The 115,343-nt window shown below is 68.7% G+C and carries 93 protein-coding genes and 1 pseudogene (1 of these 94 running past the window's edge); 37 read left to right on the forward strand and 57 right to left on the reverse strand.

Annotated features, from left to right (window positions below):
* Positions 1 to 91: 91 nt before the first annotated feature.
* Positions 92 to 574, reverse strand: a complete 483-nt coding sequence (locus B1818_RS15395) for an NUDIX hydrolase (RefSeq protein ID WP_058249916.1) — start codon at positions 572 to 574, stop codon at positions 92 to 94.
* 350 nt (positions 575 to 924) lie between these two features.
* Between B1818_RS15395 and B1818_RS15405 the strand changes: the two genes are divergently transcribed.
* Genes B1818_RS15405 through B1818_RS15415 form a run of 3 tightly spaced genes read left to right on the forward strand, consistent with a single transcriptional unit; the run spans position 925 to position 5,974 of the window.
* Positions 925 to 2,376: a hypothetical protein gene (locus B1818_RS15405; RefSeq protein ID WP_058249606.1), complete on the forward strand. Its 1,452-nt coding sequence runs from the start codon at positions 925 to 927 to the stop codon at positions 2,374 to 2,376.
* On the forward strand, positions 2,373 to 3,368 hold the full coding sequence (locus tag B1818_RS15410) for a glutamate ABC transporter substrate-binding protein (protein WP_078113226.1): 996 nt from the start codon (positions 2,373 to 2,375) through the stop codon (positions 3,366 to 3,368). The genes B1818_RS15405 and B1818_RS15410 overlap by 4 nt, the downstream gene beginning before the upstream one ends.
* A 5-nt stretch (positions 3,369 to 3,373) precedes the next feature.
* Positions 3,374 to 5,974: a serine/threonine-protein kinase gene (locus B1818_RS15415; RefSeq protein ID WP_078113227.1), complete on the forward strand. Its 2,601-nt coding sequence runs from the start codon at positions 3,374 to 3,376 to the stop codon at positions 5,972 to 5,974.
* A gap of 2 nt (positions 5,975 to 5,976) precedes the next feature.
* On the opposite strand, the gene B1818_RS15420 is transcribed toward B1818_RS15415, so the two are convergent.
* The 7 genes from B1818_RS15420 to B1818_RS15450 all read right to left on the reverse strand — a co-directional run bounded on the left by B1818_RS15420 (position 5,977) and on the right by B1818_RS15450 (position 15,288).
* Positions 5,977 to 7,761: an HNH endonuclease signature motif containing protein gene (locus B1818_RS15420; protein WP_078113228.1), complete on the reverse strand. Its 1,785-nt coding sequence runs from the start codon at positions 7,759 to 7,761 to the stop codon at positions 5,977 to 5,979.
* Positions 7,762 to 7,918: 157 nt separating this feature from the next.
* The gene (locus B1818_RS15425) at positions 7,919 to 9,121 is read right to left on the reverse strand and encodes an acetate kinase (RefSeq protein WP_078113229.1); all 1,203 of its coding nucleotides are present in this window, start codon (positions 9,119 to 9,121) and stop codon (positions 7,919 to 7,921) included.
* The gene (gene pta / locus B1818_RS15430) at positions 9,118 to 11,316 is read right to left on the reverse strand and encodes a phosphate acetyltransferase (protein ID WP_139363031.1); all 2,199 of its coding nucleotides are present in this window, start codon (positions 11,314 to 11,316) and stop codon (positions 9,118 to 9,120) included. The genes B1818_RS15425 and pta overlap by 4 nt, the downstream gene beginning before the upstream one ends.
* 42 nt (positions 11,317 to 11,358) lie before the next feature.
* Positions 11,359 to 13,005 (reverse strand): FAD-binding oxidoreductase, encoded by a 1,647-nt coding sequence (locus B1818_RS15435; RefSeq protein ID WP_078113294.1) that lies wholly within the window; start codon positions 13,003 to 13,005, stop codon positions 11,359 to 11,361.
* An 11-nt stretch (positions 13,006 to 13,016) separates the two neighbouring features.
* Positions 13,017 to 13,622: a TetR/AcrR family transcriptional regulator gene (locus tag B1818_RS15440; RefSeq protein ID WP_065630369.1), complete on the reverse strand. Its 606-nt coding sequence runs from the start codon at positions 13,620 to 13,622 to the stop codon at positions 13,017 to 13,019.
* A gap of 17 nt (positions 13,623 to 13,639) precedes the next feature.
* Positions 13,640 to 14,239, reverse strand: coding sequence for a hypothetical protein (locus tag B1818_RS15445; protein WP_068972079.1), 600 nt, complete (start codon positions 14,237 to 14,239; stop codon positions 13,640 to 13,642).
* Positions 14,197 to 15,288 (reverse strand): DMT family transporter, encoded by a 1,092-nt coding sequence (locus B1818_RS15450; RefSeq protein WP_068972084.1) that lies wholly within the window; start codon positions 15,286 to 15,288, stop codon positions 14,197 to 14,199. The genes B1818_RS15445 and B1818_RS15450 overlap by 43 nt, the downstream gene beginning before the upstream one ends.
* Before the next feature lie 96 nt (positions 15,289 to 15,384).
* On the opposite strand from B1818_RS15450, the gene B1818_RS15455 reads away from it, so the two are divergent.
* Positions 15,385 to 16,284: a LysR family transcriptional regulator gene (locus B1818_RS15455; protein ID WP_078113230.1), complete on the forward strand. Its 900-nt coding sequence runs from the start codon at positions 15,385 to 15,387 to the stop codon at positions 16,282 to 16,284.
* Here the strand turns inward: B1818_RS15455 and fgd are convergent, their stop codons facing one another.
* Positions 16,285 to 17,295, reverse strand: coding sequence for a glucose-6-phosphate dehydrogenase (coenzyme-F420) (gene fgd / locus B1818_RS15460; RefSeq protein ID WP_065630452.1), 1,011 nt, complete (start codon positions 17,293 to 17,295; stop codon positions 16,285 to 16,287). It lies immediately after the preceding gene.
* Between the two features lie 234 nt (positions 17,296 to 17,529).
* On the opposite strand from fgd, the gene B1818_RS15465 reads away from it, so the two are divergent.
* Positions 17,530 to 19,446 carry an ABC transporter ATP-binding protein gene (locus tag B1818_RS15465; protein ID WP_078113231.1) on the forward strand — a complete coding sequence of 639 codons (1,917 nt, stop codon included), beginning with the start codon at positions 17,530 to 17,532 and terminating at the stop codon, positions 19,444 to 19,446.
* A 232-nt stretch (positions 19,447 to 19,678) separates the two neighbouring features.
* Here B1818_RS15465 and B1818_RS15470 read toward each other — a convergent pair whose 3' ends face one another.
* The 3 genes from B1818_RS15470 to B1818_RS15480 all read right to left on the reverse strand — a co-directional run bounded on the left by B1818_RS15470 (position 19,679) and on the right by B1818_RS15480 (position 21,419).
* Positions 19,679 to 19,960 carry a hypothetical protein gene (locus tag B1818_RS15470; RefSeq protein WP_078113295.1) on the reverse strand — a complete coding sequence of 94 codons (282 nt, stop codon included), beginning with the start codon at positions 19,958 to 19,960 and terminating at the stop codon, positions 19,679 to 19,681.
* A 72-nt stretch (positions 19,961 to 20,032) separates the two neighbouring features.
* Positions 20,033 to 20,440: a YidH family protein gene (locus B1818_RS15475; protein ID WP_078113232.1), complete on the reverse strand. Its 408-nt coding sequence runs from the start codon at positions 20,438 to 20,440 to the stop codon at positions 20,033 to 20,035.
* Between the two features lie 4 nt (positions 20,441 to 20,444).
* Positions 20,445 to 21,419: an alpha/beta hydrolase gene (locus B1818_RS15480; protein ID WP_078113233.1), complete on the reverse strand. Its 975-nt coding sequence runs from the start codon at positions 21,417 to 21,419 to the stop codon at positions 20,445 to 20,447.
* A 159-nt stretch (positions 21,420 to 21,578) separates the two neighbouring features.
* Between B1818_RS15480 and B1818_RS15485 the strand changes: the two genes are divergently transcribed.
* Positions 21,579 to 25,445: a Pls/PosA family non-ribosomal peptide synthetase gene (locus B1818_RS15485; protein ID WP_078113234.1), complete on the forward strand. Its 3,867-nt coding sequence runs from the start codon at positions 21,579 to 21,581 to the stop codon at positions 25,443 to 25,445.
* A gap of 226 nt (positions 25,446 to 25,671) precedes the next feature.
* Here the strand turns inward: B1818_RS15485 and B1818_RS15490 are convergent, their stop codons facing one another.
* Complete coding sequence (locus tag B1818_RS15490) at positions 25,672 to 26,259, reverse strand: HdeD family acid-resistance protein (protein WP_078113235.1); 588 nt, start codon at positions 26,257 to 26,259, stop codon at positions 25,672 to 25,674.
* A gap of 107 nt (positions 26,260 to 26,366) precedes the next feature.
* Here B1818_RS15490 and B1818_RS15495 point away from each other — a divergent pair, with 107 nt between their 5' ends.
* Both B1818_RS15495 and B1818_RS15500 read left to right on the forward strand, forming a co-directional pair.
* Entirely contained in the window at positions 26,367 to 27,245 is an 879-nt protein-coding gene (locus B1818_RS15495) for an acyl-CoA thioesterase domain-containing protein (protein WP_058252205.1), read from the forward strand.
* An 80-nt stretch (positions 27,246 to 27,325) separates the two neighbouring features.
* Positions 27,326 to 28,396: a DUF4185 domain-containing protein gene (locus B1818_RS15500; protein WP_058252206.1), complete on the forward strand. Its 1,071-nt coding sequence runs from the start codon at positions 27,326 to 27,328 to the stop codon at positions 28,394 to 28,396.
* A gap of 45 nt (positions 28,397 to 28,441) precedes the next feature.
* Here B1818_RS15500 and B1818_RS15505 read toward each other — a convergent pair whose 3' ends face one another.
* The 4 genes from B1818_RS15505 to B1818_RS15520 form a co-directional block, all read right to left on the reverse strand.
* Positions 28,442 to 28,951, reverse strand: a complete 510-nt coding sequence (locus tag B1818_RS15505) for a nitroreductase family deazaflavin-dependent oxidoreductase (RefSeq protein ID WP_078113236.1) — start codon at positions 28,949 to 28,951, stop codon at positions 28,442 to 28,444.
* 153 nt (positions 28,952 to 29,104) lie between these two features.
* Positions 29,105 to 29,752 carry a DUF305 domain-containing protein gene (locus B1818_RS15510; protein WP_078113237.1) on the reverse strand — a complete coding sequence of 216 codons (648 nt, stop codon included), beginning with the start codon at positions 29,750 to 29,752 and terminating at the stop codon, positions 29,105 to 29,107.
* 103 nt (positions 29,753 to 29,855) lie between these two features.
* A complete protein-coding gene (locus tag B1818_RS15515) occupies positions 29,856 to 30,311 on the reverse strand; it encodes a hypothetical protein (protein ID WP_058252209.1) in 456 nt (151 codons plus the stop codon).
* A gap of 17 nt (positions 30,312 to 30,328) precedes the next feature.
* Positions 30,329 to 31,600: a phosphatase PAP2 family protein gene (locus B1818_RS15520; RefSeq protein ID WP_078113238.1), complete on the reverse strand. Its 1,272-nt coding sequence runs from the start codon at positions 31,598 to 31,600 to the stop codon at positions 30,329 to 30,331.
* Between the two features lie 254 nt (positions 31,601 to 31,854).
* On the opposite strand from B1818_RS15520, the gene B1818_RS15525 reads away from it, so the two are divergent.
* Positions 31,855 to 32,070 (forward strand): hypothetical protein, encoded by a 216-nt coding sequence (locus B1818_RS15525; protein WP_058252309.1) that lies wholly within the window; start codon positions 31,855 to 31,857, stop codon positions 32,068 to 32,070.
* Between the two features lie 115 nt (positions 32,071 to 32,185).
* Positions 32,186 to 32,956 (forward strand): deoxyribonuclease IV, encoded by a 771-nt coding sequence (locus B1818_RS15530; protein WP_068971224.1) that lies wholly within the window; start codon positions 32,186 to 32,188, stop codon positions 32,954 to 32,956.
* Between the two features lie 8 nt (positions 32,957 to 32,964).
* Here B1818_RS15530 and B1818_RS15535 read toward each other — a convergent pair whose 3' ends face one another.
* Positions 32,965 to 33,531, reverse strand: a complete 567-nt coding sequence (locus B1818_RS15535) for a hypothetical protein (RefSeq protein ID WP_078113239.1) — start codon at positions 33,529 to 33,531, stop codon at positions 32,965 to 32,967.
* Positions 33,532 to 33,784: 253 nt separating this feature from the next.
* Here B1818_RS15535 and B1818_RS15540 point away from each other — a divergent pair, with 253 nt between their 5' ends.
* On the forward strand, positions 33,785 to 35,620 hold the full coding sequence (locus B1818_RS15540; protein WP_058252213.1) for an acyl-CoA dehydrogenase: 1,836 nt from the start codon (positions 33,785 to 33,787) through the stop codon (positions 35,618 to 35,620).
* Positions 35,621 to 35,793: 173 nt separating this feature from the next.
* On the opposite strand, the gene B1818_RS15545 is transcribed toward B1818_RS15540, so the two are convergent.
* The 8 genes from B1818_RS15545 to B1818_RS15580 all read right to left on the reverse strand — a co-directional run bounded on the left by B1818_RS15545 (position 35,794) and on the right by B1818_RS15580 (position 46,993).
* On the reverse strand, positions 35,794 to 36,540 hold the full coding sequence (locus B1818_RS15545; RefSeq protein WP_254859716.1) for a hypothetical protein: 747 nt from the start codon (positions 36,538 to 36,540) through the stop codon (positions 35,794 to 35,796).
* Positions 36,541 to 36,675: 135 nt separating this feature from the next.
* The gene (locus B1818_RS15550) at positions 36,676 to 37,212 is read right to left on the reverse strand and encodes a hypothetical protein (RefSeq protein ID WP_254859708.1); all 537 of its coding nucleotides are present in this window, start codon (positions 37,210 to 37,212) and stop codon (positions 36,676 to 36,678) included.
* A 401-nt stretch (positions 37,213 to 37,613) separates the two neighbouring features.
* Positions 37,614 to 39,698: a TerD family protein gene (locus tag B1818_RS15555; RefSeq protein WP_078113241.1), complete on the reverse strand. Its 2,085-nt coding sequence runs from the start codon at positions 39,696 to 39,698 to the stop codon at positions 37,614 to 37,616.
* Positions 39,699 to 39,816: 118 nt separating this feature from the next.
* Entirely contained in the window at positions 39,817 to 41,034 is a 1,218-nt protein-coding gene (locus B1818_RS15560) for a glycerate kinase (RefSeq protein ID WP_078113242.1), read from the reverse strand.
* A gap of 94 nt (positions 41,035 to 41,128) precedes the next feature.
* Entirely contained in the window at positions 41,129 to 42,694 is a 1,566-nt protein-coding gene (locus B1818_RS15565; RefSeq protein ID WP_078113296.1) for an SLC13 family permease, read from the reverse strand.
* A 147-nt stretch (positions 42,695 to 42,841) separates the two neighbouring features.
* On the reverse strand, positions 42,842 to 43,621 hold the full coding sequence (locus tag B1818_RS15570; RefSeq protein WP_058252218.1) for an SDR family NAD(P)-dependent oxidoreductase: 780 nt from the start codon (positions 43,619 to 43,621) through the stop codon (positions 42,842 to 42,844).
* 106 nt (positions 43,622 to 43,727) lie between these two features.
* Complete coding sequence (locus tag B1818_RS15575) at positions 43,728 to 45,425, reverse strand: VanW family protein (RefSeq protein ID WP_254859710.1); 1,698 nt, start codon at positions 45,423 to 45,425, stop codon at positions 43,728 to 43,730.
* A 254-nt stretch (positions 45,426 to 45,679) separates the two neighbouring features.
* Positions 45,680 to 46,993 (reverse strand): acetyl-CoA C-acetyltransferase, encoded by a 1,314-nt coding sequence (locus tag B1818_RS15580; RefSeq protein ID WP_078113244.1) that lies wholly within the window; start codon positions 46,991 to 46,993, stop codon positions 45,680 to 45,682.
* A 90-nt stretch (positions 46,994 to 47,083) separates the two neighbouring features.
* On the opposite strand from B1818_RS15580, the gene B1818_RS15585 reads away from it, so the two are divergent.
* A complete protein-coding gene (locus tag B1818_RS15585; RefSeq protein WP_078113245.1) occupies positions 47,084 to 48,448 on the forward strand; it encodes a 3-oxoacyl-ACP reductase in 1,365 nt (454 codons plus the stop codon).
* On the forward strand, positions 48,448 to 49,335 hold the full coding sequence (locus B1818_RS15590; RefSeq protein ID WP_058252222.1) for a MaoC/PaaZ C-terminal domain-containing protein: 888 nt from the start codon (positions 48,448 to 48,450) through the stop codon (positions 49,333 to 49,335). The genes B1818_RS15585 and B1818_RS15590 overlap by 1 nt, the downstream gene beginning before the upstream one ends.
* Before the next feature lie 114 nt (positions 49,336 to 49,449).
* Here B1818_RS15590 and B1818_RS15595 read toward each other — a convergent pair whose 3' ends face one another.
* Together B1818_RS15595 and B1818_RS15600 are read right to left on the reverse strand one after the other, a co-directional pair.
* A complete protein-coding gene (locus B1818_RS15595; protein ID WP_078113297.1) occupies positions 49,450 to 50,052 on the reverse strand; it encodes a TetR/AcrR family transcriptional regulator in 603 nt (200 codons plus the stop codon).
* Positions 50,053 to 50,151: 99 nt separating this feature from the next.
* On the reverse strand, positions 50,152 to 51,315 hold the full coding sequence (locus B1818_RS15600; RefSeq protein ID WP_078113246.1) for a glycoside hydrolase family 3 N-terminal domain-containing protein: 1,164 nt from the start codon (positions 51,313 to 51,315) through the stop codon (positions 50,152 to 50,154).
* Positions 51,316 to 51,413: 98 nt separating this feature from the next.
* Here B1818_RS15600 and B1818_RS15605 point away from each other — a divergent pair, with 98 nt between their 5' ends.
* From B1818_RS15605 to B1818_RS24755, 5 genes and pseudogenes are all read left to right on the forward strand, one after another.
* Positions 51,414 to 51,971, forward strand: a complete 558-nt coding sequence (locus tag B1818_RS15605; RefSeq protein ID WP_065630349.1) for a universal stress protein — start codon at positions 51,414 to 51,416, stop codon at positions 51,969 to 51,971.
* Between the two features lie 570 nt (positions 51,972 to 52,541).
* A complete protein-coding gene (locus B1818_RS15610) occupies positions 52,542 to 53,546 on the forward strand; it encodes a GlxA family transcriptional regulator (protein ID WP_078113298.1) in 1,005 nt (334 codons plus the stop codon).
* Positions 53,543 to 54,265, forward strand: coding sequence for a DJ-1/PfpI family protein (locus B1818_RS15615; protein ID WP_078113247.1), 723 nt, complete (start codon positions 53,543 to 53,545; stop codon positions 54,263 to 54,265). The genes B1818_RS15610 and B1818_RS15615 overlap by 4 nt, the downstream gene beginning before the upstream one ends.
* A gap of 75 nt (positions 54,266 to 54,340) precedes the next feature.
* Positions 54,341 to 54,541: a DUF2613 domain-containing protein gene (locus tag B1818_RS15620; RefSeq protein ID WP_004023745.1), complete on the forward strand. Its 201-nt coding sequence runs from the start codon at positions 54,341 to 54,343 to the stop codon at positions 54,539 to 54,541.
* A 139-nt stretch (positions 54,542 to 54,680) separates the two neighbouring features.
* A pseudogene (locus tag B1818_RS24755) lies at positions 54,681 to 56,708 on the forward strand (DUF3367 domain-containing protein); the annotation flags it as partial.
* 2,066 nt (positions 56,709 to 58,774) lie between these two features.
* On the opposite strand, the gene B1818_RS15630 reads toward B1818_RS24755, so the two are convergent.
* Complete coding sequence (locus B1818_RS15630) at positions 58,775 to 60,115, reverse strand: acyltransferase (RefSeq protein ID WP_078113248.1); 1,341 nt, start codon at positions 60,113 to 60,115, stop codon at positions 58,775 to 58,777.
* 44 nt (positions 60,116 to 60,159) lie between these two features.
* On the opposite strand from B1818_RS15630, the gene B1818_RS15635 reads away from it, so the two are divergent.
* A complete protein-coding gene (locus tag B1818_RS15635) occupies positions 60,160 to 61,344 on the forward strand; it encodes a DUF3068 domain-containing protein (RefSeq protein WP_078113299.1) in 1,185 nt (394 codons plus the stop codon).
* A 12-nt stretch (positions 61,345 to 61,356) separates the two neighbouring features.
* Here B1818_RS15635 and B1818_RS15640 read toward each other — a convergent pair whose 3' ends face one another.
* Together B1818_RS15640 and B1818_RS15645 are read right to left on the reverse strand one after the other, a co-directional pair.
* Positions 61,357 to 61,827, reverse strand: a complete 471-nt coding sequence (locus tag B1818_RS15640) for an SRPBCC family protein (protein WP_078113249.1) — start codon at positions 61,825 to 61,827, stop codon at positions 61,357 to 61,359.
* 49 nt (positions 61,828 to 61,876) lie between these two features.
* Positions 61,877 to 63,061 (reverse strand): polysaccharide biosynthesis protein, encoded by a 1,185-nt coding sequence (locus B1818_RS15645; protein WP_078113250.1) that lies wholly within the window; start codon positions 63,059 to 63,061, stop codon positions 61,877 to 61,879.
* Positions 63,062 to 63,223: 162 nt separating this feature from the next.
* Between B1818_RS15645 and B1818_RS15650 the strand changes: the two genes are divergently transcribed.
* Together B1818_RS15650 and B1818_RS15655 are read left to right on the forward strand one after the other, a co-directional pair.
* Positions 63,224 to 64,162 carry a CoA ester lyase gene (locus tag B1818_RS15650; protein WP_078113251.1) on the forward strand — a complete coding sequence of 313 codons (939 nt, stop codon included), beginning with the start codon at positions 63,224 to 63,226 and terminating at the stop codon, positions 64,160 to 64,162.
* Between the two features lie 13 nt (positions 64,163 to 64,175).
* Positions 64,176 to 66,062 carry a hypothetical protein gene (locus B1818_RS15655; protein ID WP_078113252.1) on the forward strand — a complete coding sequence of 629 codons (1,887 nt, stop codon included), beginning with the start codon at positions 64,176 to 64,178 and terminating at the stop codon, positions 66,060 to 66,062.
* Here B1818_RS15655 and B1818_RS15660 read toward each other — a convergent pair.
* Complete coding sequence (locus B1818_RS15660; RefSeq protein ID WP_078113253.1) at positions 66,019 to 67,179, reverse strand: glycosyltransferase family 4 protein; 1,161 nt, start codon at positions 67,177 to 67,179, stop codon at positions 66,019 to 66,021. The genes B1818_RS15655 and B1818_RS15660 overlap by 44 nt on opposite strands.
* Positions 67,180 to 67,282: 103 nt before the next feature.
* Here B1818_RS15660 and B1818_RS15665 point away from each other — a divergent pair, with 103 nt between their 5' ends.
* Positions 67,283 to 68,050 (forward strand): class I SAM-dependent methyltransferase, encoded by a 768-nt coding sequence (locus B1818_RS15665; RefSeq protein ID WP_078113254.1) that lies wholly within the window; start codon positions 67,283 to 67,285, stop codon positions 68,048 to 68,050.
* 106 nt (positions 68,051 to 68,156) lie between these two features.
* On the opposite strand, the gene B1818_RS15670 is transcribed toward B1818_RS15665, so the two are convergent.
* The 8 genes from B1818_RS15670 to B1818_RS15705 form a co-directional block, all read right to left on the reverse strand.
* Positions 68,157 to 68,978 (reverse strand): hypothetical protein, encoded by an 822-nt coding sequence (locus B1818_RS15670; RefSeq protein WP_078113255.1) that lies wholly within the window; start codon positions 68,976 to 68,978, stop codon positions 68,157 to 68,159.
* Between the two features lie 55 nt (positions 68,979 to 69,033).
* A complete protein-coding gene (locus B1818_RS15675; protein ID WP_078113300.1) occupies positions 69,034 to 71,580 on the reverse strand; it encodes an ABC transporter permease in 2,547 nt (848 codons plus the stop codon).
* A gap of 21 nt (positions 71,581 to 71,601) precedes the next feature.
* Entirely contained in the window at positions 71,602 to 72,417 is an 816-nt protein-coding gene (locus tag B1818_RS15680) for an ABC transporter ATP-binding protein (RefSeq protein WP_058252235.1), read from the reverse strand.
* A 139-nt stretch (positions 72,418 to 72,556) separates the two neighbouring features.
* Positions 72,557 to 73,564, reverse strand: coding sequence for an esterase-like activity of phytase family protein (locus B1818_RS15685; protein WP_078113256.1), 1,008 nt, complete (start codon positions 73,562 to 73,564; stop codon positions 72,557 to 72,559).
* A 75-nt stretch (positions 73,565 to 73,639) separates the two neighbouring features.
* The gene (locus B1818_RS15690) at positions 73,640 to 75,466 is read right to left on the reverse strand and encodes a phosphoenolpyruvate carboxykinase (GTP) (protein ID WP_078113257.1); all 1,827 of its coding nucleotides are present in this window, start codon (positions 75,464 to 75,466) and stop codon (positions 73,640 to 73,642) included.
* Positions 75,467 to 75,677: 211 nt separating this feature from the next.
* On the reverse strand, positions 75,678 to 76,073 hold the full coding sequence (locus B1818_RS15695) for a DUF6802 family protein (RefSeq protein ID WP_078113301.1): 396 nt from the start codon (positions 76,071 to 76,073) through the stop codon (positions 75,678 to 75,680).
* A gap of 5 nt (positions 76,074 to 76,078) precedes the next feature.
* Positions 76,079 to 77,626 (reverse strand): hypothetical protein, encoded by a 1,548-nt coding sequence (locus B1818_RS15700; RefSeq protein WP_078113258.1) that lies wholly within the window; start codon positions 77,624 to 77,626, stop codon positions 76,079 to 76,081.
* Positions 77,623 to 78,501 (reverse strand): hypothetical protein, encoded by an 879-nt coding sequence (locus B1818_RS15705; RefSeq protein WP_058252239.1) that lies wholly within the window; start codon positions 78,499 to 78,501, stop codon positions 77,623 to 77,625. Before B1818_RS15705 ends, B1818_RS15700 begins: the two co-directional genes overlap by 4 nt.
* A 223-nt stretch (positions 78,502 to 78,724) precedes the next feature.
* Here B1818_RS15705 and trmB point away from each other — a divergent pair, with 223 nt between their 5' ends.
* The 3 genes from trmB (at position 78,725) to B1818_RS15720 (ending at position 83,660) form a co-directional block, all read left to right on the forward strand.
* The gene (trmB, locus tag B1818_RS15710) at positions 78,725 to 79,516 is read left to right on the forward strand and encodes a tRNA (guanosine(46)-N7)-methyltransferase TrmB (RefSeq protein WP_058252240.1); all 792 of its coding nucleotides are present in this window, start codon (positions 78,725 to 78,727) and stop codon (positions 79,514 to 79,516) included.
* Positions 79,509 to 80,180, forward strand: coding sequence for an NYN domain-containing protein (locus B1818_RS15715; protein WP_058252241.1), 672 nt, complete (start codon positions 79,509 to 79,511; stop codon positions 80,178 to 80,180). The genes trmB and B1818_RS15715 overlap by 8 nt, the downstream gene beginning before the upstream one ends.
* A 219-nt stretch (positions 80,181 to 80,399) precedes the next feature.
* A complete protein-coding gene (locus B1818_RS15720; RefSeq protein WP_058252242.1) occupies positions 80,400 to 83,660 on the forward strand; it encodes an MMPL family transporter in 3,261 nt (1,086 codons plus the stop codon).
* 179 nt (positions 83,661 to 83,839) lie between these two features.
* Here B1818_RS15720 and B1818_RS15725 read toward each other — a convergent pair whose 3' ends face one another.
* The 3 genes from B1818_RS15725 to B1818_RS15735 are packed head-to-tail and all read right to left on the reverse strand — an operon-like array spanning position 83,840 to position 87,073.
* Positions 83,840 to 84,517 carry a response regulator transcription factor gene (locus tag B1818_RS15725; RefSeq protein ID WP_058252243.1) on the reverse strand — a complete coding sequence of 226 codons (678 nt, stop codon included), beginning with the start codon at positions 84,515 to 84,517 and terminating at the stop codon, positions 83,840 to 83,842.
* 22 nt (positions 84,518 to 84,539) lie between these two features.
* A complete protein-coding gene (locus B1818_RS15730) occupies positions 84,540 to 85,751 on the reverse strand; it encodes a MacS family sensor histidine kinase (RefSeq protein ID WP_078113259.1) in 1,212 nt (403 codons plus the stop codon).
* Complete coding sequence (locus tag B1818_RS15735) at positions 85,748 to 87,073, reverse strand: AI-2E family transporter (protein WP_078113260.1); 1,326 nt, start codon at positions 87,071 to 87,073, stop codon at positions 85,748 to 85,750. Before B1818_RS15735 ends, B1818_RS15730 begins: the two co-directional genes overlap by 4 nt.
* 115 nt (positions 87,074 to 87,188) lie before the next feature.
* Between B1818_RS15735 and B1818_RS15740 the strand changes: the two genes are divergently transcribed.
* Together B1818_RS15740 and B1818_RS15745 are read left to right on the forward strand one after the other, a co-directional pair.
* Positions 87,189 to 88,454, forward strand: coding sequence for a YbhN family protein (locus B1818_RS15740; RefSeq protein WP_078113261.1), 1,266 nt, complete (start codon positions 87,189 to 87,191; stop codon positions 88,452 to 88,454).
* A gap of 6 nt (positions 88,455 to 88,460) precedes the next feature.
* Positions 88,461 to 88,928: a DUF3054 domain-containing protein gene (locus tag B1818_RS15745; RefSeq protein ID WP_058252246.1), complete on the forward strand. Its 468-nt coding sequence runs from the start codon at positions 88,461 to 88,463 to the stop codon at positions 88,926 to 88,928.
* A 27-nt stretch (positions 88,929 to 88,955) separates the two neighbouring features.
* Here the strand turns inward: B1818_RS15745 and B1818_RS15750 are convergent, their stop codons facing one another.
* The gene (locus tag B1818_RS15750; protein WP_078113262.1) at positions 88,956 to 90,593 is read right to left on the reverse strand and encodes an NTF2-like N-terminal transpeptidase domain-containing protein; all 1,638 of its coding nucleotides are present in this window, start codon (positions 90,591 to 90,593) and stop codon (positions 88,956 to 88,958) included.
* A gap of 203 nt (positions 90,594 to 90,796) precedes the next feature.
* Here B1818_RS15750 and B1818_RS15755 point away from each other — a divergent pair, with 203 nt between their 5' ends.
* The gene (locus B1818_RS15755) at positions 90,797 to 91,561 is read left to right on the forward strand and encodes a pirin-like bicupin family protein (protein WP_078113263.1); all 765 of its coding nucleotides are present in this window, start codon (positions 90,797 to 90,799) and stop codon (positions 91,559 to 91,561) included.
* 124 nt (positions 91,562 to 91,685) lie between these two features.
* On the opposite strand, the gene B1818_RS15760 is transcribed toward B1818_RS15755, so the two are convergent.
* The 3 genes from B1818_RS15760 to B1818_RS15770 form a co-directional block, all read right to left on the reverse strand.
* Complete coding sequence (locus B1818_RS15760; RefSeq protein ID WP_078113264.1) at positions 91,686 to 92,603, reverse strand: NAD(P)-dependent oxidoreductase; 918 nt, start codon at positions 92,601 to 92,603, stop codon at positions 91,686 to 91,688.
* 76 nt (positions 92,604 to 92,679) lie between these two features.
* Positions 92,680 to 93,399 (reverse strand): sterol desaturase family protein, encoded by a 720-nt coding sequence (locus tag B1818_RS15765; protein WP_078113302.1) that lies wholly within the window; start codon positions 93,397 to 93,399, stop codon positions 92,680 to 92,682.
* A gap of 15 nt (positions 93,400 to 93,414) precedes the next feature.
* Positions 93,415 to 94,158: a FadR/GntR family transcriptional regulator gene (locus tag B1818_RS15770; RefSeq protein ID WP_058252250.1), complete on the reverse strand. Its 744-nt coding sequence runs from the start codon at positions 94,156 to 94,158 to the stop codon at positions 93,415 to 93,417.
* A gap of 93 nt (positions 94,159 to 94,251) precedes the next feature.
* Here B1818_RS15770 and B1818_RS15775 point away from each other — a divergent pair, with 93 nt between their 5' ends.
* Complete coding sequence (locus B1818_RS15775; RefSeq protein ID WP_058252251.1) at positions 94,252 to 94,698, forward strand: pyridoxamine 5'-phosphate oxidase family protein; 447 nt, start codon at positions 94,252 to 94,254, stop codon at positions 94,696 to 94,698.
* A gap of 36 nt (positions 94,699 to 94,734) precedes the next feature.
* Here B1818_RS15775 and B1818_RS15780 read toward each other — a convergent pair whose 3' ends face one another.
* The gene (locus B1818_RS15780) at positions 94,735 to 96,186 is read right to left on the reverse strand and encodes an NAD(P)/FAD-dependent oxidoreductase (protein WP_058252252.1); all 1,452 of its coding nucleotides are present in this window, start codon (positions 96,184 to 96,186) and stop codon (positions 94,735 to 94,737) included.
* A gap of 571 nt (positions 96,187 to 96,757) precedes the next feature.
* Here B1818_RS15780 and B1818_RS15785 point away from each other — a divergent pair.
* A complete protein-coding gene (locus tag B1818_RS15785; RefSeq protein ID WP_078113265.1) occupies positions 96,758 to 98,755 on the forward strand; it encodes a M13 family metallopeptidase in 1,998 nt (665 codons plus the stop codon).
* Positions 98,752 to 99,321: a potassium channel family protein gene (locus B1818_RS15790; protein WP_176455934.1), complete on the forward strand. Its 570-nt coding sequence runs from the start codon at positions 98,752 to 98,754 to the stop codon at positions 99,319 to 99,321. Before B1818_RS15785 ends, B1818_RS15790 begins: the two co-directional genes overlap by 4 nt.
* A 24-nt stretch (positions 99,322 to 99,345) precedes the next feature.
* Here the strand turns inward: B1818_RS15790 and B1818_RS15795 are convergent, their stop codons facing one another.
* A complete protein-coding gene (locus B1818_RS15795) occupies positions 99,346 to 100,473 on the reverse strand; it encodes an NDMA-dependent alcohol dehydrogenase (protein ID WP_065630320.1) in 1,128 nt (375 codons plus the stop codon).
* A 400-nt stretch (positions 100,474 to 100,873) separates the two neighbouring features.
* On the opposite strand from B1818_RS15795, the gene B1818_RS15800 reads away from it, so the two are divergent.
* Positions 100,874 to 101,830, forward strand: a complete 957-nt coding sequence (locus B1818_RS15800; protein ID WP_058252256.1) for a R2-like ligand-binding oxidase — start codon at positions 100,874 to 100,876, stop codon at positions 101,828 to 101,830.
* A 150-nt stretch (positions 101,831 to 101,980) separates the two neighbouring features.
* On the opposite strand, the gene B1818_RS15805 is transcribed toward B1818_RS15800, so the two are convergent.
* The 5 genes from B1818_RS15805 to B1818_RS15825 all read right to left on the reverse strand — a co-directional run bounded on the left by B1818_RS15805 (position 101,981) and on the right by B1818_RS15825 (position 106,988).
* Entirely contained in the window at positions 101,981 to 102,598 is a 618-nt protein-coding gene (locus B1818_RS15805) for an ABC transporter ATP-binding protein (protein WP_058252257.1), read from the reverse strand.
* A complete protein-coding gene (locus B1818_RS15810; RefSeq protein ID WP_058252318.1) occupies positions 102,595 to 103,356 on the reverse strand; it encodes an ATP-binding cassette domain-containing protein in 762 nt (253 codons plus the stop codon). The genes B1818_RS15805 and B1818_RS15810 overlap by 4 nt, the downstream gene beginning before the upstream one ends.
* Entirely contained in the window at positions 103,353 to 104,120 is a 768-nt protein-coding gene (locus tag B1818_RS15815; RefSeq protein ID WP_231742449.1) for an ABC transporter permease, read from the reverse strand. The genes B1818_RS15810 and B1818_RS15815 overlap by 4 nt, the downstream gene beginning before the upstream one ends.
* 95 nt (positions 104,121 to 104,215) lie before the next feature.
* The gene (locus tag B1818_RS15820; protein WP_231742441.1) at positions 104,216 to 105,145 is read right to left on the reverse strand and encodes an ABC transporter permease; all 930 of its coding nucleotides are present in this window, start codon (positions 105,143 to 105,145) and stop codon (positions 104,216 to 104,218) included.
* Positions 105,146 to 105,356: 211 nt separating this feature from the next.
* Entirely contained in the window at positions 105,357 to 106,988 is a 1,632-nt protein-coding gene (locus B1818_RS15825; RefSeq protein ID WP_078113267.1) for an ABC transporter substrate-binding protein, read from the reverse strand.
* Positions 106,989 to 107,083: 95 nt separating this feature from the next.
* Between B1818_RS15825 and B1818_RS15830 the strand changes: the two genes are divergently transcribed.
* Positions 107,084 to 107,416 carry a helix-turn-helix transcriptional regulator gene (locus B1818_RS15830; RefSeq protein WP_058252260.1) on the forward strand — a complete coding sequence of 111 codons (333 nt, stop codon included), beginning with the start codon at positions 107,084 to 107,086 and terminating at the stop codon, positions 107,414 to 107,416.
* 22 nt (positions 107,417 to 107,438) lie between these two features.
* Positions 107,439 to 108,296: an alpha/beta fold hydrolase gene (locus B1818_RS15835; RefSeq protein ID WP_078113268.1), complete on the forward strand. Its 858-nt coding sequence runs from the start codon at positions 107,439 to 107,441 to the stop codon at positions 108,294 to 108,296.
* A gap of 33 nt (positions 108,297 to 108,329) precedes the next feature.
* Here the strand turns inward: B1818_RS15835 and B1818_RS15840 are convergent, their stop codons facing one another.
* Entirely contained in the window at positions 108,330 to 108,500 is a 171-nt protein-coding gene (locus B1818_RS15840) for a hypothetical protein (RefSeq protein ID WP_165629180.1), read from the reverse strand.
* 544 nt (positions 108,501 to 109,044) lie between these two features.
* Here B1818_RS15840 and B1818_RS15850 point away from each other — a divergent pair.
* Complete coding sequence (locus B1818_RS15850) at positions 109,045 to 109,719, forward strand: slipin family protein (protein ID WP_078113271.1); 675 nt, start codon at positions 109,045 to 109,047, stop codon at positions 109,717 to 109,719.
* A 150-nt stretch (positions 109,720 to 109,869) separates the two neighbouring features.
* Here B1818_RS15850 and B1818_RS15855 read toward each other — a convergent pair whose 3' ends face one another.
* Positions 109,870 to 112,071, reverse strand: a complete 2,202-nt coding sequence (locus tag B1818_RS15855) for a 3-hydroxyacyl-CoA dehydrogenase NAD-binding domain-containing protein (RefSeq protein WP_078113272.1) — start codon at positions 112,069 to 112,071, stop codon at positions 109,870 to 109,872.
* A 111-nt stretch (positions 112,072 to 112,182) separates the two neighbouring features.
* Positions 112,183 to 113,394 carry an acetyl-CoA C-acetyltransferase gene (locus B1818_RS15860; protein ID WP_058252264.1) on the reverse strand — a complete coding sequence of 404 codons (1,212 nt, stop codon included), beginning with the start codon at positions 113,392 to 113,394 and terminating at the stop codon, positions 112,183 to 112,185.
* A gap of 129 nt (positions 113,395 to 113,523) precedes the next feature.
* Between B1818_RS15860 and B1818_RS15865 the strand changes: the two genes are divergently transcribed.
* Both B1818_RS15865 and B1818_RS15870 read left to right on the forward strand, forming a co-directional pair.
* Positions 113,524 to 114,696 (forward strand): TetR/AcrR family transcriptional regulator, encoded by a 1,173-nt coding sequence (locus B1818_RS15865; RefSeq protein ID WP_078113304.1) that lies wholly within the window; start codon positions 113,524 to 113,526, stop codon positions 114,694 to 114,696.
* Between the two features lie 93 nt (positions 114,697 to 114,789).
* A protein-coding gene (locus B1818_RS15870; protein WP_058252265.1) for a TetR/AcrR family transcriptional regulator crosses the window boundary here: on the forward strand, positions 114,790 to 115,343 show its 5' portion. 64 nt of this gene lie beyond the right edge of the window; 554 of the gene's 618 nt are visible here — the first part of the coding sequence; its start codon is at positions 114,790 to 114,792; the stop codon falls past the right edge of the window.

The raw sequence follows: 115,343 nt of genomic DNA on the forward strand, positions 1-115,343 counted from the left end.
CCACGACCACACCCCGGAACCGACACATCCCCGCAGCAGGAACCTCAACCCAGGCTGGACCCTAATTCAGCAGGCTCTTAGGGAGCGGTGATCAGCTCTGGGGATCCAACATCGCGATCCGCTCGCGGAGGACGGGCCACGCAAGTCCGAACGCGGGGTGCAGCGGGAGTTGATCGACGCGCTTCTCGTCGACCCATCGCAGTTCCGTGGATTCGAAGTTGGCGACCGTGCGGACCGGCGAGTCCGTCTCGGCGATGACCGTCGTGTAGGTCCATCCGCCGGGCGCCTCGAGGGTGACGACCGCGGCGACGACGCGCAGGTCGTCGGCGGTGATCCCGGCTTCTTCCTCGGCCTCGCGGATCGCGGTGTCGATGGCACCCTCGTGCGAGTCGCGGGCCCCGCCGGGCAGCGCCCACGTGCCGCCCTGGTGCGACCACGCGGCGCGGTGTTGGAGGAGCACCCCGGTCGATCCGTCCGGCAGCGGCGCCCGCAGCAGCAGACCTGCCGCGCCGTGGATACCCCAGTATCGAGAACCGTCGGGATCGATCACCCAGCCGTCGCCGTCGCCGCGCACCACGCCTCCTCGCAACCCGGTCGCCCCGACCGGGTGCCTCCACCGTAAGTGAGATGCGCAACACCTGCCAGGGAGACCGCGAAGCCCTCTCATCGCGGCTCGGAACCACGAGGTGCCATCGGCAAGTACCCGGTCACGCGCGAACCGCCGAGGTCGGCGGCGCCGCGCCGGTCGACTCGGGAGGAACCCGGCACGATGACATAGGGTGAAACACGCACGACCCGGTGAACGATGACCCAGATGACACAACCCCTGACGTTGATCGCCCGGTCACGCGAATCCGGAACGGGGAACCGGTGACCGTAGGACCGCACCGGAGACGATCCAGCGTTTGAGAAGGGATCAGGTAGGTGACCGGCGACGCGTCCTCCGTGCGGACGGCGCTGACGCGTGGCGGTCGCACGATCCGTCCGGCGCAGGCCTCACCCCCGATCCGCCAGGTGCTCGCCGACCGACGCGAACTCGTCGCCACCGCCCGGGAACGCGCCCAGTCCCCGTTCCAGACCCTGCGCCACTTCGCCGTCACGACCCCGGGCAAGCTGATCATCATCTGCGGAATCCTGGCGCTCGGCTGTCTGAGCACCGGCCTGTACGCATCGACGGTCCTGGAGGACCGCACCCAGACCCTGCAGCGCCTCATCGATCGGACCGAACCGCTCGCCGAGGCCGCGCAGGTTCTCTACAGCTCGCTGTCGATCGCCGATGCGTCGGCGAACGCGGCCTTCATCTCCGGCGGACTGGAGACCCCCGATCTGCGACAGCGCTACTCCGACGCGCTGGCGACGGCGTCGTCGTCGCTGATCCTGGCCACCGGTACCTCCAGCGAACCCGGTTCCGGCATGGTGTCGGACCGGGCCGAGCAGGCGGTCAGCGCCGATCTCGAGACCCTGTCCACCTCGATCCCGGTCTACAGCGGACTCATCGAGACGGCGCGGACGAACAACCGGCTCGGCAACCCGGTGGGATCGGCGTATCTCGGCCAGGCGTCGTCGATGATGCAGGACCAGATCCTCCCGGCCGCCCAGCGCCTCTACGAACGGCGATCGATGGCCATCGCCGACCCCCAGCAGACCCTCACCCGTCCACCCTGGACCGTGTATGCGCCGCTCCTGTTCCTGCTCGCCGCGCTTGTCCTGACGTCGCGCTACCTGGCGCGGCGGACCCGGCGGCGGTTCAACATCGGCATCGTGGCGGCCATCTTCGCCCTCAGCGTCGGGACCCTGTGGTTGCTCGCCTCCGGTCTGATGTCGGTGGCCGCCACCAGCGATGCCCGCACCGAGGGCGCCGACCCGCTCCGCGACCTGACCGCCGCCCGGATCCTCACCCAGCAGGCGCGGTCGGCCGAGACGCTCTCGCTCATCCGCCGCGGTGATCAGGGCGGTCTCGAGCGCAGCTTCTCCGCGGCGACCAGCGAGATCGGCAACATCGTCGACGACGTCCGCGAGGGCACCGAAGACGGCGACAGCGCGGTCACCGGCGAACAACTGGACACGGTCACGGCGGCGCTGACCGAGTGGCGCCGCACCGACGCCGCGGTCCGCCGCTACATCCAGACCGGCAACTTCGGTCTCGCGCGCCTGCACACCGTCGGCGACGGACCGGACAGTTCGGCCCGCGCCTACACCGCGGTGGACACCGCGCTGGTCGATGCGATCACGACTGCCCGGAACTCCTTCCGGGACGACATCAACACCGCGCAACGGGTCCTCGGGTTCACCGGCACCGGCATCCTGCTGCTCACCGTCTTCGCCGGCGTCGCGGTCGTGGGCGGTCTCATCCCGCGCATCCGGGAGTACCGATGACCGTCCCCTCGCCTCGCCGCCTGCTGACCGTCGTGGTCCTGCTCGCGCTCACCGGCCTCGTCGCCACCGGCTGCGTGCGTTTCCCCGCACCCGACTCACCCCCACCGACGGCGACCGCCGGGCAACCGATGCTGCCCGGCGTCCAGTTCGACGTGCCCGTCGAACCGCCGCCGAGTTCCGAGGCCTGCAACGCGACCCTGACCCTGCGGCCGCCCGCCCAGATGCCGCCGCCTGCTCAGATGCCGATCAATTCGACGATGGCCGGCATCCTCGAGCGGGGCCGGCTCATCGTCGGGCTCGACATCGGGTCCAACCTGTTCAGCTTCCGCGATCCGATCACCGGCGACATCCAGGGCTTCGACGTCGACATCGCGCACGAGATCGCCGGCGCCATCTTCGGCGACGACCGCCGCGTCGAGTTCCAGGTGCTGAGCTCGGCGCAGCGGATCGACGCCCTGCGGGACATGACGGTCGATCTGGTGATCAAGACGATGAGCATCACCTGCGACCGGTTGCGCGACATCAGTTTCTCGGCTCCTTATTACGTCGCGTCCCAGCGCATCCTGTCGTTCCGGAACTCGAACGTGACCGGTCCGGCGCAGCTCGCCGACAAGCGGGTCTGCGCCGCGCGCGGGACCACCTCGATCGGTCGTATCCAGGCCATCCAGCCCCGAGCCAAGATCGTCAGCACGACGACCTGGGCCGATTGTCTGGTACTGATGCAGCAGGGTCAGATCGACGCGGCGACCACCGACGACGCGATCCTCGCCGGTCTCGCCGCGCAGGATCCGTGGTTGCGGGTCGTCGGCCCCAGCCTCGGCGAGGAGTTCTACGGCGTCGGGATTCCCAAGGGCCAGGACGACATGATCCGGTTCGTCAACGGCGTGCTCGAGCGCATCCGGGTGACCGGCCGCTGGCAGGAGATCCGGGACCGGTGGCTGTCCATCCTCGACAGTGGGTACGGCGCTCCCCAGCCGTACTACCGGGACTGATCCCCATGGACGACGCGGCCCGAAACGATCACGACACAGACGACGTCACCCACGGCGAACGGGGCGACGACCTCGGCACCCAGCGGGTCTCGCTCGACGCCCTGCTCGGCGACGACGACACCGGCCTCGACGGTCCCGGCCCGGGCGGTGGCCGTCCCGGTGGTGAGGACGCGGAGACGACCGCGAAGGTGGTCGACGTCGGCACCCAGCGGGCCGACCTGGCGGCGCTGACCGAGGGCCCCGACGACATGGACGACACCACCGACCCCCGGCCCGGCCGACGCACCGACCCGGATGTCGGAACCCAGGCCGTCGCACCGGTGTTCACCGTGGGGGTCGACCCCGACGACCGGACCGACCGCGTCGAACGGCAACCTCCGGCCGTGCCCCTTCCGGAACCCGACTCGGGTCCGCTCGGTCGGCGTCTGGTTCCGCGGCGTCGGCCGCCGGTGCACGAGCGGCGGCTCGGCAGCGGCCTGGTCGAGATGCCGAAGATCACCGACATCGAACCCGAGGACGCCGTCATCGACGACCCGGTGATCGCCGACAGCAAGCGGTTCTGCTGGCGCTGCGGCAAACCCGTCGGTCGAGCCGAGGGCGAGGGCGCCGGTCCCCCGACCGGCGACTGCGGCAACTGCGGCGCCCGGTACTCCTTCGTCCCGGGACTGGCTCCCGGAACATTGGTCGCCGACCAGTACGAGATCGCCGGCGCCATCGCCCACGGCGGCCTCGGTTGGATCTACCTGGCCATCGACCGCAACGTGAGCGACCGGCCCGTCGTCCTCAAAGGCCTGCTGAATTCCTCGGATTCGGAGGCGCAGCGCGTCGCGGTCGCGGAACGGCAGTTCCTGGCCTCGGTCAACCATCCCGGGATCGTCAAGATCTACAACTTCGTCGAGCACGTCGACGACGATGACCGCTTCGGTTACATCGTGATGGAGTACATCGGCGGCCAGACGCTCAAACAGATCACCGCGGGCGATCCGGACAACTCCCTGCTGTCGGTGGAGCAGGGCCTGGCCTACATCCTGGAAGTGCTTCTCGCCGTGGGCTATCTGCACTCGGTCGGCCTGGTCTACAACGACGTGAAACCCGAGAACATCATGGTCGGCAGCGACGAGGTGAAGCTGATCGATCTCGGCGCCGTCTCGCCGATCAACGGCTACGGGCACCTCTACGGCACGCCCGGGTTCCAGGCACCGGAGATCGTCAAGACCGGACCGCAGATCGCGACCGACATTTACAGCATCGGACGCACCCTCGCAGTCCTGACCGTGCCGATGGAGATGCGGAACGGACGCTACGTCGACGGTCTGCCGGCCGCGTCGAAAACGCCTGTCTTCCGCAACAATCCGTCGTACTACCGCCTCCTGCAACGCGCCACCGCCCCCGACCCGGCCGATCGGTTCGTCTCCGCGGAGGAGATGAGCACCCAGGTGCTGAATGTGTTGCGCGAGACGGTCGCCGTGCACACCGGGGTGCCGCGGCCCGCGCTGTCCACGGTCTTCACCCCGCAGCGCTCGACGTTCGGCACCGACCTGATGCTCGCGCCGGTCGACGGCTTCTTCGACCCCGATCAGGCGGCGTTCTACGATCCGGTGGACATCGCCAACGCCCTGCCCGTCCCGCTGGTCAACCCCCTCGACCCGGCGGCGAGTCTGCTCACCTCGGCCGCGCTGTCGGACCCGCGACAGACCCTGGATTCCATCAACACCGCCCGGGCAGAAGGTTTCGCCTCACTGTTCGGCGGCCGGCCGGTCAAGAACGCCCACCCGTCGCGGGAGATCGACCTCGCCGAGGCCCGCGCGCATCTGCAGCTCGACGACGTCGACACCGCGCTCGCCCTTCTCCAGGAAGTCCGCGCCCACCACGGTGATTCGTGGCGGGTCGAGTGGTACATGGGCATCTGCGCGTTGATGAACGACGAACCCGAACTGGCCTACGAGCGCTTCGACGAGGTCCTCGGTGCGATGCCGGGCGAGGTCGCGCCCAAGCTCGCCGTCGCCGGTACCGCCGAACTCATCGGCCGCTGGCTGGCCGACGAGAAGGGTCCGGCGAAGTCTGCCGAGAAGATCGCCAAACTGTATGACGTTGCGCAACATCACTATCACGATCTGTGGCTGACCGATCACAGCATCGTGACCGCCGCGTTCGGTCTGGCCCGGCTCGCCGTGGCGGCCGGTGACATCGATGCCGCGATCCAGCCGCTCGACGAGGTGCCGGCCACCAGCCGCCACTTCAACACCGCGCGCGCGACGGCGATCATCGCGCTCGTGCACGGGCGACCCACCTCGCAGGTGACCCGCGAGCAGATCGTCGAGGCCGCACGACGTCTCGAGCAGATCCCGGACACCGAACCACGCAAGGCGCGGATGCTGCTCATAGTGCTGGGCACCGCGCTGGGCTGGATTCATGACAATCCCGACGACGCCAAGCAGGACAACGAACCCTCGACTCTGCTCGGTTTCCCGTTCACCGAGTACGGCATTCGCACCGGCACCGAACGTTCACTGCGCCAACTGGCCCGCCTGACCCGCACCAACCGGGACCACCGGTTCATGCTCGTCGACCTCGCCAACTACGTCCGGCCGAATACGTTGTTCTAGGGCTATTCGAAGAACGTCCCTGCTGCGTTGCGCACGAGAGGGTCTTCGCGCAAGAGCTCCGCGAGGTGGGCCTCGACAAGCGATATGCGGGTACGACGCACGCGCCGTGGTGGTCGGACGTCGATGACGTGGCTGGTTTTCAGCCATGAGCGGCGCGCTTGATCGCCGGGCCCCCGGCTCCCTGCGGAGCTTGCGGAAGGCGCGTCAGCCCGGTTCCCTGAGGAGCGCCCGGAGCTTGCGGAGGGCGCGTCACCCCTGCTCCCTGAGGAGCGCCCGGAGCTTGCGGAGGGCGCGTCACGAAGGGTCCGGCGACCGAGCCCGCGAAACCCTTGTGTGGTCGGTCCGTGGATCTCGTCGCGCACGGTGTTCAGATGTTCTGCGAACCGCCGGGGTATGTCGGGTCGGCGGTTCAGGCGACCGGGATTGGGCGGTGCGCCGGCTTCGGCGTTCAACCGCCAGACGCAGCGGCCTTCGTCGGGTCCGGATCGGGCGATTCGGGTGGTGTACTGCCCGGGTTGGTCGCCGACCATCCGGTTATGTCGCGGGCAAGCAGGGGCGAGGTCGTCGATGTCGGTGAGACCGCCCTTGGCCCAGTCTCGTTCGGCGTGATGAAGCTCGATGTGGGTGGCGGGTTGATCGCATCCTGGTGCCGAACACACTTCCCCGTCGGGGCGGGTGAAGGAGACGAGGCGCTGTTCGCGGGTGGCGAGGCGTTTGCCGCGCCCGAAGTGCAGCGGCACAGTGGTGGCGTCCTTGAAGATCGCCAACCACGGCTGGACGTCACCGGCCATCGCGATCAAGTCCCGGATGGGCAGCAGGGTGCCGGTGGCGGTGGTCGCGAGTCCGGCTCCCCGGATCAGGTCGGAGAGGTCGGCTTTGATGATCAATTGGACGGGCAGGCCGCGATGCGACGTCCCGAGTGCGCCGTCGGCGAATCCGGCGGCCAGTGCGGCGTCGAGCGCGTCGTGATTGGTCTGGGCGAGGGTGCGACCGTCGCGGTCGGCTGCCGAGGCCAGGGCGTCGGGGTCGGCGGTGCCGGCCGGTCCGGACGGTGAGGCGGGGTCGTCGGGGTTGTTGAGTCCGGGTTTGCCCCAGACCGCGAACATCATCGTCAGGCGGGCGTGGAGTTCGGGTGTGAGGGTGCCCGAGATCTTGGCGGTGCCATCGGCTCGTTGGCGTCCGATCCACAGGCCGCGGCGTCGTTTCTGCTCGGTGTCGTCGGACAGCGTGCCGTCGGGATCGAGGTGGGCGAGCAGTCGCGAGCCGAGCTGGGTGATCTCGGCGGGCGTGTGGGCTTCGGCGATCTCGGCCATCTGCCGCTCGGCGGCGACTTTCACGTCGTGTTCGACAGCATGCGGGATCTGGTCGAGGACATCGATGGCGGCCTGGACGTGCCCGGTTCCCACGGATCCGGTGGCGAAAGCTTCTGCCAGCGTGGGGTGTTCAGGTTCGAGACGGTCGCCGTTGAGGCAAGTCAGCGCGGCGGTGGCGTTCAGCTGCTTGCGTCGACGCATCGGGTTGGAGATCCGCAGCCGATGGGTCATGAACTGCATAAGTGTTCGGCAGCCGGTCTTGCGGGGCAGATCACGAGCCTCGATTTCGGCGATTTGGCGGTCGCCGGCGTAAGTGGTTCGAGCGATCGCGCGTTCGGTAGCGGCGGCGACTTCCATCAGTTCTTCGTCGGTACACGGGGACAAGTCGACGGTCTGCAGTTTGTCGAGGGTCGCGTGCAGATCGGCCACCAACTCGACGGCGCGCGGTTGCGGCGTTATTGATTCGTCAGACATTGTCACCCCCCCCCGGAGACGTTTGCACGAATACATGATCGAGTGTAACGGCTATGCCGCTGGCGTGCAATGGTTTTCGTTGACCATCCGCAGAGCTCATCTTGTCGGTGGTGCGTGGTAGGGGCAGCCGAGGCTCGCTCAATCCTGCGACTTAGAATTACCCGGCCACCACCGCCGCCGACTGCCGCGCGATGGCCAGCTCTTCATTGGTCGGGACTACGAGCACGTCCACCGCGCTGTCGTCGGCCGAGATGCGTCGAGCCTCCTTGCCACGCTGAGCGTTTCGCTCGTCATCGACGATGATCCCGAACCCTTCCAACCCCGCCAGCGCACGGGCGCGGACGACTGCGGAGTTCTCCCCCACCCCGGCCGTGAAAGTGATGGCATCGACGTGGCCGAGGGCGAACGCGTACGCACCGAGGTAGCGGCGCAGACGGTGGATGTAGACGTCAAAGGCGCGTCGGGCGGCGTCGTCACCGTTGTCCATCAATTCGGTGATCGCGCGGAAGTCGTTCTCGCCGCACAGACCTCGAAGTCCCGAACGCTTGTTGAGCAGCGTGTCGATCTCGTCGACGGACAGGTTCGCCACCCGGTTCAGATGCAGGACCAGCCCGGGGTCGAGGTCACCGCTGCGGGTCCCCATCACCAGCCCCTCGAGCGGGGTCATCCCCATGGACGTGTCGATCGGCTGCCCGCCCGCGATGGCCGACGCCGACGCGCCGTTGCCCAGGTGCAGCACGATCTGGTTCAGCGACGCCGGGTCGCGGTCGAGGAACTCGGCCACCCGACCGGAGACATACTCGTGGCTGGTGCCGTGAAAACCGTAGCGGCGGATCGCATGTTCGTCCGCGACCGCACGGTCGATCGCGTATGTCGCCGACGCGTCGGGGAGACCGTGGAAGAACGCGGTGTCGAACACGGCCACCGAGGGGACATCGGGGAGCAACTCCCGGGCCGCCAGGATACCGACCAGGTTGGCCGGATTGTGCAGCGGCGCCAGCGGGGAGATCCGCTCGATCTCCGAGATCACCTCGGGGGTCACCACCGTCGGCTCGTAGAACGACCGGCCACCGTGCACCACCCGATGCCCGACCGCACTCAGTCCCGCGTCGGCCAGATCGGTTCCGTTGTCGGCGAAGAAGCGCTCCGCCCGTCGGACCGCGGCGAGGTGATCGTCGAGTTCCAGTGTCTCGGTGACGGTCTCGCCGTTCTGTTCGTGTGTCATCGACGAACCGGAGTCGCCGATCCGCTCCGCGACGCCCTCCGCGATCACTGTGCCGTCCGCCGGTTGCACCAGTTGGTATTTCAGCGACGACGAGCCGGCGTTGAGCACCAGCACCGCACCCGACGCCCCGCTCATCGGGAACCCTCGGCCTCGGCGGAGGCGACGTTCTCGGCGAGTGGGTCAACACCTTCCTGCTGGGCCTGGATCGCGGTGATGGCGACCGTGTTCACGATGTCCGACACGAGGGCGCCGCGGCTCAGGTCGTTGATCGGCTTGTTCAAGCCCTGCAGCACCGGGCCGATCGCGACCGCCCCCGCGCTCCGCTGCACCGCCTTGTACGTGTTGTTGCCCGTGTTGAGGTCGGGAAAGATCAGCACGGTCGCACGGCCGGCCACCGGCGAGTCGGGCATCTTGGTCTTCGCCACTGAGGGTTCCACCGCGGCGTCGTACTGGATCGGCCCCTCGACCAGCAGATCGGGTTGCCGCTCGCGCACGAGTTCGGTTGCGGTCTTGACCTTCTCGACGTCGGCACCCGATCCGGACGTCCCGGTCGAGTACGACAGCATCGCGACCCGGGGATCGATACCGAAGGCCGCGGACGTCTGCGCCGAGGAGATGGCGATGTCGGCGAGCTGTTCGTCGGACGGATCCGGGACGATGGCGCAGTCGCCGTACGCGAGCACCTTGTCGGCCAGGCACATGAAGAACACGCTCGACACGGTGGACACACCCGGTTTGGTCTTGATGATCTCGAAGGCCGGCCGGATCGTGTGGGCCGTGGTGTGCGACGCCCCCGACACCATCCCGTCGGCGCGCCCGGTGTGCACCATCATCGTGCCGAAGTAGGACACGTCACGCATCTTCTCCTGGGCCCGTTCCAGATCCATGCCCTTGTGTTTGCGCAGCTCGGTGTAGATCCGGGCGAACTCGTCGAGATACTCCGACTCGGCCGGGTCGATGACCGTGACGTCGGAGAGGTCGAGTCCGAGTTCGATGGAACGCTCGCGCACCGCTTCGGGATCACCGAGCAGAGTGAGGTCGGCAACGCTGCGCCGCGCAAGCCTGTTGGCGGCCCGCAGGATCCGGTCATCGTCGCCCTCCGGTAACACGATGTGCTTTCGGTCGGCGCGCGCACGGGAGATCAGGCGGTACTCGAACATCTGCGGCGTCACCACGGTAGGCGTCGACACGTTGAGGTTGCGCATGACCTTCTCGGGGTCGACATGGGTCTCCATCATCGCCAGTGCGGCCTCGATCTTGTGTACCGAGCCCACCCCCACCTTGCCGCGCGTGTGAGCGGCGGTACGCGCGGTGTCGTAGGTGCCCTGCGGGCAGCTGATGATCGGCAGGGTCGGCTTCAACCCGCTCACCAGCGCCTCGATCATCGGGTGCGGTTTGAGTCCGCCGTTGAGGATGATGCCGGCGAGACGCGGGAAACCCTGTGCGGTGTTGGCGTTCACGAGTGCGAGGAGAACATCCGACCGGTCGGCTGGCGTGATGACGACGGTGCCGTCGGTGAGCCGCTCCAGGATGTGCTCGACGGTCATGCCACCGACCATCACCCGGAGCGCCTCGCGGTCGAGCAATTCCTCGTCACCGCTGTACATCGTCGCGCCGAGCGCCTCCTTGAGCTCCCCCATCGTGGGGGCGAAGAGCACCGGCTCCTCGGGTAGGCACAGCGCCGGAATCCCGGTGCTGCGCAACTGGTCCCGAATCTCGTCGAGGCGATCGGGGTCACACCGGTTGGCAACCAGGGCGACGGGGGTGGCATGGGCAGCGGTCACCTCGGCGATCAGCCCCTCGGCCAATCCGTGCATCTCTTCCGGCGACCGGTCGATCGCCTTGATCGCCAACACCATCGGCGCCGACAGATTCGCGGCGATCCGGGCGTTGTAGCTCAGCTCCGACGGGGTGCCGACGTCGGTGTAATCCGACCCCACGATGACCACGCGGTCGCAGCGGGACTGGATGGCGTGGAAGCGCGCGACGATCTCGGCGACCGCGCCTTCGGGATCGTTGTGCACCTCCTCGTAGGTGACACCGAGACAGTCCTCGTACGGGAGGTCGGCGGATTCGTAGTCGAGGAGGAGATCGAGGATCGGATCACGATCCTCCGCGGCCGTCCGCGAGATCGGACGGAACACCCCGACCCGCCCGCCGGTCGCCGACAGCAGGGCCAGCAACCCCAGCGCGACGATGGACTTACCGGTCTCGCCTTCGGCCGAGGCGATGTAGATGCTGGTCGTGGGGTCGGCGACGATCTGATCCGCGCTCGCGGGTCCGTCGGCGTCGGCGGTCTGGACTCTATCCGTGGCCATGCGCCCCAGCATAGTGGCGGACGGACCGGGCAACCCCGGTCCCGGAGTCGGGCGTCAGAGGAGAATACCCGGATTGCACACACCGTCGGGATCGAGCGACGCCTTGACCGACCGCAACGCGTCCAGGGCCAGGGGCCCGATCTCGTCGTGGTACGCGTCACGGTGATCCCGCCCGACCGCGTGATGATGGGTGATGCTGGCACCGGACGCCCGGATCGCGGAATTGGCCGCGACTTTCGCCGCCCCCCACTGCGCCAGCGGGTCGTCGGCGAACGGTGCGACGACCGTGAAGTACAGCGAGGCACCCGACGCGTAGACGTGACTCACGTGGCACATGATCAGCGGCGGCGTACCCGAGGCAGTGAGCGAGTCCGTCAGCGCGGCCGTCACCGCGGCGCGCACGTCGTGCAGCCGCGACCAGAACGCGACGGTCTCGAGCGTCTCGACCAACACCCCGGCATCGAGCAACGGGTCGCGAAGGTACGGTCCCGCGAAACGTCCTGTCCGCCAGGCCTCTCCGGGACCCTCCCCCAGCGCCCCGCCACCGGCGTCGATCAACACCGACGATGCCGCATCGCGTCGCCGCGCCACCTCGTCGGCCGCACCCTCGTACCCGGCGACGACCAGACACCCGCCGCCATCGCCATCGCCATCGCCCTCACCGCTCCCGGCGCCGGCGTCATCCGGCCCGCTCGCTTCGCTCCCGGCGCCGGCGGGATCAGCGAGATTCAACGCCGTCTCCACCTCGTCGGACAGCCGGAGCACCGTCGGCAGGGGACCGTCTTGGGCCAGCCGACGGAGAGCGGTCACGCCCTCGGCGAACGAGGCGAACCGCCAGGCGTCGAAGACGCGGGTCGTCGGGGCCGGGCGGATACGGATCTGCACGCTCGTGATGACACCGAACACGCCCTCCGACCCGAGGACCAGCTGACGCAGGTCGGGTCCGGCCGCCGACCGCGGCGCGGTACCGAGTTCGATGGTTCCGCGCGGAGTCGCCAACACGAGGCCCTCGACCATCTCGTCGAAGCGCCCGTATCCGGCCGACGACTGGCCGGCCGAGCGAGTGGCGGCATAGCCACCGATTCCGGCGCCCTCATAGGACTGCGGGAAATGACCGATGGTCCAACCCTTCTCGCGCAGGAGCGCCTCGGCCGCGGGTCCGCGCAGACCGGCCTGCAGGGTCGCCGTCCGGGAGATCTCGTCGATCTCCACCACGCGGTCGAGGCGGCGAAGGTCGAGACTGATCACGCCGGCGAGTCCGGCGCGGTCCGGCGTCAACCCACCCACCACGGATGTCCCGCCGGTGAACGGCACCACCGCGATCCGTCGCTCCGAACACACCCGCAGGATCGCGACCACTTCGTCGTGGTCGCCCGGGTACACGACGAGGTCGGGCGCGTCGTCGGCGTCACCCGCGCGCAACCGCAGGATGTCCGGGGTGGAGTACCCGCGCGTGTGCTGCACCCGTGCCGCGTCCGCGTCGGAGACGTTGTCGGCGCCGACGACCGCCGAAATATCCTCGCGGACAGCAGCATCGACCGTCGACAGAGCCGGCGAGATGGTGTCCGGGTCGACGCCGGCGGCGGCTTCCCGGTCCCCGGCCAGAGCTGCTGCGGCGCCGGGCAGCTCGGCGGTGCGCGCCGGGTCTCCCCACCGCGGGCGGAGCATCCCCACGACGGGGATCGCGGTTTCGTCGGACATGTGCTCACCGGTCATCGGACCGGGCCCGGCCGGTTGCCGCCCGTCGGCGCGCCACCGCTCTCGGTGTCGTCTCGGACGATCGCCCGCACGACCAGTTCGGCGATCTGCTCGTCACTCAGGAAGCTGTCGGGGATGAGCATGAGGGAGTAGATGGTGCGCACGAGGAACTCCGCGGCCCCCCGCGGGGTGGGGAACAGCTGGTCCCCGATCTCGGGTTCCAGATCGGGCAGGGCCTCCGACACGATCTGATGGATGAGCGTGGGCCCGGCCGAATCGTTGGTGGCGACGAGCGCGCGGACCACTTCCTCCGGCTCCTTGCGCAGCACGTACTGCAACGCGTCGTGGTTGCGGATGTAGGGCAGCACGTTCACCACCTGCGCGTGGATCTTGCCCGCGGCGTCGGGCGCGGTCGCCGACCATTCGATCAACTTGACCCGCAGCAGCGACACCTCGCGTTCCACGATGGCCGTGACCAGCGCTTCGCGGCCGCCGAACATCCGGTAGGCGGTCGCCCGCGCCACCCCGGCGTGCCGGGCCACCGACGTCAGACTCAGCGTCTTGGCCCCGAACCGGGACACCAGCCCGACTCCGACATCCACCATGCGGTCACGATCCATGCGAAAACCGTAGCGAATCAGGATGCGGCGGGAACCGTCGTGGTGGTCGTCGTGATCACGGCGCGCTCCGGTGCGGCGTCCTCGGTGGTCGGAGGTGTCGTGGTGATCCCGGCGGAATCATCCGGTTCGGATGACGTCGAGGGCGCCGACGGGACAGGCGCCGGTGACGTACGGCGGACCGAAGGCGTCGTCCGCGCCGGCTCCGGCGTCTCGGCGCGCGCGGTGATCGTGGTCTGCCGGTCCACGCGGTCGGCGCCCGCACCGCCGCCGAGGCAATGGACGACGAAGGTCCTCGGCACATTCGGATACACCGACGCCGTGAGGGCCCCACGCGACCCCGGCCCCATCGTGGTGGCGGCGGTGGGGTGGACCGCGCCGCTCGGTGTGAGGGTGCATTCCACCGCCGGATTGCGCGTCGCATTGTTGTAGAGACCGATCTGCAACCGGGTCCCGTCGACGCGGTACGAACACCCGGGGATCGGTCCGGAACCGGTGAGCGGTCCGCAGTTCACACTGGGCGACGCCGCGGGCGACTCCGAGTCGACAGCCAGAAGCGTTGTCGCCGTGGCGAAAGTCAGCGATCCGCCGATGGCGAGGCCGGCGACGAACTTGCGCATGGCGATGTCTCCTCGGTTGCGGTCGTGCCGGAAACGCGTCGTATATCGGAGGGCGTCATCGTCGGCGACGACACGTCCAGGCTACGCGCCGACCGGCCCGTACGCGGCCTCATCGGCAGCAACCGCCGGGCGATGGCGACCCCACCGAGACAAAGGAGTCCCCCGACGATGCCGACGCCGGTGGGCAACTCGTCGAGCAGCGCCCACGACAGGACGATGACGATCGCGGGGACCACGAGGGTGGTGGCCGCCATCGCACTCGCGTCGGTGCGGGCCAGCGCATAGGCCCACGTGGAGAACGCGATCGCGGTCGGCCCGACCCCGAGGTAGATCACCGCCCAGATCGCCCCCGACTCGGCGCCGGACAGCTCGGTTACGGCGACGGGGGCGAAGGGCGCGGTGGCCACGAGACCGGCGACCGCACCGAGCCAGGTCGCGGTCAGCGCGTCGACGCTGCGTAGGGCCGATTTTTGGATCAGCACACCGGTCGCGTAGAGAACCGCCGCGGCGACCCCGAGCACGATGCCGAGCCAGTCGGCGTGCGCGTCCGCGGTGGCGGACCCGCCGGCGGCGATCAGCACCACACCGGCGAAGGCGATCGTCATACCGATCACGAGGTGACGCGGGAACCCTTCTCCGAGAAAGAGTCCCGCGGCGACGGCCACGAGGATCGGTGCCAGGTTCACCAGCAGCGCCGCGGTCCCGGCGTCGAGGTGGCGTTCGGCCCAGTTCAGCAGAACGGTGTAGCCCGCGAACCAAGCGACCCCGTACGCCGTCACCAGGGCGAGCGCACGGCCGCGCGGTAGCAGCGGACGGGCCGACGCCCCGGTTGTCCGTGCGCGAAGACGTACCACCATCACGATGAGCGTCAGCGGGATCACCGCAGCCAGCAACCGCAGGAACGCCATGGAACCCGGTGAGAACGTGTCACCGAGCGCGCGGATGCCGATGAACGCCGACGCCCACAGCACGACGGTGACGATGGCGGCCAGAGCCGGCAGGGAAGCGGTGGCGGACCCAGCCGATGCCGGTGTCGGGCGCGAGGACATGTGTTCCAGATTCACTCATCCGGCACTTCAGGACAAGTGAATACTTGTTCCGAACATTTCAGCGCCGCTGCACAGTTGCCGCGGTATCGTCGCCCCATGGTCGACATCCACCGCCTTCGGGTTCTGCGCTCGGTCATCGGCGAACAGTCCATCGGCGGAGCCGCGGCCTCGCTCGGATACACGCCGTCAGCGGTCAGCCAGCACATCGCCACCCTGCAGCGCGAGACCGGGTTGTCGCTGGTGGAGCGAGACGGTCGCGGCATCGTGCCCACCGAGGCCGGCACCATCCTGGCCCGCGAGTCCGACACCGTCTTCGAGCAGATCGCCCGTATCGACGGTCTGATCTCGGAGCTGCGCGACGGCCGGCTCGGTCAGCTGCGCATCAACTACTTCGCCTCGGCGGGCGCCACCTGGATCCCGCCGATCGTCGCCACCATCTCGCGCGAGTTCCCCGGATTGCGACTGGATCTCCGCCTCATCGAGCTGATGGGCCCGTCGTCGGCGGCGCCCGACATCGAGATCTATGTCGAGGACAGTCAACGCCCGTCCGCGGACGTGGCCGGGTTCGTCGGACGCCGGCTGACCACCGACCCGTATTCCGCTGTCGTACCCGTGGATTCAGCATGGGCGGCTCTGGAGTCGGTGACCCTGCGCGAACTCTCCCAGGTGCCGTGGGTCGACAACGACGTGGCGCGGGGCCCCTGCCGGCAGGCAGTGCTCGACGCATGTACGTCGGTCGGTTTCGTACCCGACTTCAGTGTCGAGACCCAGGACTACCCGACCGCGATACGGTTCGTCGCGGCCGGGGTCGGACTCACCGTCGTCCCCCGGCTCGCGCTCGTCGACCTGCCGCCCGGCGTCACGGCAGTTCCCATCGTCGACCCGACGCCCGCACGCGAGGTGCGGGTCCGGGTACGACAGAGCGGACTCGACCTACCGCCCGTTCAACGGGTGCTCGAGATGCTCGACGCCGCGGTCGCGCAGGGTTTTTCGTGATCAGCCGAGCTTACGTAGGCGCGGTGCGAGGTCGCGTTCGAAGTTCTCCAGGAACCGCTGCTGGTCGTGGCCGGGGGCGTGGAAGACGAGGTGGTTGAGCCCGGCGTCGGTGTAGAACTTGACCTTCTCGACGGCCTCGTCGGGGTCGGAGGAGACGATCCACCGCTTGGCGACCTGTTCGATCGGGAGCTCGTCTGCCAGCCGCTCCATCTCGGTCGAGCTGTTGACGCTGTGCTTCTGCTCCGGGGTCAGCGACAGCGGGGCCCAGAAGCGGGTGTTCTCCAGCGCCAGTTCGGGATCGGGATCGTAGGAGATCTTGATCTCGATCATCTTGTCGATGGTGTCGACATCGCGCTCGGCCTTTGCCGCACCCTCGGCGACCGCGGGTAGCAGCTTCTCGGTGTAGAGCTCGGGCCCCTTGCCCGAGGTACAGATGAAGCCGTCCCCGGCACGCCCGGCGTAGCGTGCGACCACCGGCCCGCCGGCGGCGACGTAGACCGGGATCGGTTGCTCGGGAATGTCATACATGTAGGCGCCCTGCGTGTGGTAGTACTCGCCGTCGAAGTTGACCTCTTCGCCGGTCCACAGTTCGCGCATGAGCTTGATGGACTCGCGCAGGCGCGCGAAGCGTTCCTTGAACTCCGGCCACTCTCCCTGGAAGCCGGTCGCGTACTCGTTGAGCGCTTCGCCGGTGCCGACACCGAGCATGATGCGTCCGGGGTAGAGGCAGCCCATCGTGGCGAAGGCCTGCGCGATGACCGCGGGGTTGTAGCGGAAGGTCGGGGTCATGACCGAGGTGCCGATCTGCACGCGCTTGGTGCGCTCGCCGACCGCCGCCATCCAGGCCAGCGAGAACGGGGCGTGGCCGCCGTTGTGCCGCCAGGGCTGGAAGTGATCGCTCACCGCAACCGAATCCATGCCGTGCTCTTCGGCCGCGACCGCGATCTCCACCAGCTCGCGCGGATCGAACTGCTCCGCCGATGCCTTGAAACCGAGCTTGAGTTCTGCCATGTCCATCGCTCCTTTGCCACCGGCCCTCACCCGCCGGCGCGGGCCGGTCTGCGGAGTCGGCCCAATCGTCGTGTGACCTCGCATACCAACGTAGAGCATGCGGACAGACGCCGACGTCGGGAGCCGGACGGGACCTCAACCGGCCGGTGGCGGGCCAGCACATCCGCACTCGGGATTCCTCCCGCAGCGAACACGCTGGACCTCAAGTTGGGTTTAAGTTCTACCGTGGACGGCATGAGTATGCAGTCCGTGGCCTGGGACATGATGTACAAGTCCTCCACCCAGCCCAGCAGCAAGCGATTGCGGGGCGACCGCCGGGTGACACTTCGCCGTATCGGTGGGTTCGCCCGACCGCACCGACGCCGGATCGGATGGTTCCTCCTGCTGTCGGTCTTCACCGCTGTGCTGACCGTCGTGACCCCGCTGCTGGCGGGTCGCGTCGTCAACCTCATCACCGAGAGCGGCTCGGAGATGATGATCGTCGGACTCGCGGTCGCCATCGCGCTGATCGCCGTCGCCGAGGCCGCCGCGGGAATCGGGGTCCGGTGGCTGTCGGCGAACATCGGGGAGGGTCTCATTCTCGACCTACGGCGAGCTGTCTTCGACCACGTGCAGCGGATGCCGATCGCGTTCTTCACCCGCACCCGCACCGGGGCCCTGGTGAGCCGGCTCAACAACGACGTCATCGGCGCCCAGCGGGCATTCAGCGACACCTTGTCCGGCGTCGTGTCCAACATCGTCACCCTCACCCTGACGCTGGGCGTCATGATCGCGATCAGCTGGCAGATCACATTGCTGGCGCTGATCCTGCTGCCGGTCTTCGTGATACCGGCGCGGCGGATGGGCCGGCGCATGGCCGCGCTCTCCCGCGAGGCCGCCGAGCACAACGCCCGCATGTCCACGCAGATGACCGAGCGCTTCTCCGCCCCCGGCGCCACGCTGGTGAAACTGTTCGGGCGCCCCGATCTCGAGTCGCGCGAGTTCGCCGACCGCGCCGACCGGGTCCGCGACATCGGCGTACGGCGGTCGATGTTGCAGGCGTACTTCATGACGACGCTGATGCTGGTGTCGGCGCTGGCCCTCGCCCTGGTCTACGGGCTCGGCGGATGGCTTGCGGTACAGGATCATCTGTCCGCGGGCGCGGTCGTCTCACTGGCCCTGTTGCTCACCCGGATGTACGCGCCGCTCACGGCCCTGGCGAACGCACGGGTCGAGATCATGAGCGCCCTGGTCAGTTTCGAGCGCGTCTTCGAGGTCCTGGACCTACAACCCCTCATCGCCGACGCACCCGACGCCATCCCGGTGCCCGGCACCGACAGCGGGCGGCCCGTGCCGGTGTCCGTCCGATTCGACGACGTGTCCTTCGCCTATCCGGCGGCGGACAAGGTGTCGCTGGCATCGCTGGAAGAGGTTGCCCAACTCGACAATCGGGCCGGCACGACGGTCCTGCACCATGTCGACCTCGATGTCCCGGCCGGCAGCATGGTGGCTCTCGTGGGCAGTTCCGGTTCCGGCAAGTCGACAATCGCGAGTCTCGCGACCCGCCTCTACGACGTCGACGAGGGCTCGATCCAGCTGGCCGGGGTCGACATCCGGAAACTGCAGACCGCATCGGTCCATCGAACCGTCGGTCTCGTCACCCAGGACGGCCACCTCTTCCACGACACCATCCGGGCGAATCTCGTGCTCGCCCAGCCGAACACGTCCGATGACGAGATCTGGGACGCACTGCGACGGGCTCGGCTCGACGAGCTGGTCGGCTCGCTGCCCGACGGACTCGACACCGTCGTCGGCGAACGCGGTTACCGGCTGTCCGGCGGTGAGCGCCAACGCATGACGATCGCCCGCCTGTTGCTCGCACAACCGTCGGTGGTCATCCTCGACGAGGCGACCGCGCATCTCGACTCGACGTCGGAGGCGGCGGTCCAGGCGGCGCTCGGCGAGGCCCTCGAGGGACGGACCTCGATCGTCATCGCGCACCGGCTGTCGACGATCCGGGCCGCCGACGAGATCGTCGTGCTCGAAGCCGGGCGTGTCGTCGAACGCGGTGATCATCCGACGCTCCTGGCGCGCAACGGACGCTACGCCGAGCTCTACCGCACGCAGTTCGCCGAGGACGACCCCGAGGACTCGGATTCGCTGACGGCGTGACCCTTCGTGACGCGGCCTCCGCAAGCTCCGCCCAACCATTGCTCCCTGAGGAGGCCGGAGCTTGCGGAGGCCGTCACGAAGGGTCCTGGTGAGATGCGTCGCCAAGCCCTTCGTGGCTCGTCGCTAGCGCTCCTCGCACCTCAGGGAGGATAGGGAGGGCGTCGCTTGCGCTCCTCGCACCTCAGGGAGCAATGGATATGTCGTTCTCTCGGATCAGGAAGCGGGGGGGAGTTCAGTCGTCGAGGTCGTCGAAGTTGTCGATCAGGCCGCGGCGGCGGGGGCGATCGTCGGTGTCCTTGACCCGCTCGCTGAAGCGGCGTCGGAGCTGCATGGCGATCAGCACGACGTTCACGATCACCACGGCGATCCCGATGGCCACCCAGAACCACCGGCCCTCCTGCCACCAGCCGACGGTCAGCCAGCCGATGCAGAAGATGAGTATGGTCGCGCCGACGATGGTCAGCGTCATCGAGAACGTTTGCGCGCTCCGCGAGAAGTCGGGGCCGGTGGTCACGATGATCTCCTGCATTCGGGGACGGTGCGTTGTCTCGGCTAGCCCCAGAGAACGGTGTCGTGGTGGTTCAGATCAGGACTGGATCACCATGACAACAGCGACGAGGACGGCCACCACCACTATCGCAGCGACCAGCAGCATGACCTGCCTCGGGCCCGGCATCTCGCCGCCGCTGACCAATGCGGTGGTCGTGCGCCGCCAGCGCCAGGCACCCAATACCGCCAGTCCGCCGCCCAGCGCGACCATCAGGACACCGAGCACGATGTCGATGAGCGGGGTGGTCTCGTCGGGCGACAGATAGACGACGGCGATACCGGCCGCGATGAAGCCGAGCGCGGTGCGGACCCACGCGAGGAGCGTGCGCTCCGCGGCGAGCGTGAACCGGGCGTCCACCGCGCCGGGCGGTCTGGTCTCCAGCTCGTCGGCGTACGACTGCCCCGGGTTCACCGCATCCGGGGTCGCCGGGTTCGGGGTACTCACCCCGTCAGCCGGCCCGTTTGCCCGTTCGCTCGTCAGTGGTCTTGCCCTCTCGGATCGCTTCGGCGGCGAAGGCCGCGGTCACCTCGACCGCGTCCAGGGTCTCCGGGTGGCGGGCGCTCAACACCGGGAAGGCGTGCACCTGCCATGCGTAGAGGTGCGCCACGGCCGTGACGCCCGCAGCGTCGAGCGACTCGACGAGGTCGATGACGTCGGGCTCGAGCATCTCACCTTCGGCCGCGACCAGCACGGTCGGCGGGAACGAGGTGAGATCGGCGTCGGCGATGCGGCGCACACCGGTCAGCTGGACGGGCCCCTGGTCGAATTGGGGCGCCAGCCGGGCCATCTTCGACTTGGGCAGATAGGCGTCGGATCGACTCGAACGGTCCGGATGGACCCCCAGGTCCATGTCGAGGAGCGGCGAGAACCCGATCAGCGCCGTGGGTGTGGGCAGGCCGCGGGCCGTGGCGGCCTCGACCACCTTCGCGGCCAGGAAACCGCCGGCCGAGTCACCGGCGACGATCACCCGTCGGAAGCCACGCTCGTTGATCAGCTCCGCGTAGGCGTCGACCGCGTCCACGACGGACGTCCCGACACCGGCCTTCGGCAGCTGCCGGTACTCGAGTGAGAACACCGGCACCTCACACGCCCGCGCCATCCGCGCGGCGATCGATCGGTGGGTGCCGAGCCCGCAGACCACGAAGGCGCCGCCGTGCAGGTAGAGCATCGCGGTGTCGCCGTCCCGGCGTGACGGTCCGACCGGCATGATCAGCTCGGCGGGCTGCCCGGCGAGGACCAGCTGCTCACGGACCACTCCGCGGGGCTTGGGTCCAACGGCAAAGATGCGGTCGATGAGGAACAGCCCCGCCAGCCCCTGCTTGTTGACCGGCCACAGCGCCAGGGTCGGTTTCAGGAGCGCACGCGCACCGAACCAGATGGGGAACGACCGCAGGCTCGGCCGACGGTGATGAACGATGGGCATCAGATTCCTCCTGTGCCCGAACGTACACCCCGCGAGCGTCCGTTTCAGTCCGTTCGTCGGGGTCGCCGTTCACGGTGTCGAGGGCGTTCGGTCACCTTCGTCGGCTATATTCTCGGACTCGTGACCAGATCGCGGATGCGCCCGGCAGGTGCCGTCTAGGTGCCCATTCCACCTCAATTCCTCCTGTCTGCACAGGCAGACCCGCCGCGCACCCTCTGCGACGTGCTCACCGCCACCGCGCGTGCACACCCGGATGCCGCGGCCATCGACGACGGCGAGATGACCCTCACCTACGGCCAGTTGCTGGCCGTGGTCCGCCGCACGGTCGCACATCTCGGCGAGGTCGGCGTCGGGCGGGGAAGCCGGGTCGGCATCCGGATGCCGTCGGGGTCGCGGGACCTGTACGTCGCGATCCTGGCGACCCTCTATGCCGGCGCGGCGTACGTGCCGGTCGACGCCGACGACCCGGACGAACGCGCCGAGCTCGTCTTCGGCGAGGCCGAGGTCGACGCCATCGTCGACGCCGACGGACCCCGTTCGACGAAATCGGCGTCGACGCCCGCGGAACCCCCTGCCCGCCCCACACCCGACGACGACGCGTGGATCATCTTCACCTCCGGTTCCACCGGCAAGCCGAAGGGCGTCGCGGTCACCCACCGCAACGCGGCGGCGTTCGTCGACGCCGAGGCGGCCATGTTCCTGCCGGACGCCCCGATCGGTCCGCACGACCGTGTCCTGGCCGGGCTGTCGGTCGCGTTCGACGCCTCGTGCGAGGAGATGTGGCTGGCGTGGCGCAACGGCGCGTGCCTGGTGCCCGCACCGCGCTCGCTGGTCCGCAGCGGCATGGACCTCGGGCCGTGGTTGGTGGCGCGCGACATCACGATCGTGTCGACGGTTCCCACGCTGGCGTCCCTGTGGCCGCCGGAGGCGCTGGAAGCCGTGCGGCTGTTGATCTTCGGCGGCGAGGCCTGCCCGCCGGAGCTCGCCGACCGGCTCGCCGTCCCCGGCCGCGAGGTGTGGAACACCTACGGCCCCACCGAGGCGACGGTCGTCGCGTGCGCCGCCCCGCTGGGAGGTGACGGCCCGGTCCGTATCGGATTGCCGCTGCGCGGTTGGGATCTCGCGGTCGTCGACGCCCAGGGCCAGCCGGTGGCCGAGGGCGAGGTCGGTGAACTCGTGATCGGCGGCGTCGGCCTGGCGCGCTACCTCGATCCCGCGAAGGACGCGGAGAAGTACGCACCGATGCCCACGCTCGGCTGGGAACGCGCCTATCGCAGTGGTGATCTCGTGCGCCTGGACACCGCCGGCCTGTTGTTCATGGGCCGCGCCGACGACCAGGTGAAGGTCGGCGGACGGCGCATCGAACTCGGCGAGATCGACAACGCTCTGCAGAACCTGCCCGGCGTGAGCGGAGCCGCAGCCGCGGTCCGCAAGTCCGCGGCCGGCAACAGTCTGCTCGTCGGCTATCTCGTGTCGGCCGATCCCGGCTTCGACGTCGCCGAGGCGCACGCCGAGCTGCGGCGACAGCTGCCCGCCGCGATGGTCCCCACCCTTGCCCTCGTCGACGAATTGCCCACGCGCACTTCGGGGAAGGTTGATCGTGATGCGCTGCCCTGGCCCCTGCCGGGCAGCGACAGACCAGTCGATGACGACGTTGAACTCAGCGAGACCGAACTGTGGCTGGCACAGCTGTGGACCGACGTCCTCGGCATGACCGTCTCCAGCCCGGACGTCGACTTCTTCGCCGAGGGCGGTGGATCACTGGCCGCGGCCCAGCTCGTCACCGCGGTCCGGGAACGCTACCCCGACATCTCGGTGGCCGATCTCTACGACCGTCCGCGCCTCGGGTCCATGGCCGAGATGCTCGACGCCCGCCGCCCGACGTCGAGCATCGATGAACGCCTCGTCGAACCGACCCCGCGCTCGGCCGGGCTGGCGCAGCTCCTGCTGACCATCCCGCTGACGACGCTCACCGGATTGCAGTGGGCCACATGGCTCGGTGTGGCGAACAACGTGGCGCTGCTCGTCGCCGACCGGATGGATCGCACGGTCGAGTGGCTGGTCGAGATCAACTGGTGGGTCCTGCTCGCGGCGTTCCTGATCTTCATCACCCCGCCCGGTCGCATGTGCATCGCGGCGCTCGGTGCGCGGGTGCTCCTCGCCGGGGTCGCTCCGGGCGTTCATCCGCGGGGCGGGAGCGTCCACGTCCGGCTCTGGGTGGCCGAGCGACTCCTCGACGCCAGCGGTGCCGCCAACCTGTCCGGTGCGCCGTGGATGATCTACCTCGCGCGGGCTCTCGGGGCGTCGATCGGGCGCGGCGTCGACCTGCACACCATCCCCCCGGTGACCGGACTGCTCACGGTCGGGGACGGCGCGTCCGTCGAACCCGAGGTCGACATCTCCGGATGGTGGATCGACGGCGACGACGTCCACATCGGCGAGATCGCCATCAAACGCGGCGCGTCGATCGGTGCCCGGTCGACGCTCACCCCCGGTGCGGTCGTCGGACGTGACGCGGTCGTCGCCCCGGGTTCGGCGGTGTTCGGCCGGGTCAAGGCCCGGCAGCACTGGGCCGGGTCGCCCGCGGTGAAGATCGGCAAGGCCGAGCATCCCTGGCCCGACCACCGGCCCCCGCGGGCGACGTGGTGGGTACCCATCTACGGACTGTCGTCGTTGGGGCTCGCCGCGATCCCCCTGCTCTCGCTGGCCTCGGGCCTGGCCGTCATCGGCGCTTGGGCGCTGACCGCGGACCGGTTGCGCGATGTCGGGATCCGGGCGCTGATCCTGTTGCCCGTGGCCACCGTCACGAGCTTGTTCGTGTTCGCGGCGATCACCGCGGTCCTGGTCCGGCTCGCCTCGATCGGGCTCCACACCGGGTATCACCCGGTCCGGTCCCGCGTCGGCTGGCAGGTCTGGATCACTGAACGCCTACTCGACGCGGCCCGCACCTATCTGTTCCCGCTGTATGCCAGCCTGCTGACCCCGACGTGGTTCCGCATCCTCGGCGCGAAGGTCGGTGAGGGAACCGAGATCTCGACCGCGCTCGTGCTCCCCCGGTTCACCACCATCGGCGACGGCGCCTTCCTCGCCGACGACACGATGGTCGCGTCGTACGAACTCGGTGGCGGCTGGCTGCACATCGACGAGGCGAAGATCGGCAAGCGCTCCTTCCTCGGCAACTCCGGCATGACCGGCCCCGGGCGCAAGGTCCCCAAGAACGGTCTGGTGGCCGTGCTGTCGGCGACGCCCGACCGGGCCAAGTCGGGCTCGAGTTGGCTGGGCAGCCCACCGGTCCGCCTGCGCCGCACCGCCGCCGAGATCGACACCTCACGCACCTTCGACCCGCCGGCGACGCTCAAGGTCGCCCGCTCGCTGATCGAGACATTGCGCCTGGTGCCGGTCATGGTGTCGTTCGGGCTCGGCGTCGGACTGTTGCTCGCGCTGCAGTACGTGGCCGTCCATGAGCACTACGGGCTCGCGGCAGCGGTGAGCGGTCTGCTACTGCTGGTCGTCGGCGCGATCGCCTGCGTCACCGCGGCGGCGGCGAAATGGCTGGTCGTCGGCCGCATCACGGTGAGCGAACATCCGCTGTGGAGTTCGTTCGTGTGGCGGAACGAGCTGTCCGACGCCTTCGTCGAGACAGTGGCGGCTCCGTGGTTCGCCAACGCCGCGACCGGCACGCCGATCCTCAACCTGTGGCTGCGGATGCTCGGCGCCAAGATCGGCCGCGGCGTCTGGTGCGAGACCTACTGGCTGCCCGAGGCCGACCTCGTCACCCTCGGCGACGGCGCGACCGTGCAGCGCGGCTGCGTCGTGCAGACCCACCTGTTCCACGATCGGGTCATGGCCATCGACCGTGTCACGCTCGGGGCGGGCGCGACCCTCGGCCCGCACTGCGTCGCCCTACCGGCGTCCGGACTCGGCGACTCGGCGACCGTCGGACCGGCATCGCTGGTCATGCGCGGCGACGTGGTCCCGGCCCACACCCGCTGGCAGGGGAACCCCATCGCTCCCTGGCCACGCTGATCCGAAGGGACCGCACAACCGCAGGTCACAGCCCCTGTTCCCTGAGGTGCGAGGAGCGAAAGCGACGAGCCACGAAGGGTTGGCGACACACCTCACCAGGACCCTTCGTGACGCTCGCAAGCTCGCTCCTCAGGGAGCAAAGATGTGACGCTCGCAAGCTCCGGCCTCCTCAGGGAGCAGTTAGAGGGCTCACTCCGGGCGCACCGGGCTCTTTCGTAGTTCCGGCTCAGACCGCGGGCTCCCCGGTGGCCGGCTGCTCGACCTTCTTCGGCAGCGTGAGCAGCGTGGCGATCGACAGCGCGACAAGCATGATGCCGCCGACCCAGGCCAGCACCTCGAGCGAGAACGCGGGCAACACCATCATCACGATGCCCGCGATGATCGCGATGATGCCGGAGAGGATCAGGAACCAGGTGGGTGCGTGCCCGGACTTGGTGATCGCGGCGTACAGGTCGGCGACTCCCTGGAAGATCCAGCCGATGCCGATGAACACCGCGAGCAGCCAGACCGCGTCGCCCGGGCTGAACAGTGCGATCACCCCGGCCAGCAGCACGATCGCGCCGACGACGCCGAGCATCACCCGGACCCCGGTACTGAGGAACGACGCCGCGAAGGCCTGGTAGATGCGGAAGATGCCGGCGATGATCAGCGAGATGGCGAACAGGATCGCGAGCACGACGATGGTCGGTCCGGGCCACAGGATCGCGATGACCCCGATCACGATGCCGACGATCGACGTGATGATGAGTGCCGTGCGCACGGCACCGACCAGTTCGTCGGGGAAGTGTTTGGTGTACACCGTGGCGAAAGTCATGGTGGGAGGTTATCCGGCACAGCAGGATCCGGCGCGCTATTCGCTCAGGAGCGGCACAAACCCGACCGCATCGCCGACGCAGATGAACAGCGGGGTAACAAGTAACGATGACCAACATCGCGTTCTTCGAGCCGATCTCCGACACCGGCCGGCCCGACGCCGGTCTCCGATACCGGCCGACACCCTTCGCCGCCAGCCTGTGGGCGCCCGGCACCCTGAACGGTCCGGCGGTGTGCGGCCTCGCCGCGCGGGCGGTCGAGACCGAGTTCGGTGATGATGAATACGTACCCGCCCGGTGCACCATCGACCTCTTCAAGGCCGCGCGCGACATCGTCACCTCCACCCGGGTCCGAATCGTCCGATCGGGCGGACGAATCCGGGTCGTCGACGTCGACGTGCTCCAACACCCCGAAGGTGCGGATGAGGTGCTCGTCGCGCGCGGCACGACGGTGTTCCTGCGCACCTCGACCAACCCGCCCGGGCAGCGGTGGCATCGCCCCGCGGACGCGGTCACCTTCCACCCACCCGAGATCGCCTCCGATGACGACCTGTCCCCCCGGTTCGCCTCCGATGCCGCGGACGACACCGTCGGTGAATGGGAGCGCGACATGGGCAATCACCAGAACGGGCACCGCAAACGGATGTGGTCGCGGGCCGCGCCCATTGTGGCCGGCGAGAAGCTCACCCCGTTCCAGCGGGCGGTCGTCAGCGCCGAATCCGCCAGCCTGGTGTCGAACTGGGGCACCACCGGCATCGGATTCATCAACTGCGATCTGACCGTCGCCCTGAGCCGTCTGCCGTCGGGTGAGCGGGTCGGGGTCGAGGCCGACGTCCACATCGAGGACGACGGCGTCTCGGTCAGCAACGCCGGACTCTACGACGCCGACGGCATGTTCGGGACCGCGCTCGTGACCGCGGTGAACAACGCCGCCGCGCAGATCGACTTCACCACCGTGGACACCTCGGAGCGCTATCGCGAAGCCTGAGTTCGACACGACCGTTCGCGGTGGTCGGGCACCGTAGCGGACCTCACACATATCTCTCAGGTCTTGATAAGGTCACGGCCATGACACGGCGCCTCGCACGGCTTTTCCTGGGTCTTGTCGTCACTTTGCTCGCTCTGGCCCTGACGACGACCCTGGCCGCCTCACCCGCCCACGCCGCCCGCTACGCCAACGGTCCGGCGACCATCGTCAACCGATTGACGGGGCCGTTCGCGATGAACGACACCATCGGACGGTTCAACATCGTCGGTACCGATCTCGGTGTCATGTGGGACAACGGCCGAGGTGAGATCCTCACGGCGTTCGGTGACACCCAGTCGTTCAACGGGTGGTCCCTCCTGTACGGCGAGCTCTACTACTGGCGGTCCAACGTCCTGCTGCGCAGCACGGACCGCCATCTGGCCGACGGCATGACGTTCACCTCGCACGCCGGCCGGCCGGGTCATGCCAAGCGCCTGCTCAAGCCGAACGTCCGCCGCGAGATCACGATCATCCCGACCGCCGGCGTGGCTGCCAACGGCAAGCAGTACATGACCGTGATGTCGGTCAAACGGTGGGATTCGCCCGGCATCTGGACCACCAACTGGGCGGGCCTCGTCTCCTCCACCGACAACGGCGAGAACTGGCGCTCGGTCGGTGCGTTCCGCCCCAATGGCGGCGGCAACAAGAAGTTCCAGATGGGCGCCTTCCTGAAGGTCGGCAAGACCGTCTACTACTACGGCACACCCGACGGCCGCTGGGGCGGTGTCTACCTCGCGCGCGTCGACGAGAAGGACATCGAGAATCTCGGCAAGTGGCAGTACTTCTCGTACGGCCGTTGGGTTCCGAACAACCCCGACGCAGCCACCCCGGTGATGGGCGCCCCGACGGGCGAGATGTCGGTCCAGTGGAACGACTATCTGGGCAAGTACATCTCGCTGGCGAGCCAGGACGTCGGCGTGACGCTGCGCACCGCCGACAACCCTTGGGGCCCATGGACTTCCGGTGAGATCGTCGCACCCTCGGTGGACCCGTACACGGGTTACGCGCCGTACATCCACCCGTGGTCGAAGGGCAGCACCCTCTACTTCACCTACTCGGTCTCCATCGGCTATCAGGTGTACCTCATGCGTCTGCCGCTGCGGCGCGGCTGATCTCGACCACTGCCATCGGGGCGGTTGCCCCGAGGCTGCCGATGATCAACTGGCGGCGATGGTGAGCACGACCAGCGGGATGGGGCGATCGACCTTGGACTGGAAGTCCGCCAGCAGTGGGTTGTTGGCCAGCACCCAGGCTGCGAACTCGTCGTAGTCCTCGCCTTCGAGCACCTTGCCGGTCCCCTCGTGCGTCTTGTTTCGGAACTCGATCCTGACCTGTGGATTCGCCTTGATGTTGTACCACCATGCCGGGTACTTGTCGTCGATGAACGAGCTCACGTACATGATGTCGTCGCGGTAACAGGGCCCCAGTGGAACCGTGTGCGGCTTCCCGCTCTTGGCCCCGGTGGTGGTGAGCAGGATGAGGTCCGCGCCACCGTAAGCGCCGCCCACCTTGCCCGCGTTCTCCCGAAACTCCTTGATCACATCATCGTTCCAGTTGGCGATGCCACCCTCTTGATCCCACGCCTGGTTCCACGGCGCGTTCGGATCGTCGTAGTCGGTGATATTGGTCTGATCGGGCTGTCCTGCTGTCGATTCGGTTTCACTCATGATCCGAGTGTGTCGTCGAGTTAGGACAGTTACGGTCCTAACTCAAAATCGCTACGAAACTCGTCCTGCGCCTGTCGGTAGGTGACCCGCCGACACGTCGGGGCGGTTGACGTCCGTTTCCGGACCCAACCGCCCCGGCGCGTCTGTTGGTGCTCAGCTCTGGCCGAGCATGCCCTTCATCTGGTCGATCTCGGCCTGCTGGGTCCGCTTGACCTCTAGGGCAAGGGTTTTCGTCGCGGAGTCGACGCCGTCGGCGAGTACAGCATCGGCCATCGCGATGGCGCCCTCGTGGTGCCGGATCATGCCCTCGAGCCAGAGCCGGTCGAACTCGGGACCGCGTGCGTCCCGCAAGGCGGCCATCTGGTCCGGGCTGAGCATGCCCGGCATCGCGGAGTGACCACCGTGGCCCATGTTCTCGTGGCCGTCGTCGAGGCCGTCGGTACTGACGCCCCAGCTCTGCAGACGGTTCTCCATCTGCTCGATCTCGGCGTCCTGGGCCTTCTCGATCGTCGACGCGAGGGCGATCAGTTCCGCATTGTCCGTCCGGCCCTCGACGAGTTCGGCCATCTCCACGGCCTGGTCATGGTGTCCGATCATCGTCGAGGTGAACTCGACGTCGGCCTCGTTGTGAGTGGCCGACGCCGGAGCTTGCGTCGCCACCGATGCCGAGGTGTTGGCGGAGGTGGCGTCGCTCGCTGTTTCGTCGGGCGAGCAACCGGCGACTGCGATGAGTGCCGCCGCGGCCAGGCCGATCCCTGCCGCCGTCCGGATACGGCGCCGAGATGTGTTGTGTACGTACATGAGTGCATTCCTTGCTGCTGTCGGAGTTCCCGGCGGGCGCGACGCCGGCCGAGAGGGAGGAGAGATGACGACACGACGGACCGAGCGGTCCGCGGAGGTCAGCTCAGCAGCGGATCACCTGTAGTTGCAGATGGGAGTACATGGCCCACGGCGGCGGACGACCCAGGATCGTCGTCCGACGGCGAGCGGTGTCGACGATCCGCGGAAACGCCGCAAGCGACCAGAGCAGGAGAACGAGAACCACGGCCGGAAGATCGACGCCCGCCGCACGGATGAACACGCAGTCGTGCGAGTGCTCACCGCAGTCGTCGGTTCCGGTCATCTTCGGGGCTGACGTCATCGTCGACGATGCCGTGAGCGCCGAATGCTCCGCATGGTGGGACATCCCGCTCTCGCCGTGTAATTCCGGCCCGCTCGCTCCGCTCCCGGCGCCGCCACCGGAAGGCCCGCCATGACCCGACACCACCGTGTGCATCAGCATCACGGCGAGAGCGAGCACGAGAACGAGTGCGCGGCGCCGTACGACGGCGCCACGACCGGTTCTGCGGCGGCGGCTCACGGTGCCAGGTTACGAGGTCAGGATGCCGTCGTCGACGCCCTGGCGTCATCGGGACGCCGATCGTCTCCCGACTCCGACGCTGCATCCTCGGCGGCTCGGCGTCGTTGTCGTGGGATCAAGATCTTGCGATCGATGATCTGGTAGGTCGCGACCACCGCGGCGGCCAGCAGCCACCCGAGCACGATGTCGAAGATGTAGTGCTCGGCGGTGTACACCAGGGCGAACGCCATCGCGAGGGCGTAGCCCATGAACAGTGTCTTGCCGAGCGCCTTCACCCGCGGCCACATGAAGAGCGCGAGGAGCATCGTCAGACCCGCGTGCAGCGACGGGATCGCGGCCACCAGGTTGGACTTGCCCTGCCCGACCTCGACGAGGTTCGACGCCGCATGGATGTTGAGGTACCCCCAGCCGCGAGCCGAGATCCGTTCGACGTAGGGGTTGGCGTCCGGATACTCGTTGTCCAGCGTCCCGAGCAGACCGCCGGGCTCCTCGGCCTCGGGCGAGTACATGCAGATCGGGTCACGCGGGAAGTCCTGGACCTCGGCCGCGGTGCATCGCGCGGCGGCCCACGGCGGGGCGCCCGGGACGAGGGTGTAACCGACCAGGGCGAGGAAGGTCGTCGCCACGAAACACGCCGCGTAGCGTCGCCAGGCGGCGCGGTCCTTCAGCCACAACACGGCCGCGACCGCGTACGGGATGATGAAGTACGACATGTAGACGATGCTGACGATGACCTCCCACCAGGGCGGACTCGCCTGCTTGAGGTGCTCCTGCAGCCATGCCGTGGGATTGACCCCGCCGGTCAGCCAAGCATCGAAATCGATCGCCAGATGCCAGTGGGTGGGCATGTCGACGATGCGCGCGACGTCCCGGGTCCAGTCGTAGAGGATCAGGATCAGCGCGAACGGCGCCCAGTCGATGAGGATCGTGATGAACTTGCGCCGGCCGATACAGGCAGCCGCGAGTCCCAGACACATCAGGATGATCAGGCGCGTGCGGTCGAAGGCCAGACCGTAGAGGGCGACGTGCACCGCCATCAGCACGATCCAGGCGCCGATCGCGATGCGCCGGACCATCGTCAGATCGCGACGGCTCTCGGGATCGGCTTCCATCTCGGCGGCGGCGGCCAGGTCGTCGAGGATCGGTTCCACACCCGCGCGCCCGGTGTCGTCGCGGTCGGTGTCCTCACGACCGGTGACCACCACGGAGTCCTTGGTGTCGGAGGTGGTCGCCTCGGCGCTCTCGCGCTCGTCGCGCTTGGAGGGTCTGCCCGGCTGCGGGACGCCCACCGTCTCGTCGACACTCACCCGACACAACCCCGCCCGTCACACCCCGCAGGGCAACCACCCACTTAAACTGCCGTCAGTGTAATGGCCATCTGTTGTTCGCGAGCCAAGCCGACGGCCAGGCATGTCGGATTTGAGCATTTCCGGCGCCGCGACCCAGGGCGAACGGTCTCCGCCAGCGGTTTTCGCCGGACACCTCGCCGATCAGGGTGTTGTGGATCACACTGGAGGGCGTCGATCCCTTGAAGGAGGTCTCGGTGCCCAATCGCTACCTGCGCTACGGCGACCAGCGCTACATCATCAACAAGGAGGCGGAGGCCCGTCTCAACCGCACCCTCGACGCGGTGTACGCCGACGGAACCCGCGGTCACGAGTGGCTGAACCTCTATCACGACAGCGCGGCACCGTGTCGACTCCTCATCGCACCCGGGGTCCCGATCACCATCGAGACCGAGCCCTGTCTGGGCGACTGATCTCCCGTCGCCGCGGAGAGCCGGTTGGACGAAGCAGGTGACCGCCCCGGCGTGTCCCCGTGATCCATGACGACGGGCGCGTCCGCGTGTCAGGGCGGGCCACTATCGTTGTCGCATGCGCATCGGAGCCCATCTTCGCGAGGACGCCGACCCCTTGGCCACTGCGGCCGAGCTCGGGATCGATGTCTTCCAGATGTTCGTCACGGATCCTCAGAGCTGGAAGAAGCCGCAGCCGAACCCGCGCGCGGCGGAGTTCCGTGAGTCCGACATCGACGTCGTCGTGCACTCGAGCTACCAGATCAACGTCGCCAGTCTGAACAACCGGCTGCGGATGCCGTCGCGCAAGGCCGTCGAGCAGCAGGCCGCGGCCGCCGCCGAACTCGGCGCCTTCGGTCTCGTCGTGCACGGCGGACATTTGCGCGACGGGGAGGACAGCGCCGAGGGATTCGCGAACTGGCGCAAGCTGTTCGACCGCCAGGCCGACAAGGGCGGTTTCGGCGTCCCGATCCTCATCGAGAACACCGCGGGCGGCGACCACGCGATGGCACGCACGCTCGAGTCCATCGACCGTCTGTGGGAGGCGGTCGGCGACTTCGACCAGGCCGGCTTCTGCCTCGACACGTGCCACGCCTGGGCCGGCGGCGAGGATCTCGTCGGACTCGTCGAGCGCGTCCGTCAGATCACCGGCCGGATCGATCTCGTGCACCTCAACAACTCTCGCGACGAGTTCGACTCGGGCCGCGACCGTCACGCCAACCTCGCGTCGGGCCACATCGACCCCGAGGTGCTCGTCGCCGTCGCCGAGGCGGCGGGCGCACCGGTCATCCTGGAGACGCCCGGCGACGGCATCCCCGATGATCTCGAGTACCTGCGCTCGGCGCTATAAGACGTCGATCACGACAGATTCCAGGCGGGCGCCGGCGGAGTCACCGGGTATGCGGCGACGTTCATGACGACCGTCCCGTCGCAGGGCCCGCCGTCGATCGTGGTCCGCCACACGCCCTTCAGCGTGCCGTCGCCCTGCGGGGTGTAGGTCGCGATCGACGTCGCCGGGCGCCACACCTTCGGCACACCCGCGCCCTGCCAGCAGTCCCATTCCCAGTCATAGCGATGCACCCAGGATCCTGCCTCCCAGGTGTAGCGCGGCGGCTGCGGCAGCGTCGAATTCGCGGGTTTCGGCCCGTCGATCACCGTCGCCACGCACGTACCGCCGTCGCACGATGTCCTGAAGGTGTAGTCGTCGGAGAAGTCCGGCTCCGCCTGCCGGGCCGCCAGGCTCGTTCCGGTCTTCGAGGCGGCGAACCGCTTCAACGAATACACGCCGTCCCACGAGGGCGTCGCCGCGGCGTCTGCCGGGGCGACAGCCACCAGAAGTCCGGCGGCCAGGGCGACGATCGAGATCACGACGCTCACGAAACCTGTCGCACTGACACGTGCGGGTCCGATCACCAGTCTGCGCATCCTTTCATTGGAACGTACTCGCGGTTCCTGCGCCGGCGTTGCGGATTTCTCGGCGCTCCGGGTGCGCCAACCGGCGCAGATCACACATCTTCTGATTGATCCGGCGGGGATATGCGGCTACTCTAGGGTTACCGGCGAGTAACATAGCTCAGACCGAACAGCCCCCTCATCCGGCCGGTACGCGCACAACCGCGAGCGATCGGACCGGGTCGAGGACGCCATCGCAGACGGCCACACCAGACAAGGAACAACCATGGGCCATTACAAGAGCAACATGCGCGACCTGCAGTTCAATCTCTTCGAACTGTTCGAGCTCGACAAGGTACTGGAGTCCGGCGACTTCGGGGACCTCGACCACGAGACAGCCGTCGACATGCTGCGCGAGGTCCGTGCGCTGGCCGAGGGCCCGATCGCCGAGTCCTTCGTCGACGCCGACCGCAATCCCCCGGTCTTCGACCCCGACGAGCACACCGTCACGATCCCCGAGTCGTTCAAGAAGTCGTACAACGCCCTGGTCGAGGGCGGCTGGGACAAGATCGGCATCGCCGAGGAGCTCGGCGGCCTGCCGGCCCCGCGCTCGCTGTACTGGGCCATCGGCGAGATGATCCTCGGCGCCAACCCGCCCGTGTTCATGTACGCCGCCGGCGCAGGCTTCGCGAACATCTTCTACAACAACGGCACCGACGAGCAGAAGAAGTGGGCCGCCATCTGCTCCGAGCGCGGCTGGGGCGCCACCATGGTGCTGACCGAGCCCGACGCCGGTTCCGACGTGGGCGCCGGACGCACCAAGGCCGTGCAGCAGGAAGACGGTTCCTGGCACATCGACGGTGTGAAGCGATTCATCACCTCGGCCGATCAGGACATGACCGAGAACATCTTCCACCTGGTGCTCGCCCGCCCCGAAGGCGCCGGCCCGGGCACCAAGGGTCTGTCGCTGTTCTTCGTACCCAAGTACCACTTCGACTTCGAGACCGGCGAACTCGGCGAGCGCAACGGCGTCTTCGTCACCAACGTCGAGCACAAGATGGGCATCAAGGCGTCCGCCACCTGTGAGGTCACCTTCGGACAGCACGGCACCCCCGCCAAGGGCTGGCTCGTCGGCGACGTCCACAAGGGCATCGCGCAGATGTTCGAGGTCATCGAGCACGCGCGAATGATGGTGGGCACCAAGGCCATCTCGACCCTGTCGACCGGTTACCTGAACGCGCTCGAGTACGCCAAGGAGCGTATCCAGGGTGCGGACATGACCCAGATGACCGACAAGTCCGCACCGCGCGTGTCGATCACCCACCACCCCGATGTGCGTCGTTCGCTGATGACACAGAAGGCCTACGCCGAAGGTCTGCGCGCGATCTACCTCTACACCGCGTCGCACCAGGACACCGCCGCCGCGAAGATCGTGTCCGGCGCCGATGCCGAGATGGCCCACCGCGTCAACGATCTGCTGCTCCCGATCGTCAAGGGCGTCGGCTCCGAGCGCGCCTACGGCACCCTCGGTCACGAGTCGCTGCAGACGCTCGGCGGGTCGGGATTCCTCCAGGACTACCCGATCGAGCAGTACATCCGTGACTCGAAGATCGACTCGCTGTACGAGGGCACCACCGCCATCCAGGCCCAGGATTTCTTCTTCCGCAAGATCATCCGCGACAAGGGCCAGGCGCTCGCGCACGTCGCCGGGCAGATCCAGAGCTTCATCGACTCCGAGGCGGGCAACGGCCGGCTGAAGACCGAGCGGGCACTGCTGAAGACGGCGCTCGACGACGTGCAGGCGATGGCTGCCTCGCTGACCAACGATCTGATGGCGGCACAGGAGAACTCGACCGAGCTGTACAAGGTCGGACTCGGTTCGGTCCGCTTCCTGATGGCCGTCGGCGACCTGCTCATCGGCTGGCTGCTCCTCCGCCAGGCCGAGGTCGCCCTCGCAGCTCTCGACAACGGGGCCTCCGACGCCGACAAGTCCTTCTACGAAGGCAAGGTCGCCGTGGCGAGCTTCTTCGCGAAGAACATGCTCCCGCTGCTCACCTCGGTCCGCGTCACCGTCGAGAACATCGACAATGACATTATGGAGCTCGACGAAGCGGCCTTCTGAGACAAATCAGAGTCAGACGGAAGGCCGCCCGCCGAGGGACATCATGGAACTCGACGAAGCGGCCTTCTGAGCCCGACCAAACCGAGAACTCCCACCGGCGAATCCGCCGGTGGGAGTTCTTCTTTGCGTCGAGTCGGCGCACATCGCGGCTCAGACCCCGCGGTGCGGCATCGTCACTCGATCACGCTGAAGCAGTAACCGACCGGGCGCGGTTTCTCCGCGAAGTAGGTCCCGTCCGAGTCGGGACATTCGGGCTCCCCCGCGGCCTTGGTGTCCACGCGGATGTTCGTTCCGCCGGAAACCGGCGACCCACAGTCGATCTCACGAATGTCGGCGAGCGCGGTACCACCGGTCGCGGACGGGATGTAGTAACAACGACCCTCCTGGTACACCGGCGCCAGACAGAGCGCGCCCTCCTCGCCCGCGACCCAGTAGCGCGAGTAGTTGGGACCGCAGAGCCCTTGCGTGATGGACTTCTCCGCGACGACGTAGTGGAAGTCGGTGTCGCCGCAGGACACCTCGTCGGCCTTGAGGGTCTCCGGCTCCGCCGTCACGACGATGCACTCGCCGGCGTCGACGTCACTGGTGTCGGTGACCCCACCTCCCTGCGCCGACGACACCAGCACCCGCGCCACGCCACCGGCGATCACGATCAAGAGCAGCACCCCGACGATTCCCAGCGCGACCCACAGACCGGTGCGCTTCTTCTTCGGTGGCGGCGGGAACGGCGGCCCGGGCGGGTACATCCCGCCCGGCATCGGCCCCGGGTACGGCTGCGGCGCGCCGTAAGGCCCCTGATTTGGTGGCGGAGCACCGTAGGGCTGATTCGGTGGCGGATACCCGCCGTTCGGCGGGTACTGCCCGGGTTGCGGTTGTGGCCCGAATCGCGGGTCCCCCGGCTGGTATGGCGAGTTGGTCACGCCGCGAAGACTACCGCCACCTGCCGCCTCGTCCAGGGCACCGATGAACCTCGACTCGACTGATGGACTTCGATTGAAGTCCATCAGTCGAGGTGAGGTTCGCCGGTCGGGCGGCAGTACGGGTGAGCGGACCGTTCAGTCGAGGAGAGTGATGCAGTAACCGGTGGGAGTCGGTTTCGGCACGTAGTACTGCCCTTGGGCAGGCTCACAGGTGGGTTCCCGCGAGATCTTCGTGTCGACGCGGAAGTTGGTTGCACCAGGCTTCAACACCGGCCTGCCACAGTCGATCTCTCGAATCTCACCGAGTGCATTCCCACCGACCGCGCTCGGCTCGTAGTAGCACCGGGCCTGTTGATATACCTGCGCCACGCAGAGGACCTCCGTTGTACCCGGCCGTGCGTTCACAAACCAGAACAACGAGTACTCCGGTCCGCAGTTCGATTCGTTGACCACCTTGTCCGCCACCACGAAGTGGAAGTCTTTCGTTGCACAGGGCACTCGCTCCGCGCTGAGGTACCCGTCGCTGGGTGACAGCTGGATGCACTCACCGACGGCGACGTCATCGCTGTCGAACAGCCTGGGGCTGGACGGTAGTGACTCCATGAACCGGTTCAACCCGAAGGCCCCGACCGCGAAAACCACAAGACCGACAACACCGAGCGAAACCCACAACCAGGTGCGCTTCTTCTTCCGCTGCGGCGGCGGGAACGGCGGGCCTGGTGGGTACATGCCTCATCGGACTGCCGTAGGGACGCGGCGCCGCGTACGGCCGGTTCGACGGATAGAAGCCCGGGTGCGGAGGATAGTGCCCGGGTGGGGGTTGTGGTCCGACTCGCGGGTCCCCCGACTGATATGGCGAATTGGTCACGCGCGAACACTATCCCGAACCCCCCGATCACGGACTTTCGTATCCACCTGTCGATCCGTGACCGATGGGGCATCGGCGTATCGAGTCACCGACGAACCTCAGCTCGACTGATGGACTTCGATCGAGGTCCATCAGTCGAGCTGAGGTTCGTCAGTGGGGCGCGGTGACCGGATGGCAGCCCAGGCGTCGTGAATTCGTCTGCGGCTCAGGCATCCCTTCCCGACCGCACCCGCTCGACCACTTCCGCATAGAAGGTGGTGGTCAGGAGAACCATGGCCGTCACGAATCCACCCTCGCTGCCAGACCGTTTCGACCCCATGGACGACTCTATGGTCACCGTGAACTCGCGGATGTCGCGGCCGTCGGTGGGCATGACAGAGGTCGCGTCTGCGCGAATGTCCTTCAGCAACGCCGCGGTCGACTCGACCCGACTTCCCGCGTGATGCGCCGTGATCCGCAGATCGTCGGGCGCGCCGGAAAGTTGACGGACCAGCCAGTTGATCTTGGTCTGCGTTCGCCCTGACCGCGGGGCTGCGGTTTTCAACGAGCAGCCGATCCGCCCGCGGCCAAGGTCTGCGTGCATCGCCACCGGTCCAGCCGCTCCGGATACTCGCAACAACGCGAAGAGCTCCCCTGAATCGGCCAGTTGCCGAGCGCGGCTGACCGAATCGACTCGACTCGCCGGGGCTTGTGCAGTCACGCGCTGCCCGGTCAGTGCGCTGAGCCGGAGCGCGACGTGGCGGGCCAGACGATCGAATCGGTCGCACACGTCCGACGTCGAGTCGTCCGACGCGCCGACGGTCTTGTTCTTGACCGCTTCCCGGATCTTGACCCACTGCTTGCCCATGTCGTCGAAGGTCCGCATACCGGACTGGCTGTCGGCGGCGTACCAGAGGAGTTCCTCAAGAAGACGAGCTCGCACCCTGTCGTCGACGCCGACATGCTCGTGCACGATCATTGCCTCGGCGAGGACCTCCTCCCACGAAAGATGTTTCAGCACAGTGTTCTTCGGGGGCCGACCCTCGACAGCGAAAGGGTGGAGATCTGGGGAGGCCATCAGGTCGCCGCTGATCGTGATCACTGCGTCGAACGACTTCGCCTTGGCCAGTTTGAGGTAGGTTCCGACCTGATCCCCGGTCAGCTCCGCCCGGCCGGTTTTCACTTCGACAAGTGCTCGCCACACTTTGCTACCGCGACTCACCTTGATCAGTCCATCCGGGCGCACATCCTCACCCGACATCGAGAATCGAACTTCGGTGAATGTTTCGATACGTCCTCGCGGCGCTCCGGTCTGGCTGAGGACCGCGCGGCCGAACTCGGGGACCGTTTCCATTGTGGCCAACAGAATGGACGTCGTGCGCATCTCTTGTTCGGCGGCCGACTTGATGCCCGCAGATGGAAAGAGGCGCGCCCGCTTCCACTCCGACTCAACCTGTCGAGGTAGATATGCCAGAGTTCTCGACGCCCAGTCTTTCGGCAACGGCGCTGGGCGTCGTTTTCGACCGATCGAGACCTTCGTACCGGGCTCACTCTGTGAAGATGCGGTTTGTTGCACGGCGTCATCGGCACCCGGCACTCCGGTGTCGGCGGCAAGAGCCGCCTCGGCCGAACTCGTGTCAGGGACCGACTCGGAAATGTCCTGTTCCGCGTCCGGTTCCTCGTCCTCACCAGTCGAATCCAGGCTGCCGTCGACAGACTCTGTGTCGTCGACTTCGATCCCATGGTCGGAAACCAGGGCCTCGAGCCCTCCGTCGTAACCCTGACCGACGGCTCGGATCTTCCAGGCATCGTTGCGTCGGTATATCTCGCCGAAGATCAGCGCGCGTTCCGACGACAGACCTTCCATTGCGTGCACGACGAACGGAGCATCTGGCTCGTCTGCATGGGCGACGTACATGTTGACGAGCTCGGCGTCTCCGAAGCTCGCATCTGTCCGAGGGTCTGTGCTGGCCGTGACCATTATTCGCGCGACCGAATCGGGTATGCGCGCGAGATCGACCTCCACGGCATCTTTCTGACTGAACGAACTGCCGTCCGGGTCCTGCTGATGCACCTCGTGCGAGACCAGCCGTACAGCGCCTCCCACCCCCGTGGGCTGGTTGTAGAAGATCAGGTCGTCATTGGACCGCACTTGACCGTCGTCACCGAGGATGAGGATGCCGGCGTCGAGCCCGATCTCCTTGCCCGCAGCCGCTTCGGTCTGGATGACGACCACCAGCCGCGGTGAGTTTTCGCCGGCGACTTCGTCGACAGAGACGTTTCCACCCTTGGACAGCTCACGAAGCTCCACCTCGCCAACCTATTGGCAACACCCTGGTCGGCGTGTGGCAAATCGGACAAGTGGGTCGAATTCGAGGCCCATTCGATTGATTGGAGGATCGGTCCCCGCACATCCGCGGGCGAGGAGATCAGACCGCCTTCTTCCGCTTCCGCTGCCCGGCCCGGGCGGAGACCGCGGCGCCGAGGAGGATCATCCGCATGGTGCGCTCGGCGGCGTCGGCGAGGAGTTGCTCGCCATTGGCGACTGCCTCCGACAAGGGCATCGGTACCGTGATGATCGACGCGATCGCCCCGATCCCCACGTCGTGGACGGCGGGCGCACCGTGCCCGAGCGAACCCGCCAGCGCGACAACGGGCACACCCCGCAACTGGGCGCGGCGGGCCACCTCCGCGGGCACCTTGCCGCGAGGGGTCTGGAAGTCGATCGAACCCTCTGCGGTGATCACCAGATCCGCCTTGCCGATCCGATGATCGAGGTCGATGCCGGACAGCCCGGAATCGAGTAGTGCGTCGAACCGCGAGCGCAGTTTCCCGCCGGCTGCCGCCAGGCCCGCACCTAGTCCACCCGACGCGCCGGACCCGGCCCCCTGCCGATAGTCGATGTCGGCCAGCCCATCCCGCTGCAGTATGTCCGCCCAGACGTCGAGCGCCGCCGACAGCGAGTCGACCTGTGCGGGCGTCGCCCCCTTCTGCGGCCCGAAGACGCGGGCGACGCCGCTCGGTCCGCAGAGGACGTTGTGCGGGTTGCCCGCGACCACCACCTCGGTCTCACGCAACCGCGGATGCAGGCCGGTGAGATCCAGCGACGCCGCGCGCGCCAGTTCGTTTCCGCCGCGACCGATCTCGTCACCGTCATGGTCCAGGACGCGCGCACCGAGCGCCTGGAGCGCACCCGCGCCGCCGTCGCATGTGCCCGAGTCGCCGCAGCCGACGAGAATCGCCGACACCCCCGCGTCGAGGGCCGCGGCAATCAGTTGTCCCACTCCGTAAGTGGTGGTGGCGCCGGGATCTCGCTGCTCCGCCGGAACGAGTGCCAATCCAGCTGCGGCGGCCATCTCGACGACGCCGATGCGGTTCCGACCGACGCCGACCTCGGCCCAGTGCGACTGCACCGGCTCACCGGTGGGACCGCGGACGGTCAGCTCGTGGAGCCGCCCGTTGCCCGCGGCCGCCAGGATGCGTGCCGTTCCCTCCCCGCCGTCCGCGATCGGTGCGATGTCGACGCGCACCCCGGGGAGCGTGCGCCGCACCCCCGCGGCGATGGCGGTCGCCACCGACACGGCGTCGAGGCTCTCCTTGAAACCACTCGGGGCGACCAGGATTCGTTGCGGAACTCGGACAGACATCGGCACTCCTGTTGATCTATCGGACAAGGTTTTGTTGACGGGAGGGGAACTGGCGCCCGGAGGCACATTCGGGACAGTCGCGGCGATGCGACGGTCAGGACGAGAGCAGGGGCAGACCCAGGTAGGGCCAGACCCAGAACGCGAAGATGATGAGCAGCACCAGCGACACCGGCGCGAGCAGCGCCGACATCGTGAGCAGATGTCGGGGTTCGTAACCGGGGACGTCGTCGCTCGCCGCGAACATGGCGACCGGTTTGGCCGAGCTGGTGAGGGTGATGCAGAACCCGGCGGCCGCGGTGGACAGGAAGGCCGCGGCGACGGGGTCGACCCCGACGGCCGGGGCGGTCACCACGATGATCGGGATCAGTACCGCCGAACGGGCCGAACGGGATTGGATCACCAGATGCGCGAGCAGCGAGACGATCGCCGCGACGACGACGAACACCATCGCCGCCGCCGGCCCGGTCTCGGCGATGGACCCGAAAGCCTGATCCGCCAGCCACTCCGCGGCACCACTGGAGTTGAGCGCCATCCCCAGCGCGAGGGTGGCGGCCATGAACAGCAGGAGCGTCCACGGGACGGTCTTCAGCGCCGCGCCCAGCGTCGTCGCGCCGACCGCCGGCGCCGACGCGGCCAGCGCGCCGAGCACCGCGACGATGGCCGGGTCGACACCGTGCAGCGGTTCTGAACACCACAGCGCCACAACGAGTCCGAGGATGCCGGACACCCGTCGTTGTGCAGACGTGAGCGGGCCGGAGGTCGCCGTCCCGGTCGTCGCGAGAGCGGTCGGCGGCACGCACAGCGGACGTGCCCGCTCGGCGCGATCGGTCATCAACCACAGTGCCGACTCGGCCGCGAGGTGCGACCACACGAGCGCCAGGGGGATGCCGAGGACCGCCCAGTGCAGGAATCCGATACCGCCACCGGTTGCGGCCGAGACGATCTCGACGGTGATGAGGTGCGCACCGGCACCCAGAAGCGATCCCACCGCCGAGAAGAGGATCACCATCGGGAAGACCAGCGCGAGGCAGAGCACCAGGCGGGGCCGGTCACGCAGGACCGCGGCGAGCGCGAGAAATATCGGAAGAGCAAGGGCCGCACGGCCGGACGTCGCCGGGATCGCGAACGTGGTCAGCAACAGGGCCGCGGTGATCAGATGGACCAACTGACGAGGCGTCCGGGCCCGGCGGACGACCCGCGCCGACACACGAGCCGACAGACCTGACGCCGTGACCGCGGCTGCGATCACGAAAGCACCGATCAGCAACCAGATCACGCCGGAGCCGAGCGTGCCCGCGAAGGTGTTGGCGTCGATGATGCCGAAGACCACCAGAGCGATACCGCCACCCAGCGCGACATAGGTGTCATCAAGCGGCGAGAAGATCCACGCCCACACCGCGACGAGGAAGACGAGGAGGGTGACGACGGCGTCGAACGGCAACTCCCCGGTCCACCCGGCATGTCCGACGAACGCGCCGGCGCCGAGAACGACGACGAGACCGGCTGCCGCCCACGGGGACAGCACGCTGCCGACGGCGTCGAGGAGGGGGCGCCGCGGCGGCGATGACGGCGTCACCGTGCGCACCGGTGGACGCGTCGCGTACATCGTCACCGGCCCCGGGTGTCCCGGGCCTCGGTCGATCGTGTGCGGAACGTTCATGGCGACCACTCTGCGGTGCCGGCGTGACACCTTCATGAGGCGCGAATGAAAGTTCTTTCACGGAAAGAACCGGTGAACAGACGGCAAACCCACCACCGGATCGGGCCGGTGGTGGGTCTGCGCGGTTACCCCAGTGGTGTGTCGGATCTACTTCGGTGGCATCCGGATGCCGCCGTCGACGCGGATGACCTCCGCGTTCATGTAGCTGTTGGTGACCAGCTCGACGACCATCGAGGCGAGCTCGTCGGGCGCACCCAGGCGATGCGGGAACAGGACCGACTCGCCGAGCTTGGCCTTGAACGCCTCGGCCGCTTCGCCTTCACCGTAGATCGGGGTGTCGATCAGACCGGGGGCGATGGTGTTGACGCGGATGCCGACCGCGGCCAGGTCGCGCGCGACCGGGAGGGTCATGCCGACGACGCCGCCCTTGGACGACGAGTACGACGCCTGGCCGATCTGGCCGTCGAAGGCTGCGACGCTGGCCATGTTGACGATCGCGCCGCGCTCACCGTGGCCGTCGAGCGGCTCGTTGCGGCTCATGGCGGTGGCCGCGAGACGGATGCAGTCGAAGGTGCCGATCAGGTTGATCGCGATGACCTTCTTGTAGGCGTCGAGGTTGTGGGCCGACCCGAACTCACCGTCGCGACCGATGGTGCGCTGTGCCCAGCCGATGCCGGCCGAGTTGACCAGCGCACGCAGCGGGCCGAGTTCGGTGGCCGCGTTGACGGCGGCTTCGATCTGTTCGGTCGAGGTCACGTCGACGGCGACGAACTGTCCGCCGATCTCCTTGGCGAGTTCCTCGCCCTTGTCCGCGTTCAGGTCGGCGACGATGACCTTTGCACCCTTGGCCGCCAGCTGGCGAGCCGCAGCCGCGCCGATGCCGGACGCGCCACCCGTGACGATTGCACTAGCTCCATTGATATCCACGCCCCGGAGCCTATCGAGCGTTCTATCGCTCGGTAAAGCCCTTCGGGGAAACACCCCGCATCGAAATCCTCCACATCAGATCACCCCGCGCCGAACCACCCCGGGGTCAGACGCACTTCACGATGGGTTCGGGCGCGTAGCGGACGGTGCGGGTGGACCGATCGATCTCCCGTCCGGTACGCGCGTCCTTGATGATCCGGGTGTCCGATGCCGTGAAACCCTTGCTCCCGCTGCTCGGGATGCAGTCGTCCCCGCGCGGAACGCGGACTCGCGGCGGATCGGTGGGGGCAACCCGCTCACCCGTGACCGACTCGACCTCGAACGCCTTCGTTCCCCAGAGCCGAACCGTCACCGACGACGGCGACCAGGCGGTCTCGATCAGCACGCCGTGCCGCGTGTTGTTGCGGAACTTCAGGTCGATGGCGCCTTCGAACACGGTCGCCTCCCGCGCCTCCGGGTACCGCGAGATGTAGTACGCGTGCTCGGTGTGGTCGACGTCTTCGAGCCCGGCGAAATAGGTCGCGTTGTACAGGGTCGTCGCGAACTGGGAGATCCCGCCGCCGACCGCGTTCGACGCCCGACCATGGTCGATGATCGTCGACTCCACGTACCCCTGCTCTGAACCGCGCGGCCCGGTGTGCCCGTTGAGCGAGAACACCTTTCCGGGCAGGACGAGGGCCCCGTCGACCTCGGCGGCGACGAGCCGGATGTTCTCCCCGGAAGCGCTCGAGAAGCCACCGGTGGTGTACTCGCTGATCAGTTCGGTGACCCCGAGCTTGCGCGCGGCATCGGTCGTGAGCTTCGGCTCGACGCCGTCGTAGACGACCTCGACCCTGCGATCGCCACCGTCGGCCGCCGCACTCGTGGCGACGGCGGCGAGGGTCTTCGGCCAGTTGATCGCGGCGCCGTCGACGCCCGGCACCACCTGCGGACGGCCGGACGCCAGACTGAACGTCGCGCTGACGGGGGCCCGTTGCGAGGCGTCGAGGTCGGGGGCGAGGATCTCGCGCCCCACCTTCTCGTCGGCTCGGGGAGTGAGCCCGCCGCGGCCGTCGGGCCCGAAGGTCACCATCGACGCCAGGTCTCCCGCGGGCACCTCGACCGTCCGTTTGCGGCGGTCCACGAGACTCACGGGAGCCGCGACCACCCGTTCGGCCGGTCCGGCGACGGTCGCGGCCACGACCTCGGCGCTCACCGTCGGCGAGAAGGGTTCCATGGGCAGGTCGACGGGGGCGCCGTCCAGCCAACGGTCGAGGAGGGTCGCGGCGGCAGCGTCTCGCGCGATGCGTTCACCCTTGGCGGGCTGATCCCCGACGGGCTCGGTGCCGTCGTAGTGCACACCACCCTCGACCGCGGCCTTCTCGAGTGACGCGCGCTGGGCGTCGAGCGCCGCGTTCATCGCTTTCCGATCCAGCGTGACGACCGGCTCGACGTCGAAGTCGCGGCCGAACAGCGCGGCCAGACGGACGAGCGGATTGCGCGGTTGCTCGAGGAGACGAGCCCGCGTCGCATCGGCGTCGTATGTGAGTCCCAGCTCGGCGGGCGCGACCTCGGCCGAGCCCTCCGGCGTCCGCAAGACGACCGGTTGTCGCGAGCGCGCCGTCAGCTCGTCGAGTACGGAGGTGAGTTCGGCGGAGTTCCGACCGCCCGCATCGATACCGCCGACGACGGCGTTGCGTGGGGAATCGGAGCGGGTGGCCACGAACTCCGCGGCGAGGACGAGCGTGATCACGGCGACGACGGCGAGCACGGCGCGTAGCGCGGATCGTGCTCGGCGAGAGCCTGGGGTCACAACTCCATCCATCGGGGCTGGCAGCTCGGCGGGCTGACGACTTACCAATCAGGGGGTGGCCGCAGAACTACGGTCGGGAAAGCAGGCGCTCCGGCCGAGCTGTCGGGTCGGGGGTCTGACAGCGCAGCCGGAGCTATAGACATATTTACGCTACTTTTCGGCCGGAGGCATCCCCGGACGGCCGATTCTGTCGAATATGTGACGAAGTACCCCGATCCGTCTCACTTATCGGGATTCCAGCTCTCGATGATGTCCGCTTCGGGTCGTCAGCCCTCGATGATCGCGGTGACGCCCTGGCCGCCCGCGGCACAGATCGAGATCAGCGCGCGACCGCCGCCGTTCTCCTTGATCTGCTTGGCCGCCTGCGCGACGATCCGGCCGCCGGTCGCCGCGAAGGGGTGACCCGCCGCGAGCGACGAACCGTGGACGTTGAGCTTGCTGCGGTCGATCGAACCCAGTGCCGAGTCGAGGCCGAGGCGCTCCTTGCAGTACTCCTCGGACTCCCAGGCCTGCAGGGTCGCGAGGACCACCGACGCGAAGGCCTCGTGGATCTCGTAGAAGTCGAAGTCCTGCAGTGTGAGCCCGTTGCGGGCGAGCAGACGCGGCACCGCGTAGGTCGGGGCCATGAGCAGCCCGTCCGGACCGTTGACGTAGTCGACCGCCGCGGTCTCGCTGTCCACGAAGTAGGCGAGCACCGGCAGTCCGCGGTCGGCGGCCCACTCATCGCTGGCGAGCAGCACGGTCGACGCACCGTCGGTGAGGGGCGTCGAGTTGCCCGCGGTCATCGTCGCGTCGCCGAGCGAGACACCGAAGACCGGCTTGAGCTTGGCGAGCTTCTCCGCGGTGGAGTCGCCGCGCAGGTTCTGGTCGCGGGTCAGGCCCAGGAACGGGGTGATGAGGTCGTCGAAGAAGCCGGTGTCGTAGGCGGCCGCCATGTTCTGGTGGCTGCGGGCGGCCAACTCGTCCTGGTCGGCGCGCTTGATGCCGAACTCCTTGGCGGTGACGGCTGCGTGCTCGCCCATCGACATGCCCGTGCGGGGCTCGCCGTTGCGCGGGATCTCGATGCCGAGCTTCGTCAGCAGCTTCGCGGCGCCGAGGATCTGGTCCTTGGTGCTCCGCGCGCGATTGACCTCGAGCAGCTGACGACGCAGGCCCTCGCCCACGGCGATCGGTGCGTCGGACGTCGTGTCGACGCCACCGCCGATCGCGGCGTCGTAGCGGCCGCGGGCGATGCCGTCGGCGACCGTCGTGATGGCCTGCAGTCCGGTGCCGCAGGCCTGCTGGATGTCGAAGGCAGGGGTGTACGGCGACAACGCCGAACCGAGCACCGACTCGCGGATGAGATTGAAATCACGGGCGTGCTTGAGCACGGCGCCGCCGGCGACCATGCCGAGCTGCTCGCCCTGCAGGTTGAAGCGGCTCACCAGGCCGTCGAGCGCGGCGGTGAACATCTCCTGGTTGCCGACCTTCGCGTACGCCTTGTCCTGGCGTGCGAACGGGATGCGGTTGCCGCCCAGGATCGCGACGGGACGATCGCTGCGGGTCTTCGGCTTGCTGGTGGGGTTGGACTGTTCGGCCACGTCGATCTCCCAAGGGTCGGGTGCGGTATCTATAGCGTATTCTTACTCATCAGTAAGTTCGTTGTCGAACGACAGTCAGAGGAGATCAACGTGGCCGCCAACGGAAACACTGGCCTGTACTCGAGCTTCGTCCATTCCGCGCCCGGCGCATTCATCGCCAAGCAGGCCGGATTGCCCGTCCCGCCGCCGCTGCGCCGATACAAGGCATCCGAGCCGCCGCTGCCCGGTCCGGTTCTGCTCGGCGGGTCCGGCCGGCTCGTCGAACCGCTTCGGGAGATGCTCTCGACCGAGGACTACGACCTCATCCAGAACGCCACGACGGGTCGCAGCGCCGACAAGTTCGGCGGACTCGTCTTCGACGCGACGGGCATCACCTCTCCCGGCGAGCTACGTCAGCTCTTCGAGTTCTTCCAGCCCGCGATGCGATCGACCGCCGCCTGCGCACGATTCCTCGTCATCGGCACCACGCCGGAACTGATCACCGACCCCTCCGAGCGCGTCGCGCAGCGCGCCCTCGAGGGCTTCACCCGCTCGCTGGGCAAGGAACTCCTGAAGGGTTCCACCGTCCAGCTCGTCTACGTCTCCCCCGACGCCAAGACCGGGCTGACCGGCCTCGAGTCGACCGTCCGCTTCGTGCTGTCGGCGAAGTCGGCCTTCGTCGACGCCCAGGTGATCCGGGTCGGCGGTGTCGACGCGACCGCTCCGAAGAACTGGGACCGCCCGCTCGAGGGCAAGGTCGCCGTCGTCACCGGCGCCGCACGCGGCATCGGTGCGACGATCGCCGAGGTCCTGTCCCGCGACGGCGCCCACGTGATCGCGGCCGACGTCCCGCAAGCAGGTGACGCGCTGTCGGAGACCGCGAACAAGGTCGGCGGCACCGCCTTCCCGCTCGACGTCACCGCGGCCGACGCCGGCGCCAAACTCGCCGAACACGCCCTCGAGCGCCACGGCGGCATCGACATCATCGTCAACAACGCCGGCATCACCCGCGACAAGCTGCTCGCCAACATGGACGACGCCCGCTGGGACGCGGTCATCGCGGTCAACCTCATCGCGCCGCAGACCCTCGTCGAGACCTTGCTCGAGAAGGGCGCACTGCGCGAGGGCGGCGCCGTCGTCGACGTGTCGTCGATCGCCGGCATCGCGGGCAATCGCGGTCAGACCAACTACGGCGCCTCGAAGGCCGGTGTGATCGGTCTCGTCGACGCCTACGCGCCGATCCTGGCCGAGAAGGGCATCACCATCAACGCGGTGGCACCCGGCTTCATCGAGACCAAGATGACCGCGGCCATCCCGCTCGCCACCCGTGAGGCCGGGCGACTGATGAGTTCGCTACAGCAGGGCGGCGAGACCGTCGACGTCGCCGAGACCGTCGCCTACTTCGCCAACCCGGCGAGCAATGCCATCACCGGCAATGTGGTCCGCGTCTGCGGCCAGGGATTCCTGGGGGCCTGATGGGCAAGACGATCACCCTCCCGTCCGCACCCGGCACCGCCGAGCTGTACGGCAAGGCGGTCACCGCGCTGCTGCCCGGCATCGGCAAGCCGCCACGGGTGCCGGCCGACGCCACCGCACCCGAGACGCGTTACCGACTCGACGGCGTGCGGGTGGATTCGACTGCGCTGCAGGCGTATTGCCACGCGACCGGGCAGCGGTTCGGCGGCACCCTGCCGCTGACGTACCCGTTCGTGCTGCAGTTCCCGGTCGTCATGAAGCTCATGACGTCCGACGAGTTCCCGTTCGGCGCCGTCGGTTCGGTGCACATGACGAACACCATCGAACGCACGCGGCCCATCGAAGTCGGTGAGCCGCTCGACATCGTCACGCATGCACAGAACCTGCGCGAGCACCGCAAGGGCATCCTGATCGACGTCGTCAGCGAGATCCGCGTCGGATCGGAACTCGTCACCACCCAGACGGCGACGTTCCTGAAGCAGCAGCGCACCAGCCTGTCCGACGAGCCGCGGGGTCCCGAACCGAAGTCGAAGACCCCGCCGCCGCCGGACGCCATCCTGGCCGTCGACCTCAAGCGGATCCGCGAGTACGCCGCAGCCTCGGGCGACCGCAACCCGATCCACATGGGCAACCTGCCGGCGAAGGCCTTCGGCTTCCCCAAGGCCATTGCCCACGGGATGTGGAGTGCCGCAGCGGCTGTCGCGAACGTGGAGGCGCAGCTGCCCGACGCGGTCACCTACGACGTCAAGTTCGGCAAGCCGATCCTGTTGCCGGCCAAGGTGAACCTCTACACCCGCCGGATCGACGGCAGGGGCAGCTTCGACATCGCGATCCGCGATCGCCGCAAGGGATTCCCGCACCTCACCGCGACGACTCGGGAGGGCTGAGGGCCCTCGCCTTTCGCTCCCGCGGTCTCGTTTCCGTCTCGCTTATTGGATCCAATCAGCGGATGGGAAGCGGGGCCGCGGGAGCGATTGCGTTGCACCTCAGGTGTCGATACTTCAGGCGTCGGTACCGACGCCCTTCAGGCCGCGCCAGGTGATGCCGACGAGGAGGTTGGTGGCCTTCTCGAGGTCGACGTCACCCTCCGTGATGCGGTCGGCGACGGCCTCGGCGGCACCGACGATCGCGACGGCGGTGAGTTCGAAGTCGATGTCGCTGTCGACCTCGACGGTCGTGCCCGCCTTGATCAGCTGGGCGACCATCTCGGTGACCCGCTGGCGGCTCTCGGAGACGATGCCGGCGAAACCGGCCGTGCCGATGGCGACGCGGTACAGCACCCGCCAGGACTGCCGGTGCTCGTGCACGAAGCGGAGAAACTCGCGGATCACCGTGACGGCCTGCTCACGCTGCGACAGCGACGGGTCGAAACCGACGCTCATCGCGTCGATGAACAGACCGGACTCACGGGCGATGCACGCACTGAACAGTTCGTCCTTCGAGCCGTAGTACAGGTAGAGCATCGGCTTGGAGATCTGCGCCTCGGAGGCGATGGCGTCCATCGAGGTCTCGCGGAAGCCGTTCTGCGCGAACACCTTGACGGCCGCATCGAGCATCTGCTGCTCGCGCACCGCGCGTGGCAGGCGCTTCGTTCCGCCCGACATGACCGCCACCTCCGTTCACGACAACCGTTCCGACCCGACGATATCAACAACTTACCAATCGGTAAGGTGAAACCCCCGTCGACGCGGGGTCTCAGCAGGTCAACAGTTCACCACACCCTTGGACCGCAGGATGCGCACGACCTTGTCGTCGAGGCGGGCCGGCGCGAGGCGACCGGACGACACCGCACGCTCCAGGTTGTCGAGCACCGAACCGACACGGTCGGTGGACAGCCACAGCGCAACGTCGCCACCGGCGAGGATGAACTTCTCCACCGCCTGCTCGATGGGGTACTGCGCGCTGATCGCGGCCATGCCCGACAGATCGTCGGAGTAGATGACGCCGTCGAAGCGCGGACCGTCGTAGCCGACACCGGTGCGCAGCATCTGGATCGCGGGTCGGCTGATGCTGGCGGGCAACCCCTTCGTCAGACCCGGGACGATCAGGTGGCCGACCATCGCGCCCGCGGTCCCGGGGTCGCGCAGGAGAGTCCGGAACGGCACGAGATCGCTGTCCTGCAGCTCGGCGAGCGACGGGACCGTCACGACACCGAGGTGCGAGTCACCCGAGCCGTGCCCGTGTCCCGGAAAGTGCTTGTACACCGGCGTGATTCCCGCGTCGGCCAGTCCTGCCGCATAGGCGCCCGCGTACTCGGTCACGACCGCCGGGTCGTTGCTGAAGGACCGGTCGCCGATCACCTCGTTGTCGGACTCGTCGCTCACGTCGGCGACCGGCGCGAAATCGACGGTGACACCGAGGCGCTTGAGCTTGCGGCCCACATCCGCCGCGATCGCGCGCACCTGCTCGGGCGTCTTGGTCTGGGCGAGTTCACGGGCCGAGGCGTGGTCGATGCCGAGCGCGGACAGGCGCGACACCCGCCCGCCCTCCTGATCGACGGTGACCATCAGCGGGATCGGCGAGTTCTGCGAAATACGTGCTGCCGCACCGCTCGTCAGAATCGCCTTGTCGGTCCAGCTCCCGACGAAGATCCCGCCGATCTCCTCGTTCTCGACGATCTGCTGCGCGTCGGCCGCCCCGGTGACGCCGACGACGATCAGCTGCGCCAGCTTCTGGCGTACGGACAGTTTCGCGAGTTCGCTTGCACCACAACTGTTTGCGACCGGAACGGTCGTCGGCGACGCCGACGAAGACGTCGAAGCGAGCGACGACGCCGAGTACGAGGGAGTCGGTGGCGGTGAGTCCGGCGTCGACGACGCGCACGCCGCCAGCGCCGCGCACAGTACGGCGACCGTCCCTGTCGTCATCGCATTCCGGATCCAGTTGTCACGGATCCCTTCGCGACGAATCCGTCGGGGTCTGCGAGTTGGGCCCATGGCACGAGTCTGGCATGTAGTCTGAGCCAATGGACGTGGGGTCCGATTCGTCCGGGTCCGCCACCGCCGGGCGCGGTAGCGGCGGCAACAGTGCCGCACAAACACTGATGATCGCCTATGACGGGTCACCGAACGCCGACCGCGCCATTCGCTACGCCGGACAATTTCTCCGCGCGCAATCTGCAGTGGTCGTCACCGCCTGGCAGCCCGGCGGCATGACGCCGGCACGTATGTCCACCCTCGCCGGCGGGATGCAGCCGTTCATCGACACCCAACTCGACGCCGGCGTCGACCAGGCGCTCGAAGACGAGGCCGCCTCGATCAACGAGCGCGGCGTGACACTCGCCGCCGAGTGCGGACTGGCCGCGCGCGGATCGCTCGTGGAGGTGGAGTCGACGGTGTGGGGTGCGCTCGTCGCCGCCGCCGAAGCGCTCGACGTCGATCTCCTGGTCACCGGAACGCGCGGGGCGTCGGGACTCAAGGCACTGCTGCGGTCCAGCGTCGCCGAGAGGGTCCTCAAACATTGCCATCGGCCGGTGTTCATCGTGCCCGCGAAGTGCGAGAAAGAACCGCAGGTCACGTTGTAGGGGATCTCTGCCGGGCAGGGATCTCTGCCGAGGTCACCAAGTGGCTTCGACACGGCGCCTCGCTTCGCTCGGGGCCGGCTCAACCAGCGGGGGGTGGCTTCGACACGGCGCCTCGCTGCGCTCGGAGCCGGCTCAACCAGCGGGGGCGGCACACCCGCCGGGCCGAGCGTCCCCACCTGACGGCCGAGCTTGTCGAGGTCACCAAGTGGCTTCGACACGGCGCCTCGCTCCGCTCGGAGCCGGCTCAACCAGCGGGGGCGGCACACCCGCCGGGCCGAGCGTCCCCACCTGACGGCCGAGCTTGTCGAGGTCACCAAGTGGCTTCGACACGGCGCCTCGCTCCGCTCGGAGCCGGCTCAACCAGCGGGGGCGGCACACCCGCCGGGCCGAGCGTCCCCACCTGACGGCCGAGCTTGTCGAGGTCACCAAGTGGCTTCGACACGGCGCCTCGCTGCGCTCGGAGCCGGCTCAACCAGCAGTGGGTCGGTCCGGGTCAACCAGCAAAGCTGTGTCCTGATCTGTGGGATGCATGGCCTGGACGCCACGGTGCGGGTCGGAAACGATGTCTTCATGACTCGATCGGTGCTGATCCTCGGATACCCCGGGGTGCAGGCCCTGGACGTGACGGGACCGGCCGACGTGTTCACCACCGCGTCGTACGCCCTCGCCGACCAGGGCGCGCAGGTCCGCTACGACCTGCGGCTGGTGTCGACGACCGGTCTGTCGGTGGGCACCGGCGTCGGGCTGGAGTTCGTCGCGCAGCCGCTGCCCGACCCGGCCGAGCCGCTCGACATCCTGATCCTCCCCGGCGGCACCGGCGTCCACGACGCCTCCCGCGACCCCGACCTCGTCGACTGGATCCGACGGGCGGCGCAACGGGCACGACGCGTCGTCAGCGTGTGCAACGGCGCGTTCCTCGCCGCCGAGGCCGGCCTCCTCGACGGCAAACGCGCGACGACGCACTGGGCCGTGACCGGGTTGCTCGCCGAGCGGTACCCGTCGATCCAGGTCGACGCCGAGGCCCTGTTCGTGCGCGGCAGCGACCGCGTGTGGAGTTCCGCGGGCGTCACCGCCGGTATCGACCTCTCGCTGGCCCTCATCGAGGAGGACCACGGCACCGAGCTCGCACAGCTCGTCGCGCGGTGGCTCGTCCTCTACATGCGGCGCCCGGGTGGTCAGAGCCAGTTCGCCCCGCCGGTGTGGATGCCCCGGGCCCGGCGCACGGCGATCCGCGAGATCCAGGAACGTATCGAGGCCGAGCCGGGCCGGGTGCACCGCGTCGACGACCTCGCCCGCGACGCGTCGATGAGCCCACGCCATTTCTCCCGCGTCTTCACCGACGAGACCGGTGAGGCGCCGGGCGCCTATGTCGAACGGGTCCGGACCGACGCCGCCCGTCGTGCACTCACCCAGAGCGACGACACGATGCCGGCGATCGCCACCCGGTGCGGATTCGGGTCCGCCGAGACGATGCGGCGCACCTTCGTCCGCCGGCTCGGCGTGCCGCCCGATCAGTACCGCCGCACCTTCGCTAGCCGCACACCCGAGAACCCACGACCCGAAAGGCATCCATGACCCAGATCGCGATCGTCCTCTATCCGCGGTTCACCGCTCTCGACTTCATCGGTCCCTACGAGGTACTGCGCGCGCTGCCCGACGCCGAGGTCAGATTCGTCTGGCACGAGCCGGGACCGGTCGTCGCCGACTCGGGCGTGCTCGTCGTCGGCGCCACGCATTCATTCGACGAGACACCGTCGCCCGACGTCGTCCTGGTGCCGGGTGGCCCCGGTTGTTTCGCCGCGTCACAGGACGAGAAGGTCCTCGACTGGCTGCGCGCGGTACGACCGGGCGCGCAGTGGACGACGTCGGTCTGCACCGGTTCGGTCGTCCTGGCCGCGGCCGGTCTGCTCGACGGCAGGCCGGCCACGACGCACTGGTCGTCGATGGCCGCGTTGACCCTGCACGGGGCGAATGCGGTGTCCGACGAGCGCATCGTGCGCGCGCTGCCCGACGACGACCTGGTCACCGCCGCGGGCGTGTCCGCCGGTATCGACCTCGCGCTGTGGCTGGCCGAGCAGATCGCCGGGCGCGCACGAGCCGAGGCGATCCAGCTGGTCATCGAATACGACCCGCAACCGCATCTCGATTCCGGGCACCGGTCCAAGGCGTCGGCCGGCACGATCGCGACGTCGACGATGCTGCTCAGCCACGACGTCGACAAGCCCGAACTGCTGAAGACGAGTGCGCGGCTGCTGTGGGATCGCACCCTGACGAAAGTGCGGTCTCGGCGTTGACCGCGGCCGCATCGATCCGCAGGTGTCAGCGGGTGTCACCCGGAATCGGACTTCGGCGATGGTAGTTTCATCGCCATGACCAACAACCGCCTTGTCGCCGGAGCCGTCGCCGGGGTCGCCGGCATCCTGGTGGGACTCGGCGCGGTGTTCCTCGGCGGGTTCCTGGCCTCCGAGAACAGCCCGTCCACCGATCTGAACAACATCAGCCCGAACAACGGATTCGTCCAGGGTTCGGTGGACTACGGTTCGCGCGGCGGAGCCGGCGAGACCAACTGACCCATCCACGACGCCGCCGGTCCCGGCGTCTCCTGATCGACAGCAGCCGCAACTGAGTACTCCGCCTCCGCCACCGGATCAGTCCGTACTCAGCCGACGCGGTATCGCCGTCGTCGGCGCGATCTCGCTGCTGATCTGCCTGCTGCAGTCACCGGGCCGCATCGCCGCCGACACCAAACTCGACCTCACCGCGAATCCGCTCGGGTTCCTCGCGCGCGCCGCGCATCTGTGGACGCCGAACGCACCGATGGGGCAGGTGCAGAACCAGGCCTACGGGTACTTCTTCCCCCACGGGGCGTTCTTCGCCCTGGGTGACCTTCTCGCCGTTCCGCCGTGGATCGTGCAACGCCTCTGGTGGGCGGTGCTGCTCACCGTCGGCTTCGTCGGCATCGTCCGCCTCGCCGAGATGCTGCGGCTGGGCTCGCCCGCCTCGCGGATCATCGCCGCCGCCGTCTTCGTGCTCAGCCCGCGGGTCCTGACCACCCTCGGCTCGATCTCATCGGAGACCCTGCCGATGATGCTCGCCCCGTGGGTGCTGATCCCGGTGGTGCGGGCACTCGACACGCGGGCCGAGAACGCTGCCCCGCTGTGGCGGGAGGCCGCGCGTGCGTCGGCCGCGGTCGCGCTGATGGGCGCGGTCAATGCCGTCGCCACGCTGGCAGCGCTCGGCGTCGCCGCTCTGTGGTGGCTGCTGCACAGTCCGCGCGACCGACGCTGGTGGCGGTTCGGCGCCTGGACCGCGGCCGGCCTGACCCTGGCATGCGCGTGGTGGGTCGTGCCGCTGCTGATCCTGTCGCGCGTGAGTCCGCCGTTCCTGGACTACATCGAATCGTCCCGGGTCACCACGCAGTGGACCTCGCTCACCGAGGTGCTGCGCGGGGCGAGTTCGTGGACGCCGTTCGTGTCGCCGGAGCGCGTCGCCGGGGCGGTGCTCGTCACCCAGCCCGCCGCGGTACTGGCGACCGGGACCATCGCGGCCGCGGGGCTCGCCGGATTGTGCATGCGGCACATGCCGTTCCGCGGCCGTCTCGTCGCGATTCTCGGCGTCGGCCTCGTCCTGATGTGCGTCGGCTACGCGGGTGAACTCGGGTCGCCGGTCGCCGAGCAGGTACGCGTCTTCCTCGACGGCCCGGGCGCCCCGCTGCGCAACATCCACAAGTTCGAGCCGCTGCTCCGCATCCCGCTGGTCCTCGGTGTCGCACATCTCCTGGCACGGGTTCCGCTGCCGGGGAGTGCGAGTCGCCGGGAGACGCTCTCCGCCTTCGCCCAGCCCCAGCGGTCGCGACCGGTCGCCGCGACCATCGTCCTGCTCGTCGCCGTGATCGGCGCCGGGTCGTTGATGTGGACCGGTCAGCTCGCGCCGGACGGTACGTACCAGGCGATTCCACGCCACTGGCAGCAGACCGCCGACTGGCTGACCGAGCACAGCGAACGCGACGACGGCGCCCCGCCCGCCCGCGCGCTGGTCGTCCCCGGCGCCCCGTTCGCCGACCAACTCTGGGGGCTCACCCGCGACGAACCGCTGCAACCCCTGTCCGACACCCCGTGGGCGGTCCGCGACGCGATCCCGCTCACCCCGCCCGGCGCGATCCGCGCCCTCGACTCCGTACAACGGGAGATCGCCGCGGGCCGTGGCTCCCCCGGTCTCGCCGCCACCCTCGCCGGGCAGGGCATCGGATTCGTCGTCCTCCGAGCCGATCTCGACCCCGACACCTCGCGGTCGGCCCGCCCGCTGCTCGCGCAACAGGCACTCGACGAGTCGCCCGGGCTCCGTCGCGTCGCCGAGTTCGGTCCGCCGATCGGGCCACCCAGCGTCCGAGGAGTGGTGCGCGACAACGGACTACGGCCGCCGATGCCCGCGGTGCAGATCTACGCCGTCGGCGAACCGGGCGCGCCGACGACCGGCACCGGTCCGCGACTCGTCGACACCACCGGGCTCCCCCGCATTGCCGGCGGGCCCGAGGCGATCGCCGAACTGGCCGACGTCCGCGCACGCCAGGGACTTCCCCCGCTCGGACCCGTCGTGCTCGACGCCGACGCCCGCCGCGCCGGGATCGTCGACGGCCCGTTGATCGTGACCGACACACCCGCTGACCGGGAGACCGACTTCGGCCGCGTCGACGACCACAGTTCGGCGATCAGGTCGCCGTCGGACCCGCGTCGGACACAGAACGCCGTCGCCGACTACCCCGTCGACGGCCAACCACTGGTCCACGGGGAATGGTTGTTGGACAACGAGAGCGGCGAAGTCGAGGTGTCGACGTCGGGATCGGCGGCGGACGCGGTCCAGCCCGGGCAGACCTCGCCGGCCAACTCGGCGGCCGCGGCCTTCGACGGCAACCCGCAGAGCGCCTGGGTGAGCGGCGGATTGGAGACCGCGGTCGGACGATGGATGCGCATCGGTTTCACGACGCCGCGCACCGATCTCGCGGTGACCCTGACGACCGCGAAGGCGCTCGGACCCGACGTCACGAGTGCGCTGATCACCACCGAGGCGGGCAGCACGGTGGTCTCCGGTCTCGCTCCCGGCGAACCGGTCACCGTGACCGCCCCCAGCGGCCCCACCGGTTGGCTCCAGATCCGCGCGCTCCGCACCGACGACGGCACGGCGGGAAACCAATTCGCGCTCGGTGAGGTGACGGTCTCCGATCTGCGAACCGCGACGCCGTTGCGGATCCGCCACCGCGTGGTGTTGCCCGAACTCGAGGCCGGCACCGACGTGGCCCAGTGGCTGCTGTACCAGGAGCTGTCCGGGCGGGCGTCGTGCGTCTCCGACCCCGAGCGGCAGATGACCAGGTGCGCACCGGGTCTCGCACTCTCGCCGGAGACTTCGGCGGTGTTCGGGCGCGCACTCTCGGTGCCGTCGGATGTCACCGTCTCCCCCACCGCGATCCTTCGACCCCGACCCGGCGATGCTCTGGATCGGCTTCTCGCCGAGGACGACCGGGTCACGGCGCGCGGGCCACGCCCGGTGACCGATCCCCGCGGCGGGCCCGCGGCCGCCGTCGACGGCGACCCCGGAACATCCTGGACCGCACCGGAGATCCCCGATGAGCGGACGTCGCGAGCGGGTGACGACTCCCCGGCCGACGAGGACGCGGCAGCGAACGAGAACAGTCCCACCCTGGTCCTCGATCTCCCACGGGCACAACGGGTCGACGCGCTGACCATCGTCGCCCCCCGGAATTATCCCGCCGCTCCCACCGAGGTCGCGGTGGACCTCGGCACCGGCGAGCAGGTCCGCGAGGTCGACGACGGCGGCATCGTCCGTCTCGATCCCGCGGTCACCGACCGCATCGAGATCACCATTCGCGCCCAGTCCGACCTGATCGACGTCAACAGCCTCGGGTTCGCCAGTCCCGCACCACCGGGGATCGCCGAGGTGCAGGTGTTCCCGTCGCCGGCGACCGGTACGGACGCCGACCGGATCGTCGAGATCGGTTGCGACGCCGGGATCGGCCTGACCGTCGCGGGTCAGGTCGTCCGGATGTCCGTGCGCGCCACCGCGTCCGAGCTGCGCAGCGGACAACCGGTGGTCGGGCGCCCGTGCGGCGACGGCCGGCTCGTACTGCCCGCCGGCCAGCAGGAGGTGTCGGTCAATCCCGGCGACGCCTTCACCGTCGACGCCCTGTCGCTGGTGGACGGTGATCCGGTCTCGGCGCCCGCGTCGACGTCCCCCGAGGTGACCGAGTGGTCGCCGGCGCGGCGAGCGGTGACGGTCGACGCCGGTGCGCAACGACTGCTCGTCGTGCCCGAGAGCACCAACCCGGGGTGGCAGGCGCACCTCGACGGCACACAGCTACGGCCGGTCGTCGTCGACGGGTGGCAACAGGGGTGGGTCGTCCCCGCCGGTGCAGGCGGAACCATCGAACTCACCTTCCGATTCGACTCGCTGTACCGGTGGGCGCTGGTGATCGGGCTCGCGCTGATGGCGCTGCTGCTCGTCGCCGCGTGGTGGCCGTCGGCGCGTCGCACCCGGGCCGGTGACCCCATCGTGGTTCCGTCCGGGCGCGGCAGCGTGCTCGCCGCGGGGGGTGCGGTGTTCGCCGCGGCGTGGCTGGTGTCCGGCTGGTGGGGACTCGCGGCCGCCGTCGTGGTCGGCACCCTCGCCGCAGCGGTACCGCAGAAGGCCGGCGTCACAATCACATTCGTGGCGATGATGACCGCGACCATCGGGCTGGCGGCCGGCCCCTGGCACGCCTCGGGCGGGTACCACGGGTCGCAATGGTGGGTTCAGCTACCGGCGCTGGTGGCGGTGTCGATGACGGCGTGGCTGGTGTTCTGGTCGGCCGTCGACGACGGGCCTGACGACGACGGGCCTGACGACGACAAGGCGTCGGCCGCGTCGTGGCGCGAACGGTGGCGACGACGATTCTCACGGTTGCGCAACCAGTTCCGGGCCGGCTCTTCGATGAAGGCATAGCTGGCCGCAGCGACGCCGATCGACAGCCCGAGGGTGATCACGAGCACCAGGAGGGTGTCGCCGCTGAACGGCACGATGCCGAACAGCGGGAAGACCACCGCGAGGATCGCGACGTGCCAGATGAAGATCCCGTACGACCATCTGCCGAGAGCCAGCATCACCCGTGAGGTGAGGATGCGGAACGGTCCGTCGTTGCACACCAGCGGAGCAAGCAGCGCATAACCGCAGAGCGCGCCGAGCACCATCTTGGTGGCGAACTCGATCTCGGTGACGTCGCCGAGACCGGTCGGACCGGCGATCCTGGTGCATGCCAGCGCGTAGGCGACGACGAGGACGCCCAGCATGAGCGGGCGGTTCGCGCTGAGGCGGATCGTTCCCGCCATCCAGCGGCCCGTCCCCGACGTCCCGGATGCAGAACCCGATTCCGGTTCACGTTCGAGGACTCCGGCGATCTCGGCCAGGACCAGACCCGCGACGAACCACGGGAGGTGGCCGAACACCCAGTTCTTGGTCTCCACGCCGTCGGCCACGGGCAGCGAGGTGCCGACCCAGGCCCAGCCGAGGCTCAGCGCACCGAGGAGGACGAGCGCCGGCACCCGCGCCCGCAGACGGCTCCCGCGCAGCCGCAGGAGAGCGAAGCCGATGAGCGGCAGCAGTGCGTAGAAGGCGATCTCGACCGAGAGGCTCCACATCTGGGTCAGACCGGCGGTCAGTGTCAGCGGCACGAAGACCTGCGTGAGCGTGAGGTTCGCCAGCCAGACCTGCGCATCCGCTCCCTGCGCCTCGGGGAGCAGCAGGATCACCAGCGTCACCACGACCACGTAGGCCGGCCAGATCCGGACGACGCGATGGCGGAAGTACCGCGGCACCGACGGATGACCGGTCCCGCGATGCGCGGCGTCGACCCACGGTCGCCAGAGCAGAAAGCCGGAGAGCGCGAAGAACAAGGCGACCGCGAGGTCGAGACGACCGAGGACCGGTCCCAGCACGGGGATCTCGACCGCGCGGGTCTGGAAGGCCACGTGCGTGACCAGGACCCCGATCGCGGCGATGGCCCGCATGCCCTCGAGCTGCGGATAGAACCGCCGGGCGGAACCCGTTGCGGGTTCGGCGGTGGCGGGGCTGGTGGGGCCGGGGTCGGTGCTGGTCATGCTGCTGACAGGGTAGCCGGGAGGCGTTGCGTACCCTCGCCACCATGTCCTCGCCGTCCTCGTCGTCGCACCCGGAGCCCCATCGCTGGTCGACGGCGGACCTCGCGGGACCGACGCTGATCTTCGTCGGCGCGTTCCTGCTCGCGGTGACGATCGCGCTGCCCACCCTGCTCGTCGGCGGGTTCCGCACGATCCCGCTGAGCACCGACTTCACCACCGTCGCCACGGCCGACGACGCGACGATCTTCGACCGGTGCTCTCTGGAGACCCGGAGCGCCCGTACCGTCGGCGCCGACCTCGTCCGGCAGCAGCGCGTCGTGGCGGTGCAGCCGTCCGACGAACACCGGGTGACGCTGCAGGCCGGCACGTCGGTCCAGGCCGAGAAGCTGCGCATCGACGATCGCGAGGTCGACCCCGGCGATCCGCGCCCCGGTGTCGATGCCGATGACCCGGCACAACCGTGCAACGAGGCGACCGTCAACGCCATCAAGGATCGGGTCACGCTGGACCGGAAGAACGCGCTGCCCCGACTCGCCGCCCGCGGGGCGTCGGAGATCCAGTACGACAGCGGTCAGGCCGCCGTGCTCGTCCCGGACCGTCGCGGCGTCACCTATCTGCTGCCCTTCGACACGGCGACCGCCGACCGCGAGTTCTTCGACCCGATCACCCGCACCACCGTGCCGTTGGTCCACGACGGTGACACCGAGGTGCAGGGTCGCGACGTCGCGCGGTTCCGCGCCGAGGTCCCGGACACCGACCTCGCCCGCGAAGCGCTGGGTCGACCGGTCGGCACGAATGTGTCGATCACGCGTCCGGCGTCGTGGTTCGGGTTCGGCGACTTGAGCCGGCCGCTGACCGCGAGCCTCCATCACCGGAGTTCGTGGGATCTCGCCGTCGACACCCGGACCGGCACCATTGTCGACGCCACGATCACCGTCGACGAGGCGTACCGCTTCCCCGACGGCATCCCCGGCGTCCCGACCGGTTTCGAATTGCCGCATCTGCGTGCGACTTTCGGCTACGACGACGACACGCAGGCCCGGATGACGGACCTGGCCGACGATCTCGCGTCCCCGATCCTGATCTGGGGCCGGCTCGTACCGATCGGCACCGGGGTCCTCGGGGTCGTGGCGCTGCTGGCCGGGCTGGTGCTCACCAACCCGGCCTGGTTGCCCGCCCGGTTCCGGCGCCGGAGTGGCGCGGAAACCGTTGGCGGGCAACCGGAGTGACGGAGACCGGCGTCAGGAGGTCGACTCGGCGGCGAGCCTGCCGAGGGTGTCGTTCAGCTGGTGCTCGGTGACGAGCGGGAACTTGACCTTCTCGAGCAGCTTCTTGTCGGTGACCTTCGACCAGTCGTAGGTGTGGCGCACCAGCGTCTCGTTCGGACCCTGGGACTCCAACTCCCACAGCCATTCCCACCCGGGCGGCTCGGTGCCGGCGGGGGCGGTCTGCCATGCCAGCAGCTTGTCCTTGGCGTAACCGGTGACATGGTTGTCGGTCTTGTAGTCGCCGCCCATGTGGTCGCCGGACATGTTCATCGTGAACACGTCACCGACCTGCTGGATGCGGTCGGCGTGGTCCACGCCGCGGATGAAGCCCGAACCGTCGAGCGCCTGGTGCCGTTCGGGATTGGAGAGGACGTCGAACACCGCGTCGACGGGCGCCTCGATCGTGCGTTGGACAGTGACCTGTGTGCTCTCGTTGTCGCTCATGACACAACACTGCCGAAACTTCGGGCACTCGGCAACGTCCGACCTCAACTCAGCGCGCGACCGCCCACGTCCCCAGCGCGGCGATCGTGGCGGCCACGGCCGCGGTGCCCGCGACCCCGACCACCGAGCCGGTGAGGGTGACGATGACCAGCACCTCGGCGCCCACGACCAGCCAGGTGCCGAGTGCCACGCGCGTCCGGTCGCGCGCGATCGCCGACAGCAAGACGACCTGCAGGACGGCGAGCGCGGCGCCGATGTAGGCGAAGAGCCACAGGATCGGCACCAAGGCGTCGTAGCCGTCCCCGAAGACGAACGGGACGACCGGGCCGGCCGCGCCCGCCAGCACGGTCAGGACGACCCCGATCCCGGCGACCACCGTCACCGCCTGACGCAACGAGGCCGACGACCGTGCGGGGTCGGCGAGGCGCGGATAGAAGACGACGCCGATCGCCTGCGGGAGCCAGAAGGCCACCTTCGTCGCGATCGCGCCGAGGGCGTACACCCCGACCTCCTCGGCGTCGAGGACCCGTGGCGAGAGCAGCAGGTCGATCGACGACGCGACGATCAACACCAACTGGACCTGCGACGCGCGGACCACGCTGAGCACCCCGGCGGCTCCCGACGGCACCCGCCCCGGCCGTCCGGCCCGTGACATCGACCAGACCACGAGCCAGACGACGGCCGCCGACGCGGCGGCACCCAGCGTCCCGGCCAGCAGCCCACCGGCCGGTCCGGCGCCGGCGGCGAACGCCCCGACGATCGGCATCGATCGTGCGACTCCGACAACGGCCAGCACCCAGGACAGGGCCCGGAACTCGCCGCGCCCCTGCAGAATCCCCTGACCTGCGGCGATGAGCGCCAGCAGCGGCGCCGAGGCGAGTGCCGCGGCCGTCGTCGCGACGTCGGTGCGCAGCAGCAGCGCGACCAGCGGGGTGGCGACGACGGTGAGTACGACGACCCAGCACGTCGTCACCACACCCAGCGCGCGGAGCCGTCCCTCGTCACCGCCGAGCACGACCTCCCGGGCGATGACGTTCTGCAGCGCCATCGCCGGCACACCCAGCACGAGCATCGCCGACAGCAGCACCGCGAACTCGCCGTATTCGCTGACGTCGAGGAAATGCGCACTCGCGACGAGGTGCACGACGTACATGCAGACGTTGGCCACCATCGACCCGATCGCCACCGACCCGACGGCGCCGACCGTGCCCGTCGTCCGACGCGTCTGCTGCATGGACCAAGTGTGCCGATCGCACCGCGGCGGTCTCGCGCGGGGCGGGCACGAGGTACGCGTGCCGGGTTTTGCACGGGCAGTCGGGCATAGGCAACGATGGGAAGGCTGTTGCCGAGCGCGGGTCCCCCCGATCGCGCGTGTCCACCGGACCGAGAGACCGTGATGTACGACGACAACCCCACCTACGACGCCGAGTCGACCGACATCGGTTCGCGCATCGACCCGGTGCTGGCCCGGAGCTGGCTGCTGGTCAACGGCTCCCACTACGCCAAGTTCGAGCCGGCCTCGCGTTCGCGCGCCGACATCGTCGTGCTGGACATCGAGGACGCGGTGGCTCCCAAGGACAAGGTCTCCGCGCGCGACAACGTCGTCCGTTGGCTCGGGCAGAAGGAGGGCACGGCCGGCCCCGGCGCCGGAGACTGGGTTCGCGTGAACGGATTCGGCACACCGTGGTGGGCCGATGATCTCGAGGCGCTGTCGCAGACCGCCGTCGGCGGGGTGATGCTGGCGATGGTCGAGTCCGTCGACCACGTCACCGAGACCGCCAAGCGACTGCCCGGCCTGCCGATCGTCGCGCTCGTGGAGACCGCACGCGGGCTGGAACGCATCAGCGAGATCGCGGCCACCAAGGGCACGTTCCGTCTCGCGTTCGGTATCGGGGATTTCCGCCGCGACACCGGCTTCGGCGAGAACCCACAGACCCTGGCCTATGCCCGTTCGCGTTTCACGATCGCCGCGAAGGCCGCCCACCTGCCCAGCGCCATCGACGGCCCGACGGTCGGTTCCAGCGCGCTCAAGCTCAGTGAGGCGACCGCGGTCAGTGCCGAGTTCGGCATGACCGGCAAGATCTGCCTCACCCCGGGCCAGTGCGCGCAGGTCAACGAGGGACTGTCCCCCTCTCAGGACGAGATCACCTGGGCGCGCGAGTTCTTCGCCGAGTTCGAGCGCGACGGCGGCGAGATCCGCAACGGCTCCGACCTGCCGCGGATCGCGCGGGCGACCAAGATCCTGGATCTGGCCCGGTCGTACGGCATCACCGAGTCCGACTACGACGACGACCCGGTGCACGCCCCCGCACCCTCGGACACCCACCACTTCTGATCGGCTCGCCGCGGTGACCCCCCGACGACTGCTGCCGGTTCTGTACGGCACCGGTGTCGCTGCGGCCGCGGTGATCCTGGCACCGCTGTTGCCGGGCCTGATCGGGGCCGGCGACCAGTACCTGCTGTATCGCGATGCGGTGTCCACGCCGCGCACCCATGTCACGGACACCACGCTCGGGATCGGTGACCTGCCGCCTCGCGCCGTGCCGCAGGACTGGTTCCTCGCGATGGTGAGCACCGTCGTCGACGGCGGGATCGTCGTGCTGGCGGTCCTCGCCGCGGCCCTGGTCTGCGCAGGCGTCGGGTACGGACGTTTGGCAGCGCGCCTGGTCCCGGGCGGCGGGCGCACCGGCGCCGCGGCGGCCACGCTCGTCTCGGTGTGGAATCCGTTTGTCGCCGAACGTCTTCTCCAGGGTCACTGGAGCCTGCTGGCGGGTTATGCGGCACTGGGGTGGATTCTCGTCGCGGTCATGGATCTGCGTGGGCGCCCCCCGCTGGTTGAGCCGGCACCGAGCGAAGCCGCCGGGTCGAGTAAGCGACGAAGGAGCGCATCGAGATCGAGGAGCCGAGTCCCCCCGCTGGTTGAGCCGGCACCGAGCGAAGCGAGGAGCCGAGTCGAAGCCACCCGGCGACCGGACGCTCGAGCGGACACCGTCCGAATTCTGCAGCTGGGCGGGCTGTTCGCCGTCGCGGGGTTGACACCTACCGGTTCCGTCCTGGCCGGAGTCGTGCTGGCGACGGCGCTCGTGGCCCGTCCGATCGGTCTGCGACCCACGATGGCCGTCGTTGCGCTCTGGCTCCTCAGCACCGTGCCCTGGTTGCTGACGTCGATGATCACCGACGCCGCGACCACGTCCGCGGCCGCCGGGGTGGAGGCATTCGGCCTGCGGTCCGAGCCGTGGCTCGGCCCCGTGGGTACGGCCCTGTCGCTGGGCGGGATCTGGAACGCCGACGCGGTGCCGGCGAGTCGGAGCATCGGGTGGGCCGCGGTGGCCACCCTCGGCCTGCTCCTCGTCGTCGCGGTCGGCGCCGGTCACCTGTGGCGTCGTCGCGCAGAGTTGGATCCGCTGGTACCCGCCATCACCGTGCTGGCGTCGGTGACCGCGATCGCGTTGATGCTGAGCACTTTCGGACCGGTCCGCACCGGCCTGGGGTTCGTCGTCGAGCACGTCGGTGGCAGCGGGCTCCTCCGCGACACCCAGAAGTTCGCCGCACTTCTCGTCCCGGCGGTCGCGGTGTGTGTGGCCGCGGCCGTGGCAGCGGCGAGGCGTCGGGTCCCGTCGGGTTTCGCGTTCGCCGCGGTCGCACTGCTCGCGGTCGCGCCGCTCCCCGACCTGGCGTGGGGGGTCGGCGGTGCGGTGCGCGCGATCGACTATCCCGACGAGTGGCGGCAGGTCGCCGAGATCGTGCCGCCGGACCGGGGTTCGGTCGCCCTGTGGCCTCCCGGCACGGTGCGTGAGTACCCCTTCGCGCGCGATCCGTCGCTCGATCCCGCCGCACGGATGCTGCGGGCACCGGTCGTCGAATCCGGGGAACTCCGGGTGGACGGCGAAGTGATCGACCCGGCCGGGGAGCATGCCGCAGCGGTGACGCGGGTGCTGGAGTCCGGCGGCTCACCGGCAGCGCTCGCCGAGCTCGGCGTCGGGTGGGTGCTGGTCGAGAACGGTTCTCCGCCTGGCCAACTCGCGGCCGCCGGACGGCTTGTGTTCGACGGGCCGGATCTGAGGCTGTATCAGGTGGGCGACGTCGTGGATCGGTCCGCCGACGCCACCGACCGTGCGATCGCCCTCGGCGCGCACCTCGTATGGGCCGCGCTGCTCATCACCGGCCTCGTCGGTCTCGGCGTCGGTGTGATCAGCGGCGCGAGTCGGACAGCACGGCGTCGAACGTCGCCATGAACCCGTCGCAGGTCGCCGACCACGAGTAGCGGCTGGCCGTGGTCTGCGCGTTCCGGCCGAGTCGATGCGCCTCGTCCGGATTGTCGATGAGTTTCCTCGTTGCGCTGGCCAGTTCGTCGACACCGTCGACGAGGAGCCCGGTGCGCCCGTCGTCGATGGAGTCGGCGAGTCCGGCGGCACTGCGGTAACCGATCGTCGGGACACCGTGCTGGGCGGCTTCGACGACCGCGAGGCCCCATCCCTCCTTGCGCGACGGCATGAGGTGGACCCGGGCCCGGGCGAGCAGTTCGTGCTTGCGGCGTTCGTCGACGTGGCCGTGGAAGGTGACCGCATCGGTCACCGCGAGGTCGGCTGCGGCGCGGTGCAATTCGTCCGACCACCAGCCACCGCCGATGACATCGAGACGGGCGTCGACACCGTCGCGACGCAGCCGGGCGAGTACGGTCAACGCGTCCTCGACCTGCTTGTGGGGCACCAGCCGCGACAGCACGCAGAGTCGTACCGGCACACCGGGAGTTGACGCCCCGGTGCGCGCGGGCGCCTCGATACCGTGAGGTACCGGATCGATCCCGTTGCGCACGACCGCGATCCGCCCGGCATCGACCCCCAGCGCGACGAGTTCGGACTTCGACGGCGTCGAGACCGTGACGTATCGGTTGCGCCGATGGACGCGCGGCGAGACCCGCGACTCGAGGAACCACCCGATGTGGCCGAGCAGACGGCCGGCGACCGGCCACTGCTCGCGATGACAGTGATGGACGAGGACGACCGTCGGAGCCGGTGAGACGAGCGACGAGAAGAACGGGACACCGTTCTGGGTGTCCACGACGACGTCGGGGCGGCACCCCGACAGCGGGCCGAACCCGAGCCGGCCCGCGACGATGGTTGCGAGCATGAGCGGATACACGCTGATCCGACCGCCGGCGCGGAAAAACCGCATGCCGTCCCGGTGCTCGTGGCGCAGCGACCCCGGGTACGCGGACGTGAGGAAGGTGACGTTCGCGCCGCGTCGAGCCAGTTCGGCGCCCACCCGTTCCAGGTAGGTCTCGCTGCCGCCGCCCTGAGGGTGGCGGGTGTCCCGCCAGCACAGGAGCAGGATGTTCGACGGTGTGCGCATGTTGTCCGTCAGCCTACCGACCAGGCCATGAGCGCCGGAATCCGCCGCGCGACCGCCCGGCGAGGAACCTGTCGCCGAGACACCCCACTAGAGTGACCCGACGATGACGACTTCACTTCCCGGCGGCGCGCGGATGGCCCGGCTCGCCACCCTGCGACGCGCCGCGGGACTGCTGAACGACTTCCGTTACGAACAATCCGATCCCGCGCGCTTCTACGGCGCGCTCGCCGGCGACACCGCTGACATGGTCGAGGCGTTCGTCCCCGACATGGGCGGATCTGTGGTCCTCGACGTGGGCGGCGGTCCCGGATACTTCGCCGACGCCTTCCGGGACCGCGGCGCGCACTACGTCTCCGTCGAACCCGATCCCACCGAGATGCACGCCGGTGGGCTCGAGCATCGCGGATCGGTCCGCGGCTCCGGCCAGGCCCTGCCCTTCGCCGACGGATGCGTCGACGTCTGCCTGTCGTCGAACGTCGTCGAGCACACACCGACGCCGTGGGAGATGGCCGACGAGATGCTGCGGGTGACGCGTCCCGGCGGCGTCGTCATCATCAGCTACACACTGTGGTGGGGACCGTTCGGTGGTCACGAGATGGGCCTGACGCACTATCTCGGCGGCCATCGGGCGGCCCGGCTGTACACCCGACGCCACGGTCATCCGCCCAAGAACCTGTACGGCACATCGCTGTTCGCGGTCTCCGCCGCCGACGGGCTGCGCTGGGCCCGATCGGCGACCGGTGCCGGGCGCGCCGACCTCGTCGCGGCGTTCCCCCGCTACATCCCGCGCTGGATGTGGTGGGTCATGCGCGTACCGGTGCTCCGGGACGTCCTGGGCACCAACCTCGTGCTCGTCCTGCGTCGACGCTGAAGTGCTCGGAGTCCGGTTGCGTCTGGCTGAGCCCACTGCTGGTTGAGCCGGGACTGAGCGAAGCGAAGCCCCGAGTCGAAGCCACCTCCGCACCCAGCGGCCTGAACTACTCGGCGGCGAGGTCCGCGGTGCAGTTGAGGGTGCCGCCCTGACTGGTCGCGGCGGCCAGCTGTTCACCGTCGGCGAGGATGGCGCACGACACCGGTCCGCGGATCACGATGGCCGACATACTCGCGCGGGTTCCCTCGAGCTGCACCCGCTGGGACCACGGCGAGCCGATCGCCGGGATCACCGTCGGCGATCCCTGGCCGCGGGTGAACGTCAGCGCGACGACGTCCCCGTTGCCGGTCAGCTGGTAGGTGATGGTTCCGGAGCGCTGAGTCGTCGTCGTGGTCGACGTCGTCTCCTCGGTGGTCGGGGTGCTCGACGACGTCGTCTCGCTCGTCGTCGCCGGATCACTCGATTCGGTGGTCGACGATGACGCCGCGCTGGTGGAGTCGCCGTCGCCGGAGCGGGTGACCAGCACGACGACGAGACCCAGTACCACGAGTGCGATCAGGGCGACCAGCGCCAGCCCGATGGTCCGGCCCTTCGACCCGGAACCGCGGGGCGGTTCGCCGCCGGCGGGCGCGTCGTAGGGCGAGGCACCGTAGGGCGACCCGCCGGTGTACTGGGGGTCGCCATACTGGGGTTCGGTGTAGTGACCCGGATACGGCTGTCCCGGCTGATGCGGTTCGGTGTACGGACCCGGATAGGGCTGACCGGCCTGGTGCGGTTCCGTGTAGGGACCCGGATACGGCTGCCCGGGCTGCTGCTCGGTGTAGGCCTGCGACGGCGGTGCCGACGGGTCGAAGTCCGGATCGAACTGACGGGTCTCCGGCGGATCGTTCCGCGGATCGTTGGGATCGCCCTCTGGTGGTCGGGTCATGCGGACGATTCTGTCATCCCGGACCGATCCCCGACCCGACCACCACGAACCTGCGTCAGATGTCGGCGATCGCCTCGAGCGGTCCGGTGCGCGCCGCGCGGACGGCCGGCCACAACGCGGCCAGCACCCCTACCACCGCGGACGCGATCAGCGTGATCGCGATGAGCGACCACGGGATCACCGGCGCGCCCAGGCCCCACTCGGCGAGCGTGCGGACCAACGCGACGCCGATGACGGTCCCGAGGAGCACACCCAGCACTGCGCCGAAGATCGAGATCAGCACCGATTCGAGGTAGATAGAGCGGCGCACCTGGGCTCGGATCATGCCGATCGCCCGCAACATCCCGATCTCGCGTTTGCGTTCGACCACCGACAGCGCGAGCGTGTTGATGATGCCGAGGACGGCGATCAGCAGTGCCAGCCCGAGCATCGCGTACAGCGTGCCGAGCATCTGATCGATCTGCGACGAGATCTGGCCCTTGAACTGATCCCGGTCCTGGATCTGCACCGTCAGGTAGTCCGACGTCGCATTCTCCAGATCGGTGCGCAGGGTCTCGAGGTCGGTGCCCGGCGCGGCGTTCACGAAGAGCGTGACATTGACCCGCGCGAAGGGCGGGACCAGCTTCTCGTAGACGTCCGGACCCACGACCCACGGTTGCAGCGCCTCGTTGTCCGCGTAGACGCCGGCGATCGGGACCTGGACCTGCTCGCCCGTCGCGGAGGTGAACGTGACCACGTCGCCACGCTGCCAGCCGTTCGCCTTTCCGGTCCGCTCGCTGATCAGCATCCCGTCAGCGGGCAGATCCGACGACGCGCCGTCCTGCATGTCCATCACGGTCACGCTGTTCAGCGGACCGCCGAGCGCCGAGAACCCGGTCTCCGACTTGTCCTCGACCTTGGCCTGGACGATGCCGAACGACACCACCTCGGCGACGCCGGGCACACCGTCGATCGCCCCGGTCACCGCGGGCGGCAGCGGCGACTGGTTGGTTCCGGCCACGATGTAGTCGGCCGTGATGCCGGCGTCGACGGCGTCGTCGACCGTGCCCTTGAACGACTGTCCGAGGGTGCCGATGATCGCGACCAGCATCAGCCCGAGGGTGAGCGCGAACGCCGTCGCGGCCGAACGCCGCGGGTTGCGGACCGCGTTGGTCCGGGCGAGGCGCCCGATCATGCCGAAGGGCGCACCGATGACCCGGCCGAGCACGCTGACGAACGGACGCGCGATCGCCGGGCCGATGAGGACGGCCGACAGGACCGCGCCCGCGGCGCCGGCACCCACCGTGATCGCCGGGCCGGCACCTTCACCCATCGCGCCGACCACGATCGCGACGATCGACGCGACACCGATGACCGCGCCGATGATCGTGCGGTTGCGCAACGAGGCCGACCCCTCGGCGGCCGATGCGCGCATGGCCTCCACGGGCGGCACCCGGGCGGCTCGCGCCGCCGGCACCCAGGCACTGACCATGGTCACCACGACGCCGACCAGGATGCCGGCGAGGATGGCATCCGGACCGATCGCCAACTCACCGTCCGGCAGGCCCGATGTCGCACTGGTGATGGCCTTCAAGGCGGCCGCCAGCCCGATGCCGATGGCGAGACCGAGCGCGCCGCCGAGGACACCGACGACGAAGGCCTCGAACAGCACCGAGCGCGAGACCTGGCGCTGGCTCGCGCCGACCGCCCGGAGCAGCGCGAACTCCCGATTCCGTTGCGCAACGATCATCGAGAAGGTGTTGTAGATGATGAACGTGCCGACGACCAAACCGATCGCGGCGAACGCCAGCAGGATGTACTGGAAGATCTGCAGGAACTCGTTGACCTGCGCCTTCTGGTCCTCGCGGACCTGGTCGCCGGTGCGGACGTCGTAGAGATCGGCGTCGGCGCCGAGCGCGGAGATGATCCGTTCCTGCAACTGTTCCGGGGTGACCCCGGCGACGGCCGACATGTCGACGACGCCGACGTGCTCACCGTCGGTGAACAGACGGGCCGACGTCGCGGCGTCGAACTGGGCGTTCACGTAACCACCCGTCGAGCTGGGCGCGTCGACGAGGCCGACGACGGTGACCTCGAGCGGCTCCGAGTTGCCCTGCCCGACGACGATCTTCGTCTTCGACCCGACCTTCAGCCCCGCGGCCTCGGCCGCCGAGGTGTTCAAGACGATCTCGCCGGCGTTCTCGGGCCCGCGTCCACCCGGCAGGATCCGCGACTCGTCCGGGTCGAGCGCCTCCGCCGGCGGGATGTAGGTGCTGCCCACGCTCGGGGCGCCACCGGTCTGGATGGCCTTGCCGTCGGAGTCGGCGACCGTGACCAGGCCGTTGTTGTTGACGACGAGTTTGTCGATGCCGAACTGGGCACGCTGGTCGCGGAGCTGGTCCACGATCGTGTTCGGCACACCCGGCGACTGCCGGTCGGCCGGGGTCACCTCGACCGCGACACCCTGCGCCGCACTGTCGAAGATGTCGTTGAAAGCCTTCGAGATGGACCCGGTGAAGACGATGGACCCGGCCACGAACGAGGTGCCGAGGACGATCGAGAAGAGGGTGAGGAACAGCCGGAGCTTGTGGGCGCGCAGGTTCCGTAGCGAGACCCGGCGCATCACCGTGGAGGACGCCACGGCTCAGAGCGCTTCGGCGGTGTCGGGCGCAGGCACGTTGTCGAGGTTCTTCATGACCTCGAAGACATCGTCGGCCGACGGCCGGGACAGCTCCTGCACGATCTGGCCGTCGGCCAGGAACACCACTCGATCGGCGTACGACGCCGCGCGCGGATCGTGCGTCACGATGACGACGGTCTGCTTGAACTCGTCGGTCGCCGCCCGCAGGATCGACAGCACCTCGCCCGAGGAGCGGGAGTCCAGGTTGCCCGTCGGCTCGTCACCGAAGATGATCGACGGCTTGCCGATCAGCGCACGAGCACAGGCCACGCGCTGCTGCTGACCACCGGACAGTTCACTCGGCAGATGTCCGAGCCGGTCGGTGATCCCGAGCCGGGCCACCACGGCGTCGAACCACTCGGTGTCGACGGTGCGGCCGGCGATGTCGACCGGCAGTGTGATGTTCTCCTTGGCCGTCAGCGTCGGCACGAGGTTGAACGCCTGGAACACGAAACCGATGCGGTCGCGACGCAGCATCGTCATCGCCTTGTCCGACAACGCCGTCAGATCGGTGTCGCCGATGAACACCTTGCCGTCGCTCGCGACGTCGAGACCGGCGAGGCAGTGCATCAGGGTGGATTTACCCGACCCCGACGGCCCCATGATGGCGGTGAACTCGCCCTCCCGGAACGAGATGGAGACGCTCTTCAGGGCCTCGACGGCGGTGTCGCCGACGCCGTACCGCTTGGAAAGGTTGTCTGCCCCGGCAGCAACCGCGTGCTTCGGCGTCCCAAAATCATCGCCACCGTCGTCTCGAGCGGCCACATCAGTCGTCGTCATGCCCTCAACGGTGCCAAATCCTGCGCCGGTTGGCCATCAGGTAACACCCTGACCCCACCCTGACGGCAGTGACGTGGGGCACTGCTGACCCTTCGAGACGTGTCCTCCGCAAGCTCCGGACACTCCTCAGGGAGCGGGGTTACTTCGGGATCTGGACCTCGAAGGAGTGGAGGCGATTGGGCGATCCGACGTTGTCCGACACCACGAGAAGGGTGCGGGTGCGGGTCTTCGCGAACGGGTTGTCGGGGTGCCAGTTGCCCCAGGCGAGTCCCGACATGTTGCCGGTGAGCAAGTGGGGCGTCGCGGTGGTCGAGAAGATGCGGCGCTTGGTCATCGCCTTCTCGCGTCCGCTCAGCTTCTTCTTGTTCGTCACCGAGGTGGCGCCCCGGGTCGTCGTCCAGAAGATGTTCGACAGCTTGCCCGGGCCACGTTCGAGCACGAGGAAGTCCGTCGAGTTGATGGCCAGCACATCGGCGGCCACCTTGTTGGCGTCGGTGCGATAGACGAACTCGCGATTGGTCTTGCCGAAGGTCAGCAGACGGGCCGATCGTGCGGCGTCCTGCCGGAGTCCGCCGGCGGTCAGGACGCTGACCTGACCCTGGGGTCCGACGGCCACGCCGGTGAGTCCGCGCTGGCCTGCCAGACCCGACTTCGACGACGGGCGCCACACCGACGGGAGCGGAAGGTCGCGGAGGACCTGTCCAATGGGCCCGATCTGCCGGACGAACTGGTTGTTGCCGCCGCTGACGACGGTGTAACCGCCCGCGGACTGGCGGATGCCCTCGAACTGGGCCTGTCCGGGCAGCAACGGGAGGAACCACGGGCCGAGGACCGTGCCGCCGCCGTTGATCCGCGGCTGCCCGGTGAAGGACGCGGTCACCGAGGTGTACCCGATCGACGCCGTGAAGAAGCGAGCCGGGAGCACGTCCTCGGCGATCATCACGTAGTTGCCGTTACCGGTCCGATCGATACCGGAGATCCGGTTGACGGTGGGAAGCCCGCTCCCGATCGTCGTCGAATCCGTGAAGAACGCCGTGACCCCGGCCCCGGAAGACGGTGTCGCCGAAGCCGGTTGGACCGCGACCGACGACGCCAGTCCCAGCACGCAGGCAGCGGCGACCGAGGCGCCCCACAGACGTAGTTTCATGAGGGGCACGATACCTCAACCGTCACTTCAGACCCATCCGTACGTTCAGCCCCGGAACCGCGCAGCAAGGCCGCGTCAGGCCAGGCGCTGCTTCAGACCGTCGAGCTCGTCGCGCAACGAGCTCGGCAGCTTCTCGCCGACGAAGTCGAACAGCTCCTCGATGGACGGGATCTCCTCGCGCCACTCGTCGGGATTGAAGGCGAGCGCCTCCGCGACGTCCTCCGCAGGCACGTCCAGACCACTGACGTCGATCGACTCCGGCTTCGCGACAATGCCGATGGGGGTCTCGACACCCTCGGCCTCACCCTCGATGCGCTCGATGATCCACTTCAGCACGCGGCTGTTCTCGCCGAATCCGGGCCACAGGAAGCGCTTGTCGTCGCCCCGACGGAACCAGTTGACGTAGAACACCTTCGGCAGCTTCGACTCGTCGGCGTTCTTGCCGATGTTCACCCAGTGCTGCAGGTAGTCCCCGACGTGGTAGCCCATGAACGGCAGCATCGCCATCGGGTCGCGGCGCACGGTGCCGACCTTGCCCTCGGCCGCGGCGGTCTGCTCGGAGCCGACGGTGGCGCCCATGAAGACACCGGTCTGCCAGTCGCGGGCCTCGGTCACCAGCGGCACCGTGGTCTTGCGGCGGCCGCCGAACAGGATCGCCGAGATCGGCACGCCCTTCGGGTCATCCCACTCGTCGGCCAGCGACGGGCACTGCGAGATCGGGGTGCAGTAGCGCGAATTCGGGTGCGCAGCCTTGTGATCGGACTCCGGCGTCCAGTCGTTGCCGAGCCAGTCGGTGAGGTGCGCGGGCGCCGGGCCGTCGATGTCCTCCCACCAGATGTCGCCATCGTCGGTGCGAGCGACGTTGGTGTAGAGGGTGTTTCCGGCCTCGATGGTCTTCATCGCGTTCGGGTTCGAGTCGTAGCTGGTGCCGGGAGCGACACCGAAGAAACCGAATTCGGGGTTGATCGCGTAGAGACGCCCGTCCTCGCCGAAGCGCATCCAGGCGATGTCGTCGCCCACGGTCTCGGCCTTCCAGCCGGGGATCGTCGGCTGGAGCATCGCGAGGTTGGTCTTGCCACAGGCACTCGGGAACGCCGCGGCGATGTAGTACACCTTGTTCGCCGGGCTGGTCAGCTTGAGGATCAGCATGTGCTCGGCCATCCACCCCTCGTCGCGGGCGATGACCGAGGCGATGCGCAGGGCGTAGCACTTCTTGCCGAGCAGCGCGTTGCCGCCGTAACCCGATCCGAACGACCAGATCTCGCGGGTCTCGGGGAAGTGGGTGATGTACTTCTCGGTGTTGCAGGGCCACGGCACGTCGGCCTGGCCGTCCTCGAGCGGCGCACCGACGGAGTGCAGCGCCTTCACGAAGAAGCCGTCCTCGCCCAGGATCTCCAGGACGCGGGGGCCGACGCGGGTCATGATCTTCATCGACAGCACGACGTACTCGGAGTCGGTGATCTCGACACCGAGCTTGGGATCGTCGGAGTCCAGCGGGCCCATGCAGAACGGGATGACGAACATCGTGCGACCGCGCATGCTGCCCCGGTAGAGCTCGGTCATCGTCGAACGCATCTCGGCGGGATCGACCCAGTTGTTGGTCGGGCCGGCGTCCTCTTCCTTCTCCGAGCAGATGTAGGTCCGCGACTCCACGCGGGCCACGTCGGCGGGGTCGGAGTTGGCGAGGAAGGAGTTCGGCTTCTTCTCCTCGTTCAGCTTCACCAGGGTGCCGGCCTTCACGAGGTCGGCGGTCAGGCGCTCCCACTCCTCGTCACTGCCGTCGGACCACACCACCCGGTCGGGCTGGGTCAGCTCGGCGACCTCGGCCACCCAGGCCAGCAGTCCCGCGTGCTTCGTCGGAGCGCTACTCGGGTCCAGTCCGGGAATGGTGGCTGCGGTCATCGTTGGGGCCTCCTCCGAGGTGGTGGCCGCTTGAATGGCCACCTGTCAGGTCGTCTCGCGGTCAAGGATACGTCCACCGAGCGGGCGTTAGGTCACGGGGTTCGCCAGGTGCGGTCTATCCCACACCCGACGGACAGGTGACGAAAGTCCCTGGTGATCGCGCGCGCTCGGTCTCGGCGCGGAGCAGTCCGGGTCGGGCGCCGGTCACGTGTCAGCCGATTCGTCCCGATCCGCCGGAGATCCACTGGCCGGTGTCCGGGTCGAGAACCGCGGAACGGAACTCGCCGTCCGCACCGATCTCGGTGATCTTGTCGACCTGCCCGTCCCGATCGCTGTCCGTGTACACCGTAAAGCCGTCGGGCCCGTTGCGGGTGAGCGAATCGTTGATGCCGTCGTTGTCGGTGTCCACCTCGGCGGGTCCGAGATCCCAGATCCGGCCGTCGTCGTGCATCCACAGGTGATCGTCGAGATCGTCGGACGCCGGTGTCTCGTGCAGTGCGGCCACCGAGTCGACCGAGTGCGGGTCGGCGCCCTCGGCCGCGCCGAACAGCGAGTCCTCCTCCGGGCGGGCCGGGTCCGGAAGGTCGTCGGGGAACATCGGGTCCATCGAGATCACTGCTTCCCGTCGTCGTGGCCGGCCCGGGCGACCCCGGCCGTTCCGTCGTCATGCCCTCGGTCACCCCGACGTCCCGCCGGATCATCGGATTCCTCACCCGGGTCGTCGGTGCGGGAGGCGTCCGCCCAGAGCGATTCCGACCGCGCCACCAACTCACGGCGGATCTCCGCCGCGCGCTCGCGACGGGTTCGAGCGTCGCGGACCCCGACCCCGCTGCGCAGTCGGCGGATCTCCTCGTCGAGGCGCGCGACCTCGGCCGCCACCTCTCGGTTCCGGCGTTCGTGCGCCCGGGCGATCTGGCCGGCGATCCGGGTCTCGGCCGCGGTGACGCGCAGGGCGAGCTGGTGATCGAGCGTCGCCCGCGCCTCGGCGAGGAGCTCGGCGGTGCGCGCCTCGCGATCGGAACGCTCCGCAGCACTGCGCCGGACACGGATCACCCACGCCGCCACCGCGACTCCGAGGATCAGGGCGAGCGGCATGCTGACCCACTGCAACGTCTGGACCGACTCCATCGGTGCGACGACGAGGCGTCCCACACCCAGACCGGTCGAGGCCCCGAGGACGACCACCAACGCGTCTTCGGCGCCTGCGCGCCGCGCCCGGCCGCGCGACCGCTCGGTGTGGAGGGGTACCGCGGGCCAGTTCTCGTCGGCCGACGGCTCCGCGTCCAGGCCCACCAGGGCGGTCGACCGGACCGCGTCGACGCGCTCGTCGGCGCGACGACGGACGCCGTCGGCGAGGGCGGCCCAGCCGGTACGGGCCCATGCGCCGTACGCAGAATCCGCGGCGGGAGCGTGGCCGGCGGCGGACGCCGCCAGATCGCGCACCCCGGCGTGCAGTTCCGCCGACGTCTGCGAACGGACGCGCGCGAGTCCGGCGCGTACCGCCGCCAACCGGTCCGGGCGTCCGCGGTCACGTGCGGCGACCAGTTCGCGACGCGTGGCCAGGAGATCGTCGACGGCAGCCTGTGCGGACGCCGCTTCGTCGACGCCGCCCGTCGGCGCGCCGAGGAGATGCTCGACCGCCCCGAGGCCCGCCGCGAGCCTTGCCCGCTCGGCGCGGAGCACGCCCGGCGCGTCAGTCGTCTCACGCAGCCACTCCACGAGGGCGTCGATCCCCGACTCGTCCACCGCACCCTCGAGGGCCGCGACCGACGACACCCCGAACAACGGCAGCGTCGCGAACGGGTCGAGGACGGCCCGGTGGGCGCGCACGGTCCGCGGCCACTCCCAGAACGCGTCGATCTTCGTGCACACGATCGCCACGATCCCGACCTGCGCGCGCATCTGCTCGACGAGGAGACGTTCCTCCTCACCGACCGACGACGACGGGTCGACGACCACGACCGCCGCACCGGCCGACGCACGCGAGCGCCCGCCGCGGGCGACGATGTCGAGGTCCGGGGCGAGCGCCCGGCAGGCCTCGACCAGCGTGCGGACGCCCACCCCGTCGGTCCCGACGACCAGCACGTCGGTGCCCGCGTCGACCCCGACGGCGTCGAAGCCGGTCAGCTCCCGCGCGGCGGCGAGTGCCGTGTCGGTCATGCGCCCGCTCCTGCCCCGGCCAGAAGTCGCTCGGCACCGGCGCGGTCGACGCCCGCCGCGGCCGCCTCCTCCAACCGGGCACGCAACTCGACCTCACGCCACTGTCGAATCCGGTCGACCCGCTCCCCGATCGGTCCCGCGAGATCAGGAACGCCGCTGGCGTCGCGGAGCGCCCGGCTCAGGGCCTCGGCGTTCGCGGCCACGGCGGAACGGGACTCGATGAGCGCGAGCGCGGTGTCGATGCCGAAGGCGTCGAGCCGGCGCAGCAACCCCTGCCGCATCAGCCGTTCGTCGGAACCCGGACGTCCCACGAGGAATCGGCCGGCCATCGACGGCATGCCGACGCCCGCGGCCGCCATCGTCGCCAGCGCGGCGAACTCGGCATCGTCGAGGTCGGCGCAGGCCAGCAACTGCGAGACCGGGTACACCGGCGTGTCCAGACGCCCTGCACACGACGCCGCCACCGCGACCGCCGCATCCCAGTCGCCGTGCGTGTCGGCCTTCCCGAGCACCACGAGCAGCCGGTCGGCCGGGAGGGACGCGAAGAGTTCGCGGTCGGCGCGCCGCGGCGGCCCCGCCAGGACCAGAATCCACAGATCGGTGTCGGCGGCCCCCTGCTCGTCCTCACCGGGCCCGATCACGGTGAGCGACAGCCGTTCTCGCAGCGCACGGGCCATCGTGTCCCGACCGGTCCCGGGCCGGCCGACGACCTGGACGTGCAACGGACGGAGGAAACGCCGGCCCGCACCGGCCAGGACGGGCACGAGCGGCGACACCGGGTCGACGAGGTCGACGAGTCGTCCCTGCTCGGCGGCCGTCCACAACTCGCTCCCGGCGGGCACGCCACGCCGGCCACCGTTCACCGGTGCCCCCACCCCAGCCTCCTCGCCATCCGACCCCTGCGCCTCCCACGACCCGCGTCCACCGCACCGCCACCCCGGGCATCGGCGCACGTGAACCGCGACAGGGCCGAGAATAATCGGGATCCGGGCGAACGGCGGAGACGGCTCCACATCCCCTCGCGGGGCCGGACGGGTCCGCGTCCGCACCGCTGCCGTCCGGGCCGCCGTTCCCCCGCGACTTCGCCGCAACGACACGATGCGCAACGATGGACGCGTGAACAACAGCCCCGACAGGTCCCGGTTGTACCCCCGCGTGACGAGCTTCCGCTTCCGCCGCGGCACGCTGACGACCGGTCAGCAGCGCAACTGGGAGACCCTGTGGCCGGTGCTGGGCCGCGACCTCGAGATCGGGCCGGAGCGGGTCCCCGAGCCGCAACTCGACCTCACCGAACTGTTCGGGCGCGAGGCCCCGAAGGTCCTCGAGATCGGCAGCGGTACCGGCATCTCGACCGCCGCGATGGCCGAGGCCGAACCGGATGTCGACGTCGTGGCCGTCGAGGTCTACAAGCCGGGCCTGGCCCAGCTCCTCGGCCTCGTCGACCGCAACGGCCTGACCAACGTCCGCCTGATCCGCGGCGACGCGGCCATCGTCCTCACCGAGCTCATCCCGTCGTCGAGCCTCACCGGTGTGCGGCTGTTCTTCCCCGACCCGTGGCCCAAATCGCGTCACCACAAGCGACGCTTCGTCCAGACCGGCACACTGGAACTGATCGCGGACCGGCTCGTCCCGGGCGGGGTGCTGCACATCGCGACCGATCACGCCGGTTATGCGGAGTGGATCGCGGAGGCGCTCGCCACCCAGGACGCCGACCGCCCCCACGTCGTGCAGTTGACGCGGGAGTCGCCGATCTCGCTGCAGCGGCCGACGACGAAGTTCGAGGGACGCGCGGAACGCGAGGGCCGCTACGTCAGCGAGTTCGTCTACACGCGGCCCATCCCGCCGGCCACCTCGACCGGCGACACCCCGACGGGAGCCCGCCATGAGTGACCACAGCCCGACCGGCTTCGCCGACACCATCTCCGGCCAAACGGGGACGCGCCGCATGCTGCTGGTGTGGGACGCACCCAACATGGACATGGGCCTCGGCGCCCTGCTCGGTGGACGCCCCACCGCCGCGCACCGTCCCCGGTTCGACGCCCTGGGCCGGTGGCTGCTGCAGCGGACCGCAGATGTGTCCGCTCTCACCGACGGAGGCGGCGCGGTCGAGCCCGAGGCCACCGTGTTCACCAACATCGCCCCTGGTAGCGCCGACGTCGTCCGGCCGTGGGTGGACGCTCTCCGTAATGTCGGTTTCGCCGTGTTCGCCAAGCCGAAACTGTCCGACGACAGCGACGTCGACTCCGACATGCTCGACCACATCGAACTTCGCAGGCACACTGTTGGACTAGCCGGCGTGATAGTGGCGTCCGCCGACGGTCAGGCATTCCGCGAACCGCTGCTCGAGGTGGTCGGCGACGGGGTGCCCGTCACCGTCATCGGGTTCCGCGAGCACGCCAGCTGGGCACTGAGCACCGAAGAACTGGAGTTCATCGATCTCGAGGACATCCCCGGCGTGTTCCGCGAGCCGCTGCCACGCATCGGCCTGGACTCCCTGCCGGACGAGGGCGCCTGGCTCACACCCTTCCGCCCGCTCAGCGCACTATTGCGCTGACTGCGGCGTCGCGGCCCTGCCGAGGTCGTCGGGCGGCGGTCCGCGACCCGGCATCCGACGCCGACACGGGTGTGCCCGCACGTGCCCCCGAGGCCCACGCCTCAGGGATCACTCAGGCAGCACTGTCAGGATCTTCCGGGAAACTGACAGAATCGCCACCGGCGCCCCGAAACGACGGCGCCGAACAGGCCCGACCAGTCGTACACGAAAGGACATCGCGTGTTCCGGTTCATCGGCACATTCGTCTACCGAATGCGCTTCCTCGTCATCGCGGTGCTCATCGCGATGATGGCCGGACTCGGGCTGTACGGTCTCGATCTCGGCAAGCACCTCAGTCAGAGCGGCTGGTTCGATCCGACGTCGGAGTCCGATACCGGTGCGCGCTACGCCGACCAGGCGCTGGGGCGCGACCACACGTCCGACATCATCCTGCTGGTCACCCCGCCGGAGGGCACCCGCGTCGACGACAAGGCGTTCGGCGCGAAGGTCGAGACGTTCGTCGAGGACCTCATCGCGACGCACCCCGACATCGTCGGACGCGCCGATCCCGGTCTGTACGACCCGTTCCTCGTCCAGCCCGCGCAGAGCACGCTGCAGGAGCGGCTGTTCACCGAGGACGGCAGACACGCCTTCATCAGCATCGGCGTCGCCGGCAACGACGACACGACGGTCCTCAACAACTACAAGACCATCGAACCGTTCTTCGAGGACATCCCCGAACGCTTCGATCTACCCGGTACGACCTTCGAACTCGCCGGCCTGCAACCGGTCGCCGGATCGATGGCCGAGGGCATGGACAAGGACATCCACCGCGCCGAGGTCCTCGCGCTGCCGCTGGTGGCGATCATGTTGTTCTTCGTGTTCGGCGGCGTCGTCGCCGCCTGCCTGCCCGTCCTCATCGGTGGTCTGACCATCGCCGGTTCGCTGGGCATCATGAAGATCCTCGCGCTCACCACCGAGCTCAACATCTTCGCGCAGTCGGTGGTCACGCTGATCGGTCTCGGCATCGCGATCGACTACGGCCTGTTCATCGTGTCGCGTTTCCGCGAAGAACTCGGTGAAGGCTATTCGACCAAGGCCGCGGTCCGAAGAACCGTGATGACCGCCGGTCAGACGGTGGTCTTCTCCGCGACGATCATCGTCGCCGCCCTGGCGTGTCTGCTGATCATGCCGCAGGGGTTCCTCAAATCCGTCGCCTACGGCGCGATCGCGTCGGTCTCGCTGGCCGCGATCCTGTCGATCACCGTCCTCCCGGCGATCCTGGGCATCCTCGGACCCCGCGTGAACATGCTGTCGATCAGCACGGTCATGAAGTACACCGCGGTTCCGCTGGCCCGGCGCTTCTCCGGCGAGGAACGCGCAGCGGCCATCCAGAACCGCTTCAGCGGTCGCATGAAGACCAGCCAGGAAGTCGAGAACGGCTTCTGGGGCCGACTCGCGACGTGGGTGATGAAGCACCCGGTCAAGACCGCGGTTCCCACCGTGCTCCTGTTGCTCGCGCTGATCATCCCGTTCGGCAGCATCCAGTTCGGCGGGATCAGCGAGAAGTTCCTGCCGCCGGACAACCCCAACCGGGTCGCGCAGGAGAAGTTCGACGAATACTTCCCGAGCGAGCGAACCGAGGCCATCAAGCTCGTCATCATCTACGACGAGTCGAGCCAGGCCGACCAGAACAAGCTCGACGCCATCGCGCAACGCGCCGACGCGGTGCCCGGCTTCACCAACAAGTTCAGCGACGCCGACAAGTCCGACTTCGGGTCGTTCGACGCCGAGCGGTACCCGAACGTGGGCGTCTACCAGGTGTCGGCTGGTCTGGTGGACCGGAACACCGCCGCCCAGGCGATCGAGCAATTACGCGCGATCGACACCGAGGGCCTCACGATGTACGTCTCGGGTACCCCGGCCCTCACCCAGGACTCGATCGACGCGCTGATGCAACGGCTCCCGCTGATGGCGGTCATGCTCGTCCTCATCACCGGCCTGCTGATGTTCCTGCAGTTCGGTTCGATCGTCCTGCCGATCAAGGCCGCGCTCATGACGGCCCTGGGTCTCGGTGCCACGCTCGGCATCCTGACGTGGATCTTCGTCGACGGTCACGGCGCCGAGCTGGCCAACTTCACCCCCGGCCCGCTGTTCGCAGCGGTGCTCGTGCTGATCATCGCCATCGTGTTCGGCCTCTCGACCGACTACGAGGTGTTCCTGCTCTCCCGCATGGTCGAGGCCAGACAGAAGGGCGCGAGCACCACCGAGGCGATCCGCAGCGGCACCGCGCACACCGGCGGCATCATCACCGCGGCCGCCGCGATCCTGGTCGTGGTCACCGGCGCGTTCAGCCTGTCCGAGATCGTGATGATGAAGTACATCGCGTTCGGCATGATCGCCGCGCTGATCCTGGACGCCACGGTGATCCGCATGTTGCTCGTCCCGTCGGTGATGAAGCTGCTCGGGGACGACTGCTGGTGGGCACCGCGGTGGATGCGCGTGGTCCAGCGCAAGATCGGCCTCGGCGAGACCGTCCTCGACGACGAACCCGACGAACAGCGCGACGCCGGTGCCGGCGCCCGCCCGATGAGTGCGGGCACCGTGGTGGCCGAGGCGCCGACCTCGGTGATGGCCGCGGCACGCAGGCAACCGGTCGCCGCCGGCGCGGTCCCCGCCCGAGGTCGTGTCCCGGGCGCCGTCGGTCGCCCCGCCGCACCGGCACGGCCCGCCCCGGACCGACCGCTCACCAACGGTCGCCCGACGGGTCAGGCCCCCGACCAGCGCACAGGTCCCGGTCCCACCCCGACTCCGCCGTCCCCCTCGGGTCCGCCGCCGACCACCACCGGCCGCCCGGGTACTGCGCCGACCCCGCCGCGCACTCCGCCGGCGCGCGTCGGACCGACGCCCGTGCCCGGTGCCCGGGCCCCCGAACCGGCCGGACGCCGTCCCGCGACGCCCTACCGCCGCTCCACCGTGTCGAAGGGTGATCGTCCCGACACCGGCGGCTGGAGCCTCGGCGAGGGTGGCATCCGACTCGGTGACCCCGCACCTCGCTCGGAGAACGGGGACCGTCCGGCGGTCACTCCCCCGTCCGCCCCGCCACGGGTGCCGGAGACCGGGCGGCCGAATCCCGGAACCGCCCGGCCGACGCCGGAGCCGACCGGCCAGCGCTCACCGCTCGGACGCCGGCCCACCCTCGACGAGACCGGTCGTCGCCCCCTGGCCGCCTCGGTCAGCCCCGAGACCTCGACCCCGTCGTCTCGGAGTCGTCGCAGCAACGGTCCGTCGCCGATGGAGCGCGGACTCAGCGCCGATGCGACCCCGGCCGCCGCGCGGTCCGACGCCGGTCCCGCCTCGGGTGAGCAGGATCGCCCGGCCGACGAGTCGAACCGCCGCCGTCGCCCGCGTACCGACCGGCACGCCCGGTCCGACGAGACCGGTGACGACGGCCAGATCAGCGTCCAGGAACTGCTGAAGCGGAGTCGCTCACAGAAGTGACCGCTCGGACCCCCGTTCGCGGCCACGGGTCTCGTAAGCGGATTGATCGCGAGTCATGCTGGTCAAGTCACCCAAGCCGGCAGACGCGCCCGCGAGCGGTTCGCTGACGACCTCGGGGCTCGCCGTCAGCGAGTGACCCGGCGGCACCCGCCACCGTCGAACACGGCCTGGCCGAGGACTCAGTCCTCGTCCAGGCCGTGTTCGATCACGTAGCGGGTCAGTTCCACGCGGTTGCCGAGCTGGAGTTTGCGCAGCGTCGCCTGGACGTGGTTCTCGACGGTCCGGTGACTCAGGTCGAGGCGCCGCGCGATCTGCTTGGCGCTCAGTCCTTTTGCGACCAAACGCAGCACCTCGGTCTCACGCTCGGTGAGCGCGGGCGCGGCGGGTGCGGCGTCGGGCTGCTGGGACATGCGCCGGTACTCGCCCAGCACCAGCCCCGCGAGACCCGGGGTGAAGACCGCCTGGCCGTCGGCCGTCGCCCGGACCGCGTCCACCAGTTCTTCGCGTGACGACGACTTCACCAGATAGCCGCTGGCCCCGGCCTTCACGGCCTCGAGAACGTCGTCGCGCTCACCCGATGCGGACAGCACGAGGATGCGGGTCTTCGGCGAGACCTCCAGGACCGCCGTCGTCGCCTCCGTACCGGTCCCGTCGGTCAGCTGCATGTCCATCAGGACCACATCGGGGGTGACGGCGGCCGCACGTCGACCGGCACTGCCCACGCCGTCCGCGGTGGCGACGACGTCGAATCCCTCGTCGGCGAGATCGCGGGCCACCGCCTCTCGCCAGATCGGGTGGTCGTCGACGACCATGATCCGCAGCGGCGCCCGCCCCTCGTCACTCCGGCCTGCACTCATACTCGATGCTCCCCTTCGCCTTTCAGCTCTCGTACCGCGGGACGGTGAACTCCCATTCCGTACCCGCACCCGGTTCGGTGTCGAGGCGCGCGGCGCCGCCGAGGGATTCGATCCGTCCGACGATCGACTTCGACACCCCGACGCGTCCCTGCGCAACCGCCTCGGCGAGCCGGCCGTCCGGGATGCCGATCCCGTCGTCCCGCACACTCACCACGATGTCCCGCCCCAGATCCTCCACCAGGATGTACGCACGCGCACCGGGACCGGCGTGGTTCACGACGTTGTCGAGCGCGTTGACCACCGCCGCGCGGATCTCCGCGCCCCTCTGCGCTGACACCATGACCGGGTCCGCGGGAGCACTCACCGACACCCGCGCGTCGGCGAAGACGCGCAGGGCGGCGGCGAGATCAACGCTGCATTGCGCATCGGTATCGGCGGCGACGGGTTCGTCCGTGTCGGAGATCAGCCGACGCAGCGTACGCTCCTGCTCCGCCGCGAGGGTGGCGAGTTCACCTGTCGGACCGCCGATCTCGCGTCCGCGACGCGCGATCAGCGCGAGCACCTGGAGTACCCCGTCGTGCACCTCACGGGAGAGCCGTTCGCGTTCCTCGGCAGCCGCAGCGATCCGCGCCGCCCGGGACAGCTGGTCCTGGACCCGACGCGCGTTCGCAGCCGCGAGCCCGACCGCCATACCGGTCGCCACGATGACGATGATGGTGGCGTTCCGACCGAAGTCGAGGTTCAGTTCGCCTTTCACGAAGGTGCTGGTGCCGCCGATGACGAGCCCCGACACGATCCCCCCGACCGGGCCGGTGAGGATCGCAACCGAGATGACCGCGTTGGTGGCCCACAGCGTCGTCGGCCAGGTCTGGTTGTTCCACGCCCACTCCGCGCCGGCGACATACGACGTCGACAACATCAGCGCGCAGACGACAAGCACCTCGGCACCGACCCACACCCGGTTGCGCGCGAACCCGACGAAGTAGCCGATCCCGCTGACCAGCGTCCACGCGGAGAGCAGACCGAAGAGCACCCAGGCGACGCCGCCGCGGTCGAGGTCGGGGTTGACGGCGATGTGGAAGCCGAGTGCGTACAGATAGGACAGCAGCCGGAAGATCTGGGCGCCCCGCCACAGCGGACCGACCGGGTCGTCGTCGACGACACGTGCCAGACGATACGGATCGGTGTCCCGGTCCGGCGGGCCGACCGCGAGCCCCGGCCACCGGCGCGTCACGTTCCCGCGCCCCGGCCGTCCCCGTCCCGGTCCCTGCCCTCGCGGTCGGTCTCGACCTCGTCCCGGCGACCATTCGCCGGGCGTTCGGATCCTGGGTTCCCGGCCTTCGAGGGGGTGCCAGGGGCCTCGTGCGCGAGCGTCTCGGCCGCGGCGTCGGGATCGTCGGTGTCCCACGCCGGTGAATCCGGCTCGGCGACGACCCCCGGGCGCCCGTCCACGGGCTCGGTCGAGTCCCCCTTCAGGCGTCGGATCGCGGTGTTGAAGAACGCGATCAGGGGCACCGCGAGCAGACCACCGATGATGCCGGCCGACACCAGGCCGGCCGCGATCCCGAGCACCACCGCAACCGGATGCAGGCGCACCGACCGCCCAAGCAGGAACGGTTGCAGCACATGGCTTTCGAGCTGCATGACACCGACGACGATGGCGAGGGCGACGACCGCGGCGATCCAGCCCTGGGTCACCAGGGCGACGAGCACCGCCAGCGTGCCGGTGACCAGGGCACCGACGATCGGGATGAAGGCGCCCAGGAAGACCAGCGAGGCCAGCGGAAGCGCCAGGGGCACTTGCAGGATGGCGAGTCCGATCCCGATACCGCAGGCGTCGACGAAGGCCACCGCGACAGTCGCCCGGACGTACCCGACGAGTGTGCCGAAACCGGCGATACCCGCCTCCCACACCCGATTCCGATTGGTCTGTGGGATGAGCTTGACCGAGAACTGCCAGATCTGACCACCGCCGTAGAGGAAGAAGATCAGCAGGAACAACGTCAGCAGGGCGCCGGTGATGATCTCGCTGGCCGTGGTGGCGGTGGCCAGCGCACCGCTGGTGACACGGTCCTGGTTGTGCTGGATGAAGTCGAGCGTGTCGGTGCCGAAGTTGCGCACCTGGTCGCGATCGAGCCCGAGGGGCCCGTTGATGAGCCATTCCCTGGTCTTCTCGACGGTCACGGTGACCTGCTCGGCGAGTTCGGGAACACCGTCGATGAACTCGCGGACCACGAAGGTCATGACGGCGGCGAGCAACCCGATCGCGACGACGAGGTTGACGATCACCGCCAGCGAACGCGGCAGACCGCGCCGGTCGAGTGCGTCGACCCCGGGAACCAGCATCGCCGAGATCAGGATGGCGAGGGCGACCGGCACGAGGACTTCCTCGAACTCCCGGAACAGCCTGGTCGCGACGTATGCGGCCGCGACCAGGAGCAGTAGCCGCCACGCCCACTCCGCCGCCGCGCGTACCTGCGGATGAACCTTCGCCCGGTCGATGGACGCGAGGTCCCGGACGTCGCGCGGCCGGTCGGCTCGTTCGGCTTCGGTCACAAGAGTCACACTAGTGCTGCGCCTCGGTGACAGGAGTCCGTACACACCCCCGATTGCGCAGGTCGCCGACGGGGGTCGTCACCGACACCGGCCCCCCTACCCTAGGGTGGCACGTATGTCGTCGGAGGATGTTGGCTCGCCGGGGGGCGCGGCAGCCCCGGTGACCCGTCCTCGGTTCTGGTGGGTCCGATGGGTCCTGCTCACCGTCGTCCTGGTCATCCTCGCCGTCGAAGTCGTTCTCATCTGGCCCGAACTGCGGGGCGCCTGGCTGCGTATCGGTGAGATCGAGTGGCACTGGGTCGCGGCGTGTCTCGTCGCCGCGATGCTGTCGATGGACAGTTTCGCCCAGGTCCAGCGCGCACTGTTGCGCTCGGCGGGCCTGCGGGTCACGCAGTGGAAGTCCCTGTCGGTCATCCTCGCGGCCAACTCGCTGAGCCAGACGATGCCGGGCGGCCAGGTCCTCGCCCCCGCGTTCACCTATCGGGAAACCCGCAAGTGGGGTGCGACACCGGTCATCGCGTCGTGGCAGGTCGTCATGTCGGGCCTGCTCGCCGGCATCGGTCTCGCGGTGCTCGGGTTCGGCGGCGCCCTCCTGGCCGGAGCGAAGACCAGCCCGTTCTCGGTCGTCTTCTCCGTCGCCGGGTTCCTCGCGGTCGCGGTGGTCCTGCAGTACCTGGCCAGTCATCCGGAATCGTTGAAGAGCACCGGGATTCGAGTCCTGGGTTGGGTGAATCAACTCCGGAACAAGCCGGAGGACCACGGCACCGAGAAGTTGTTCGAGACCCTCGAACAGCTCCGGGCGGTGCAACTCACCAAGCGCGACACCTCGGTCGCATTCGGCTGGAGCCTGTTCAACTGGGTCGCCGACGTCGGGTGTCTGATGTTCGCCTGCTGGGCGGTCGACGCCCACCCGAGCATCTCCGGACTGATGGTCGCCTACGCGGCGGGCAAGGCGGTCGGCTCGGCGATCCCCCTGCTGCCGGGCGGCATCGGCGTCGTCGACGCGGTGCTCGTCCCCGCGCTGACCAGCGCCGGGATGCCCGCCGCCGACGCCATCACGGCGGTCCTCATCTACCGGCTGATCAGCTATGTGATCGTCTCGGCCATCGGCTGGGTGGTCATCGGTCTCATGTTCCGTAACCGCATCAAGCGCGACGACACGTTCATCGACGAGGTCGAGCGGGACGCCGACGCCCTCGAACGCTCGGCCGACGACCCGTCGCCCACGACGCCCGACGGTACGGCGCTCCCCATCCCGCCGCCGGATGGTGTCGAACCGCCGCGCCCGGGGGCACCGCCCACGGACGGACCCGACAACCCGCAACGAGGGGACTCCGCACGAACGTCCGACACCGATCCGCCGTCGGACCCGGTACGGTAATCCACCATGCTGAGCTCGAAGACGGACCGGGGCTCCGACGCGACGGCGGAGACGGGGTCCTCGCCGGCGCGCGGAACGGCGACGGGTCCCGTCGCCGCCCTGTTCGACGCCGTGGCGATCACGGTCTTCGTCCTCATCGGCCGGGCCAGTCACGAAGAGGGCTATGCGCTGACCTCGGTGCTGCACACGCTGTGGCCGTTCCTCGCCGGCTGTGCGGCCGGCTGGTCGATCACCTACGTCTACGCGCATGTGCGGTCGAGCGACTTCTTCGGTCACGACTTCCGGCCGGACCGGGTCGTCCCGGTCGGTCTCGTCATCTGGTTCTGCACGGTGACCGTCGCGATGATCCTGCGCTTCATCCTCAGCCAGGGCGTGGCGGTCAGCTTCGTCATCGTCGCGGCCGTGGTGCTCGCGCTCTTCCTGCTCGGCTGGCGAGCCGTCTTCGCCTACCTCGGTCGTCGCGCCGCCGCCTGACGACGAGGGTCGCGAGCGTTCGCGGACCTACTTGATCGTGAAGTACTTCTGCGCGACCTGAAGTGCGGCGGTCCCCGACTTGGGCCCCTCGGTGTAGATGACGACGACCTGACCGCCCTGGAGCCCCACGAACCAGCCGGGCCCCTCGGGGCCGTTGGTGCCGACGAGGGCACGCAGTCCCGGCGCGCGAGTGAGGTCACTGGCGTCGCCGGTGGCGGCAGTGGCGGTCATCGCCTGCAGCACCGGCCGGACGACGGCCGGATCGAGCCCGCCGAGCTCGCCGCCCGCGATCTTCGTCGGCACGTTTTTCAGCACGAACGGCGGCACCGACGAGGACTGCCCGGAGGCGCTACGCGCCATGGCGACACCGAAGGCGGCCATGTTGGTCATCGACATCATGCTCGAGCCGGGACGGTAGTCGATGGTCGCGATCCCGGGACGGTCAGCGGTCGGAACACTCGCACCGGGCACCGTGAACTGGACGCCGAGCCCGAGCCGGTCGAGCAGTTCGTCGCCACGCTGCTGGTCCGACCCGACGGCTCGCCCGATCGCATCGAAGACGGGATTGAGGGTGGTGCCGACCGGATAGGGCTGATCGAGGTCGACGCCGCTGTCGATCGCGTACGAGTTCTGCGCCATCCCGGTGATCGCACCGGTCTGCGCGTCGAGGGTCATGATCGTCGCGGGTTGACCGACCTCGACGGCCGCGTCGCCCAGGGACAGCTGGACGCCCTGGTCCATGGTGGTCGGGACGTCGGGTCCGGGAGGACCCTGCTCACCGGCCAACTTGCGGGGCGCGACACCCGGACCGAGCATCTCGACCTGCCACCCGGCGGTGGCGTCGCGGATGGCCTGCCAGTAGTTGGTCAGCCCGTCCTCGAGGGGGGAGGACAGGCGCCGGTCGGCCATCACCAGCTGGTCGGACCGGTTGACCACGACACCGGGGACCCGACGCGGGTCGCCGGCCAGCACCTCCATGTCGGAGTCGCGCAGACCCACCGCGGTGATGGCCCTGCCCGGCGCCGCGTCGAGCTTCTCGCGGATCACCTGGCCGGTGATCAGGGGTGCGATCGGCGCGATCACCCTGGCGAGGGCCCGGACCGAGGCGTTCAGGTCGGAGGTGCGGGCTGGGTCGAGCACGATCTCGTTGACCGGCTGGGCATACATGAAGACCCGGCCGGTCCGGCTGCGCACGGTCGGCGCCGGCTTCGCGTCGGTGCGGATCTCGCGCAGCGTGCCACCGGCGGTGAGGCCGGCGTGCAGGATCGCAGGGTCCCAGGTCACCTTCCAGCCCGACGACAACTTGCGCGCGGTACCGCCGCTGGTCGACTCGTACACACGGCCCATGTCCCAGTTCCACGTGGTCGTGACGGAAAAGGTCGCGGTCCCGTCGCTGTATTCGACCGGATTCTCGACGTCGACGTCGACGCGTTGGGCATCCATCTGTCTCAGAGTGGTGGTGAGACTGTCACCGGCTTGTCCCGGTGCGGTGGTGAACGTGGCGGCCCCGCCGGCGTCCTGGCGGCTGAGGGCGTCGGCGAATGCGTCGATGGCGGCAGCGGCGCCCGTGTCGGTCGAACCGGCGAACCCACAGGAACTCACCATGACCGCGCACGTGACCGCGGCACAAGCGGCTGTCGTCGCGCGCTTGACCCAGATCTTCATGACGACAATTTTCACTCGTGTAACACTCGAAATCGACGCCGCCAGCTTCCATTCGGGGATCAAGCCGGTCACGAACTCATCTCGCCCACGGGACTTTTGACACTCCGCGGCGTGCGCGATCGCCGTCCGAGACCGACGTCGACAGATCCCGGACCCGGCCGTCCCCGACCGCCCTCACCTTGCCGCACTGCGACAATGGCCGCATGGTTTTCACCGTCTTCCGTGGCGACGATCGTCCGGTCACCGCCACCGGCTGGCTGACCTCACGACACTGCTTCTCCTTCGGCGACCACTACGACCCGTCGAACACGCACTTCGGCGCGCTGCTCGCCGTCAACGACGAGGTCGTCGCACCCGGCGCGGGCTTCGATCTCCACACCCATCAGGAGAGCGAGATCGTGACATGGGTGGTCACGGGGACGCTGGTCCACCGCGACTCGGCCGGGCACTCCGGTGTCCTGTACCCCGGCCTGGTACAGCGGATGAGCGCGGGCACCGGCGTCGAACACTCCGAGCGCAACGACTCATGGCCCGACCTGCCCGACGCCGGCACCGAGCCCGTCCGCTACGTCCAGATGTGGCTGATGCCCGACCGCCACGGCCTCGCGCCGTCGTACGCGCAGGCCGATGTCTGCGACCGACTCGCCGCGGGCGGACTCGTACCGATCGCGTCGGGCGTCGCCGATGTCGACGCCGCGGTCTCCGTCGCCAACTCGGGCGCCACCCTGTTCGCGGCGCGACTCCGCCCCGGCGAGACCGTCGAGGTACCCGCTTCCCGGTTCACCCACCTGTTCGTCGTGCACGGACAGATCGAGGACGACGGGGTCGGCGTCCGGGAGATCGGCGTTCTGGGCCCGGGTGACGCCCTCCGAGGCGTCGACTCCGCGTCGTTCCCGATCCGCGCCGGCGACGACTCCGACGCCGAGGTGCTGGTGTGGTCGATGGCCGCCGGGCTGGGTGGTGCGTGAACCGGACACCAGCCCCTCCCGTGGTCCGGCCGGCGACGTATGGATTTCAACTCGACCGCCAGACTTCGACCGAAGTCTGGCGGTCGAGTTTGAGGTCTGGCAGTGAGGGCGGAACGTCACGAACTCAGGCCGCGACGAGGTCCCGCGCCATCTGCGCGTACCCCTCCCACACCGAGGCGTACCGCGGTCGCCAACCGGCCGCCGACCGAAACCGTCTGTTGGACACCCGAAGCGAACGTGTCAGCGACGTGGTGCGTTCGCCGAGCAGGAGGGCGGCCCGGCCGGGACCGGTCACGTACGGATGTTTGCCGACCGCACCCGCCAGGGCAGCCGTGTGGTGCTTCTTGGTGACCGGTAGGTCGTCGACGATGTTGTAGGTGCCGGAACCGATTTCGAGTGCGGACACCACGGCGTCGGCGGCATCGGCGAGGTGGATCGACGAGACGTAGGCACCGGGTCGGCCGGCCCGGAAACCGATCCGGCGTCGGGCGAGCGCCATGAGCTGCTCGCTGTGGGCGGCGCCGACGCCGTAGAACAACCCGAACCGGAGCACCACGCCGACCCCACCCGAATCGGTGAACCGGCGGGCCGAGGCCTCGGCGGCGTGGTTGCCCACCGCGATCGGATAGTGGTCGACCGGCGAATCCTCGTCGATCCACCGGTCACCGGCGTCGGTGTACACCATGGCAACCGATTCCTGCACCACCCGCGGCACGCCGGCGGCGAGTGCGGCGTCGACCACCGCGGCCGAGCCCTCCCGCCGGATGCGATGACAGTCCGCCCAGGCCGACTTCCGGACGAATGAGGCGGTCCCCGGAAGGGAGGACGCGAGATTGACGACCGCGCCGCAGCCGTCGAAGTACTGGGCGAGTCCGTGTCGATCGAACAGCGACACCCGAATCGGGGCGGCGCCGTGGGCACGCAGCGCGGAAGCGGCGGCATCCGAGCGCGCCAGCGCACGCACGTCGTGTCCCGCGGCGACCAATGCGGGCACCGCGTATCCCCCGATGGCCCCCGTACCGCCGGTGACGAATACCCGCATGCGGGCGAGTATCCCGGATCGCGGTGCGGTTTGTCCCGGCTACCGGGACAAACCGCACCGTCATGTGTTTCGCCGGTCAGTCCCCGGGCTGCGATAGAGCGTGCAGATCCTTTGCGGTGGGCGACTTCTCGACCGTGTCGGGATCGGGATAGGTGTGCAGCAACCGGTCCGCGGTGCCCGCGGTGGTGACCGCGAACCAATAGTGCTCGTTGCGGTAGTGGTGGAATCGATGGTTGCGCCACAACCGGCGATAGTAGGCGTGGCGCGGCCGGTAATCGGAGTGGATCAGATAGTGCGTCCATTCATAGACCAGTCCGATCGCCGCGAGCGTCGCCATGAACGTGAGACCGCGCTCGGCACTGGCGAAGACGAGGAGCCCCACCGCGACGGCCGCGAGGACGACCGTGACCAGCACCTGCCACGGGATGAACACCAGGGGGATGTTCCGCGGGTCCGAGTGGTGCTCGCGGTGCTTACGCGCCACCAGCGGATCGATGGTGACCGGTCCCAGGCGCTTCGGCCGCCAGTGCAACACGACGACGTGGATCAGCCACTCGGCCAGCGGGAAGCTCGCGATCATCACGACCGGGACGACCAGATCGGCGATTCCCCACCCGCCCAGCCAAATTCGCGCCGCCGACGAGGTCACCAGGAACGCGGCGATCATCCAGGGCGACGGGTGCCGGAGGAACTCGGCGAATGCGGCACGCAGGGTCGTCGACCGCCGTGATCGCATTCGCCGTTCCTCCGCCGCCACCTGCCGGCGCGCTCTGTGGTCGATGTGGTCGGCGTCGATGCTCTCGGCAGACATTCAGTTCCCCTCTCCGATGTCAGACTCCGCACCCTCGAGTGCCTGACAGAGTTCGAGCAATGCCGCAGTCGCGGGCGCGAGCAGTTCACGGGCAGCGGCCTCGGCGCGGCCGGGTTCGCGAGACGTGATCGCGTCGACGAGCGCGCGATAGCCGTCGATGTTGCCGACCTCCGGCTCCAGCATCGACGCGAGCGCGGGAAGCGCCGGTTCGTACGCGGCGCGGAGCGAGTTGTACATGAGACGGAATGCGATCGAGTCGGCCGCGTCGACGATCGCGCTCCAGAACTCGAGTGCCGCGACCTGCTGTCCGACCGGGTCCGGTTCGGCGGCGAGATCGGCGAGCAGCGCTGTCAGCCTGGCGATCTGGTCGTCGGTCACCCGCCTCGCCGCCAGCCCGGCGACATTCGGGCCGACCGCGGCACGTGCCTCGACGATCGAGCGAGCGACACTCGGCACGAGCGCGCCGCCCCGGATCAGGAGTCGCGGCAACAGATCGAGGCCACCCGTCCGCGCGATGTCCTGGACCCGTGCGCCGTCGCCCTGCCGAATGGAGACCAGACCGGCCGCCGCCACCCGCTTCAACGCTTCCCGCACGGTGGGCCGCGAGACGCCGAGGATGCGGGCCAATTCCCGTTCGCTTGGAAGGGCCTCGCCGGCCGGTAGGTCACCCGACAGCACGCCCTCGACGATCTGGTCGAACACGATCTCGGGGGCGCTCTGCTGGGACACGGGCTCGAACGGCATGCACCGACCGTAGAACCAGGAGGACTGGTGGTCAAGTGGTAAGACCAATCGTCCACCGAGGAATGTTCGGTGGGCGCTCGGGTTGTACCCACCATGAGTGACATCGCCGCGCCTTCGTCCAACACCTTGACCGCCGACGATCTGGACTTTCTCAGCCGCCCACTCCTCGGCTTCTTCTCGACGGCGACCGGCCCGACGCCGCCGCAGCCTCGGCCGGTGTGGTTCGAGGCGACCGCGGACGGCGAGATCCAGCTCTTCACCGGTCCCGATTCGCTGAAGGTGCGTCGCCTCAAGGCAGATCCACGCGCCTCGATCGTGGTCGCGACCCCGGTCGAGGAACGCGAGCGCTGGATCTCCGTTTCCGGCGCCACGCGCATCGAGACCGACGGTGCGGCCGCGCGCGAACTCGCAGCACGACTGGCCGACCGCTACTGGGACCTCGACGATCCCACCCGCGCACAGGATCTCGCGGAGATCCTCGCCGACGACTGGGTGCGGATCGTCATCCGGCCGGACAAGATCCGGCGACTGAGCTTCTGAGCGGGGCCTTCGACTCGGCGACCGCCGGGCCGCGGCTCATCGCAGCTGATCGAGCAACCGCAACCAGACCTCGCTGATGGTCGGGTACGACGGAACCGCATGCCATAGCCGCGAGAGCGGGACCTCGCCGACGATGGCGACCGTCGCCGAATGGACGAGTTCCGCGGTCTGCGGCCCCGCGAAGGTCGCCCCGACGAGGATGTCGCGGCTCGCATCGACGACGAGACAGGCGTGTCCCGAGTACTCGGGATCGGTCAGGTAGGACCCCGCCACGGAGATGTCCCCGTCGGCGATCCGTACATCGATGCCGGCGTCGTTCGCCTGCTTCGCGGTCAGCCCGACAGATGCGATCTCCGGTCGGGTGAACACCACCTGCGGTACGGCACCGTGGTCGGAGCTCGCGACGTACCGCGGACCGTCGAGGTCCCGACCCTCCGCGCGTGCGGCGATCACGTCCCCGGCCACCCGCGCCTGATACTTACCCATGTGTGTCAGCGCATTTCGGCCGTTGACATCTCCCACCGCGTACAGCCACGGGTGGTCGGCCACCGTCAGATGGTCATCGACGCGCAGCGGGCCGCCCGCCTCGAGTCCCACCGACTCCAGACCGAGATCCCGCGTCGCGGGCGAGCGTCCCGCCGCCACCAGGATTTCGTCGACGACGAGCTCGCCTGCGCCGTCACCACTGAGCCGCACGGTGGCGGGGCCGCCGTGGATGCGTCCGTAGCCGGTGTCGGCGGCGCCGGGCCGGTCGACCGACTCGATCGTCGTCCCGAACCGGATGTCGACGCCGCGGGCAGTCAGCGAGTCCGCGATCCGCTCTGAGACGAACGACTCCATCTTGGGCAGCAACCGGTCACCGCGGATGGCCATGACGACCTCCGCACCGAGGTCGAGCAACCAGGTCACCGCTTCGCACGCCACGACGCCACCGCCGACGACGAGAATCCGATCCGGCACCTCGACGAGATTCGTCGCGTCGCGGGAGGTCCACGGGTGCGCCTCGGCCAGACCCGGTGTCGGCGGGATCGACGCAGTGCTCCCCGTCGCCACCACGACCGCCTCACGCGCCGTCACCACCGTGTCGCCGACAGTCACCTGCCGCTCACCCGACAACCGCCCATGCCCGCGGATCACCGTCATCCCGGCGCCTTCGGCCCATTTCACCTGCCCGGAGTCGTCGTGGGTCGCCCCGGGCCCGTCCCGTCGGTCGTTCACTGTGTCGCGCCACGCCAGGAGGGCGTCGGCGTCCGGACGATCGCCGCTCACCCGTTCACGCGCACCCGCCAGGGCACGGGCTTCCTCGAGCGCGGACCCCGGACCCAGCAGCGCCTTGCTCGGCATGCATGCCCAGTACGAGCACTCACCCCCCATGAGCTCGTGCTCGATGACGACAGCAGTTCGATCGCTGCCCCGTATCGCATAGTCGGCGACATTCTCGCCCACCGGACCGCCACCGATTACGACGACGTCGAAGGTTGCATCCATGGGTTCAGCGTAGGTCGGATTCGAAACCGGGTAGGCGAGTGCACAGATTGCCTCGAGGCTCCCACCGGCTCGAGGGACATGATCCGCTCTCTCGCAGCGTATTTCAGATTGCAGCGGGCGCCGCATCGAGTCCGGGGCAGTCTGATCCGCTCAGCGGCTTACAATGCCCCCGGACTCGTCGTACCCCCCGCTCCCCTAGGACACCCGGAGCTTGCGGAGGACAGCACCTCCCGCTCCCTGAGGAGGCCCGGAGCTTGCGGAGGACAGCACCTCCCGCTCCCTGAGGAGGCCCGGAGCTTGCGGAGGACAGCACCTCCCGCTCCCTGAGGAGGCCCGGAGCTTGCGGAGGACAGCACCTCCCGCTCCCTGAGGAGGCCCGGAGCTTGCGGAGGACAGCACCTCCCGCTCCCTGAGGAGGCCCGGAGCTTGCGGAGGACAGCACCTCCCGCTCCCTGAGGAGGCCCGGAGCTTGCGGAGGGCCGTCACGAAGGGTCTCCAGCAGCATCGACCAGCGGTTCTCCGATTTCGCCCACGGCGGAGGCGGCTGACGAACGGACGATCCGGTGACAGGATGGAGCGCGTGACTGCATCGAATACCGACCTCAGCTCCGGACTCGACCTCGAGTGGGTCGACGATTCCGTCCGCGTTCAGGACGACCTGTTCGCTCACGTCAACGGCAAGTGGCTCGAGTCGCACGTCATCCCCGACGACCGTTCCGTCGACGGCGCCTTCCACGTGCTGCGCGACAACTCCGAGGAGAACGTGCGCGACATCATCACCGACTGCGCCTCGTCGAACCCGGAGAGCGGTTCCGACGATCAGAAGATCGGCGACCTGTACGCGTCGTTCATGGACACCGACCACATCGAGGCCCTCGGGATCGGCCCGATCACCGGCGAACTGGAGAAGATCGCGGCCATCGACTCGCTCGAGGCGCTCGCCCGGCGGATCGGACGGTTGCAGCGCCACGGCACCGGTGGCCTGTTCGGTTACTACGTCGACACGGATGCGAAGCAGTCCGACCGATACCTCGTGCACCTGACGCAGTCCGGTCTCGGACTTCCCGACGAGTCCTACTACCGGGAGGACAAGCACGCCGAGACCAGGACGGCGTATGTCGCGCACGTCGAGCGCATGTTCGCGCTCGCCGGATTCGACGACGCCGCCGCCCGGGCCGCGACGGTCCTCGACCTCGAGACGGCCATCGCCGCTCAGCACTGGGATGTGGTCCGACGCCGCGATGCCGAGCTCACCTACAACCTCATGTCCCTCGACGAGTTGAGCACCACCGCAGACGGTTTCCCGTTTTCGGAGTGGTTCGGCGGCCTGGGCACGAGCGGTGACGCGACCTTCGCCGAGGTCGTCGTCGCGCAGCCGTCGTTCCTGTCGGGCGTCGCCGGCCTCCTCACGGATCGCCCCCTGGACGAGTGGAAGACCTGGCTGACCTGGCGGCTCGTGCATTCGGCCGCGTCGTACCTGTCCGCACCGTTCGTCGACGAGAACTTCGACTTCTACGGCCGCATCCTGACCGGCGCGGAGGCCAACCGCGACCGGTGGAAGCGGGGCGTCGGGTTCGTCGAAGCCGCGATGGGATTCGCGGTCGGCAAACTCTATGTGGCCAAGCACTTTCCGCCCGAGGCCAAGGCACGGATGGACGAGCTGATCGCCAACCTGGTGGAGGCCTACCGCCGCAACATCTCCGACCTGCCGTGGATGACCCCCGAGACCCGGGAGAAGGCGCTGGTCAAGCTCGGCAAGTTCACCCCCAAGATCGGCTATCCGGCCAAGTGGCGCGACTACAGTTCGTTGAGCGTCGACCGCGGCGACCTCATCGGGAACGTCGCCCGGTCCGCGTCGTTCGAGCAGGACCGCGAGTTCGCCAAGATCGGCTCACCGGTCGACCACGACGAATGGTTCATGACCCCGCAGACGGTCAACGCCTACTACAACCCCGGCATGAACGAGATCGTGTTTCCCGCCGCGATCCTGCAGCCGCCGTTCTTCGACCCCGATGCCGACGACGCGGTCAACTACGGCGGCATCGGCGCGGTCATCGGTCACGAGATCGGGCATGGATTCGACGATCAGGGCGCGAAGTACGACGGCGACGGCAACCTCGTCGACTGGTGGACCGACACCGACCGGACCGAGTTCTCCTCGCGGACACGCAAACTCATCGACCAGTACGGTGAGTTCACCCCGACCGGACTCGATCCCGAGCACAAGGTCAACGGCGACTTCACCATCGGTGAGAACATCGGTGACCTCGGCGGGTTGTCGATCGGACTCGTCGCGTATCAGATCGCGAACGAGGCAAGCGGGGCCCAACCGCCGATCATCGACGGCCTGACCGGAACACAGCGCGTGTTCTACAGCTGGGCGCAGATCTGGCGGACCAAGACCCGGGATGCCGAAGCCATCCGACGCCTCTCGATCGACCCGCATTCGCCGCCGGAGTTCCGGTGCAACGGCGTCGTCCGCAACATGGACGCGTTCTACGAGGCCTTCGACGTCAAGCCCGGGGACTCGCTGTACCTGGACCCCGCCGAACGCGTGCGGATCTGGTGAACGACATGCCCGGCGGACCCGGTCCGCGCGACGAGGGTCCGCCGGGTACGGCCGCATCACTGGGTCTGGTCCGGGGACGCGAACTCACGGTCGCCCTGCTGCGACCGATCGGAGCCGCTGTCGTCCTGCTCGCCGGATACTTCCTGCTGCCCATCGACAAAGAGAGCGACCTGAACTATCTCGGGCTGGTCGTCGGGGCCGCGTTGCTGATCGCGTTCTGTGTCTGGGAGGTCCGCAAGTTCGCCGGCTCCGACCGACCCGTCGCGACCGCGATGGAGATGCTGGTGGCGCTGGCCGGGTTCTACATCGTCGCGTTCGCGACGACGTACTTCCTGTTCTCCGAATACGATCCCGGCAGTTTCAACGCGTCGCTCACCCGGGTCGACGCGCTGTACTTCTGCCTCACCGTGTTCACGACGACGGGTTTCGGCGACATCGCGCCGGATTCGCAGGGTGCGCGCGTCGCGGTGTCGATCCAGATGGCGAGCACCCTGCTGCTCCTCGGTCTGGGCGTGCGCTTCCTCAACCTGCTGGTGAACCAGCGACGCCAGGCCACCGGACGGTGACCTGGCGTCGCTACTGGCTCAGTCTCAGTAGTCGTCGTCCCCGTAGACGATCATGCCGCGGATGTTGTTGCCCGCCAGCATGTCGTCGTAGGCCTCGTTGATCTGGTCGAGTCGGTAGGTGTTGGTCACCAGGTCGTCGAGGTTGAGCTTGCCGGCCCGATACTCGTTCAGGAGCGCCGGAACCTGGGTGCGGGGGCTCGCACCGCCGAAGATGGCGCCCTGCACGCGCTTCTGCATGAGGGTGAGATCGAAGAGGTTCATCTGGGCGTCCATGGACGCGAAGTTGCCCATGCCCACGACAACGACCTGTCCCGCCTTGCCGGTGAGAGCCAGAGCCGGGGCGATCATCGACCCGTCGATCTCACCCACCGTGAGGATGGTCGTGTTGGCCATCTTGCCCCAGGTGATGTCACCGATCGCCTCGAGCGCCGCCTCCATCGACGGGAACGTGTGTGTCGCACCCAGCTTTTCGGCCATCTGCAACTTGAACGGCACCGGATCGACGGCAATGACGTTGCGCGCACCGGCCGCCGCGGCACCCTGCACCGAGTTGATACCGACACCACCGATGCCCACGACCACCACGGTGTCACCGGCGTGGGTGCCACCGATCTCGACGGCCGAACCCCAGCCGGTCGCCACACCACAACCGAGCAGTGCAGCCGTCTGGAGGGGGATGTCGTCCTCGATCTTGACCAGCGACGCCTGGTTGACCGTGATGTACGGGGCGAAGGTGCCGAGCATGCACATCTGCACCAGGGGGACCCCGTCGTGGGTGTACGCGCGGTTGGTGTCGTCGGCGATGGACAGACCGGTCAGGAGCCGCGCGCCCTCGTCGCAGATGTTCTGCTGACCGCGTGAGCACGGCTCGCACGTGCCGCACGCGGGGATGAAGGCGGTGACGACGTGGTCACCCTCCTTGAGGCGGGTGACACCCGGGCCCACCTTGGTGACGATGCCGGCGCCCTCGTGACCACCGAGAACCGGCATGGGTGCCGGGCTGTCGCCGGTCCGCAGGTGGTGATCCGAGTGACACAGACCCGAGCTGACGAGTTTGACCTGGACTTCGCCCGCGACCGGATCACCGAGCTCGAACTCCTCGATCTTCCACTCTTCGCCCGGATTGCGCAGAACTGCACCTTTGGTCTTCATTCGTGCTCCTCGCTCGTGCTACCCCGAATCGGGGCGTCAGATATCGCCGTCTGCTTATGCGACGTAGATCACATGGTGGTCCACCGATGACACCTTCGCAGGCGTTTCACGCAATCCATGGCACAGGATTGGGGGTGACGTTCCAGCCGAGGATTTCGTGGCGGGCGCGACCGCTGTCCCGGCGGCCGGGAACCGCTGCACAGTCGACGGCGAAAGACGCACAGTCGACGAACGAGGCGCACCGTCGACGACGGGTCCGAAGCGACGACGGCGCCGGACGGTCGGCATCACACCGCAAAGTACCTCGGCGACAACAGAGTTGGCCGATCTCATGTCTGCGGATCGAGGAACGGGTTAGCGTCGGGGTATTCCACTTCCGAAGTGTCTGGCTGGTGATCTCATGACTCTCATCGAACACAAAGCGGAGGGCCGGCAGGACTTCTCGTCATTGCGACAAGGCGGTCTCAACTGGGACTCGTTTCCGTTGCGGCTCTTCGTGAAAGGCAATGCCCGGTTCTGGGACCCGGTCGCCATCGACTTCGCGCAGGACGCTCAGGACTGGGCCGAGCTCACCGACGAGCAGCGGCGGAGTGCCACCTATCTGGTGAGTCAGTTCATCGCCGGCGAGGAGGCGGTCACCCAGGACATCCAGCCGTTCATGAAGGCGATGGCGACCGAGGGACGCTTCGGTGACGAGATGTACCTGTCCCAGTTCTGCTTCGAGGAGGCCAAGCACACCCAGGTGTTCCGGCGATGGATGGACGCCGTCGGCCTCACCGGCGACCTCCAGAACTTCGTCAGCGCGAATCCGTACTACCACCAGCTGTTCTACGAGGAGCTGCCGGCGTCCCTGCACATCCTCGACCACGACCCGTCGCCACGGAACCAGATCCGCGCCAGCGTCACCTACAACCACGTGATCGAGGGCAGCCTGGCACTCACCGGTTACCACGCGTGGCAGAAGGTCTGCACCCAGCACGGGATCTTCCCCGGGATGCAGAAGCTGATCCGGTTCATCGGCGACGACGAGCGCCGGCACATGGCGTGGGGAACCTTCACGTGCCGCCGGCACGTGGCCGCCGATGACTCGCTCTGGGACGCCGTCGGCGAACGCATGAACGAGCTGCTGCCGCTCGCCCTGGGCATGATCGAGTGGGTCAACCAGCAGTTCGAGGTCCAACCCTTCGGCCTCGACAACGACGAGTTCCTGGCCTATGCCGCCGACCGCGCCCAGCGCCGGCTGTCGGCCATCGAGTCCGCCCGGGGCCGCCCGGTCACCGAGATCGACCTCGACTACTCCCCCGAGGTCCTCGAAGACCAGTTCGGCGAGGACGACGCCATCCGCCTGCAGATGTGACAGTCCCTCCGCCCACCGCTGGTCGAGCCCCCCACCGCTGGTTGAGCCGGCACCGAGCGCAGCCGCCGGGCCGAGCAAGCGACGAAGGAGCGCGTCGAGGTCGAGGCGCCGAGTCGAAGCCACAAGGCGACCCGCACGCCGGCCGGACCGTCAGCGCAGATCGAGGTCGATGACGTCCCGGCTGCGGGATTCCACGAGCCGTCGGTCGTGGCTCACCAGCAGCAGCCCTGCCCCGTCGGCGACGAGGTCGTCGAGCAGCGCCGTCACCGAGCGCGTCGCCATGGGGTCCAGCATCGCGGTCGGTTCGTCGCACAGCACGATCCGCGGCCCCTGCACCACGAGCCGCCCGATGCATGCCCGCTGCAACTGGCCGTCGCTCACCTGCGCGGGGTAACGGTCGAGCAGCGAACTGTCGAGACCGACCCGGGTTGCCACCGACTCGATGTCGCAGGTACGTCCGGCAATTGTCGCGGGTTCGGCGACGATCCGGCGCAGTGTCCAGCGCGGATTGGTGACCAGGCGCGGATGCTGGGCCAGCAGACCGACATCCCCGGGCCGCCGGCGGTCCCCGCGCCACTCGACCGTCCCGCCCGCGGGGGCGGTGAGACCCGCGAGGATGCGCAGCAGCGTCGTCTTGCCGCTCCCCGATCGTCCGACGACCCCGGTCACCGCCCCGGGTCCGACGGCGACGTCGAGGCCGTCGAACACGACCGTGTCATCGAAGTGAGCGCTCAACCCCGTACCGACGAGGAGCTCGCCGGTGTTCACGACGCAGCCTCGAAGAATCCGGCGACATAGGCGTCGTCGGAGTCCGCGATCTGATCGAGCCGGCGCTGCTCGACAATCCGCCCCGCACGCATGACGGCCACCGAATCGCACCCGAGCCGCATCGTCTCGACGTCGTGTGTGATGACCAGGACCGCAGCGCCTTCCCGAGCGGCGGAGGCGAGGAGTTCCCAGACGGAGGCGGCGAGCTCCGAGTCGAGCGCCGAGGTCGGCTCGTCGGCGACGATCATGTCCGGGTTTCCGGCCAGCGCCACCGCGATTGCGGCGCGCTGTGCCATACCGCCGGACAGTTCGTGGGGATACGACCGGAGTGCATCGGGGTCGAGGTGTACGCGCCGGCACAACTCGACGGCATCGGACGTGCCGCCCAGGACGCCGATGACCTCGTCGAGCTGGGCGCCGATCGTGCGCACCGGAGTGAAGGATGTCGCGGCGGACTGCGGGACGAACCCGATGCGGTGCCCACGCAACCTGCGCCAGCGCGGGTCGTCGACCAGCGCGTCGTCGCGGAACTGCTCGTCGTCGATCCGCAGACTTCCGCTCGCGGTCGACCCGGGAGGCAGGAGTCCGGTCAGCACGGAGGCGATCATCGATTTTCCGCAACCGGACTCGCCCACGAGCGCGGTCATCGATCCGGCGGGTACCTCGAGGGTCACCGCGTCGAGGACCCGCACCAACGACCGGCGCCAGCGGTCACGGATGGCGATGTCGACGGTGATGTTCTCGACCGCGATACTCATCGCCACACCCCGCCGGCCGGCGGCAGGGTGGCCCTGCGCAGAGTCGACGCCGCGGCCGCGCACGCCAGCGCGGTGACCATCAGTGCGACTCCTGGCACCACCAGCGTCCACCACGCACCGGTCAGGACGTCGCCGCGTGCCTGTCCGAGAAGGGTGCCCAGACTCGCGGCATCGGGTGAGAGGCCGACGCCCAGGAACGACAGGGTCGTCTCATGCCACACCGCGTGCGGCAGCAGCACGGTCATCGCCACCAGCACCTGACCGCTGACGGCCGGGAGGAGGTGCCGGGTGGCCACGAATGTCCGCGACGCCCCGGCAAGCCGCGACGCCTCCACCCATCCGGCAGAGGTGACCTCGAGCAGTTCGGCCCGCACGACGCGAGCCACCGCAGGCCAATGCGTCAACGCGATGGAGGCGATGATCGCGACCGGCTCACCCCGCCACATCGCCGCGATGACCACGCCCACCACGAGGTGCGGAAGTGCGTTGACGCCGTCGACGACCCGCATCACGATCGCGTCGACCCAACCGCCCGCGGTGACCGAACCGATGCCGATCATCAGTCCGAGCGCAGTCGCGAGAACCGCGCAGGCAGCTGCGATCAGCAACGAGATGCGCAGCCCCTCCGCTGTTCTGACCCCGAGGTCGTACCCCGAGTGGTCGGTGCCGAGCAGCGACTCGCCACCGGGAGCCTGGAGGGACCTCGCGAAATCGGCGGTCTGTTCACCGGCGATCAGCGGCCAGCCGACTGCGACGAGGACCATCACCGCGATCACGATCCAGGGGGCGAGGAACCGTAGTCGGAACGCGAACTCGGCGCGGCGGCCCGATGCGGAATGCTGATGCGCCGCCAATGCCGTCATGCGACCATGCCGATCCGTGGGTCCACCCACACCGCGGCCGCATCGGAGAGCGCGGAGCCGAGCAGTACGAGCAGAGCTGATCCCACCGCCAACGCGGCAAGTAACGAGAAATCGAGCGCGACAGCGGAATCCACGAGTGACTGCGCCAGACCCGGCCAGCCGAACACCGTTTCGACGATGGCCGCCCCGGCGATCAATTCCGGCAGGCGAGTGCCGAGGAGTGCCAGCGTCGGCAGCACCGACACCGGAACAACGTGGCCTCGCAGCAGTGCCCAGCCACTGACACCGCGCGCGCGAGCGCCGTTCACGGCGTCGGATGCCGCGGCGTCGACGACCGCGGATCTCATGGTGAGCAGCAACCACGGGATCATCGACAACGTCAGCGCGACGTACGGCAGGACCGCGTGGGTCAGCAGACCGTCGAGCGAATAGTCGTCGCCGGGACGACGGGCGCCCGAGGTGGGCAACCACCCCAGACCTACCGCGAACACGCTGACCAGGACGAGCGACACCACGAAGGGCGGGGTCGCGGCGAGGAGTGCGGCCGTTGCCGTGCACGCGCGATCGAGGATTCCGCCCCGGCGCATCCCGATGACAGCCCCGCCCAGGACAGCGATCACCGCCGCCGACACGAGCGCCGCGAGTGACATCCCGAGCGTGAACGGCCAGCGCTCGGCGATGACGTCGGCGACGGGCTGACCTCGTGTCGACGACCAGCCCAGATCGCCGTGCAGCAGTGCGCCCCACCAGTTCCACCACGCCTGCAGCCAGTGCTGGTCGAGGTCGTAGGCGGCCGTGACCGCGTCGCGCTGAGACTGGGTAGCGGACTGGTAGTTGTCACCGAGATGGGCGGTCAGGGGGTCGAAGGGCGACGCCGCGGCGATGGCGAAGATGCCCAGCGACACCAGGATTGCCGTGGGAACCATCAGCGCGACACGACGCGCCAGCAGCCGGCCGACAGCCCGCACCCGCGAGCGGCGACGCGATGGCCTCTCGCCCAGCGGTTTCCCGGGTGTCTTCGCCACATCCGGGCGTCGGGCTCCGGCCGCTGCGGTTACACCCGTCCCCAGCAGCGCCGCATCCCGTGTGCCTGACCGTGTCATGAGGTTCCGCTCGGGCGGGGCCCACCCGACGGGGTCACCCCTGCTGACGCCACGACGGCATGTTCCACCACGGCCCCCACGAGACGCCGTGCGAGTGCGGTTCGAGAATCGGGGCGTCATGCTGCCAGCCCGCGCTTCGCGATGCGTACGTGTGGTGCAGGAAGGCCAGGAAGACATACGACGGCTGCTGCTCGTAGATCTGCTGGATCCGCTTGTACCGGGCATCGTTCTCGGGGCCGGGCGCACTCTCGCGTGCCTCGTCGAGCAGCGCGTCGAGTCCAGGCGCGGTGAAGTTGCCCGGGTTGGAGTACGGCGAGGAATCGGGCACGCGGATGTGCAGGGTGTCGTACACCTGGGAGTCGATGCTGTACGGCGTCGCCCCGCCACCGAGCAACACACCGGCGGAGGTCATCTTCGTCTCGATCTCGTCCCACGACGTTCCCCGGGTCAGGACTTCGACCCCGATGGCCTTCATCTGCGCCGCGAACGCCACCGCGAGGTCGCGCCGCAGCGTGTCCTCGGCGTTGTAGAGCAGCGGGAACGACGCACGATCGGCGCCTCGAGCGCGGACGCCGTCGTCGCCGATGCGCCATCCCGCGGCATCGAGGGCCGCCGCAGCCGCGTCGGTGTCGAACGGGAACTGCGCGCCCTGGTCGTAGACCTCCTCACCGTAGACCGACGCGATCGGCGTGCTGGCCGCTTCTCCTTTGCCGATCAGGACGTCGTCGACGACGGCGCGCCGGTCCACACCCAGGTTCATCGCCCGTCGTGCGGCGGGGTCGGCGGTGAACGCGTTGGCGCTGGGCAACGAGACACCGCGCCAGTCAGCGGATTTCACCGCGACGACGTCGATACCGTCGCGGCCGGCCAGGCTCTCGGCCGCTCGGGGTGGCAGATTGGCGCCGTCGATCTCGCCGGTGGTGATGCGCTGTGCCCGTGTGTTGTCATCGGGCACATGGGAATACACCAGGCGTGTCACCGACGGCTGCTCACCCCAGTAGCCCTCACGCGCCACAAGGACGGCCTGATCGGGTTCGAGCGAGTCCAGTACGTAGGCGCCCGTACCGACCGGTGCCGTGTTCAGCGCCCACTCGGCGGCAGGCTTCGCTTCCACCTTCTCCGAGGGCACGATCCCGAGGAGCAGATACGGCGACGGGTCGGCCTCGGTGTTCATCCGCACCGTGACGGCCTGCGGCCCATCTGCTTCGATCGCGACGATCGGGGCGAAATCGGTCGAGATGTCGGACGCGACCTGCGGATCGACGACCGCGCCGTACGTCGCCACGACGTCGGCGGAGTCGAACGCGGTGCCATCGGAGAACGTCACACCCGATCGCAGCGGTACCCGCCAGGTGCGCGGCCCGACTCGTTCGGGCTCCGACTCGGCGAGCGATGCCACAAGATCGGGCACCCGGTCGTCACCGTCGGCCGCCGGGCTCAGCAAACCGTCGTAGATCGGCGAGACGCCGAGTTGTCCATACCCGAGCATGGGGTTGAAGTCGCCGAGGTCCTGACCTTCGCCGAGGACGATCTGATCTGTCGCCGTTGTCCCATCCGACGAGGAACAGCCGGCGAGCGCGGCGGTCGCGATCAGCGCGGCCGCGCCTGCGATGGCGATCCCGCGGATCGTCGACGTCGTTCTCCCAACACCTGTGCGCACAGACATATGTTCTCCCAGACACACGTTTGCCGCCACCCGACAGGGCGGTGAACGATCGGCGTACAACTATTGCTATGTCGCCGGAACCATCAGGAGGCCCGATGACCGATTTCGACGCGGATTCCTGGGCCGCGCGGTTCATGCTGCTCAGCGACCCGAACCGGCTCCGTCTCGTCGCCGAGATGCACGCGCGCCCGGGTTCCACGGTCGCCGAACTGGCCTCCCGCATCGGCGTCACCGAGAACGCCGCGTCGCAGTCGATCCGCAAGCTGCGCGACCAGGGGTGGGTCCGCTCGGAGAAATCCGGACGGGCGGTCCACTACGAGGTCGTCGGCGACGCGATCGTGCACCGCATCCTGCACGACATCATCGGGGTCGGGCATCTGACCTCAGCGGATCGGCCGGATCACGCCCACCCGGTGACAACGGATTAGAACACGTTCTAGTCTGGTCGACGTGGATGTCACCTTCGATGCGACCAAACGGGAACTGACGACCGACCAGGGCACGCTGCGCTACCACGAGGCCGGTGACGCCGACGCGCCGCCGTTGATCCTGTTGCACGGGTCCGGCCCCGGCGTGACCGGCTGGCGCAACTACCGCGGGAACCTCGGACACTTCGCTCAGACGCACCACTGTTTCGTTCTCGAGTTCCCCGGCTTCGGGGTGAGCGACGCCGTCGAGGGCCACCCGGTGCTCACCGCCGGCGGTTCGGTCATCCGGTTCATGGACGCGCTCGGCATCGACAAGGCCGCGATGATCGGCAACTCGATGGGCGGCGTCGTCGGCGTCAACTTCGCTATCAAGAAGCCCGAGCGTGTCGAGAAGCTCGTGACCATCGGCGGCGTCGGCCCGAATGTGTTCAGCCCCAGCCCCAGCGAGGGCCTGCGGTTGCTGCAGGAGTTCACCGACGCCCCGGACAAGGACAAATTGGTCCGCTGGCTGAACTCGATGGTCTTCGATCGCTCCCTGGTCACCGAGGAGCTCATCGCCGAGCGCTGGGAGGCGGCGATCAATCCCGACGCGCAGAAAACCGCGCAGATGATGTACGGCTCAGCGGCATTCGAGATGCAGCAGCAGTTCATGGCCGCGTCCGACAACCCGCCGTACTGGGCGTCGATGCACAAAGTCGCCTGCCCGACGCTGCTGACCTGGGGCCGCGACGACCGCGTCAGCCCACCCGACATGGCGATGGTCCCGATGCGCCTGATCCCCGACGCCGAGCTGCACATCTTCCCGAGATGCGGACACTGGGTGATGATCGAGGCGAAGGCCGCCTTCGAGGCGACGGTGGGAGCCTTCCTCGCCCGATGATTGCTTGTGGTCGAGTCGCGCCGCCGGGCGTCGTCACCCCCGCGACCACAACAGGTACCCGACCGCAATGGCGAACACGCCAGGACCCAGACACACCAGGTGATCGCGGGTCACCGCCTCGTCGAGGTCGGCTTCGGAGAATCCGGCACGCACGGCGTGCTCGCGCAGGATCAGGCCGGAACGATCGGTGGGTATCGGGATCACGAACAGTTGGACGTGCCTCGGCGCCCATCGGTTCCATCGGGATTCGTGACGGCCGACATTCCGTTGCATCCGGGCGCGTGACGACCTACCCAGGGGCCGACGCCGAGGATGCGCCCCGAGTAAGCGGTCGGGCCCGCGATCCCTCCGCTCCCTGAGCTGAGGAGCGCCCGGAGCTTGCGGAGGGCGCATCACGAAGGGTCACCCCCGCACTCGCCGTTATTCCGTTGCGCCCCAGCGCACGACGCTGGCATAGTTCCCGTTCGGCACGAGGACCAGCAGACCGGAGCGGGGTACCGCAAAGTGTTTCTGCGCGTCGGAATCCTCGTCCGCCTTCAGATGGCAAGTGGGATACATCCCGAGCAGGTTCGAGTCCTGACACGGCACCGCTCCCGGGAGCACGGGCCGGGCCGGTCTTGTGGTCGTCGTCCGAGTCGTCCGCGACTCCGCGGCGAACCCCACCGGCTGGTCCACCCGCGAGCGGTGTCGCCATCCGAACCCACACCCGACCCGACAAGCATTGCGACGCAACGGAAGGAGGATCGCCATGCTGTTCCACAACCGAATCACCGTCCCGCCGGGCCACACCGTGCTGGCCTACCGGGGTACTGCCGTCCAGGCACTGCCCGCCGGCCGCCACCGTGTGCGCAAGCCTGACGCCACGTTCGACGTCGACCTGCGCGAGCGACTGATCCCCGTCGCGCCGCAGGAGATACTCACCGCCGACTCCATGTCGGTCCGTGTCTCGATGACGTTGCGCGCCTGCGTGATCGACGCGGTAGCCTTCGTCGAGCGGTCTGCCGACCCGATCGGCGCGGTCTACCTGGCCGCGCAGGTCGCGCTGCGCGAGGTCTGCGCCGGCGTGGGTTCGGACGACCTCATCCGTCGCGGCGACACCGTCGACGTCACGCCGATCCGCGCCGCGGCTGCCGAGGTAGCCGGCACCGTCGGTCTGGAGGTTCTCGAGGTCGTCTGTCGCGACGTCATCGTCCCGGCCGAGGTCCGCACCGCGGCCCTCGAGGTGATCACGGCGAAGACCCGCGGTCAGGCCAAGCTCGAGGCGGCACGCGCGGAGACCGCCGCGCTGCGCGCGCTGGCCAACGCGGGCCGGTTGCTCGATGCCCACCCGGCACTGGCCCAGCTGCGCCTCGTCGAGTCGGTGCCGTATGGCGCCCGCGTCGTCCTCAGCGTCGGCGGTGCCGAGGTGGCGACCGAGGACTGAGCCTTCCCGCGGTCCCGTCTCCGTCCCGCTGATCGGATCAGATCAGCGGGATGGAAATGGCCACGCGGGAACGGTTTTGGCACAACAAGGCCCCGGCCGGAACGAATCCGGCCGGGGCCCTTGTTGTCTGCTGGTCACCCAGCGAAATCCCTACTTCGCAGCGAGGTTTTCGTTGGTCAGCTTGGTGACACCCTGCTCGGCCTTCTCGACCAGCGAGGCCGGCGGCTCGAAGTGCTTGCCGTACTTGCCCGCGAGTTCCTTGGCACGCGCGACGAAGCCGGGCACGCCACCCTCGTAACCGTTGATGTACTGGATGACACCACCGGTCCAGGCCGGGAAGCCGATGCCGAAGATCGAACCGATGTTGGCGTCCTCGACCGAGGTGAGCACACCTTCGTCGAAGCACTTGACGGTCTCGAGGGACTCGGCGAAGAGCATGCGCTCCTTCATGTCCTCGAGCGGGATCTCCGTGGTGCCCGACTTGAAGTGCTCATGCAGACCCGGCCAGAGCTGGGTGCGCTTGCCGTTCTCGTCGTAGTCGTAGAAGCCCTTGCCGTCCTTCTTGGCGGTGCGGCCGTTCTCGACCATCCAGTCGACGACCGCGTTCGAGCCGTGCTGCGGAAATTCCTTGCCCTCGGCCTTGGCCGCTGCCTCGGTCTCCTTGCGGATCTTCTGCGGCAGGGTCAGGGTCAGCTCGTCCATGAGCTGCAGCGGCGCGGCCGGGTAGCCGGCCTGGGTGCCCGCATGCTCGATGAACGCCGGCTCGACGCCCTCGCCGACGGCCGCGATGGCCTCGTTGACGAAGGTGCCGATGACGCGGCTGGTGAAGAAGCCACGGCTGTCGTTGACGACGATCGGGGTCTTGCGGATCGCCAGCGTGTAGTCGATGACCTTGGCCAGCACGGCATCCGAGGTCTTCTCACCCTTGATGATCTCGACCAGCGGCATCTTGTCGACCGGCGAGAAGAAGTGGATTCCGATGAAGTCCTCGGAACGCTTCACACCCTCGGCGAGGATGGTGATCGGCAGCGTCGAGGTGTTGGAACCCAGGACGGCGTCGGGCTCGACGATGTCCTCGATCTCCTGGAACACCTTGTGCTTGACCTCGACCGACTCGAAGGCGGCCTCGATGACGAGGTCGACGCCCTTGAAGTCGGCGGCATCGACGGTCGGGTGGATACGGGCGAGCAGCGCGTCGCTCTTCTCCTGGGTGGTCTTGCCCTTGGCGAGAGCCTTCTCCTCGAGCTTCTCCGAGTAGCCCTTGCCACGCTTGGCGGCGTCGAGGTCGATGTCCTTGAGGACGACCTCGATGCCGGCCTTCGCCGACACGTAAGCGATTGCCGCGCCCATCATTCCGGCGCCGATGACGCCGACCTTCTTGGCGGTGAACTTGTCGTAACCCTCGGGGCGCGAGCCGCCGCCGTTGATGTGCTGCAGGTCGAAGAAGAACGCCTTGATCATGTTCTGCGCGACCTGGCCGGTGACCAGCGAGACGAAGTAGCGGGTCTCGATGATGTCGGCGGTGTCGACGTCGACGTAGGCGCCCTCGACCGCGGCGGCCAGGATGGCGCGCGGAGCCGGCATGTTGGCGCCCTTGATCTGCTTGCGCAGCAATGCCGGCAGAGCCGGGAGGTTCGCGGCGAACGCCGGGTTGGTGGGGGCACCGCCCGGGATCTTGTAACCCTTGACGTCGAACGGCTGCTGAGCCTCGGGGTTCTCCTTGATCCATGCCTTCGCGGCGGGGATCAGTTCCTCGATGGAGCCGACGACCTCGTTGACCAGGCCGGTCTCCTTGGCCTTGGTCGGGTTGAAGCGCTGGCCCTGAAGCAGGACACCCATGAGGGCGTTCTGGATACCGAGCAGACGGACGGTACGCACGACGCCACCGCCGCCGGGCAGCAGGCCGAGGGTCGCCTCGGGCAGGCCGATCTGAACACCCTTGACGTCCGCGGCGATGCGGTAGTGGGTGTGCAGCGCGATCTCCAGGCCGCCGCCGAGTGCGGCACCGTTGATGGCCGCGACGACCGGCTTGCCCAGGGTCTCGAGACGACGCAGCACCTTCTTCATGGCGTTGGTGGTCTCGGTGATCTGCGTGGCGATCTCCTCCTTGGAGACACCGCTGCGATCGCTCGTCATGTCCTTGAGGTCGCCGCCGGCGAAGAAGGTCTTCTTCGCGGAGGTGAGGACGACACCGGTGATGTCGTCCTTCTCGGCCTCCAGGCGATCGACGGTCGCGGCCATCGACTCCTGGTACAGCGCGTTCATCGTGTTGGCGCCCTGGTTGGGGTCGTCCATGGTCAGGATGACGACGCCATCGGCGTCCTTCTCCCAGTTGATCATGTTGTCACTCATGGTGATTCGCAGAGTTCTTTCTCGTGAAGTGGTCATCGCTGCCCCCTGAGGAGCGAGCGAAGCGACGCGCCCGTCGCCCCCTGAGGAGCGAGCGAAGCGAGCCTCGAAGGGTCAGAGACGCTCGATGACGGTCGCGACGCCCATGCCGCCACCGATACAGAGGGTGATCAGGCCGTAGCGGCCGCCGGTGCGCTCGAGCTCGTCGAGGCAGGTGCCGTAGATCATCGCGCCGGTGGCACCGAGCGGGTGACCCATGGCGATCGCGCCGCCGTTCACGTTGACCTTCTCGTGCGGGATCTTCAGATCCTTCATCCACTTCATGACGACCGAGGCGAAGGCCTCGTTCAGCTCGAACACGTCGATGTCGTCAACCGTCAGGCCGGCCTTCTTCAGAGCCAGCTCGGTGGCCGGAGTCGGGCCGGTGAGCATGATGGTGGGCTCGCTGCCGATCTCGGCGAAGGACACGACGCGGGCGCGCGGGGTCAGGCCGTTGCGCTTGCCCGCCTCCTCGCTGCCGACGAGCACGAGGCCCGAACCGTCGACGATGCCGGAGCTGTTGCCGCCGGTGTGGACGTGGTTGATCTTCTCGACGCTCGGGTACTTCTGCAGTGCCACGTCGTCGAAGCCGGCCATGTCGGCCAGGGCGGCGAAGGCGGCCTTCAGCTTGCCGAGGCTCTCGACGGTGCTGCCGGGACGACGGTGCTCGTCGTGATCGAGGACGGTGACGCCGTTGATGTCCTTGACCGGAACCACGGACTTGGTGAAGTAGCCGCTGTTCCATGCCTTTTCGGCACGAGCCTGCGACTCGGCCGCGTAGGCGTCGACATCCTCGCGCGAGAAGCCCTCGATGGTGGCGATCAGGTCGGCACCGATGCCTTGCGGGACGATGTAGTGGTCGTATGCGGTGGCCGGGTCGGTGAACAGCGCACCGCCGTCGCTGCCCATCGGGACGCGCGACATCGACTCGACGCCACCGGCGAGAACCAGGTCGTCGAAGCCGGAGGCGACCTTGGCCGAGGCCAGGTTGACGGCCTCCAGACCCGAGGCGCAGAAGCGGTTGATCTGGGTTCCCGGGACGGTCTCGGGGAGACCGCTGTTGAGGGCGGCGGTGCGCGAGATGACCGCGCCCTGCTCGCCGACCGGGGAGACGACACCGAGGATGACGTCGTTGACGTCGGCCGGATCGAGGCCGCCGTGACGCGACAGGACCTCGTTGATGAGACCGGAGACCAGGTCGACCGGCTTCACGCTGTGCAGCGAACCGCCGCGCTGCTTGCCACGAGGCGTACGGATCGCCTCGTAGATGAATGCTTGATCAGGCACGAAAGTGTTCCTTTCACACGAACCACTGGTTGGTTACCCACCGAGGCTAACGCGGAATAACTAGTTTGGCTATACCCGGTGGTCAAGAGGTCTGGCGTTCTGTCGAATGTGCGCTATGGTCTGTTCACCATGCCTGACCGCAAACCCGCCACCCGCACCAGGGGCGCCGACCGCAAACGACAGCTCGTCGACTCCGCGGCCGCGCTCTTCCTCCAGCGTGGGTATGCGCAGGTCTCGCTGGCCGACATCGCGCGCTCGGCGGGGGTCACCGCGCCGTCGGTGTACCGGCATTTCGACGACAAGCAGTCGCTGCTGGCCGCGGCGGTCCTGGCCGGCGTCGACGATCTCGAGTCCTGCACCGACCGGGCGCTCGCCGACGGCGTCGACGCGAACTCGCTGATCTCGACGGTCTGCGACCTGGCCGTCCAGCGTCCCCAAGCGGCATCGCTGTGGCGATGGACCAGCAACTACCTCACCACCGAACAGAACAAACTGGTGGCAGTCCGCACCCGCGAGGTGATCGGCCACTGGGCGTCGGCGCTCGCCGCCCGGCGCACGGATCTGACCGACCGTGAGGCCGTGCAGTTGGCGTGGGCGGTATTGAGCGTCAGCGGCAGCCTCACCGTGCACCACACCCGCATGTCCGGGGCGCGTGCACGTGACGAGATCGAGAAGCTCATCCGCCGAATTCTCGCCCTGAGCCCCGCTGCGGCACCGCCGTTCGCGACGTCGCCGACGGTCACCTCCGTGCCCGGTTCGCGGCGTGACGAGATCCTCGACGCCGCAGCCGAGTTGTTCGCCGACCGCGGCTACACCGATGTCGGCGTCGACGAGATCGGCGGCGCCGTCGGCATCGCGGGTCCCAGTGTCTACAAACATTTCCCGTCGAAGCTGGCCATCCTCGTCGCCATCGGACAGCGTAGCGGCGCGCGCCTGGAGGCGGGGGTGATGGCGGCCTACGGCGCCACCTCGGACCCCGCGAAATTGCTTGCCTCGCTCGTCGATTCGTATGTCGACGTGATCACCAGCACCCCGGATCTGTCGGTGAGCTTCAACAACTCCCCCGCGCTCGCCGGACAAGCGAGCGCCACCGATCTCGTCGACGTGCAGCGACGTTATGTGGCGCGCTGGGTGGATCTGCTCATGCAAGTCGATCCGGAGATCAAGCGCGATCAAGGCGCGGTCGCCGTGCACGCGGCGCTCTCGATCGTCAACGACGCCGTGCGCATGCGACGCGGCTCGAAGAGTCCGCAGTTCGCCGCGCGGATGGCGTACCTCATGAAGGGCGTGCTCGCGCTCTGATCCGCGCCGACGCGGAGTGCGCTGATTCGTGCCGCGGCTCAGATGAACCGACGCTGTCCACGTTGTAACGTCCGGCACGAGAGAGGGGGCACGATGTCGGTAGCTGTGGATGACGGTTCCGGATCCAAGCGCGCGCAGATTTTGACCGTCGCGACAGAACACTTCGGCACAGTCGGTTACGAACACACGAAGTGGGCATCGATCGCCGACGAGGTCGGCATCGGACAGACCGCGCTCTACCACTATTTCGAGTCGAAGGCACACTGTCTTCTGACCATCATGCGCATCCAGCTCGCCGATTCGATCGAGCGATTCCGAGCAGGGACCGCCGGTATTCCTGACCCGGTTGAAGCCTTCGGCTCAGCAGTTGCGTCATCGCTGCGCGGGGAAACCGTCGACGTGCTGCAGCGACGAATAGTCCAGAACCAGATTGTCATCCTGGGTACTCCTCGCCGGTCGGACGGAGAAGAGGCCGAACGCGTCCGGTCGCGCGAACTGGTCGCCGAGATCGAGAGCAACTGGGCACACCTGATCAAGCGTGGAATGGACGCCGGCGATTTCGTCGACGGGGACGCCATGCTCCAGGCGCGTCTCGTACTGGGCGTCCTGGGGAGTGTGTGGCGCTGGTACCGCCCGGGTGGCCCGTT

The sequence above is a fragment of the Gordonia sp. IITR100 genome (genome assembly GCF_002009645.1).
Classification (GTDB): Bacteria; Actinomycetota; Actinomycetes; order Mycobacteriales; family Mycobacteriaceae; genus Gordonia; species Gordonia hongkongensis.

Coding starts and splice junctions, on each gene's coding strand:
- B1818_RS15410 (WP_078113226.1), top strand. CDS start 2,373: ATGACCGTCCCCTCGCCTCGCCGCCTGCTGACCGTCGTGGTCCTGCTC.
- B1818_RS15415 (WP_078113227.1), top strand. CDS start 3,374: ATGGACGACGCGGCCCGAAACGATCACGACACAGACGACGTCACCCAC.
- B1818_RS15420 (WP_078113228.1), bottom strand. CDS start 7,761: ATGTCTGACGAATCAATAACGCCGCAACCGCGCGCCGTCGAGTTGGTG.
- B1818_RS15425 (WP_078113229.1), bottom strand. CDS start 9,121: ATGAGCGGGGCGTCGGGTGCGGTGCTGGTGCTCAACGCCGGCTCGTCG.
- pta (WP_139363031.1), bottom strand. CDS start 11,316: ATGCTGGGGCGCATGGCCACGGATAGAGTCCAGACCGCCGACGCCGAC.
- B1818_RS15435 (WP_078113294.1), bottom strand. CDS start 13,005: ATGTCCGACGAAACCGCGATCCCCGTCGTGGGGATGCTCCGCCCGCGG.
- B1818_RS15440 (WP_065630369.1), bottom strand. CDS start 13,622: ATGGATCGTGACCGCATGGTGGATGTCGGAGTCGGGCTGGTGTCCCGG.
- B1818_RS15445 (WP_068972079.1), bottom strand. CDS start 14,239: ATGCGCAAGTTCGTCGCCGGCCTCGCCATCGGCGGATCGCTGACTTTC.
- B1818_RS15450 (WP_068972084.1), bottom strand. CDS start 15,288: ATGTCCTCGCGCCCGACACCGGCATCGGCTGGGTCCGCCACCGCTTCC.
- B1818_RS15455 (WP_078113230.1), top strand. CDS start 15,385: ATGGTCGACATCCACCGCCTTCGGGTTCTGCGCTCGGTCATCGGCGAA.
- fgd (WP_065630452.1), bottom strand. CDS start 17,295: ATGGCAGAACTCAAGCTCGGTTTCAAGGCATCGGCGGAGCAGTTCGAT.
- B1818_RS15465 (WP_078113231.1), top strand. CDS start 17,530: ATGAGTATGCAGTCCGTGGCCTGGGACATGATGTACAAGTCCTCCACC.
- B1818_RS15480 (WP_078113233.1), bottom strand. CDS start 21,419: ATGCCCATCGTTCATCACCGTCGGCCGAGCCTGCGGTCGTTCCCCATC.
- B1818_RS15490 (WP_078113235.1), bottom strand. CDS start 26,259: ATGACTTTCGCCACGGTGTACACCAAACACTTCCCCGACGAACTGGTC.
- B1818_RS15495 (WP_058252205.1), top strand. CDS start 26,367: ATGACCAACATCGCGTTCTTCGAGCCGATCTCCGACACCGGCCGGCCC.
- B1818_RS15500 (WP_058252206.1), top strand. CDS start 27,326: ATGACACGGCGCCTCGCACGGCTTTTCCTGGGTCTTGTCGTCACTTTG.
- B1818_RS15505 (WP_078113236.1), bottom strand. CDS start 28,951: ATGAGTGAAACCGAATCGACAGCAGGACAGCCCGATCAGACCAATATC.
- B1818_RS15510 (WP_078113237.1), bottom strand. CDS start 29,752: ATGTACGTACACAACACATCTCGGCGCCGTATCCGGACGGCGGCAGGG.
- B1818_RS15530 (WP_068971224.1), top strand. CDS start 32,186: ATGCGCATCGGAGCCCATCTTCGCGAGGACGCCGACCCCTTGGCCACT.
- B1818_RS15535 (WP_078113239.1), bottom strand. CDS start 33,531: ATGCGCAGACTGGTGATCGGACCCGCACGTGTCAGTGCGACAGGTTTC.
- B1818_RS15540 (WP_058252213.1), top strand. CDS start 33,785: ATGGGCCATTACAAGAGCAACATGCGCGACCTGCAGTTCAATCTCTTC.
- B1818_RS15560 (WP_078113242.1), bottom strand. CDS start 41,034: ATGTCTGTCCGAGTTCCGCAACGAATCCTGGTCGCCCCGAGTGGTTTC.
- B1818_RS15565 (WP_078113296.1), bottom strand. CDS start 42,694: ATGAACGTTCCGCACACGATCGACCGAGGCCCGGGACACCCGGGGCCG.
- B1818_RS15575 (WP_254859710.1), bottom strand. CDS start 45,425: ATGGATGGAGTTGTGACCCCAGGCTCTCGCCGAGCACGATCCGCGCTA.
- B1818_RS15590 (WP_058252222.1), top strand. CDS start 48,448: ATGGGCAAGACGATCACCCTCCCGTCCGCACCCGGCACCGCCGAGCTG.
- B1818_RS15595 (WP_078113297.1), bottom strand. CDS start 50,052: ATGTCGGGCGGAACGAAGCGCCTGCCACGCGCGGTGCGCGAGCAGCAG.
- B1818_RS15600 (WP_078113246.1), bottom strand. CDS start 51,315: ATGACGACAGGGACGGTCGCCGTACTGTGCGCGGCGCTGGCGGCGTGC.
- B1818_RS15605 (WP_065630349.1), top strand. CDS start 51,414: ATGGACGTGGGGTCCGATTCGTCCGGGTCCGCCACCGCCGGGCGCGGT.
- B1818_RS15610 (WP_078113298.1), top strand. CDS start 52,542: ATGACTCGATCGGTGCTGATCCTCGGATACCCCGGGGTGCAGGCCCTG.
- B1818_RS15615 (WP_078113247.1), top strand. CDS start 53,543: ATGACCCAGATCGCGATCGTCCTCTATCCGCGGTTCACCGCTCTCGAC.
- B1818_RS15620 (WP_004023745.1), top strand. CDS start 54,341: ATGACCAACAACCGCCTTGTCGCCGGAGCCGTCGCCGGGGTCGCCGGC.
- B1818_RS15630 (WP_078113248.1), bottom strand. CDS start 60,115: ATGACCAGCACCGACCCCGGCCCCACCAGCCCCGCCACCGCCGAACCC.
- B1818_RS15635 (WP_078113299.1), top strand. CDS start 60,160: ATGTCCTCGCCGTCCTCGTCGTCGCACCCGGAGCCCCATCGCTGGTCG.
- B1818_RS15640 (WP_078113249.1), bottom strand. CDS start 61,827: ATGAGCGACAACGAGAGCACACAGGTCACTGTCCAACGCACGATCGAG.
- B1818_RS15645 (WP_078113250.1), bottom strand. CDS start 63,061: ATGCAGCAGACGCGTCGGACGACGGGCACGGTCGGCGCCGTCGGGTCG.
- B1818_RS15650 (WP_078113251.1), top strand. CDS start 63,224: ATGTACGACGACAACCCCACCTACGACGCCGAGTCGACCGACATCGGT.
- B1818_RS15660 (WP_078113253.1), bottom strand. CDS start 67,179: ATGCGCACACCGTCGAACATCCTGCTCCTGTGCTGGCGGGACACCCGC.
- B1818_RS15665 (WP_078113254.1), top strand. CDS start 67,283: ATGACGACTTCACTTCCCGGCGGCGCGCGGATGGCCCGGCTCGCCACC.
- B1818_RS15670 (WP_078113255.1), bottom strand. CDS start 68,978: ATGACCCGACCACCAGAGGGCGATCCCAACGATCCGCGGAACGATCCG.
- B1818_RS15675 (WP_078113300.1), bottom strand. CDS start 71,580: ATGCGCCGGGTCTCGCTACGGAACCTGCGCGCCCACAAGCTCCGGCTG.
- B1818_RS15680 (WP_058252235.1), bottom strand. CDS start 72,417: ATGACGACGACTGATGTGGCCGCTCGAGACGACGGTGGCGATGATTTT.
- B1818_RS15685 (WP_078113256.1), bottom strand. CDS start 73,564: ATGAAACTACGTCTGTGGGGCGCCTCGGTCGCCGCTGCCTGCGTGCTG.
- B1818_RS15690 (WP_078113257.1), bottom strand. CDS start 75,466: ATGACCGCAGCCACCATTCCCGGACTGGACCCGAGTAGCGCTCCGACG.
- B1818_RS15695 (WP_078113301.1), bottom strand. CDS start 76,073: ATGGACCCGATGTTCCCCGACGACCTTCCGGACCCGGCCCGCCCGGAG.
- B1818_RS15700 (WP_078113258.1), bottom strand. CDS start 77,626: ATGACCGACACGGCACTCGCCGCCGCGCGGGAGCTGACCGGCTTCGAC.
- trmB (WP_058252240.1), top strand. CDS start 78,725: ATGCGCAACGATGGACGCGTGAACAACAGCCCCGACAGGTCCCGGTTG.
- B1818_RS15715 (WP_058252241.1), top strand. CDS start 79,509: ATGAGTGACCACAGCCCGACCGGCTTCGCCGACACCATCTCCGGCCAA.
- B1818_RS15725 (WP_058252243.1), bottom strand. CDS start 84,517: ATGAGTGCAGGCCGGAGTGACGAGGGGCGGGCGCCGCTGCGGATCATG.
- B1818_RS15740 (WP_078113261.1), top strand. CDS start 87,189: ATGTCGTCGGAGGATGTTGGCTCGCCGGGGGGCGCGGCAGCCCCGGTG.
- B1818_RS15745 (WP_058252246.1), top strand. CDS start 88,461: ATGCTGAGCTCGAAGACGGACCGGGGCTCCGACGCGACGGCGGAGACG.
- B1818_RS15750 (WP_078113262.1), bottom strand. CDS start 90,593: ATGAAGATCTGGGTCAAGCGCGCGACGACAGCCGCTTGTGCCGCGGTC.
- B1818_RS15755 (WP_078113263.1), top strand. CDS start 90,797: ATGGTTTTCACCGTCTTCCGTGGCGACGATCGTCCGGTCACCGCCACC.
- B1818_RS15760 (WP_078113264.1), bottom strand. CDS start 92,603: ATGCGGGTATTCGTCACCGGCGGTACGGGGGCCATCGGGGGATACGCG.
- B1818_RS15770 (WP_058252250.1), bottom strand. CDS start 94,158: ATGCCGTTCGAGCCCGTGTCCCAGCAGAGCGCCCCCGAGATCGTGTTC.
- B1818_RS15775 (WP_058252251.1), top strand. CDS start 94,252: ATGAGTGACATCGCCGCGCCTTCGTCCAACACCTTGACCGCCGACGAT.
- B1818_RS15780 (WP_058252252.1), bottom strand. CDS start 96,186: ATGGATGCAACCTTCGACGTCGTCGTAATCGGTGGCGGTCCGGTGGGC.
- B1818_RS15785 (WP_078113265.1), top strand. CDS start 96,758: ATGGAGCGCGTGACTGCATCGAATACCGACCTCAGCTCCGGACTCGAC.
- B1818_RS15795 (WP_065630320.1), bottom strand. CDS start 100,473: ATGAAGACCAAAGGTGCAGTTCTGCGCAATCCGGGCGAAGAGTGGAAG.
- B1818_RS15800 (WP_058252256.1), top strand. CDS start 100,874: ATGACTCTCATCGAACACAAAGCGGAGGGCCGGCAGGACTTCTCGTCA.
- B1818_RS15810 (WP_058252318.1), bottom strand. CDS start 103,356: ATGAGTATCGCGGTCGAGAACATCACCGTCGACATCGCCATCCGTGAC.
- B1818_RS15815 (WP_231742449.1), bottom strand. CDS start 104,120: ATGGTCCTCGTCGCAGTCGGCTGGCCGCTGATCGCCGGTGAACAGACC.
- B1818_RS15820 (WP_231742441.1), bottom strand. CDS start 105,145: ATGGTTCCCACGGCAATCCTGGTGTCGCTGGGCATCTTCGCCATCGCC.
- B1818_RS15825 (WP_078113267.1), bottom strand. CDS start 106,988: ATGTCTGTGCGCACAGGTGTTGGGAGAACGACGTCGACGATCCGCGGG.
- B1818_RS15830 (WP_058252260.1), top strand. CDS start 107,084: ATGACCGATTTCGACGCGGATTCCTGGGCCGCGCGGTTCATGCTGCTC.
- B1818_RS15850 (WP_078113271.1), top strand. CDS start 109,045: ATGCTGTTCCACAACCGAATCACCGTCCCGCCGGGCCACACCGTGCTG.
- B1818_RS15855 (WP_078113272.1), bottom strand. CDS start 112,071: ATGAGTGACAACATGATCAACTGGGAGAAGGACGCCGATGGCGTCGTC.
- B1818_RS15865 (WP_078113304.1), top strand. CDS start 113,524: ATGCCTGACCGCAAACCCGCCACCCGCACCAGGGGCGCCGACCGCAAA.